Annotated in this window: 78 protein-coding genes and 1 pseudogene (1 of these 79 running past the window's edge); 57 read left to right on the top strand and 22 right to left on the bottom strand. The window is 73.7% G+C overall.

The genetic code is table 11. The features are described 5' to 3' along the window. From tatA to AB0O19_RS06245, 10 genes are all read left to right on the top strand, one after another. Positions 1–231 carry the 3' portion of a Sec-independent protein translocase subunit TatA gene (gene tatA / locus AB0O19_RS06200; protein ID WP_363583888.1) on the top strand. 87 nt of this gene lie to the left of the window's left edge, so only the last 231 of its 318 coding nucleotides appear in the window; the start codon falls outside the window, past its left edge; it ends in the stop codon at positions 229–231. 76 nt (positions 232–307) lie between these two features. After that, positions 308–1,249: a twin-arginine translocase subunit TatC gene (gene tatC, locus AB0O19_RS06205; RefSeq protein WP_363618122.1), complete on the top strand. Its 942-nt coding sequence runs from the start codon at positions 308–310 to the stop codon at positions 1,247–1,249. 163 nt (positions 1,250–1,412) lie between these two features. After that, positions 1,413–2,582: an FAD-dependent oxidoreductase gene (locus tag AB0O19_RS06210; RefSeq protein ID WP_363618124.1), complete on the top strand. Its 1,170-nt coding sequence runs from the start codon at positions 1,413–1,415 to the stop codon at positions 2,580–2,582. 132 nt (positions 2,583–2,714) lie between these two features. After that, entirely contained in the window at positions 2,715–3,029 is a 315-nt protein-coding gene (locus AB0O19_RS06215) for a (2Fe-2S)-binding protein (protein ID WP_363583882.1), read from the top strand. Next, positions 3,010–4,482: an NAD(P)/FAD-dependent oxidoreductase gene (locus AB0O19_RS06220; RefSeq protein WP_363618126.1), complete on the top strand. Its 1,473-nt coding sequence runs from the start codon at positions 3,010–3,012 to the stop codon at positions 4,480–4,482. Before AB0O19_RS06215 ends, AB0O19_RS06220 begins: the two co-directional genes overlap by 20 nt. A gap of 84 nt (positions 4,483–4,566) precedes the next feature. Next, entirely contained in the window at positions 4,567–5,475 is a 909-nt protein-coding gene (locus AB0O19_RS06225; RefSeq protein WP_363583878.1) for a dihydrodipicolinate synthase family protein, read from the top strand. 115 nt (positions 5,476–5,590) lie between these two features. After that, positions 5,591–6,595 (top strand): proline racemase family protein, encoded by a 1,005-nt coding sequence (locus AB0O19_RS06230; protein ID WP_363618128.1) that lies wholly within the window; start codon positions 5,591–5,593, stop codon positions 6,593–6,595. A 75-nt stretch (positions 6,596–6,670) separates the two neighbouring features. After that, a complete protein-coding gene (locus AB0O19_RS06235; protein ID WP_363618488.1) occupies positions 6,671–8,041 on the top strand; it encodes an aldehyde dehydrogenase family protein in 1,371 nt (456 codons plus the stop codon). Continuing rightward, the gene (locus AB0O19_RS06240; protein ID WP_363583874.1) at positions 8,041–9,069 is read left to right on the top strand and encodes a proline racemase family protein; all 1,029 of its coding nucleotides are present in this window, start codon (positions 8,041–8,043) and stop codon (positions 9,067–9,069) included. Before AB0O19_RS06235 ends, AB0O19_RS06240 begins: the two co-directional genes overlap by 1 nt. Before the next feature lie 68 nt (positions 9,070–9,137). After that, a complete protein-coding gene (locus AB0O19_RS06245; RefSeq protein WP_363618130.1) occupies positions 9,138–10,067 on the top strand; it encodes an ornithine cyclodeaminase family protein in 930 nt (309 codons plus the stop codon). 3 nt (positions 10,068–10,070) lie between these two features. On the opposite strand, the gene AB0O19_RS06250 is transcribed toward AB0O19_RS06245, so the two are convergent. Further along, complete coding sequence (locus AB0O19_RS06250; protein WP_363618132.1) at positions 10,071–10,412, bottom strand: hypothetical protein; 342 nt, start codon at positions 10,410–10,412, stop codon at positions 10,071–10,073. A 263-nt stretch (positions 10,413–10,675) separates the two neighbouring features. On the opposite strand from AB0O19_RS06250, the gene AB0O19_RS06255 reads away from it, so the two are divergent. Both AB0O19_RS06255 and AB0O19_RS06260 read left to right on the top strand, forming a co-directional pair. Further along, positions 10,676–11,386: a GntR family transcriptional regulator gene (locus AB0O19_RS06255; protein ID WP_063346897.1), complete on the top strand. Its 711-nt coding sequence runs from the start codon at positions 10,676–10,678 to the stop codon at positions 11,384–11,386. 109 nt (positions 11,387–11,495) lie between these two features. Further along, on the top strand, positions 11,496–12,092 hold the full coding sequence (locus tag AB0O19_RS06260; protein ID WP_363583869.1) for a Uma2 family endonuclease: 597 nt from the start codon (positions 11,496–11,498) through the stop codon (positions 12,090–12,092). A 1-nt stretch (position 12,093) separates the two neighbouring features. On the opposite strand, the gene AB0O19_RS06265 is transcribed toward AB0O19_RS06260, so the two are convergent. Continuing rightward, entirely contained in the window at positions 12,094–12,774 is a 681-nt protein-coding gene (locus AB0O19_RS06265; RefSeq protein WP_363618134.1) for an ABC transporter ATP-binding protein, read from the bottom strand. Then, positions 12,771–13,847 carry an ABC transporter permease gene (locus AB0O19_RS06270; protein WP_363618136.1) on the bottom strand — a complete coding sequence of 359 codons (1,077 nt, stop codon included), beginning with the start codon at positions 13,845–13,847 and terminating at the stop codon, positions 12,771–12,773. Before AB0O19_RS06270 ends, AB0O19_RS06265 begins: the two co-directional genes overlap by 4 nt. 164 nt (positions 13,848–14,011) lie before the next feature. Here AB0O19_RS06270 and AB0O19_RS06275 point away from each other — a divergent pair, with 164 nt between their 5' ends. From AB0O19_RS06275 to AB0O19_RS06285, 3 genes are read left to right on the top strand one after another with little or no spacing between them, the layout of a single operon-like run. Next, positions 14,012–15,211 (top strand): sensor histidine kinase, encoded by a 1,200-nt coding sequence (locus AB0O19_RS06275; protein WP_363618138.1) that lies wholly within the window; start codon positions 14,012–14,014, stop codon positions 15,209–15,211. Between the two features lie 56 nt (positions 15,212–15,267). Next, positions 15,268–15,933, top strand: a complete 666-nt coding sequence (locus tag AB0O19_RS06280; RefSeq protein WP_363618140.1) for a response regulator transcription factor — start codon at positions 15,268–15,270, stop codon at positions 15,931–15,933. 48 nt (positions 15,934–15,981) lie between these two features. After that, positions 15,982–17,007, top strand: coding sequence for a nitronate monooxygenase (locus tag AB0O19_RS06285; RefSeq protein WP_363618142.1), 1,026 nt, complete (start codon positions 15,982–15,984; stop codon positions 17,005–17,007). A gap of 17 nt (positions 17,008–17,024) precedes the next feature. Here the strand turns inward: AB0O19_RS06285 and AB0O19_RS06290 are convergent, their stop codons facing one another. Continuing rightward, complete coding sequence (locus AB0O19_RS06290; RefSeq protein WP_363618144.1) at positions 17,025–18,494, bottom strand: aminopeptidase P family protein; 1,470 nt, start codon at positions 18,492–18,494, stop codon at positions 17,025–17,027. Positions 18,495–18,707: 213 nt separating this feature from the next. Here AB0O19_RS06290 and AB0O19_RS06295 point away from each other — a divergent pair, with 213 nt between their 5' ends. From AB0O19_RS06295 to AB0O19_RS06315, 5 genes are read left to right on the top strand one after another with little or no spacing between them, the layout of a single operon-like run. Then, positions 18,708–20,459: an ABC transporter substrate-binding protein gene (locus tag AB0O19_RS06295; protein WP_363618146.1), complete on the top strand. Its 1,752-nt coding sequence runs from the start codon at positions 18,708–18,710 to the stop codon at positions 20,457–20,459. A 13-nt stretch (positions 20,460–20,472) separates the two neighbouring features. After that, complete coding sequence (locus AB0O19_RS06300) at positions 20,473–21,432, top strand: ABC transporter permease (protein WP_363618148.1); 960 nt, start codon at positions 20,473–20,475, stop codon at positions 21,430–21,432. A 31-nt stretch (positions 21,433–21,463) separates the two neighbouring features. Further along, on the top strand, positions 21,464–22,450 hold the full coding sequence (locus tag AB0O19_RS06305) for an ABC transporter permease (RefSeq protein WP_363618150.1): 987 nt from the start codon (positions 21,464–21,466) through the stop codon (positions 22,448–22,450). Then, the gene (locus tag AB0O19_RS06310; protein WP_363618152.1) at positions 22,450–23,448 is read left to right on the top strand and encodes an ABC transporter ATP-binding protein; all 999 of its coding nucleotides are present in this window, start codon (positions 22,450–22,452) and stop codon (positions 23,446–23,448) included. The genes AB0O19_RS06305 and AB0O19_RS06310 overlap by 1 nt, the downstream gene beginning before the upstream one ends. Continuing rightward, a complete protein-coding gene (locus AB0O19_RS06315) occupies positions 23,445–24,422 on the top strand; it encodes an oligopeptide/dipeptide ABC transporter ATP-binding protein (RefSeq protein ID WP_363618154.1) in 978 nt (325 codons plus the stop codon). Before AB0O19_RS06310 ends, AB0O19_RS06315 begins: the two co-directional genes overlap by 4 nt. Before the next feature lie 215 nt (positions 24,423–24,637). Here the strand turns inward: AB0O19_RS06315 and soxR are convergent, their stop codons facing one another. From soxR to AB0O19_RS06330, 3 genes are all read right to left on the bottom strand, one after another. Beyond that, on the bottom strand, positions 24,638–25,120 hold the full coding sequence (gene soxR / locus AB0O19_RS06320; protein WP_363618157.1) for a redox-sensitive transcriptional activator SoxR: 483 nt from the start codon (positions 25,118–25,120) through the stop codon (positions 24,638–24,640). A gap of 240 nt (positions 25,121–25,360) precedes the next feature. After that, positions 25,361–27,733 (bottom strand): immune inhibitor A domain-containing protein, encoded by a 2,373-nt coding sequence (locus AB0O19_RS06325; RefSeq protein WP_363618159.1) that lies wholly within the window; start codon positions 27,731–27,733, stop codon positions 25,361–25,363. Positions 27,734–27,936: 203 nt separating this feature from the next. Continuing rightward, the gene (locus AB0O19_RS06330) at positions 27,937–30,027 is read right to left on the bottom strand and encodes a prolyl oligopeptidase family serine peptidase (protein ID WP_363618161.1); all 2,091 of its coding nucleotides are present in this window, start codon (positions 30,025–30,027) and stop codon (positions 27,937–27,939) included. 82 nt (positions 30,028–30,109) lie between these two features. Between AB0O19_RS06330 and AB0O19_RS06335 the strand changes: the two genes are divergently transcribed. Further along, the gene (locus tag AB0O19_RS06335; RefSeq protein WP_363618163.1) at positions 30,110–31,282 is read left to right on the top strand and encodes an aminotransferase class V-fold PLP-dependent enzyme; all 1,173 of its coding nucleotides are present in this window, start codon (positions 30,110–30,112) and stop codon (positions 31,280–31,282) included. A gap of 57 nt (positions 31,283–31,339) precedes the next feature. Here the strand turns inward: AB0O19_RS06335 and AB0O19_RS06340 are convergent, their stop codons facing one another. Next, the gene (locus AB0O19_RS06340; protein WP_363618165.1) at positions 31,340–31,732 is read right to left on the bottom strand and encodes a metalloregulator ArsR/SmtB family transcription factor; all 393 of its coding nucleotides are present in this window, start codon (positions 31,730–31,732) and stop codon (positions 31,340–31,342) included. A 29-nt stretch (positions 31,733–31,761) separates the two neighbouring features. Further along, complete coding sequence (locus AB0O19_RS06345; protein ID WP_350877952.1) at positions 31,762–32,136, bottom strand: hypothetical protein; 375 nt, start codon at positions 32,134–32,136, stop codon at positions 31,762–31,764. A 344-nt stretch (positions 32,137–32,480) separates the two neighbouring features. Here AB0O19_RS06345 and AB0O19_RS06350 point away from each other — a divergent pair, with 344 nt between their 5' ends. Then, positions 32,481–35,333 carry a DEAD/DEAH box helicase gene (locus AB0O19_RS06350; protein ID WP_350878048.1) on the top strand — a complete coding sequence of 951 codons (2,853 nt, stop codon included), beginning with the start codon at positions 32,481–32,483 and terminating at the stop codon, positions 35,331–35,333. A 563-nt stretch (positions 35,334–35,896) separates the two neighbouring features. Here the strand turns inward: AB0O19_RS06350 and AB0O19_RS06355 are convergent. The 4 genes from AB0O19_RS06355 to AB0O19_RS06370 all read right to left on the bottom strand — a co-directional run bounded on the left by AB0O19_RS06355 (position 35,897) and on the right by AB0O19_RS06370 (position 39,522). Further along, positions 35,897–36,052 carry a hypothetical protein gene (locus AB0O19_RS06355; RefSeq protein ID WP_363618167.1) on the bottom strand — a complete coding sequence of 52 codons (156 nt, stop codon included), beginning with the start codon at positions 36,050–36,052 and terminating at the stop codon, positions 35,897–35,899. Between the two features lie 567 nt (positions 36,053–36,619). After that, a complete protein-coding gene (locus tag AB0O19_RS06360; RefSeq protein ID WP_363618490.1) occupies positions 36,620–37,522 on the bottom strand; it encodes a 5'-3' exonuclease H3TH domain-containing protein in 903 nt (300 codons plus the stop codon). A 58-nt stretch (positions 37,523–37,580) separates the two neighbouring features. After that, positions 37,581–38,639, bottom strand: a complete 1,059-nt coding sequence (locus AB0O19_RS06365) for a cation diffusion facilitator family transporter (protein ID WP_363618169.1) — start codon at positions 38,637–38,639, stop codon at positions 37,581–37,583. A gap of 154 nt (positions 38,640–38,793) precedes the next feature. Next, positions 38,794–39,522 carry a gamma-glutamyl-gamma-aminobutyrate hydrolase family protein gene (locus tag AB0O19_RS06370; protein ID WP_363618171.1) on the bottom strand — a complete coding sequence of 243 codons (729 nt, stop codon included), beginning with the start codon at positions 39,520–39,522 and terminating at the stop codon, positions 38,794–38,796. A 152-nt stretch (positions 39,523–39,674) separates the two neighbouring features. Here AB0O19_RS06370 and AB0O19_RS06375 point away from each other — a divergent pair, with 152 nt between their 5' ends. The 4 genes from AB0O19_RS06375 (at position 39,675) to AB0O19_RS06390 (ending at position 44,538) form a co-directional block, all read left to right on the top strand. Then, the gene (locus AB0O19_RS06375; protein WP_363618173.1) at positions 39,675–41,060 is read left to right on the top strand and encodes a glutamine synthetase family protein; all 1,386 of its coding nucleotides are present in this window, start codon (positions 39,675–39,677) and stop codon (positions 41,058–41,060) included. Positions 41,061–41,065: 5 nt separating this feature from the next. Continuing rightward, a complete protein-coding gene (locus AB0O19_RS06380) occupies positions 41,066–42,433 on the top strand; it encodes an aldehyde dehydrogenase family protein (RefSeq protein ID WP_363583828.1) in 1,368 nt (455 codons plus the stop codon). A 6-nt stretch (positions 42,434–42,439) separates the two neighbouring features. After that, positions 42,440–43,228, top strand: coding sequence for a 3-oxoacyl-ACP reductase (locus AB0O19_RS06385; protein WP_363583826.1), 789 nt, complete (start codon positions 42,440–42,442; stop codon positions 43,226–43,228). A 128-nt stretch (positions 43,229–43,356) separates the two neighbouring features. Beyond that, entirely contained in the window at positions 43,357–44,538 is a 1,182-nt protein-coding gene (locus AB0O19_RS06390; RefSeq protein ID WP_363618175.1) for a DUF2510 domain-containing protein, read from the top strand. Positions 44,539–44,691: 153 nt separating this feature from the next. Here the strand turns inward: AB0O19_RS06390 and AB0O19_RS06395 are convergent, their stop codons facing one another. Continuing rightward, complete coding sequence (locus AB0O19_RS06395; RefSeq protein ID WP_363618177.1) at positions 44,692–45,615, bottom strand: lytic polysaccharide monooxygenase; 924 nt, start codon at positions 45,613–45,615, stop codon at positions 44,692–44,694. 292 nt (positions 45,616–45,907) lie between these two features. Continuing rightward, complete coding sequence (locus AB0O19_RS06400) at positions 45,908–47,131, bottom strand: alanine racemase (RefSeq protein WP_363618179.1); 1,224 nt, start codon at positions 47,129–47,131, stop codon at positions 45,908–45,910. A gap of 91 nt (positions 47,132–47,222) precedes the next feature. Between AB0O19_RS06400 and AB0O19_RS06405 the strand changes: the two genes are divergently transcribed. Further along, positions 47,223–47,996 (top strand): SseB family protein, encoded by a 774-nt coding sequence (locus AB0O19_RS06405; protein WP_363618181.1) that lies wholly within the window; start codon positions 47,223–47,225, stop codon positions 47,994–47,996. 76 nt (positions 47,997–48,072) lie between these two features. On the opposite strand, the gene AB0O19_RS06410 is transcribed toward AB0O19_RS06405, so the two are convergent. Beyond that, positions 48,073–48,450 (bottom strand): DUF1844 domain-containing protein, encoded by a 378-nt coding sequence (locus tag AB0O19_RS06410; RefSeq protein WP_350877933.1) that lies wholly within the window; start codon positions 48,448–48,450, stop codon positions 48,073–48,075. Positions 48,451–48,932: 482 nt separating this feature from the next. On the opposite strand from AB0O19_RS06410, the gene infC reads away from it, so the two are divergent. The 8 genes from infC (at position 48,933) to AB0O19_RS06450 (ending at position 57,713) form a co-directional block, all read left to right on the top strand. Beyond that, positions 48,933–49,679, top strand: coding sequence for a translation initiation factor IF-3 (gene infC, locus AB0O19_RS06415; RefSeq protein ID WP_363618492.1), 747 nt, complete (start codon positions 48,933–48,935; stop codon positions 49,677–49,679). 141 nt (positions 49,680–49,820) lie between these two features. Beyond that, positions 49,821–50,015, top strand: coding sequence for a 50S ribosomal protein L35 (rpmI, locus tag AB0O19_RS06420; RefSeq protein ID WP_030055648.1), 195 nt, complete (start codon positions 49,821–49,823; stop codon positions 50,013–50,015). Positions 50,016–50,124: 109 nt separating this feature from the next. After that, entirely contained in the window at positions 50,125–50,520 is a 396-nt protein-coding gene (rplT, locus tag AB0O19_RS06425; protein WP_030055649.1) for a 50S ribosomal protein L20, read from the top strand. Between the two features lie 104 nt (positions 50,521–50,624). Continuing rightward, positions 50,625–51,491 (top strand): RNA methyltransferase, encoded by an 867-nt coding sequence (locus tag AB0O19_RS06430; protein ID WP_350877932.1) that lies wholly within the window; start codon positions 50,625–50,627, stop codon positions 51,489–51,491. A gap of 110 nt (positions 51,492–51,601) precedes the next feature. After that, the gene (locus AB0O19_RS06435; protein ID WP_363618183.1) at positions 51,602–52,705 is read left to right on the top strand and encodes an ATP-binding protein; all 1,104 of its coding nucleotides are present in this window, start codon (positions 51,602–51,604) and stop codon (positions 52,703–52,705) included. Between the two features lie 335 nt (positions 52,706–53,040). After that, positions 53,041–54,162 carry a phenylalanine--tRNA ligase subunit alpha gene (pheS, locus tag AB0O19_RS06440; protein ID WP_363372880.1) on the top strand — a complete coding sequence of 374 codons (1,122 nt, stop codon included), beginning with the start codon at positions 53,041–53,043 and terminating at the stop codon, positions 54,160–54,162. Beyond that, a complete protein-coding gene (pheT, locus tag AB0O19_RS06445) occupies positions 54,162–56,663 on the top strand; it encodes a phenylalanine--tRNA ligase subunit beta (protein WP_363583814.1) in 2,502 nt (833 codons plus the stop codon). The genes pheS and pheT overlap by 1 nt, the downstream gene beginning before the upstream one ends. A 207-nt stretch (positions 56,664–56,870) precedes the next feature. Then, positions 56,871–57,713, top strand: a complete 843-nt coding sequence (locus AB0O19_RS06450) for a chitosanase (RefSeq protein ID WP_363583812.1) — start codon at positions 56,871–56,873, stop codon at positions 57,711–57,713. Between the two features lie 69 nt (positions 57,714–57,782). On the opposite strand, the gene AB0O19_RS06455 is transcribed toward AB0O19_RS06450, so the two are convergent. Further along, entirely contained in the window at positions 57,783–58,652 is an 870-nt protein-coding gene (locus tag AB0O19_RS06455; RefSeq protein WP_363583810.1) for a 3-hydroxybutyryl-CoA dehydrogenase, read from the bottom strand. A 283-nt stretch (positions 58,653–58,935) separates the two neighbouring features. On the opposite strand from AB0O19_RS06455, the gene AB0O19_RS06460 reads away from it, so the two are divergent. After that, positions 58,936–59,754 carry an SDR family oxidoreductase gene (locus AB0O19_RS06460; RefSeq protein WP_350877926.1) on the top strand — a complete coding sequence of 273 codons (819 nt, stop codon included), beginning with the start codon at positions 58,936–58,938 and terminating at the stop codon, positions 59,752–59,754. Positions 59,755–59,820: 66 nt separating this feature from the next. Here AB0O19_RS06460 and AB0O19_RS06465 read toward each other — a convergent pair whose 3' ends face one another. Next, positions 59,821–60,780: a polysaccharide deacetylase family protein gene (locus AB0O19_RS06465; protein ID WP_363618184.1), complete on the bottom strand. Its 960-nt coding sequence runs from the start codon at positions 60,778–60,780 to the stop codon at positions 59,821–59,823. A gap of 276 nt (positions 60,781–61,056) precedes the next feature. On the opposite strand from AB0O19_RS06465, the gene AB0O19_RS06470 reads away from it, so the two are divergent. Then, the gene (locus AB0O19_RS06470) at positions 61,057–61,941 is read left to right on the top strand and encodes an SAM-dependent methyltransferase (protein WP_363618186.1); all 885 of its coding nucleotides are present in this window, start codon (positions 61,057–61,059) and stop codon (positions 61,939–61,941) included. A 210-nt stretch (positions 61,942–62,151) separates the two neighbouring features. After that, the gene (locus tag AB0O19_RS06475) at positions 62,152–62,658 is read left to right on the top strand and encodes an FBP domain-containing protein (protein WP_363618188.1); all 507 of its coding nucleotides are present in this window, start codon (positions 62,152–62,154) and stop codon (positions 62,656–62,658) included. Positions 62,659–62,690: 32 nt separating this feature from the next. Here the strand turns inward: AB0O19_RS06475 and AB0O19_RS06480 are convergent, their stop codons facing one another. Next, on the bottom strand, positions 62,691–63,065 hold the full coding sequence (locus AB0O19_RS06480) for a S4 domain-containing protein (RefSeq protein ID WP_363583802.1): 375 nt from the start codon (positions 63,063–63,065) through the stop codon (positions 62,691–62,693). 63 nt (positions 63,066–63,128) lie between these two features. Further along, the gene (locus AB0O19_RS06485) at positions 63,129–63,554 is read right to left on the bottom strand and encodes a VOC family protein (RefSeq protein WP_363618190.1); all 426 of its coding nucleotides are present in this window, start codon (positions 63,552–63,554) and stop codon (positions 63,129–63,131) included. Between the two features lie 82 nt (positions 63,555–63,636). On the opposite strand from AB0O19_RS06485, the gene AB0O19_RS06490 reads away from it, so the two are divergent. The 17 genes from AB0O19_RS06490 to cobA all read left to right on the top strand — a co-directional run bounded on the left by AB0O19_RS06490 (position 63,637) and on the right by cobA (position 85,542). Then, positions 63,637–64,839 (top strand): methyltransferase, encoded by a 1,203-nt coding sequence (locus AB0O19_RS06490; protein WP_363618192.1) that lies wholly within the window; start codon positions 63,637–63,639, stop codon positions 64,837–64,839. Between the two features lie 163 nt (positions 64,840–65,002). Beyond that, positions 65,003–66,031, top strand: a complete 1,029-nt coding sequence (argC, locus tag AB0O19_RS06495; RefSeq protein ID WP_363618194.1) for an N-acetyl-gamma-glutamyl-phosphate reductase — start codon at positions 65,003–65,005, stop codon at positions 66,029–66,031. A 14-nt stretch (positions 66,032–66,045) separates the two neighbouring features. After that, positions 66,046–67,200 carry a bifunctional glutamate N-acetyltransferase/amino-acid acetyltransferase ArgJ gene (gene argJ / locus AB0O19_RS06500; protein WP_363618494.1) on the top strand — a complete coding sequence of 385 codons (1,155 nt, stop codon included), beginning with the start codon at positions 66,046–66,048 and terminating at the stop codon, positions 67,198–67,200. Positions 67,201–67,344: 144 nt separating this feature from the next. Continuing rightward, entirely contained in the window at positions 67,345–68,220 is an 876-nt protein-coding gene (gene argB, locus AB0O19_RS06505; RefSeq protein WP_350878043.1) for an acetylglutamate kinase, read from the top strand. Further along, positions 68,217–69,422 carry an acetylornithine transaminase gene (locus AB0O19_RS06510; protein WP_363618196.1) on the top strand — a complete coding sequence of 402 codons (1,206 nt, stop codon included), beginning with the start codon at positions 68,217–68,219 and terminating at the stop codon, positions 69,420–69,422. The genes argB and AB0O19_RS06510 overlap by 4 nt, the downstream gene beginning before the upstream one ends. A gap of 23 nt (positions 69,423–69,445) precedes the next feature. Then, positions 69,446–69,994, top strand: a complete 549-nt coding sequence (locus AB0O19_RS06515; RefSeq protein WP_063346843.1) for an arginine repressor — start codon at positions 69,446–69,448, stop codon at positions 69,992–69,994. A gap of 181 nt (positions 69,995–70,175) precedes the next feature. Next, positions 70,176–71,369: an argininosuccinate synthase gene (locus AB0O19_RS06520; RefSeq protein WP_363618198.1), complete on the top strand. Its 1,194-nt coding sequence runs from the start codon at positions 70,176–70,178 to the stop codon at positions 71,367–71,369. 43 nt (positions 71,370–71,412) lie between these two features. Beyond that, a complete protein-coding gene (gene argH / locus AB0O19_RS06525; RefSeq protein ID WP_363618200.1) occupies positions 71,413–72,849 on the top strand; it encodes an argininosuccinate lyase in 1,437 nt (478 codons plus the stop codon). Positions 72,850–72,956: 107 nt separating this feature from the next. Next, positions 72,957–73,214: a hypothetical protein gene (locus tag AB0O19_RS06530; protein ID WP_159398377.1), complete on the top strand. Its 258-nt coding sequence runs from the start codon at positions 72,957–72,959 to the stop codon at positions 73,212–73,214. 475 nt (positions 73,215–73,689) lie between these two features. After that, entirely contained in the window at positions 73,690–74,193 is a 504-nt protein-coding gene (locus AB0O19_RS06535) for a GNAT family N-acetyltransferase (protein WP_363618202.1), read from the top strand. Positions 74,194–74,771: 578 nt separating this feature from the next. Further along, complete coding sequence (locus AB0O19_RS06540; RefSeq protein WP_063346838.1) at positions 74,772–75,797, top strand: ATP-binding cassette domain-containing protein; 1,026 nt, start codon at positions 74,772–74,774, stop codon at positions 75,795–75,797. Continuing rightward, positions 75,794–76,531, top strand: a complete 738-nt coding sequence (locus tag AB0O19_RS06545) for a methionine ABC transporter permease (protein WP_363372851.1) — start codon at positions 75,794–75,796, stop codon at positions 76,529–76,531. Before AB0O19_RS06540 ends, AB0O19_RS06545 begins: the two co-directional genes overlap by 4 nt. A gap of 58 nt (positions 76,532–76,589) precedes the next feature. After that, the gene (locus AB0O19_RS06550) at positions 76,590–77,414 is read left to right on the top strand and encodes a MetQ/NlpA family ABC transporter substrate-binding protein (protein WP_363618204.1); all 825 of its coding nucleotides are present in this window, start codon (positions 76,590–76,592) and stop codon (positions 77,412–77,414) included. A 198-nt stretch (positions 77,415–77,612) separates the two neighbouring features. Next, positions 77,613–78,254 carry a GNAT family N-acetyltransferase gene (locus AB0O19_RS06555; RefSeq protein ID WP_363583782.1) on the top strand — a complete coding sequence of 214 codons (642 nt, stop codon included), beginning with the start codon at positions 77,613–77,615 and terminating at the stop codon, positions 78,252–78,254. Between the two features lie 262 nt (positions 78,255–78,516). After that, positions 78,517–79,782 (top strand): precorrin-6y C5,15-methyltransferase (decarboxylating) subunit CbiE, encoded by a 1,266-nt coding sequence (gene cbiE, locus AB0O19_RS06560; RefSeq protein WP_363618206.1) that lies wholly within the window; start codon positions 78,517–78,519, stop codon positions 79,780–79,782. 536 nt (positions 79,783–80,318) lie between these two features. Then, positions 80,319–84,155, top strand: a complete 3,837-nt coding sequence (cobT, locus tag AB0O19_RS06565; RefSeq protein WP_363618208.1) for a nicotinate-nucleotide--dimethylbenzimidazole phosphoribosyltransferase — start codon at positions 80,319–80,321, stop codon at positions 84,153–84,155. Between the two features lie 109 nt (positions 84,156–84,264). After that, on the top strand, positions 84,265–85,542 hold the full coding sequence (gene cobA, locus AB0O19_RS06570; RefSeq protein ID WP_363618210.1) for a uroporphyrinogen-III C-methyltransferase: 1,278 nt from the start codon (positions 84,265–84,267) through the stop codon (positions 85,540–85,542). A gap of 84 nt (positions 85,543–85,626) precedes the next feature. On the opposite strand, the gene AB0O19_RS06575 is transcribed toward cobA, so the two are convergent. After that, complete coding sequence (locus AB0O19_RS06575; RefSeq protein ID WP_363618212.1) at positions 85,627–88,368, bottom strand: SpoIIE family protein phosphatase; 2,742 nt, start codon at positions 88,366–88,368, stop codon at positions 85,627–85,629. Positions 88,369–88,468: 100 nt separating this feature from the next. On the opposite strand from AB0O19_RS06575, the gene AB0O19_RS06580 reads away from it, so the two are divergent. Further along, the gene (locus AB0O19_RS06580) at positions 88,469–89,281 is read left to right on the top strand and encodes an RNA methyltransferase (RefSeq protein ID WP_363618214.1); all 813 of its coding nucleotides are present in this window, start codon (positions 88,469–88,471) and stop codon (positions 89,279–89,281) included. An 807-nt stretch (positions 89,282–90,088) separates the two neighbouring features. Here AB0O19_RS06580 and AB0O19_RS06585 read toward each other — a convergent pair. After that, a pseudogene (locus AB0O19_RS06585) lies at positions 90,089–91,366 on the bottom strand (serine/threonine-protein kinase); the annotation flags it as partial. 408 nt (positions 91,367–91,774) lie between these two features. Between AB0O19_RS06585 and AB0O19_RS06590 the strand changes: the two are divergent. After that, a complete protein-coding gene (locus tag AB0O19_RS06590; protein ID WP_363618216.1) occupies positions 91,775–91,972 on the top strand; it encodes a hypothetical protein in 198 nt (65 codons plus the stop codon). The last annotated feature ends 307 nt before the right edge of the window (positions 91,973–92,279 follow it).

The raw sequence follows: 92,279 nt of genomic DNA on the forward strand, positions 1-92,279 counted from the left end.
TCGCTCGGGCAGTCGATGCGGATCCTGAAGAGCGAGGCCAAGGCCATGCGCTCGGACGGCGCCGAGGAGGACGCCGCCGCGACGCCGCCTCCGGCGCCCCGGGTCGACGGCGGTTCGGCGACGACCGCGGCCAGGACCATCCAGGCCGCTCCGGGCGCCTCGGGCACCGCCCGCCCGGTGGCCGAGCCCGCCGCCGGGCCGTCCGCGGCCGACGGCGACCGCCCGCACTGAGTGCGGCGCACGTGACGAACGCGACCACGGAGGCCCGTCGACCGGCGGGCCTCGACGCACGAGTTGAGGACCGGGGTTGAGCAAGCTCTCCAAGGCGTCGAAGGCGTCCAAGGATCCTGAGGGGCGGATGGCCCTCACCGACCACCTGCGGGAACTGCGCAACCGCGTGGTCAAGTCGGTCCTGGCGATCGTGCTGATCACCATCGTGGCGGCGATCTACCACAGGCAGATCGAGAACTTCCTGCTGGAGCCGCTGCCGCGCTGCACCGTGGAGACTGCCGACCACTTCAAGGGCAAGTGCGCCCAGGTCTCCAACATCGGTCTGACCGCCGGTTTCACCTGGATGCTCAAGGTGTCACTGACGGCCGGTGTGGTCGCGACCGTGCCGGTCTGGCTCTACCAGGTCTGGGCCTTCGTGGCACCCGGTCTGCACCGGCACGAGAAGAAGTACGCCGTCATCTTCATGCTGTGCGGGGCGCCGCTCTTCCTGGCCGGCGTGGGCTGCGCCATCCTGGTGCTGCCGACCACCGTCGACGTGCTGATCTCGTTCACCCCGGACAAGACCACGCCGATCCTGCCGCCCGAGGACTACCTCGACATCGCCACCCGGATGGTGCTGGTCTTCGGCCTGGCCTTCGAGTTCCCGCTGCTGCTGGTGATGATGAACATGGTCGGCATGGTCACCGGCAAGCGGCTGCTCGGCTGGTGGCGCGGCATGGTCATGGGCATCACGGTCTTCGCCGCCTTCGCCACCCCGAGCGCCGATCCGGTGAGCATGCTCACGCTGGCCGCGCCGATCTGGGCGCTGTACTTCCTCGCGGTGGGCATCGCGATCTTCAACGACAGGCGCAAGGAGCGCCGCGACCCCGACGCCGGACTGAGCGACGAGGAGGCCTCGGAGCTGGACCTCTCGGTGCAGCCGGTGGCCGGTACGGAGATGGTCCAGGCCTCGGCCGCGCCGACGGCGGGCGCCCCGGTGCCGGCCGCCCGTCACGAGCAGATCGACGACATCACCTGAGCCGGTAGCGCACCCTGAGGCCCCGGCCCGCCGCCCGACGCGGTGGGCCGGGGCCTTTGCGCTGCTCCGGCCCGGTGAGCCCGGGCTTTTGCGCTGCTCCGGCCTGGTTCGGGATCCGGCGGGTGGTCTTGGCAGGGTGGATGGCATGTGACATATTACTGACGTGCTCAAGACCCAGAGACCTCCCCTGGATGTCGTCGTGGTCGGCGCCGGCGTGGTCGGCGCCGCCTGCGCCTACTACGCGGCCCGCGCCGGGCTCACCGTCGCCGTCGTCGACCGCGGGCCGGTGGCCGGCGGCACCACCGGCGCCGGCGAGGGCAACCTGCTGGTCTCCGACAAGGAGCCCGGGCCCGAACTCGACCTCGCCCTGCTCAGCACCCGGCTCTGGCACGACCTCGCCGAACACCTCGGCGCGGCCGTGGAGTACGAGCCCAAGGGCGGCGTGGTGATCGCCTCCACCCCGGCCGGGCAGGACGCCCTGCGGGCCTTCGCCGTCGGCCAGGCCGCCGCCGGCGTCACCGCCGAGGAGATCCCCGCCGAGCGGCTGCACGAGCTGGAGCCGCACCTCGCCCCCGGCCTCGCCGGCGGCTTCCACTACCCGCAGGACGCCCAGGTCCAGCCCGCCCTCGCCGCCGCCCACCTGCTGCGCGAGGCCCGCCGGATGGGCGCCGAGCTGATCACCGGCGAGACCGTGACCGCCGTGCACCGGGGGCCGGACGGCGCCGTGCGCGGCGTGCGGACCGACCGCCGCCGACTCGACGCCCCCGCCGTCGTCAACGCGACCGGCACCTGGGGCGGCGAACTGGCCGGGCTGGCCGGGGTGCACCTGCCGGTGATGCCCCGCCGCGGCTTCGTCCTGGTCACCGAGCCGCTGCCGCGGATCGTCCGGCACAAGGTCTACGCCGCCGACTACGTCGCCGACGTCGCCAGCGGCTCGGCCGGGCTCCAGACCTCCGCCGTGGTCGAGGGCACCCCCGGTGGGCCGGTGCTGATCGGCGCCAGCCGCGAACGGGTCGGCTTCGACCGCACCCTCTCCCAGGAGGTGCTGCGGCGGCTCGCCGCCCAGGCCGCGGCGCTCTTCCCGGTGCTCGCGGACGTCACCGTGATGCGCACCTACCGGGGCTTCCGTCCGTACCTGCCGGACCACCTGCCCGCCATCGGCGAGGACCCCAGGGCGCCCGGGCTCTACCACGCCTGCGGGCACGAGGGCGCCGGCATCGGGTTGGCTCCGGCGACCGGCCTGCTGATCAGCGAGCAACTGACCGGCAAGCAGCCGGAACTGGACCTCGCGCCGTTCCGCCCGGACCGCTTCCCGTCGGACGCCGGGGCCTGAGCCCGGGCTCCTCGACCACCGCTGTCCGCCTGCCGACCACGCTCGTTCGTCGACCGCCCCCGCCGTGTCGACCGCCCCTGTCGTGTCGACCGCCCTCGTCCGTCGACCAACCCCGGAACGGAGAAGCCGCCGATGCGCCGCACCCCCGCCGACCTGGTCCGGGCCGAACCCGGCCCCGCCCACCACATCGAGTTCGACGGCCGACCCGTCCCGGCCCTGCCCGGACAGTCGATCGCCGCCGCGCTCTGGGCCGACGGCGTGCTCGCCTGGCGCACCACCCGGGTCGGCGGCCGGCCGCGCGGAGTGTTCTGCGGCATCGGCGCCTGCTTCGACTGCCTGGCCACCGTCGACGGCCGCCCCAACCAGCGCACCTGCCTGCTCCCCGCCGAACCCGGCACCACCGTCACCACCCAGGAGGGCCACGGCCGTGCCGACCTCGCCGTCTGACCGGGCCGCCGCCGAAGCGGCCCGACGCCCCGACCTCGCGGTGATCGGTGCCGGCCCGGCCGGGCTCGCGGCCGCCGTGACCGCCGCCGACCTCGGGCTGCGCTGCGTCCTGCTGGACGCCGGTCACAGCACCGGCGGGCAGTACTACCGGCACCCCGCGCCCGGCCTCGGCGCCGCCCGCCCGGACCGGCTCCACCACGGCTGGTCCGTCTACACCGGACTGGCCGACCGGCTCGCCGCGCACGAGCGGGCCGGGCGGGTCCGCTTCCTCGGCGGCCACCAGGTGTGGGCGCTGGAGCGGACCGGCGACGGCTTCGCCGTGCACGTCACGCGCGGCCCGGAGGCCACCGACCGGGCCACCGTCCCGGCCGCGTCCGTGCTGCTCGCCACCGGCGCGTACGAGCGCCAGCTGCCGTTCCCCGGCTGGACCCTGCCCGGGGTGGTCACCGCGGGCGGCGCGCAGGCGATGCTCAAGGCCGGGCTGGTGCTGCCCGGGCGGCGGATCGTGGTGGCCGGCAGCGGGCCGCTGCTGCTCGCGGCGGCGTCCTCGCTGGTCACCGCCGGGGCCGAGGTGCCCGCGGTCGTCGAGGCCACCGACTACCTCGGCTACGCCCGGCGCCCCGGCGCCCTGGCGGCCGTCCCCGCCAAGCTCGTCGAGGGCGCCGGGCACGGGAGCACGCTGCTGCGGCACGGCGTACGGCTGCGCCCGCGCAGCGCCGTCGTCGAGGCGCACGGGACCGAGCGGGTCACCGCCGTCACGGTGGCCCGGCTGGACGCCGACTGGCGGCCGGTGCCCGGCACCGAACGCCGGATCACCTGCGACGCCGTCGCCGTGGGCCACGGGCTGCTGCCGCAGATCGACCTGGCCACCGAACTGGGCGCGGCCACCAGGACCGCCCCGGACGGCGCCGTCGGGCTCCGGGTCGACGCCCGGCTGCGCACCACCGTGCCCGGCCTCTGGTCGGCGGGGGAGACCAACGGCGTCGGCGGCGCGGACCTCGCGATCGTGGAGGGCGAACTGGTCGCGCACGCCGTGGCCGACCGGGCGCCGAAGCCCGTACTGCTGCGCCGCCGGGCCCGGCTGCGGAACTTCGCCGACCTGATGGCCGCGGCCCACCGGCCCGGCCCCGGCTGGACCGGCTGGCTGCGCCCGGACACCGACGTCTGCCGGTGCGAGGAGGTGCCGGTCTCGGCGATCCGGGAGGCCGTGGACGAGCTGGGCGCGGGCGATCCGCGCACCGTCAAGCTGCTCACCCGGGCCGGGATGGGCTGGTGCCAGGGCCGGATGTGCGGTCCGGCCGTGGCCTGCCTGGCCGGCTCGGGTGAGCCGGGGCCGGACCGGCGGCCGCTGGCCTGCCCGGTGCCGCTGTCGCAGCTGGCGGCCGGGCAGTCCGGGTCGTCCGGGCAGTCCGGGTCGTCCGGGTCGTCCGGTGAGGACGCCGATACGGCCTGAGGTCCGTCGAACATGCGGGCCGGGGACTCTTGTCTCCGGCCCATCTCCTCTAATAAAATGTCACACCTCACCAAGGAGCTCACCGTGTCCAACACCCCACACGACACCGCCCGGCCCTGGCGCGGCATCATGGTCGCCACCACGATCCCGCTGCGCCCGGATCTCTCCGTCGACTACGACGCGTACGCCGAGCACGTCCGCTGGCTGATCGAGTCCGGCTGTGACGGCGTCGTCCCCAACGGCTCGCTGGGCGAGTACCAGACGCTCACCGCCGAGGAGCGCGCCCGCGTCGTCGAGGTGGCCGTCGAGGCGGCCGGCGACGGCTCCCGGGTGATGCCCGGCGTGGCCGCCTACGGCAGCGCCGAGTCCCGCCGCTGGGCCGAGCAGGCCGCCGAGGCCGGCGCCGGCTCCGTGCTCCTGCTGCCGCCGAACGCCTTCCGGGCCGACCACGCGTCCGTCCGGGCGCACTACGCCGACGTGGCCAAGGCCGGACTGCCCGTCGTCGCGTACAACAACCCGATCGACACCAAGGTCGACCTCGTCCCCGCGCTGCTCGCCCAACTGCACGGCGAGGGCTCGATCGTCGCGGTCAAGGAGTTCAGCGGCGACGTCCGCCGGGCGTACGAGATCGCCGAACTGGCCCCCGGGCTGGACCTGCTGATCGGCGCCGACGACGTGCTGCTGGAGCTGGCGCTGGCCGGCGCGGTCGGCTGGATCGCCGGCTACCCGAACGCCCTGCCGGAGGCCAGCGTCGCGCTGTACCGGGCCGCCGTGGCGCAGGAGCTGGACACCGCGCTGCCGCTGTACAAGTCGCTGCACTCGCTGCTGCGCTGGGACTCCAAGACCGAGTTCGTCCAGGCCATCAAGCTGTCCATGGACATCGCCGGGCGCGCCGGCGGCCCGGTCCGCCCGCCGCGCCAGCCGCTGACCCCGGACATCGAGGCGGCCGTCCGCGCGGCCACCGAGAAGGCGCTGGCCGAGGGCCTGGCATAACCGGGAGACTTCGTCACCAGGCCGGCTGAGGGGGCAGCCGGCCCGGCCCCACCCACCCGATCCCGCGTACGGTCAGCACCTCCGTACGCCCACTCCGACGGGAGTCGTCAGAGCCATGCGCAGCCGTCACGTGTTCCACGCCGTCGACTCGCACACCGAGGGCATGCCGACCCGGGTCATCACCGGCGGCTTCGGCGTCATTCCCGGTGCCACCATGGCCGAGCGCCGGGTGCACTTCCAGCAGCACCTGGACCACTTCCGCACCCTGCTGATGTACGAGCCGCGCGGCCACGCCGCGATGAGCGGCGCCATCCTCCAGCCGCCGACCCGGCCGGACGCCGACTTCGGCGTGCTCTACATCGAGGTCTCCGGCCTGCTGCCGATGTGCGGGCACGGCACCATCGGCGTCGCCACCGTGCTGGTCGAGACCGGCATGGTTCCGGTGGTCGAGCCGGTCACCACGGTGCGGCTGGACACGCCCGCCGGGCTGGTGATCGCCGAGGTGCGGGTCGAGGACGGCGCCGCCACCGCGGTGACCATCCGCAACGTGCCGTCCTACTCGGCCGCGCTGGACGCCAAGATCGAGGTGCCCGGGTACGGCACGATCGGCTACGACCTGGCGTACGGCGGCAACTTCTACGCGATCCTGCCGCTCGCCGAGTTCGGGCTGCCCTTCGAGCGCGAGCGCAAGCAGGACATCCTGGAGGCCGGACTGGCCCTGATGGCCGCCATCAACGCGAGCCCCGACCGCCCGGTGCACCCGGAGGACCCGTCCATCCACGGCTGCCACCACGTCCAGCTGCTCGCCCCCGGCTCCACCGCCGAGCACTCCCGGCACGCGATGGCCATCCACCCCGGGTGGTTCGACCGATCGCCCTGCGGCACCGGCACCTCGGCCCGGATGGCGCAGCTGCACGCGCGCGGCGAACTGCCGCTGGGGCGCGACTTCCGCAACGACTCCTTCATCGGGACGACCTTCATCGGGCGCCTGGTCGAGGAGACCGAGGTGGCCGGTCTGCCCGCCGTGGTGCCCACCGTCACCGGGCGGGCCTGGGTCACCGGCACGGCCCAGTACTTCCTCGACCCGCGCGACCCGTTCCCGGCCGGGTTCCTGTTGTAGAGCTGTTTGAAAGAGGAGCCGGCCTCTGGGGGAGGGGCCCGCTCCGACGTCCGCTGAACCACCTTCGAAGGGCTGCTGGTCGTGACCATCACCTCGTACAACCCCGCCGACCCCGCGGACCTCGTCGTCGCCGTGGAGGAACCCGGCGCCGAAGCCGTCCGGGCCGCCGTCGCCCGGGCCCGGGCAGTCCAGCCCGGCTGGCTCGCGGCCGGCGCGGGCGCCCGGTCCGCGGCGCTCGGCCGGATCGCCGAAGCGGTCGAGGCACACGCGGACGAGCTGGCCGGGCTGATCGTGCGCGAGGTCGGCAAGCCGCTCGCCGAGGCGCGCGGCGAGGTCGCCCGCACCGCGGCGATCTGGCGCTACTACGCGCAGGCGCCGTTCGCGCCGTCCGGGGCGGTGCACGAGACCGCCGCCGGGCCCGGGCTGCTGCTCACCCGGCGCCGCCCGTACGGCGTCGCCGGGCTGATCGCGCCGTGGAACTTCCCGCTGGCGATCCCCACCTGGAAGGCCGCGCCGGCGCTGGCGGTCGGCAACACCGCGGTGCTCAAGCCGGCGCCCGAGGCGACCGCCTGCGCGCTGCGGCTGGCCGAACTGGCCGCCGGGGCCGGGCTGCCCGAGGACGTGTTCACCGTGCTGCCGGGCGGCGCCGAGGAGGGCGCGGCGCTGGTCGACACGGCCGACGTGGTCTCCTTCACCGGCTCGACCGGCGTCGGCCGGGCCGTGGTGCGGGCCGCCACCGAGCGCGGCGTGCCGGTGCAGGCCGAACTCGGCGGGCTGAACGCCGCGCTGGTGCTGCCGGACGCCGACCTCGCGCAGGCCGCCGCCCACCTCGCCGCCGCCATCGCCGGGTACGCGGGACAGAAGTGCACCGCCACCAGCCGGGTGATCGCGGTCGGCGCCGCGTACGAGCCGCTGCGCGACGCCCTGGTCAAGGCGCTGGAACTGGTCGACGACACGGCCTGCGGGCCGGTCATCAACGCCGCCGCCCGGGACCGGCTGACGGCCGCCGTCGACTCGGCCGTCGCCGCCGGGGCCACCCTGCTCACCGGCGGCCGGGCACCCGAGCGGGACGGCTGGTACCTCGAACCGGCCCTGCTCACCGACGTGCCGGCCGAACACCCGCTGGCCCGCGAGGAGTTCTTCGGCCCGGTCGCGCTGCTGCACGCCGCCGCCGACCTCGACGAGGCGATCGCGCTCGCCAACGACACCCCGCACAGCCTCTCCACCTCGGTGCACACCCGCAGCCTGGACGTGGCGCTCGCCGCCGCCGACCGGCTGGACGCGGGCATGATCCGGGTCAACGCGCCGTCCAGCGGCGTCGACTTCCACCTGCCGTTCGGCGGCGCCAAGGGCGCGAGCCACGGCGAGCGCGAGCAGGGCCAGGCGGCGCTGGACTTCTACACCGTCAGCCGCACCGTCAGCGTCCTGCCGGGCGGTGGCGCGTGATGCCCGTCCGCACCGTCGACTACCACGCGGCCGGCGAGCCGTTCCGGATCGTGCTGGACGGCGTGCCCGCGATCCCCGGCGACAGCGTCGCCGAACGGCGGGCCATCGCCCTCGGCGCCGGCGGCAGCGCGACCGCGCCCCGGCCGAGCGCGCTGGACGACGCCCGGCAGCTGCTCAGCCGCGAACCGCGCGGACACGCCGGGATGTACGGCGGGTTCCTGGTACCGCCGGACGACGACGAGGCGCACTTCGGGGTGCTGTTCTGGCACAAGGACGGCTACTCGACGGCCTGCGGGCACGGCACCATCGCGCTCGGCGCCTGGGCGGTGGACTCCGGGCGGGTCGCGGCCCCCGCCGACGGCGTGGCCCGGGTGCGGATCGACGTGCCGTCCGGCCGGGTCACCGCGCTGGTGCACCGGGCCGGCGGGCGGACCACCGGCGTCACCTTCCGCAACGTGCCCACCCGGGTCGCCGCTCTGAAGTTGCCGCTGGCCACTTCACGGGGCACCGTGGAGGTCGCGGTGGCGCACGCGGGCGCCTGCTACGCCTCGGTGCCGGCGGCCGCCCTCGGCCTCGCGGTCGAGCCCGCGCAGCTGCCCGAACTCACCGCCGCCGGGCGGGAGATCAGGGAGCTGCTGGCCGGCGCGGCGGCGGTGGCGCACCCGAGCGACCCGCTCCTGTCGGGGGTGTACGGGGTCATCCTGTTCGACGAACTCGTCTCGGAGGACGGCGTGTTGAACCAGCGGAACGTCACCGTCTTCGCGGACGGGCAGATCGACCGCTCACCCTGCGGCTCCGGGACCTCCGCCCGGCTCGCCGTCCTCGCCGCCGAGGGCCGGCTCGCGCCGGGGGAGGAACTGCGGCACGAGTCCGTCATCGGGACGGTCTTCACCGGCCGCGTCCTGCCCGGCGGCGACCCGCTGGACGGCGGCGTCGTGACCGAGGTCACCGGCAGCGCGCACCGCACCGGCGAGCACGCGTTCGTCCTGGAACCGGACGACGACCTGGGCGCGGGGTTCCTCCTGTGACCGCTCCCGCGAACCCTCCCGCGAACCCTCCTGTGGACCCTGCTGCGCCGCCTCCTGCGTCGCCTCTTGTGCCGCCCGGTACGGCGGCTGAGCCGCTCCAGTACGCCGTGCCGGGCGTCGGCGGGGTCGGGCCCGGCGAGGCGGTGGCGGCGATCGAGCGGGTGCTGCTCGACGGGTTCGACCCGGAGCCGGCACCGGCCCGCTCGGCCGTCCCCGTCCCGGCCGGCGAACTGCTGATGATGCCGGCCGCCGCCGGCCCGTACGCCGGGGTGAAGATCGCCGGGGTCGCGCCCGCCAACCCGGGGCGGGGACTGCCCCGGATCACCGGCAGCTACCTGCTGCTCGACGGGCCCACCCTGCAGCCGCTCGCCCTGCTCGACGGCGCCGCGCTCACCGCGCTGCGCACACCCGCCGTGACCGCCGTCGCGCTGCGCCGGCTGGCCGCGCCGGACGCCGAGCACCTGGTGCTGTTCGGCTCCGGGCCGCAGGCGTACGGGCACCTGGACGCGCTGCTGGCCGTCCGGTCGCTGACCCGGCTCACCGTGGTGGCGCGGGACGCCGGACGGGCCGGGGCCCTGGCCGCGTACGGGCGGGAGCTCGGGCTGGCGGCCGGGGTCGGCGGGCCGGAGGCGGTCGCCGAAGCGGACGTGGTGGTCTGCTGCACCACCGCGCGCACGCCGCTGTTCGACGGCGCCCTGGTGCCCGCGCACGCCGCCGTCGCGGCCGTCGGCTCGCACGAGCCGGACGCGCGGGAGGTGGACGAGGTGCTGGTCGGGCGGGCCGAACTGTACGTGGAGGCGCGGACGGTGGCGGCCCGCGAGGCCGGCGACCTGATCATGGCGGGCGTGGCCGGCCGGCAGGTGTGGAACCTGGCCGAGCTGGTGCGCGGCGACGCGCTGGTGCCGGCGGGGCGGCCGCGGTTCTTCAAGAGCGTCGGCATGGCGTGGGAGGACCTGGCGGTCGCGGCGGAGGTGTACCGGAGCACCGGGGCGGGCTGACCTTCAGTCCCCGAGGAAGTGGAGCCAGCTGCCCGGGGTGGCGGCGCAGTGGGCGAGCAGGTTGCGCAGGTCGCGGACGGCCGCCCGCTCTTCCTCGGTGGTGCAGCGGGCGAGCAGGACGGTGGCCTCCTCGAAGGCGGCGCCGGCGTCCTGCTCGTTGAACCGGGTGTCGCCGTACGGGTCGATCCGGCCGAGCCGTCCGGGCCGGCGGTCGGCCGGCCCGGCGTGCGCGGCCAGGGCGGCGGCGAGGGCCGGGCCGTGGTCGACCGAGAGGTGCAGCAGGGTCGGGACGGACCGGCCGCCCTTGTTGGGGTGGTCGTCGTACAGGGCGATCTCGATTCCCAAGTCCGTTGCTCCTGGCGGGTGTCGGGGGCTGTGAAGCGGGAGTCGGCCCGGCGGGAAGGGATCCCCTGCCGGGCCGGCTCCGTATGAGCAGGGCGGGCGACAGGTCGTGCGCCGCCGGCCGTTGTCACGGCCGCCGGCCGCTGCCACCATGGGTTTCGGCCGGGGCCTCGGGTGCTGAGGGACCGTTCGAATCGTGGAATGTTGCGCACTCAACGTAACGTGACATTGTACGCTGGTGTTCTGCACCCACCCGGAGGAACACCATGGCCGACCTCAAACCCCGCACCCTGATCTCCGTACAGGAGCGGCTTCGCGACCAGGTCGCCCACGCGCTCCGGGCAGCCCTGATCTCCGGCGAACTGCGCCCCGGCGTCGTCTACTCCGCACCCGCGCTCGCCGCCGACTTCGGCGTCTCCGCCACCCCCGTCCGCGAGGCCATGCTCGACCTCGCCCGCGAAGGCCTCGTCGAGGCCGTCCGCAACAAGGGCTTCCGGGTCACCGAGCTCACCGAGCGTGACCTCGACGACTACACCGAGATCCGCGCCCTGATCGAGGTCCCCACCGTCGGCCGGGTGACGCGCACGGCGACCAAGGAGCAGCTGGAGCGGCTGCGCCCCCAGGCCGAGGAGATCGTCGCGGCCGCGCGCAAGCACGACCTCATCGGGTACCTGGAGGCCGACCGGCAGTTCCACCTGGACCTACTGGGGCTGGCCGGCAACGCCCGGCTGGTCGACGTCGTCAGCGACCTGCGGAAGCGCTCGCGGCTGTACGGCCTCAACCGGCTCGACGAGCGCGGCGAGCTGACCTCCTCGGCGGAGGAGCACCTGGAACTGCTCGACCTCATGCTGGCCGGCGACGCCGAGGCGGCCGAGGCCTGCATGACCCGCCACCTCAGCCACGTCCGCTCGCTGTGGGCGGGGCAGGACGAGGCGGCGGAGGAGGCCCGCCCGGCGCTGAAGCTGCGGGCGCGGTAGGGCTAGCCGGGGCTAAACCGCCCGTTCGGGTGAAGACTGGGGATCGGGCGTCGGAATGCGTTCGCGCCCTACGATGATGTTCTCGACATCGGCAGCCAGGAGGAAATCCATGTCCGCCGCAGCAGTGGAAGAGCCCATCGAGCAGCCGACGCTGCTCGAGGTCGCCGAGCTGATCTCCAACCAGTTCGCCGGGCACCGGGTCGAGATCGTCGGGAGCCAGATCACCGTGACGCCGCCGCCGAATGCTTCGCACGGCAAGTCACTGAGCCGCCTCATGCGTGTGCTGTTCGCCGCCGGCCTCGACGGGGATGAGGTCGACGTCATTCAGGGCGTTGGCATCTGGCTGCCGGACGGGCCGTCGGACTACGCCGTTCCCGACCTGGCGATCGTCGATGCCGACATCGATGACCACTTGATCGAGTACAACTGTTACGACCCGGCGGTCTTCCGGCTCGTGCTGGAGGTCACGTCGTCCAACCTCAGCGACGACCTGAAGCGGAAGCCCTTCGTCTATGCCGCCGCTGGAGTACCCGTCTACGTGATCGTGGACCGGACGAACCAGCGGGTCATGGTGCTCACTGACCCGCAGGACGGCGAGTACCGCGTGCACGCCGTCCACCACCCGGGGCAGTCGTTCACCCTGCCGGAGTCGATCGGGGCGGCGGTGACGCTGTCGGTGGACGACGTGCTGGCGGCGAAGAAGTAGCTCAGGCCGCCGCGGGCACTGTCAGGCGGCCGTCGTGGACTTCGGCGATCTGGTCGACGGCCGTCAGGTGGGTGCGGTCGTGGGTGACCAGGACGGTGGCGGTGGCGCGGCGGTGGGTGAGGTCGGTGATGAGGTCGAGGACGGCGGCGCCGCGCTCGTGGTCGAGGGCGCTGGTGGGTTCGTCGATCAGCAGGACGGTGGGGTCGTTCATCAGCGCGCGGGCGATGTTGACGCGCTGGCGCTGACCGCCGGAGAGCTGGTGCGGGCGGCGGGCGGCCTGGTCCCGCAGGCCGACGGCGGCCAGCAGGTCCAGGGCCCGGGGGAGGGCGGTGCGCGGGGAGCGGCCGTCCAGGTGGGCCATCACCTGGAGCTGTTCGACGGCGGTGAGCGAGGGCAGCAGGTTGGCCTGCTGGAAGACGATGCCGATCCGGGTGCGGCGCAGCGCGGTCAGTTCGGCGCGGCCGAGGCCGGTGGTGTCGGTGCCGTCCAGCACGACCCGGCCGGAGTCCGGGGTGATCAGGGTGGCGGCGACCGCCAGCAGGCTGGACTTGCCGGAGCCGGACGGGCCGACGACGGCCGTGATCGAGCCCTTGGGGACGGTCAGCGACACGTCGTCCAGCGCCGTGAGCCGGCCGTCGCCGTCCGGGTAGGTGAGGGTGATGCGGTCGAGGGTCAGGCTCATCGGGCACTCCCCAGGGCGGTCAGCGGGTCGACGGAGGTGATCCGGCGGATGGACAGGGCGGCGCCGACCGCGCCGAGCGCGATCATGACGGCGGCGGGCAGCAGCAGGGTCGGCGCGTCGAGGACGAAGGGGACGGCGGAGCGGATCAGCGCGCCGGCGCCCAGGGCGAGCGCGGTGCCGACGGCGGTGCCGAGCACCAGCAACAGGACGGCCTGGCCGAGGGCGTCGCGCAGCAGGTAGCGGGTGGAGGCGCCGAGGGCCTTGAGCACCGCGACGTCGCCGCTGCGCTGGATCGTCCAGACGGTGAAGAAGGCGCCGATCACCAGGGCCGAGATGGCGAACAGGAAGCCGCGCATCAGCTGGAGCGAGCCGTTCTCGGAGGTGTAGGAGCCGATCGCGGCGAGGGCGTCGTCGCGGGTGAGGGTCTCGGTGCCGTGACGGGCGTCGGCGCCGTGCAGGTCGGCGCCCTTGGCGGTGGTGAGCGCGATGACGGTCGCGTGGCCGGAGCCGCCGGGGACGGCCTGCTGCCAGTCGGCGAGGCTGGTCCAGATCACCGGAGTGTGGCTGTACGCGGCGTCGCCGTCGACGGCCGCGACCCGGAGGCGGTGGCCGGCCAGGGTGAAGTCGGCGCCGGGGGTGAGGTCGCCCAGGTTCTTGGCGGCGGTCTTCGACAGGACGGCCTGGCCGGGGGCGATCCGGGCGCCCTGCGGGGCCAGCGCGGAGCCGTCCGGGACGCCGAAGGCGGACAGCGCCGTGGTGCGGGTGCCGGCAGCGGCCTTGGTGGTGGTGATGCCCAGCGGCTGGGCGGAGGTGACGCCCGGCTCGGCCGCCCAGGCCTGCCACTGCTCGGGGGTGACCTGGGAGTCGGTGAAGGAGAGCTTCTGCCCGTCGGCGGGCTTGCCGAACACCAGGTGGTCGGCTGGCAGGCCGGTGATCGCGGAGATGTTCTGCCGGCCGAGTCCGGCGGTCAGTCCGGACAGCAGACCGACCAGTACGGTGATCAGCACGATGACGGTCCCCATCAGGGCGAACCGCCCCTTGGCGAACCCCAGATCCCTCCAGGCGACGAACACGGTGGGCCTTCCTGCTGAACGAGTGTTTCCGACGCTTCCACCGTCCCGGAGAAGGGGCCCTGCGGGCATCGCACCGCGGATTGCATCCTCGGCATCAAAGGGCAGAAGCGGAGTTCAACCTTTTGATTGATGCCGGGGCCCGGTTCGGAACCTAGGCTGGACTGATGGCGACCGAACGATCCCGCACCACCCCCGTCGCCCGCGTCCTCCAGGTCTGCCTGCACCTGCTCGTGGCGGGCCTGCTCGCCCTGGCCGTCGCCCGCGCCGCCGTCGGCCGGGACGGCGACCCGGTCTCCGTCGCCGCCGCGGCCACCGCGATGGCCGCCGTGTACGCCGTCGGCCCCCGGCTGGCCGCCGTCCGCCGCTCGCGCCGGGCCGCCGCGCTGTGGCTGGCGCTGCTCGGCGTCACCTGGGTGGGCGTGCTGATCGCCACCCAGGACGGGGTGTGGCTGGCGTTCCCGCTGTACTTCCTGGAACTGCACCTGCTCGGGCGGCGCGGCGGCCTCACCGCCGTCGGGCTGACCGCCGCCACCGCCATCGCCGCCTGGTCCTGGCACCAGCACACCTTCAGCCTGCCCGCCGCGATCGGACCCGCGCTCGGCGCGGCCGTCGCCACCGCCACCGTGCTCGGCTACCAGGCGCTGTACCGGGAGAGCGAGGAGCGCCGCCGGCTGATCGACGAACTCACCGCCGCCCGCGCCGACGCCGCGGCCGCCCACCACACCGCCGGGGTGCTCGCCGAACGCGAGCGCCTCGCCCGGGAGATCCACGACACCCTCGCGCAGAGCCTCAGCTCCATCCAGCTGCTGCTGCGGGCCGCCCAGCGGGCCCTGCCGGAACGCACCGAGGCCGCCTCCGGGTACGTCGAGCAGGCCCGGCAGGCCGCCCAGGACAACCTGGACGAGGCCCGGCGGTTCGTCCGCGCGCTCACCCCGCCCGCGCTCGACGGCGACCCGCTGCCGGTCGCGCTGGAACGGCTGTGCGCCACCACGGCGGCGCACAGCGGCCTGCCGGTGAAACTGCACGTCTCCGGGGACCCGGTACGGCTGCCGGTGCCGCAGGAGGTCGCGCTGCTGCGGATCGCGCAGTCCGCGCTCGGCAACACCGTCCGGCACGCGCACGCCTCGCACGCCGAGGTGACGCTCAGCTACATGGAGGGCGAGGTGGCGCTGGACGTGTTCGACGACGGGGCCGGATTCGACCCGGCGGCGGTCGCCGGGCGCAGCGGAGGGGACGGCGGGTTCGGGCTGCCGTCGATGCGGGCCCGGGCGCGGGCGCTCGGCGGCACCTTCACGGTGGAGTCGGCGCCCGGCGGGGGCACGGCGCTCGCGGTGCAGCTGCCGGTGACGGAGGGCGGGGCGTGAACGGGCGGAGTGACGGAGGGCGGGGCGTGAACGGACGGAGTGACGGAGGTCAGGGCGTGAACGAGCGCAGTGACGGCGGGCGCGGGAGCGGCGCGGTGATCCGGCTGCTGCTGGCGGACGACCACCCGGTGGTGCGGGCCGGGCTGCGGGCCGTCCTGGAGGGCGAGCCGGACTTCACCATCGCCGCCGAGGCCGCGACCGCCGAACGGGCCGTCGAACTGGCCGCGGCGGGCGGGGTCGACGTGGTGCTGATGGACCTCCAGTTCGGGCCAGGCTCGGCCATGAACGGCGCCCAGGCGACCGCCGCGATCACCGCCCGGCCGGGCGCGCCCCGGGTCCTCGTCGTCACCACCTACGAAACCGACGCCGACACCCTGCCCGCGCTGGAGGCCGGCGCCACCGGCTACCTGCTCAAGGACGCCCCGCCGGAGGAACTGGCCCAGGCCGTCCGGGCCGCCGCCGCGGGCCGCTCGGCGCTGGCGCCGAGCGTCGCCGACCGGCTGCTGGAACGGATGCGGACGCCGGCGGCGGCGCTCAGCGCGCGGGAGACCGAGGTGCTGGGGCTGGTCGCGGACGGGCTGACCAACCAGCAGATCAGCCAGCGGCTGCACTTGAGCCAGGCCACGGTGAAGTCCCATCTGGTGCACGTCTACACCAAGTTGGCGGTGGACTCGCGGACGGCGGCGGTCCGGGCGGCGCGCGGGCGGGGACTGATCCGCTGAGCGTAGGGTGGGCCGGGTCCGAACCGTTGCCCGGAGTGGAGGACCCCGATGGCCGTGCGTCTCGATGAACTTTCCGTGCCGGTGATCGGCGCGCCGATGGCGGGCGGGGCATCCACCCCGGAGCTGGTGGCGGCGGTGAACCGGGCCGGCGGGCTGGGGTTCCTCGCCGCCGGGTACCGGAGCGCCGCCGCGATGGCCGAACAGGTCGCGCTGGTCAGGGAGTTGACCGGCGGGCCGTTCGGCGTGAACCTGTTCGTCCCGGCCCCGCCCGGCGATCCGGCGGCCGTCGCCGCCTACCGGGAGCGGCTGCGGCCCGAGGCCGAGCGGTGGGGCGTGGCGCTGCCCGAGGAGATCGGGCCGGACCGGGACGACTGGGAGGCCAAGCTCGCCGTGCTGCTGGCGGACCCGGTCCCGGTGGTCTCGTACACCTTCGGCCTGCCGACGCCGCAGGAGGCGGCGGCGGTCCGCGCGGCCGGGTCGTTCCAGGTCGGCACCGTCACCACGCCCGCGGAGGCGCGGACGGCGGAGGCGGTCGGGATGGACGCGCTGTGCGTGCAGGGCCCGGAGGCCGGTGGGCACCGCGCCACCCACCGGATCGGGGACGAGCCCGGTGACGTCCCGCTGCTGGAGCTGCTGCCCGCCGTCCGGGCGGTGACGGCGCTGCCGCTGATCGCGGCCGGCGGGCTGGGCGACGGCCCGGCGGTGGCGGCGGCGCTGCGGGCCGGGGCGGCGGCGGTGCAGCTGGGGACGGCCCTGCTGCGCGCCGACGAGGCCGGCACCTCGGCCGCGCACCGGGCGGCGCTCACCGAACTCCCGGAGACGGCCGTCACCCGGGCCTTCACCGGCCGCCCGGCCCGCGGTCTGCGCAACGCCTTCATCGACCGCCACGGCCCGTACGCCCCGCCCGCCTACCCCGAGGTGCACCACCTCACCCAGCCGCTGCGCGCCGCCGCGACCCGCCGCGCCGACCTCCAGTCCATGCACCTCTGGGCCGGCACCGCCCACCACCTGGCCCGCACGGGCCCGGCGGCGGACCTGATCGCGGAGCTGTGGGCGGCGGCACGGGCGGTGTGAGCGGCCGCTCCCCGGGCTCAGCCGAGGAGGTCGGCCATCCAGGATTCGATGGCGGGGGCGGTGCGGGGGAGGGCGTGGGACATGAGGTGGGCGCCGTCGGGGGTGATGACGAGGTCGTCCTCGATGCGGATGCCGAGGCCGCGGAGTTCGAGGGGGAGGGTTTCGTCGTCCGGCTGGAGGTAGAGGCCGGGTTCGACGGTGAGGACCATGCCGGCTTCCAGGGTGCCGTCGAGGTAGCGGTCGGCGCGGGCCCTGGCGCAGTCGTGGTAGTCGAGGCCGAGCATGTGGCCGCTGCCGCAGAGGGTGTAGCGGCGGTGGAGGCCGTTGTCCTCGGCGAGGGACTGTTCGGCGGGGATGCGCAGGACGCCCCAGTCGGCGAGGCCTTCGGCGATGACCCGCATGGCGGCGTGGTGGAAGTCGCGGAAGCGGGCGCCGGGGCGCAGCGCGGCGATGCCGGCGCTCTGGGCGGCGAGGACGAGGTCGTAGGCCTGCCGCTGGACGGGGGTGAAGGTGCCGCTGAGCGGGAGGGTGCGGGTGATGTCGGCGGCGTAGAGGGTGTCGGTTTCGACGCCGGCGTCCAGCAGGAGCAGGGAGTTCGGGTCGAGGGCGCCGTCGTTGCGGATCCAGTGCAGGACGCAGGCGTGGGCGCCGGAGGCGGCGATGGTGGTGTAGCTGGTGCCGTTGCCTTCGGCGCGGGCGCGCAGGTCGAAGACGCCCTCGATCCAGCGTTCGCCGCGGGGGTGGCGCAGGGCGGTGGGCAGGGCGCGGACGACGTCCTGGAAGCCGGTGACGGTGTGGTCGACGGCGAGTTGCAGCTGGCCGATCTCCCAGGTGTCCTTGACCAGGCGCAACTCGGCGAGGACGGCGTCGAGTTCGCCGTCCCGCGTGGTGTGGGCGCCGGGGCGTCCGGTGCTCTCGTCGACGAGGGGGTCGGTGCCGGCGAGGACGCGGGTGGGCGGCTGGGGGCCGGCGAGGAGTTTGTCGAGCTCGTCGAGGTGTTCGGTGCGCAGTCCGGTGAGCGCGGCGGCTTCGGCGAGGTCGGGGCGGCGGCCGACCCAGAACTCGCCGTAGCGGCGGTCGCGGTAGAACTCGGTGCCGTTGGCGTGCTGCCGGCCGCGGGGGGAGCGGGGGCGCAGGTACAGGACCGGCTCGTGGCCGTGGGGGCCGGTCGGTTCGAGGACGAGGACGTGGTCGGCCTGGTCCTCGCCGGTGAGGCCGGTGAGCCAGGCGTAGGCGCTGTGCGGGCGGAAGCGGTGGTCGAGGTCGTTGCAGCGGACCTTCAGCCGGCCGGCGGGGACGATCAGCCGCTCGCCGGGGAAGGCGGCGGAGAGGCGGGTGTGGCGGCCGGGGAGGCGGTCGTGGCCGGGGACTCGCCGGTCGGCGGGGAGGGGTGTGGCGGCCCAGCGGGTGCCCATGAAGGCGTCGAGGGCGGGGGAGACGGGGAGGTCGTGGCTCCCGGTGTTGAGGCCGGTCTGTCGGAGGGGCACCGGTGAACTCCTAGATGGGGCGGGGGTGGTGTGGCCCGGACACAGCTCGGTAACGGGGGGCGTCACCTCTTGTGCAGTGCAATTTCACATTACTATGTTACGGGTCACACCGCGGAGCGACCAGACCTCGAAGGTCGCCTCCCGGTCGGGCCCCGGATCACCTCCCGGGGCGGACACGGGCTTCACGGCAGGCCCCCCACAGCGGAGTTGCACATGACCAGGCGCACCCACGCCGCCCTCGCGGCGGCCCTCGCGGCGACCCTCACCCTCGGCCTCGGGGCCTGCAAGAACGACAAGAGCGACAGCGGCGCCGACGCGGCGGCGGGCAGCACCAAGGGTCCGGGGGCGGAGTCCGGTTCGATCGTCGGTGGCACCCCGGTCAAGGGCGGCACCCTCACCGTCCTGTCCAACCAGGACTTCGCCCACCTCGACCCGGCCCGCAACTGGACCATGCCGAACATGGACTTCGGCATCCGGCTGCTCTACCGCACCCTGGTCACCTTCAAGGCCGAGCCGGGCGCCGCCGGCAGCGAGCTCGTCCCCGACCTCGCCACCGACCTCGGCCGCTCCTCCGACGGCGGGAAGACCTGGACCTTCACCCTCAAGGACGGCGTCAAGTACGAGGACGGGACGCCGATCAAGTCCGCCGACGTCAAGTACAACGTCGAGCGCTCCTTCGCCCCGGACCTCACCGGCGGCCCCGACTACGCCCAGCAGTACCTGGCCGGCGGAGAGAACTACAAGGGCCCGCTGAACGGCGAGCACCTGGCCAGCATCGAGACCCCGGACGAGAAGACCGTCGTCTTCCACCTGAAGCGCCCGGTCGCCGAGTTCTCCTCCACCGCGACGCTGCCGACCTTCGCCCCGGTGCCGCAGTCCCAGGACAAGGGCACCCAGTACGACCTGCGCCCGTTCTCCTCCGGCCCGTACAAGATCGAGACCTACGACCGCGGCAAGCAGCTGACGCTGGTCCGCAACACCAACTGGGACCAGTCCACCGACCCCGTCCGCAAGGCCTACCCGGACAAGATCGTCGTCGTCGAGGGGCTCAAGGCCGGTCAGATCGACGACCGGATCATCGCGAGCGAGGGCGAGGACGCCTCCACGATCGAGTGGGCGACGCTGCGCCCGGAGTCGATCTCCAAGGTGCTGCCGAAGCCGGACGTGAAGAGCCGGCTGATCGCCGAGCAGCAGGGCTGCACCGACATGCTCTACCCCAACACCTCCAAGGCACCGTTCGACGACCCCAAGGTGCGCGAGGCCCTGATGTACGCGGTGGACCGGGATGCCCAGGTCACGGCGTTCGGCGGCCCGGCGACGGCCGACGTGGCCACCTCCTACCTGCCGCCCGCGCTGACCGGCGGCACCAAGCAGGACACCCTGAAGATCGCCCCGACCGGCGACCCGGAGAAGGCCAAGCAGCTGCTCAAGGACGCCGGCAAGACCGACCTCAAGGTCTCGCTGACCGTCTCCTCCGGTGACAAGACCCGGGCCGAGGCGCTCCAGCAGTCGCTGGCCAAGGTCGGCATCCAGGTCACCATCACCACCGCCGACCCGTCGGTCTACTACGACACCATCGGCGACACCAAGAACGCGCCCGACCTCGCCATCCTCGGCTGGTGCCCGGACTACCCGTCGGGTGCCACCTTCCTGCCCCAGGTCTTCGACGGCCGCACCATCAAGGAGAAGGGCAACCAGGGCAACGTCGAGCAGTTCCGCGACCAGGCCACCTCGGACCGGATCGACCAGATCAACGCGATGAGCGACGTGGCCGAGGCCGACAAGGCCTGGATGCAGCTCAGCGACGACCTGCTGAAGAAGGCGCCCACCGTGCCGCTGCTCTGGCTGCGCCGCCCGCTGCTGGCCGGCACCAACGTGGCCGGCGCCTTCGGCCACCCGGTCTGGACCGGCCAGTGGGACTTCGCCACCATCGGCCTCAAGGACCCCTCGAAGAGCAAGGGCTGAGGGGCCGTCCACGATGAGCACACGCACTGAGCCCGCCGCCGCGCCGGTCGCGGCGGCGGGCCCCGCGAAGGCCGCCGGCCGCGGGCCGTGGCGGCTGGTCTGGGACCAGCTGTGGGCCAGGGGCTCGGCTCGCTTCGGCCTGGTCACGGTCGCCCTCCTGGTCCTGCTGACCGCCCTGGCCGGACCGCTGAGCACGCTCGGCGGCTGGACCCCCGACGAGTTCGACAAACGCGCGATCGACCCCTATCTCGGCGGCCTGCCGATCGGCGACTTCGGCGGGATCGGCACCCGGCACTGGCTGGGCGTCGAACCCGCGACCGGGCGCGACCTGTTCGCCCGGGTCCTGCACGGCGGCCAGACCTCGCTGCTGATCGCGTTCACCGCCACCGTGCTGGTCGTGGTCGCCGGCACCCTGACCGGCATCGCCGCCGGCTACTTCGGCGGCCGCACCGACGCCGTGCTCTCCCGGCTGATGGACCTCACCATGTCCTTCCCGTCCCTGATCTTCATGATCTCGATGATGTCGGTGGCCAAGGACGTCAACCGGATCCTGCTGATGACCCTGGTGATCGGCCTGTTCGGCTGGCCCGGCATCGCCCGCGTGGTCCGCGGCCAGACCCTCTCGCTCAAGCACCGCGAGTACGTCGACGCGGCCAAGGTCGGCGGCGCCCGCTCCTGGCGGATCCTCACCCGGGAGATCCTGCCGAACGTCTCCGGTCCGATCATCGCCTACACCACGCTGCTCGTCCCCGGCATGATCGCCACCGAGGCCGCGCTCAGCTACCTCGGCGTGGGCGTGCGCCCGCCGACCCCGTCCTGGGGCCAGATGATCGCCGAGAGCATCGTCCACTACGAGACCGACCCGACGTACTTCCTGATCCCGACGGTCTTCCTGTTCCTCGCCGTGCTCGCCTTCACCCTGCTCGGCGACGCGCTGCGCGACATCCTCGACCCCCGGGGAGGCCGGTCGTGACCCTCTCCCCCGACCCCCGAGGAGGCCGGCCGTGATCCTCTACCTCGGACGCCGACTGCTCGCCGCGGCCGGCATCCTGCTGGCCGTCTGCGCGATCACCTTCACCATCTTCTACCTGCTGCCCTCCGACCCGGCGGTGGCCGCCTGCGGCAAGACCTGCAGCCCCGAACGGGTCGCCGAGGTCAAGACGGCGATGGGCCTGGACAAGCCGGTCTGGGAGCAGTTCGTCACCTACCTCACCGGCATCGTCGCCGGGCGCGACTACGGCAGCGGCGCCAGCGCCACCCACTGCGGCTTCCCCTGCCTCGGCTACTCCTACGAGTACTCGCTGCCGGTCTGGGACCTGCTCACCGACCGCCTGCCGGTCTCCGTCTCGCTCGCCATCGGCGCGGCCGTGCTCTGGCTGGTCCTCGGCCTGGGCGCCGGCGTCACCTCGGCGCTGCGCAAGGGCGGGCTCACCGACCGGACGCTGATGGTGGCGTCGGTCGGCGCCGCGTCGCTGCCGGTCTACTTCACCTCGATCATGCTGATCTGGGGCGTCGTCCGGACGGCCGGCCTGCTGCCGTACCCGGCGTACCACGCGTTCACCGACGATCCGGTCGCCTGGGCCTCCAACCTGCTGCTGCCGTGGATCGCCCTGGCCCTGCTGTACGCGGCCATGTACGCCCGGCAGAGCCGCAACTCGATGATCGAGGCGATGGCCGAGCCGTACATCCGCACCGCCCGGGCCAAGGGCCTGCCGCCCGGCACCGTCGCCGTCAAGCACGGGCTGCGCTCCGGGATGACGCCGATCCTCACCATCTTCGGCATGGACCTCGGCGGCCTGCTGGCCGGCGCCGTCATCACCGAGTCCATCTTCGGCCTGCCCGGCGTCGGGCGGCTGTTCTACGACGCGCTGGTCCGCTCCGACCAGCCCGTCATCCTCGGCGTCACCCTGCTCGCGGCGTCCTTCATCGTCGCCGCGAACCTGCTGGTCGACCTGCTCTACGCGTACGTCGACCCGAGAGTGAGGTACTGATGACTCTGTTGGAGGTCGACGACCTCAGGGTCTCCTTCGACACGTCCCGGGGCGTCGTCCGGGCGGTGGACGGCATCTCCTTCGCCGTCGAGGCCGGGCGGACCCTCGGCCTGGTCGGCGAGTCCGGCAGCGGCAAGTCCGTCACCTCGCTCGCCGTCATGGGCCTGCACCGCGGCGCCGCCGTCACCGGCTCGATCCGGCTCGACGGGATGGAGCTCAACGGGCTCGGTGAGCGGGAGCTGGGCACCGTCCGGGGCCGCCGGATCGCGATGATCTTCCAGGACCCGCTGTCCAGCCTGCACCCCTTCTACACCGTCGGCGAGCAGATCGCCGAGCACTACCGGGTGCACTTCAAGGCCAACCGCAGGGCGGGCCGCGCGCGGGCGGTCGAGATGCTGGCCGAGGTCGGCATCCCGGAGCCGGCCCGGCGGGTCGACGAGTACCCGCACCAGTTCTCCGGCGGCATGCGCCAGCGCGTCATGATCGCCATGGCCCTCGCCTGCGAGCCCGAACTGCTGATCGCCGACGAGCCCACCACGGCCCTCGACGTCACCGTCCAGGCGCAGATCCTCGACCTGATCGCCCGCATCCAGCAGGAGCGAGGCCTCGGCGTCGTCATGATCACCCACGACCTCGGCGTGGTCGCCCGGGTCGCCCACGAGGTGCTGGTCATGTACGGCGGCCGGGCCGCCGAACAGGCCTCGGTGGACCGGCTGTTCGCCACCCCCGGGCACCCGTACACCCGCGGCCTGCTGGACTCGCTGCCGCGCCTGGACGACACCGACGACGCCCCGCTGCGGGCCATCCCCGGCAGCCCTCCGTCGCTGATCGCCCCCGCCCCCGGCTGCTCCTTCGCCCCGCGCTGCGCCCGCACCGACGCCGCCACCGCCGAGGAACACGCCCGCTGCCTGGCCGAACGCCCAGAGCTCGGCCCGCTCGCCCCCGGCCACCAGGCCGCCTGCCACCTGCCGCTGGTGCCGGAAGGAGTCCGGCCATGACCGAAACCCTGCTGTCCGTACGGGACCTGGTGAAGACCTTCCCCGGTCGACGAAGCCGCACCGGCCGCCCCGGCGCCCCGGTCCGCGCCGTCGACGGCGTCAGCTTCGACGTCGGCAAGGGCGAGACGCTCGGCCTGGTCGGCGAGTCCGGCTGCGGCAAGTCCACCACCGGGCGGATGATCGTCCGCCTGCTCGACCCGACCTCGGGCACCGTCACCTTCGACGGCACCGAGATCGGCGGGCTCTCCCAGGCCCGGCTGCGACCGCACCGGCGGCACCTGCAGATGGTCTTCCAGGACCCGTACTCCTCGCTCAACCCCCGGCAGACGGTGGCCCGGATCATCTCCGAGCCGCTGCTGCTCCAGGGGGCGGGCGCGGCCGACGCGCGCCGGCGGGCGGGCGAGCTGATGGAACTGGTCGGGCTGATCCCCGAGCAGATCGACCGCTACCCGCACGAGTTCTCCGGCGGCCAGGCGCAGCGCATCGGCATCGCCCGCTCGCTCGCCACCTCGCCGAAGCTGGTCATCGCCGACGAGCCGGTCTCCGCGCTCGACGTCTCCATCCAGGCCCAGGTGGTCAACCTGATGGAGCGGCTCCAGCAGGAGCTCGGCCTGGCGTACGTGTTCATCGCGCACGACCTCTCGGTGGTCAAGCGGGTCTGCGACCGGGTGGCGGTGATGTACCTCGGGCGGATCGTCGAGATCGGTGACAAGGCCGAGGTGTACGGCAGCCCGGCGCACCCGTACACCAGGGCGCTGCTGTCCGCCGTCCCGCTGCCCGACCCGGCGGCGGAGCGCGCGCGGGAGCGGATCGTGCTGCTCGGCGACCCGCCGAGCCCGGCGAACCCGCCGTCCGGCTGCACCTTCCACCCGCGCTGCCCCAAGGCGCAGGAGATCTGCCGCACGGAACGCCCGCTGCTGCAGATCGCCGGGGCGGGTAGCCGGCAGGCGGCCTGCCACTTCCCGGAGGCCTGATTCCCGGAGGTCTGAGTCCGGGCACACAGAGCCGCCGTACCGCCCAGTTGCCCCCACGCCGGGCGGTACGGCACCCAACGGGCGAGGGACGCGATCCCTCGCCGCAGACGCCCGGTCGGGCGCGGCGGGGAACCTCACGAGGGCCGCGTCCGACCGGGTTCCACCGTTTTCACGGTCCGGTTCATGGTCCGGCCGTTCTCATGGTCCGGCCTTTCTCACGCTCCGGACGGCCCGCTGGCCTCGCCCGCCGTGCCCGGCAGCAGCCGGCGCGGGCCGGGCCCCTCGGCGGCCAGTTCGTCCCCGGGGTTGAGCACCCGGCAGCGGCGCAGCGACACGCAGCCGCAGCCGATGCAGCCGGTCAGCTCCTCCTCCAGCCGCTCCAACTCGGCCCGCCGGGAGCGCAGTTGTTCGGCCCAGCGCCGCGAGATGCGGTCCCAGTCGTGCTTGCCCGGCATCCGGTCCTCGGGGAGCCCGGTGAACACCTCGGCCACCTCGGAGAGCGGGATGCCGAGCCGTTTGGCGACCAGGATGAGCGAGATCCGGCGCAGCACGTGCCGCCGGTAGCGGCGCTGGTTGCCCGGCGACCGCTCGGAGGAGATCAGCCCCTGGTCCTCGTAGAAGCGCACCGCCGAGGTGGCGATCCCGGCCCGCCGGGCCACCTCGCCGACGCTCAGCAGGTCGACCGGTGCGGTGTCCATGCCTGCTCCTCGACTCCTTGACTTCAAGTCCTGTTGAAGATCTAGCGTACCGGACGTGGTCGGATCGTTCGCTGCGCAGAGCATTACTGCCGTTGCCGAGCAGGACAGTTGTCCCCTGGAGTCGGCGCCGAACGGCCCCGCCCGAGGCCGGCGTGAACCGTTCGCCGGGCGCGGTGAGACCCACGAGCCGGCCCCGGGTCCCTTTTCGTCGGGGGGACCCGGGGCCTTCGCTGTGGGTTCCTACGAGGCCGGGCCGACCCGGACGGTGGTGATCCGCCCGCCCTGGGACTCCCGGACGACCTCGATCCTGGTGTTGGTGTCCGGGACCTTCACCGCGAGCTGCGGGAGGGCCGGGTCGGTGTACGTGCCGGTGTGGTCGTTGAAGACCGGGACGGCCGGCTCGGACGGGATCCGCACCGCGACGCCGCCCTTGTGCAGGGTGAACGCCGTGGTCGGCCTGAGCGAGAACGGCGCGTCGTAGGTCTGCGCCCGCCCGTTGACCAGGGTGCCGTCGGCGAAGCGGACCGCCGCCGGGTGGGCGTCGATCGGCAGGATCAGCCCGCCGCCGGGGTGGTCCTTGGTGTTGTTGTCGCCGTACGCGGTGTCCCACAGCCAGAGCAGGACGCCCTCCTGGTACGGGTAGGTGTCGACGACGTCGGCCTTGCCCGCGACGCCGGTGTACCCGAAGTTGTACGGGCCGGTCTTCAGGAACGCGCCGTAGCCGGTGTAGCGGCGGTTCTCGGCGAGGTAGGCGCGCGGGTGCTGCTTGACGGCGGTGCGGCCGGTGATGACGGTGAAGCCGGTGGCGGTCCAGCCGTTGGCGCCGTTCTCGGCGCCGTCGGCGAAGAGCTCGGTGCCGCCGGCGGTGATCCTCACGGCGTCGACGAGCACGCCCCGGCCGTGGGTGTTGCCGTCCGAGGTGGCGTGGAAACGCAGCCGGACCTGCTGGCCGAGATAGCCGTCCAGCGGGAGGTGCAGCTTCCGGTAGGTGCCCGAACTGCCGCTGAGCCCGGGGGTGTTGGCGTTGGTGTTGCCGATCGGTGCGCCGTCGACGGTGCCGCCCAGGGCCGTCCAGTGCTTGCCCTGGTCGGTGGAGGCCTCGACGGTGAGGAAGTCGTAGTCCTGCTCGGTGTCGTACCAGGCGGCGGCGTCCAGGGCGGCCGGGCCGGTGGCGGTGCGCAGGTCGACGTCCCGGCTGAGCGAGTTGTCGAGGTTGTCGCCGGTGTCGCTCCACCACTGCCTGGCGCCCTCGTACGGGTCGGCGAGGTCGGTGCTGGTGGTGCTGTCCGGCAGGTGGACGAGCAGCGCCTGGGCCTGGTCGGTGTTGTAGCCGCTCACCCCGAGGGCGTGGCTGGACCGGGTGGCGGCCTGCGCCTCGTCGTAGTCGAGCCAGCCGAACTGGAGCTTGCTCCAGGCGTCGAGGTCGCCGGGGTAGCCGCCGGTGGTGTTCGGCCCCTTGCCGAGGTAGGAGCCGGAGGACATCAGCGACCAGAAGTTGACGCTGTTGTCGCCGCCGTTGGTGCTGTACAGGTCGGGCAGGCCGAGGTTGTGGCCGTACTCGTGGGCGAACAGGCCGACGCCGCTGTTCTCGCCGGCCTGGACGTAGTCGTAGACGTAGAGGCCGGTGTCGCCGACCGGCGCGCCGCCGATCTTGTTGCCCTCCGGGCCGGTCCGGCCGGTCGCGTCGGGGAAGGTCCAACTGCGGTGCGCCCACAGCGCGTCGGCCCCCTGGGCGCCGCCGCCCCAGGTCTCGTCGACGCCGGCGTGCACCACGATGACGTTGTCGAGGTAGCCGTCGGGCTGGTTGAACTCGCCGGTCTTGGTGTGGTCGTAGCGGTCGTAGACGTCGTACTGGGCGAGCTGCGCCTTGATGTCGGCCACGCTGCGGCCCTTGGCGATCTCGCCGTCGTACCAGGCCTTGACGGCGTCCCGGATGAACTCTTGCCCCTGTGTCCAGGCGCCGGAGCCCTGCGGGCCCTTGTTGCTGCCGTAGCGGGCCTCGTTGTACGGGACGGTGACCCAGTCGCTGACGGTGCCCTGGACGTCGTAGCGGCCGGAGGACTGGGTGCGGTAGTAGTTGCGCATGGACACGGCGCCGGGCGTGTCGTCGAAGAACATCTTCTGGTAGTAGCCGCGGTCGAAGTCCGGCTCCCACAGCGTGTGGTTGTCGCCCTTGCCCGGCTTGGGGATCTGGTCGTGGCGCGGGCCGGGGGTGCCGCCGTAGCGGGGCTGGCCGTTGTACTGGGTGGTGTTGTCGACCTCGTCGCCGAACTGGGCGAGGATCACGAAGACCTTGTCGGTGCGCTGGTGCGCCAGTTGGACGTAGTCGTTGCCGACCTTCACCTTGGCGGGGGCCCGCTTGCCGGCGGTCTTGGCGACGGTGCCCTGGTTGAGCTGCTCCAGGGCCTTGGTGCGGAGCGCCTGCCGCTCGCGCTCCTGGGGGGCGAGCGGCGCGGGCGGGGCTTCGGCGCCCTGCTCCGCCGGGGCGGCGGCGATCGTGGCGGGGGCGGTCGCGGCGGTGAGGGGAGCGGCCTGGGCGGGGGTGCCCAGCAGGGTGGCGGCTATCGCGCTCGTGGTGAGCGCGGCCGCGAGTGCGGCGGACAGTCTGCGCAACTGACCGGTCCTTTCCGGGGGATGAGGGTCCCGGGCTTCCGGGCGGTCCGGGCTTCCGGGCGCCCCGGGTGGTCCGGGTGGGAGTAATCGTTCGGTGAAGCGCAGGTAATATTTCACATGTCACGGGTCACGTGGAAGAGGTAAGGGCAAGGCGAAGGGCGCCGCACCACCGGTGCGACGCCCCTGTCCGTGAATCCGGAGGCTCAGCCCAAGGACGCCCGCAGGAAGGCGAGTTCGGCCTGGGTGACCTGCTCGTTCACTCCACCCGGGGTCATGTGGGTGACGCCCGGCAGCGGCAGCACGCTGTGCGGGCGGCCGGCCTTGGTGAGCGCCTCGGAGAGCAGCAGGGTGTGCGAGGGGTGGACGTTGTCGTCGGCCAGCCCGTGGATCAGCAGCAGCGGCCGGGTCAGCCCGGGCGCGTCGGTGACCAGGCAGTCGTCGGCGTAGCCCTCCGGGTTGTCCTGCGGCAGCGCGAGGTAGCGCTCGGTGTACGCGGTGTCGTAGTGCCGGAAGTCGGTGGGCGGGGCGCCCGCGCAGGCGGCGTGGAAGACGTCCGGGCGGCGCAGCACGGCGAGCGCCGCGAAGTACCCGCCGTACGACCAGCCGCGCACGCCGACCCGGCCGAGGTCGAGGTCGGGGTGCTGCCCGGCGAGTGCCCGCAGGGCGTTCACCTGGTCGTCCAGCGCCACCTGGGAGAAGCGGCGGAAGATCGCCCGGGTGAACTCCGGCGAGACGAACGGGGTGCCGCGGTTGTCGGTGGTGACGACGGCGAAACCCTGGTCGGCCCACCACTGGCGGAGCTGCCAGCGGCGCGGCTCGGCCGCCACGGCCTGGAAGCCGGGCCCGCCGTAGACGTCCAGCAGCACCGGCAGCAGGCGGCCGGGGACGTGGTCGCGCGGGTACACCACGGCGGTGGGCAGGCCGAGTTCGGTGACCCGGGCGAGCCGTGGCCGCACCCGGTAGGGCAGGGTGGCGCTCAGGTCGGTGAGCGGCAGCGCGGGGCCGTCGGGCGAGGCGTCGAGCGAGCCGTCGCGCAGCAGCCGGCGCCGGATGCCGTCGGCGTCGGCGGTGGTGAGCAGCAGGGTGCGGCCGGCGGCGAGTGCGGAGTGCACGCCGGGGCCGGTGGTGACGGGTTCGGGTGCACCGCCGTCCGGGTCGACCAGGTGGACGTACTGGTCGGCCGGGTCGCCCTGGCCGGTCTCGCAGAGCAGCCGGCCGTCCAGGTGCCCGACCACCCGGCGGATCTGGAGCCCGGTGGTGTCCAGCGGCTTGCCGTCCAGGGCGAGGCCGCGGGCCTGCGGGGTGTCGTGGGCGGTGAGCAGTCGGCCGTCGGTCAGCCGGGCGGGGGTGCCGGGCAGGTCGTCGACCCAGAACTCGTCGGTGGTGCGGGAGAGTTCGCGGGTCTCGCCGGTGGCCGGGTCGGCGGTCAGCAGCAGGACGTGCTGCTGGAGCCGGTCGGCGACGGTGAGCAGCAGCTCCTGGTCGGAGGCCCAGGTGGCGGCGCAGAGGTAGGGGAACGCGGCGGCGTCCCAGCGGAGCCGTACCCGGCTGCGGTCGAGGCCGAGCACCCAGAGCTGGACGTCCGCGTTGGGGCCGCCGGCCTGCGGGTAGGCGAAGTCCTCGGCGGGCTCGCCGGGGTGGGCGGGGTCGGCGAAGTAGCGCCGGGGGAGGGCGGATTCGTCCACCCGGGCGGCCAGCAGCGCGCCGCCGTCGGGGCGCCACCAGTGGCCGCGGGAGCGGCCGAGCTCCTCGGCGGCGGCGAACTCGGCGACGCCCCAGCGGGCGCCGTCGGCGGGGGAGAGCGGTTCGAGGTCGGGGGTGACGTACAGGGCGTCGTCGGCGACGTAGGCGACGCGTTCGCCGGCGGCGTCCGGCCGGGGGTCGAACGCGGGCCCGGCAACGGGCAGTTCGGTGCCGGTGGCGGTGGCGGTGTCGATCCGGAACAGCCGGCCGTCGAGGACGAGGACGGCGGTCGCGAGGTCGGCGGTGGCCGCGTACGTGCCGATGCCGGCGGCGACCAGGCGGGTGCGTTCGCGCAGCCGTCGTTCGACGGCGGGCAGGTCGTCGCGGCGGCCGGCGCGCCCGGGGGCGAGGACGGCCGGGTCGGCCATGAGTCGTTCCTCGCCGGTGGCGGTGTCGAGCAGGTGCAGGCGGTCGACCGGATCCTCGGAACCGGTCGAGCGGAGCAGCAGCAGCCGGGTACCGTCCTCGGCGAGGGTGAACGCGCGCGGCGCACCGAAGGTGAACCGGCCGGTGCGGGCGCTGAGCGACAGGAAGGGGTCGGTGATGGTCACGGCCCGATCGTCGTCTCGGGACACGCCACCCGACCAGTACCCTGTCATGTGAAATGTCACACATCACAATGCGGAGGATGCCGTGATCGAGGACCTGTGGACCGCCGAACCCCCGGCCCCGCTGCCCGCGGCCGACGGGCTGTTCGGCGTCTCACCGGACGCGGCGCACCTGAACCACGGTTCGTTCGGCGCGGTGCCCGTCCCCGTGCAGCGGGCGCAGCAGCGGCTGCGCGCCGAACACGAGCTGGACCCGGACGGCTTCTTCGCCGACCTGCCGGTCCGGGTCGGCGCGGCGCGGACCAGGATCGCCGCAGACCTGGCCGTCGACCCGGGCCGGCTCGCCCTGGTCTCCAACGTCACCGAGGCGGTCGCGATAGCCCTGGACACCATCCCGTTCGCGCCCGGCGACCGGATCCTGGTCACCGACCACGGCTACGGGGTGGTCACCCGGGCCGCCGCCCGCCGGGCCGCCGAGACCGGCGCCGAGGTGGTCGAGGTCGAACTGCCGCTGGACACCCCCGACGAGCAGGCCGTCCGGGAGGCGGTGCTCGCCGCCGTCGACGAGCGCGTCACCGTCGCGGTGCTGGACCAGATCACCTCGCCCACCGCCCGCCTGATCGCCGGAGCGGGCCTGCTCGCCGACCTGCGCGAGCGCGGCGTGACCACCGTCGTGGACGGCGCCCACGCCCCCGGCATGCTGCCCGCCCCGGTCGACCCGAACGCCGACTTCTGGTTCGGCAACCTGCACAAGTGGGCCTTCGCCCCGCGCGGCACCGGCGTGTTCGCCGTCCGCCCGGAGTGGGTGGACCGGGTGCGCCCGCTCACCTTCTCCTGGGAGCACGACCGGGGCTTCCCGTGGAACGTCGAGTGGCGCGGCACCTGCGACTACACGGGCTGGCTGGCCGCCCCGGCCGGGTTCGAGCTGCTGCGCGAGCTCGGCCCCGAGGCGGTGGCCGCGCACAACGCCGCGCTCGCCGGGTACGGCCAGCGGGTGCTCGCCGAGCGGGCCGGCCTGTCCCCGCTGCCCGCGACGCCCGGGGTCTCGATGCGCTCCGTCCGGCTGCCGGCCGGGTGCGTCGAGGCGGAGCAGGACGTGAGACCGCTGCGGGACGAGGTGTGGCAGCGGCTCGGCACCCGGATCGCGATCCGCCCGTGGGCCGGCGGCGGGGTGCTGCGGGTCAGCGCGCAGCTGTACAACCGGCCGCGGGAGTACGAGCGGCTGGCGGACGGGCTGGCCGACCTGCTGAAGGGCTGACCGGCTCGCGGGGGCCGGCCTGCGCGCGCGGCTGGTCCGGCCCCGGTCCGCACACGGCTACTCCGGGCCGGCCCGCTCGGAGCTGCCTCGGTCGGGGCCGGCCCGCTCGGAGCCGGCCCGGTCGGAGCTGGCCCGCAGCTCGGCGAGCAGCAGGTTCTGGTCGGCGAGCAGCCCGGTGAGGATCCGCCGGGCCGCTCGCAGCAGGTCGGCGACATCGCCGCCGGCCAGCGCGTACACCACCGTGCTGCCCTCCCGGGTGGCGGTGACGATGCCGGACCGGCGCAGCACCGCGAGCTGCTGGGAGAGGCTGGAGGGTTCGACCTCCAGCTCGGCGAGCAGCCCGCGGACGGGAGTCGGTCCGGCCTGGAGCAGTTCCAGCACCCGGATCCGGACGGGATGGCCGAGCATCCGGAAGAACTCGGCCTTGGCCTGGTAGAGCGCTACCGCCACGAGTCCCCCCTTCCCTGGTGTCGGTCCGCTCAGATCTCCAGCGAGAGTTCGATCCGCTTGAGCTGGTGGCGGGCCATCGCGAGGTTGGAGCGGCCGCGGTTGAGCGCCAGGAAGAGGAAGAGGCCGCGTCCGGTGGGCGTGGTGATCGGTCGGACCATGTGGTACTGGTTGGTGAGGCTGATCAGGATGTCCTCGATCTCGTTGTCGTGCAGGTTGAGCATCTCCATCGCCCGCATCTTGGCGCGGACCACGTCGGTGTTCCCGGCGGCGGCGACGTTGAGGTCCAGTTCGCCGCCGTCGCCGAGGCTGCCGAGCGCCATGCCGCTGCCGTAGTCGACCAGGGCGACGCCGATCGCGCCGTCGATCCCCATGGCCTCTTTGAGGGACGTCTCCAGGTTCGCCATCGTCGGTGTCCTCCCGTGAGTTGGTGGCGGTCGCTCCGCCGTGGCAACGACGGTAGGGAGGCCGGCGGCGGTCCACCGGGGATGACCGGAGACGTCCGAAGCTGGTCGGACTCCGATCACTTGAAGATGTTTGCAACTATGGATGTGAGAGGGAAGCGATCCCGGAATGATCCCGCGGCCGATCCCGCCGTGCGGAAGCCCTGTGGAAGCCGCACGGAAGCCGCGGGGAAAGCCGTACGGAAGCCGCACGGAAAGTCGCACGGAAAAACGGTGCTATCGATGTCAGTGCCGCCGGGTAACCTCTCGCTGAGATGCGAGATCACACCAACCACACCCGGACGGCGATGAACACCCCTGAGCCCCAGCCCCACGACGACCAGGAGCTCAGCCCCGCCGAGGCGTACGCGGCCAGCCGCCGCCGGGCCAAGGAACAGGCGACCGCGCTCCACGGCTTCCAGCAGCTGTACGACTTCCCGCTGGACGACTTCCAACTGGAGGCCTGCGAGGCGCTGGAGGCCGGCTCGGGTGTCCTGGTCGCCGCGCCCACCGGCTCGGGCAAGACCATCGTCGGCGAGTTCGCCGTGCACCTGGCCCTCCTGGGCGGCCGCAAGTGCTTCTACACCACGCCCATCAAGGCGCTGTCCAACCAGAAGTACGGCGACCTGGTCAAGCGCTACGGCGCCGCCAAGGTCGGCCTGCTCACCGGCGACAACACCGTCAACGGCGACGCCCCCGTGGTGGTCATGACCACCGAGGTGCTGCGCAACATGCTCTACGCGGGCTCCAGCACCCTCGACGGCCTCGGCTACGTCGTCATGGACGAGGTGCACTACCTCGCCGACCGCTTCCGCGGCGCCGTCTGGGAGGAGGTCATCATCCACCTCCCCGAGTCGGTCACCCTCGTCTCGCTCTCCGCGACCGTCTCCAACGCCGAGGAGTTCGGCGACTGGCTGGACACCGTGCGCGGCGGCACCCGGGTGATCGTCTCCGAGACCAGGCCCGTGCCGCTGTGGCAGCACGTGATGGCCGGCAACCGGATGTACGACCTGTTCGCCAACCCCGACCGGGACGGCCGCCCCAAGGACGGCCCGCGCAACCCCGGCAAGGCCGTCAACCCCGAGCTGGTCCGGCTCGCCCGCTCCGAGCTGGACCGCAACCCGCGCGACCGGTTCGGCCGCGGCCGGGGCCGCAGCATGCCCAACGGGCGCCCCGGCCGGGTCTGGACGCCGGGCCGGGTGGACGTCATCGACCGGCTCGACGCCGAGGGGCTGCTGCCCGCGATCACCTTCATCTTCAGCCGGGCCGGCTGCGAGGCCGCCGTCCAGCAGTGCCTCAGCTCCGGCCTGCGGCTCAACAAGGACGCCGACCGCGCCCTCGTCCGGGCCTTCGTCGAGGAGCGCTGCGCCGACATCCCCGACGAGGACCTGCACGTCCTCGGCTACTTCGAGTGGCTGGACGGGCTGGAGCGCGGCATCGCCGCCCACCACGCCGGGATGCTGCCGCGGTTCAAGGAGGTGGTCGAGGAGCTGTTCGTGAAGGGCCTGGTCAAGGCCGTCTTCGCGACCGAGACCCTCGCGCTCGGCATCAACATGCCCGCCCGCTCGGTGGTCATGGAGAAGCTGGTCAAGTGGAACGGCGAGACCCACGCCGACATCACCCCCGGCGAGTACACCCAGCTCACCGGCCGGGCCGGGCGCCGAGGCATCGACGTCGAGGGCCACGCCGTGGTGCTCTGGCAGCGCGGCCTCGACCCGGAGGCGCTGGCCGGCCTGGCCGGCACCCGCACCTACCCGCTCAAGTCCTCGTTCCGGCCGTCCTACAACATGGCCGTCAACCTGGTCTCCCAGTTCGGCCGGCACCGCTCGCGCGAACTGCTGGAAACCTCCTTCGCCCAGTTCCAGGCCGACCGTTCGGTGGTCGGCATCGCCCGCCAGGTCCAGCGCAACGAGGAGGGGCTGGAGGGCTACCGCGAGTCGATGACCTGCCACCTCGGCGACTTCGACGCGTACATGGACCTGCGTCGCCGGCTCAAGGACCGGGAGAACGAACTCGCCCGCGAGGGCAGCAGCCAGCGCCGCGCGGCCGCCGTCGAGTCGATCGAGCACCTCAAGCCGGGCGACGTCATCCACGTCCCCACCGGCAAGTTCGCCGGCCTCGCCCTCGTCCTCGACCCGGGCCTGCCGCCGGTCAGCCGCAACGGCCGGGTCGGCCGCCACCCCGACTTCCAGGACGGGCCCCGCCCGGTGGTGCTCACCGCCGAGCGGCAGGTCAAGCGGCTCGCCATGATCGACTTCCCGTACCCGGTCGCCGCCGTCGAGCGGGTGCGCATCCCCAAGTCCTTCAACCCGCGCAGCCCGCAGTCCCGCCGGGACCTCGCCTCCGCGCTGCGCACCAAGGCCGGCCACCTCGAACCCGAGCGGTTCCGCCGGGGCCGCGCGGCCGCCGCCGACGACCAGGAGATCACCCGGCTGCGCACCGAACTGCGCCAGCACCCCTGCCACGGCTGCGACGAGCGCGAGGACCACGCCCGCTGGGCCGAGCGCTACCACCGCCTGCACCGCGACACCGAGGTACTGGAACGCCGGATGCGCTCCCGCACCCACACCATCGCCCGCACCTTCGACCGGGTCTGCGGGCTGCTCACCGACCTCGGCTACCTCAGCGGCGACACCGTCACCGACGACGGCAAGCGCCTCGGCCGGCTCTACGGCGAACTCGACCTGCTCGCCTCCGAGTGCATCCGCGAAGGCGTCTGGAGCGGCCTGGACGCCGCCGAACTCGCCGCCTGCGCCTCGGCGTTGGTCTACGAGGCGCGCCAGTCCGACGACGCCACCGCCCCCCGGGTGCCGGAGGGCGCGGCCAAGGAGGCGCTCGGCCAGATGGTCCGGATCTGGGGCCACCTGGACGCCCTGGAGGAGCAGCACCGGATCAACACCGCCGAGGGCGTCGGCCAGCGCGAGCCCGACCTCGGCTTCGCCTGGGCCGCCCACCGCTGGGCCCTCGGCCACAGCCTGGACCAGGTGCTGCGCGACGCCGACATGCCGGCCGGCGACTTCGTCCGCTGGACCAAGCAACTGATCGACGTCCTCGGCCAGATCCAGGACGCGGCCGGCGAGGACGCCGAACTGCGCCGGACGGCCCGCAAGGCCGTCGACGGCCTGCGCCGCGGCATCATCGCCTACTCCTCGGTGGGCTGACCGCCGAACGCCAGGGGCCCGCACGTTCGGGGTGAACGTGCGGGCCCCTGGCGTGCCCGGCGGCTTCCGTCCCCCACCCCCGTGCGGCTTTGGCTTCGCCTCGCCGCTGGGGCTTCCTGCGCAGAGGAAATGCCTCTGCCCCCGCCGATGACAGGGGCAGAGGCATTCTGATGACAGAAGCGAGATTCCAAGCCGGTGCCGCTTCGGCGGGGCCGAAGCGGCACCGGAATTGTGAGCGGTTGCACGGGAAGTCGATCAGGTCGACTTCCCGTGGAGAAGAGGCAGCCGAAACGAGCGAGGCGACGCCGATGGTCAGGGTGTGGGAGGCGCCGGGGCGAAGTAGTCGCGGAGCATCTCCGTGGTCCATGCGGGTTGGCGCACTTCTCCGCGCGCGCCGAACTCCTCGAACCAGGGCTTCACTTCGATGACCGGCGTGCCCGAAGGAGTGCGGCGTTCGCCTCCGCGGCGCGCCCCGCAGCGGCGAGAGCGCGTGCGTGGACGACGCCGAGCAGAGACCGTTCGCGAGGGCTGGCGAGCCGGAATCGGTCGCCGACCATCGATGCCTAGGCGACCCTGACAGCATGGTGCGGCTTCCGGAGGTCGACCGCCTGGTGGGCCATGGCGCGCAGGACGTGGCCGGCCATCGCGGGGTCGTCAGCCTCGGCCGCCAGCTTCACGGCGACGGTGTAGTAGTGCTGGGGGATGTTCCCGGAGGGCATGACGCCTTGGCGGACCCACTGAGTGACGGATGCCCGGCTCGGTCGTGCCGGATCGTTGTGACTGGCCGCAACGGCGCACAAGGCCCGGGCGAGGGCTTCGTTCGGTCGGCCTGTTTCCCGGATGAGCCGGCCCAGCCGCGGCCATCGCGCACCTCTCACTCAACGAGCATGCCTACTCGGAGAGTTGCGCGATGGCTCCCTTATGGCCAGGGGTTACACCAAGATCCCTGCTACACCACTCGTCGGGACGCCATCCGTCAACCACTGCGGCCTCGTGATCATCACTCAACTCCCCTGCCGATCGAAGCCATCGGCAGGACGTTAAGCGGTCGAGATTCGCCGGCGGGATCGTGATTCTCGTATGTTCCGGCTCTGGCGGCTGGGGTTCGTGGGAATTCTCGGGCAGAACCGAGTGCCCTGCGGCACCGCGTGATGATGCGGTGGGCGTCAGGCCTCCTCCTGCGGAAGGTCCAGGCGTTCGGCGTCGGCCCGCCAGAGGTACCGGGTGTCCTCGCCGACGGCGTTGTTTCGCCTGGGGCGGCGGAAAGAGGCCCCTCTGCCGGGGGCTCAGCGGGCGGAGAGGGACTCCAGGAGGCGGTCGAGGGAACTGCCGAGGCCCCAGCGGGTGGAGAGCTCCTCCAGGGTCATCGGGTCGAGCGGTTCGTGGGGGAGGGCCGGGTCGAAGGCGGGGAGCGGGGCGTCGAGGGCGACCCGGACGACGGTCGGGGCGACGTCGAGGTAGGGGGCGCCTTCGACGAGGTTGCGGCGGCGGGCCGGGGTGAGCTTGGAGGAGAGGTCGAGGGCGGCGGCGCGGATGGTGGTGAGGTCGCCGTACTCGTTGATGAGCTGGGCGGCGGTCTTCTCGCCGATGCCCTTGACCCCGGGCAGGCCGTCGCTCGGGTCCCCGCGCAGGGCGGCCATGTCGGCGTACTGGGCGCCGCGCACGCCGTACTTCTCCAGGAGCAGCGCGTCGTCGGTGACCTGGAGGTTGCCCATGCCCTTGACCGGGTAGAGCACGGTGATCCCGCGGGCGTCGTCGACCAGTTGGAACAGGTCGCGGTCGCCGGTGACGATCTGCACCGGGCCCTTGGCGCGGGCGGTCAGGGTTCCGATGACGTCGTCGGCCTCGTAGCCGGGGGAGCCGACCCGGGCGATGCCGAGCGCGTCCAGCACCTGTTCGATCACCGGGACCTGCGGGGCGAGCGTGTCCGGCACCTCCTCCTCGCCGTCCTCGGCGGCCTCGGCGACGCGGTGGGTCTTGTACGAGGGGAGGAGGTCCACCCGCCACTGCGGGCGCCAGTCGGCGTCCATGCAGGCGACGAGCTGGTCGGGGTGGTGGTCGTGGACCAGCCGGGCGATGAAGTCCAGCAGGCCGCGGACGGCGTTGACCGGTTCGCCCTGCGGGGAGCGCAGGGTGTCCGGCACGCCGTAGTAGGCCCGGAAGTACAGGCTGGCGGAGTCGAGGAGCATCAGTCGCGGTGCGGTCACGTGTCAGATCATGCCGCACCGCGACGACAGGAGGGCGGCTTCAGTGTTCGTGCGGGCCGGCGCGGTGGACCGGGCCGTGCGCGTCGGCGCAGTGTTCGGCGGGCTGCTCGCCCGGGGCGGCGATCTGGAGCAGGGCGCCGGCCGCGTCCTCGCCGACGTGGTCGACCTGGAGCGTGCTGTGGGTGATGCCGTACTCGTCGGCCAGTCCGCGCTGGAGCTCGCGCCGGACGGCGTGGCAGTCGCCGCCGGGGGTGACCAGGATGTGCGCGGACAGGGCCGGCTGGTTGGAGGTGATCTCCCAGATGTGCAGGTCGTGGATCTCCTCGACCAGCGGCTGGGCGACCATCCGGTCGGCCACCGCGTCCGGGTCGATGCCGGCCGGGGCGGCCTCCAGGAAGATCCGCCCGGAGTCGCGGACCAGGCCGATGCCGGCCTTGAGCATCAGCGCGACCACGATCAGCGAGGCGATCGCGTCGGCCCGGACGAAGCCGGTGGTCAGCATGACGGCGCCGGCGACGGCGGTGGCGATGAACGCGTACAGGTCGGTGAGCACGTGCTGGAAGGCGCCCTCGACGTTCAGCGAGCTGCGGTTGGCCTTCGACATGCACCAGGCGGCGGCCAGGTTGACCACGATCCCGATCAGCGCGGTGACCAGCACCAGCGAGCCGGCGACCTCCGGCGGCTCGAACAGCCGGGTGACGGCCTCGTAGCCCAGCCAGGCGGACAGCACCAGCAGGGTGACGCCGTTGGCCTGGGCGGACAGGATCTCGGCGCGCTTGAGGCCGTACGTGTAGCCGCCGCGGGCCGGGCGGGCGGCGAGGCGCATCGCGACCAGCGCGAGGACGATCGAGGCGGCGTCGGTGAGCATGTGCGCCGCGTCGGAGATCAGGGCCAGGGACTTCGCGGCGAAGCCGACCACGACCTCGCCGGCCATGAAGACGACGATGAGCGTGAGGGCGCCGAGCAGCCAGCGGCGGTCGGCGTCGGCGGCGACACCGTGCGAGTGGCCGCCGTGTCCGCCGTGCCGGTGTCCGCCGTGGTCGTGCGCGTGCTTGTGGTCATGCGCATGATCAGTGTGGGAATGCTCGTGCCCGGCCATCGAAGTCCTCTCTGGACGCACGGGTGGGGAGGGGAGGGGCGCGATCGCCCTGCACCCGAAGTGAACCGCAGAACGGACAAAGATCCAAAGGCTGTACTGGTGACCGTTGTCGTTGCCGTTGAGCGGTCGTTCCGAGGGGGCGGGCGCGCCTCGGCTACCCGATCAGCGCGGTGTCCAACTGCGCCGCGGTGGCCGCCCGCACCAGGGCCCGCATCACCCGCAGGTCGTCCCCCTGTTCCGGGTGCCACTGCACGCCCAGGGTGAAGCCCGGGCCCTCGACCGCCTCGACCGTCCCGTCCGGCGCGTGGGCCGAGACCCGCAGGCCCGCCCCGACCCGGTCGACGGCCTGGTGGTGGAAGGTCGGCACCTCCACCTCGCTCTCCGGCAGCAGCCCGCCGAGCAGCGTCCCCGGCACCGGCCGCACCAGGTGCGTTCCGTAGCCGCCGTCCGCGCCGCCGTGGACGTCCACCGGCACGACGTCCGGCAGGTGCTGGACGAGGGTCCCGCCGCAGACGACGTTGAGCACCTGCATGCCCCGGCAGATCCCCAGCAGCGGCATCCCGGCCGCCAGGGCCGCCCGCAGCAGGGCCGACTCCCACCGGTCCCGTTCGGGGGAGTCGACCTCGGTGCGGGGGTGGGCGGGCTGGCCGTAGTAGGCGGGGTCGATGTCGGGCCCGCCCGCGATGACGAGGGCGTCGAGCCGGGCGAGCACCTCGGGTGCGCGGTCGGGGGAGTCGGGCGGGAGCAGCACCGCGATCCCGCCGGACTCCTGGACGTACGCGGTGTACCGCTCGGGCACCAGGGCCACCCGGCGGCCCTGCCAGTTGCTCCAACTCGCGTCGACCAGGTAGGTGCTGACGCCGATGAAAGGCCTGCGATCCATGGCGGGCATTCTCCACCCGCACCGCCTGATCCCCCGTCAACCACGCATGTCGGCGCGCCACACCTGCCCGCCCTCTTCCGCGCCGTCCGCCGCAGGCCGTACGGTTCGCTGTGACCGCTTGAACTCGAAGAGTGATCGTGGAGGGTTCCGTCATGCCCGAGAACGCCGCCGCGGGCGTGCCGCCCCGGGCGCCGCTGACCCTGGACGAACTGCGCATGCTGGTGGACACCGGCGAGGTCCACACCGTGGCGCTGGCGTTCACGGACATGCAGGGGCGCTTGCAGGGCAAGCGCTTCGCCGCCCGCTTCTTCCTGGACGAGGTGGTCGAGCACGGCGCCGAGGCCTGCGACTACCTGCTCGCCGTGGACGTCGACCTGAACACCGTCGACGGCTACGCCTTCTCCTCCTGGGCCACCGGCTACGGCGACTTCGCGATGCGCCCCGACCTCGGCACCCTGCGGCTGACCCCCTGGCAGCCGGGCACCGCGCAGGTGACCGCGGACCTGGCCCGGCACGGCGGCCACCCGGTGGACGCGGCCCCCCGCCAGCTGCTGCGCCACCAGATCGCGCGCCTGGCGGAGTACGGGCTGGCCGCCGACATCGGGACCGAGCTGGAGTTCCTGGTGTTCCGGGACACCTACGAGCAGGCCTGGCTGGGCGGTTACCGCGGCCTGACGCCGGCGAACCTGTACAACGTGGACTACTCGATGCTGGGCACCGCCCGGGTCGAGCCGCTGCTGTCCCGGATCCGCAACGAGATGGCGGGCGCCGGGCTGGTGGTGGAGTCGGCCAAGGGCGAGTGCAACCTCGGCCAGCACGAGATCGCCTTCCGCTACGCGGACGCGCTGACCACCTGCGACCAGCACAGCGTCTACAAGACGGGCGCGAAGGAGATCGCCGCGCAGCAGGGGTGCGCGCTGACCTTCATGGCCAAGTACAACGAGCGCGAGGGCAACAGCTGCCACATCCACCTGTCGCTGCGCGACGCGGTGGGCGCGCCGGCCTTCGCCGACCGGGACGGCCGGATGACCGACACCATGCGGCACTTCCTGGCCGGCCAGCTGACGGCGCTGCGCGAGTTCAGCCTGCTGTACGCGCCGAACATCAACTCCTACAAGCGCTACCGCCAGGGCTCGTTCGCCCCGACGGCGGTGGCCTGGGGCCGGGACAACCGGACCTGCGCCTACCGGGTGGTCGGCCACGGCCCGGGCCTGCGGATGGAGAACCGGGTGCCGGGCGGGGACGTCAACCCGTACCTGGCGGTGGCCGGGATGATCGCGGCCGGCCTGCACGGGCTGCAGCGGAAGCTGGAGCTGCCGGCGCCGTGCCTGGGCAACGCCTACGCCGTCGAGGAGTACGCCCGGGTGCCCGGTTCGCTGCGCGAGGCCGCGGAGTTGTGGGCCGACAGCGAGCTGGCCCGGGTGGCCTTCGGCGACGACGTGGTCGAGCACTACCTGAACATGGCCCGGGTGGAGCAGTGCGCCTTCGACGGCACCGTCACCGACTGGGAGCGCTACCGATCCTTCGAACGGATGTGAGGCCGATGACCGACCCCACCGTCAGCACCGTCCGCAATCCCGCCACCGGAGAGGTGCTCGCCACCGTCCCGGACACCACCGCGGGGCAGGTGGACGCGGCGGTCCAGCGCGCGTCGAAGGCCCAGCCGGCCTGGGCGGCGCTGGCACCGGGCGAACGGGCCCGGCTGCTGCGCCGGTTCGCCGACCAGGTCGAGGTGCACGTGCCGGAACTGGCCGCACTGGAGGTGCGCGAGGCCGGCCACACCGTGGGCAACGCCCGCTGGGAGGCCGGCAACGTCCGGGACCTGCTGGAGTACGCGGCCGGGGGAGTGGAACGCCTGACCGGCCGCCAGATCCCGGTGGCCGGCGGCCTGGACGTGACCTTCCACGAGCCGGTCGGCGTGGTCGGGGTGATCGCGCCGTGGAACTTCCCGATGCCGATCGCCGCCTGGGGCTTCGCGCCCGCCCTGGCGGCGGGCAACGCCGTCCTGCTCAAGCCCGCCGAGGCGACCCCGCTCACCGCACTGCGGCTGGCCGAACTCGCCCTGGCGGCAGGGCTGCCGGAGGGCCTGTTCCAGGTGCTGCCGGGCCCGGGCGGGACGACCGGCCGGGCCCTGGTGGACCACCCGGCGGTCCGCAAGATCGTCTTCACCGGCTCGACCGTGGTCGGCAAGGAGGTGGCCGCCCGCTGCGCGGCCCGGGCCAAGCGGGTCACCCTGGAGCTGGGCGGCAAGAGCCCCAGCATCGTCTTCGCCGACGCCGACCTGGCCCGCGCCGCGGACCCGATGTCCTTCGCCGACAACAGCGGCCAGGACTGCTGCGCGCGCAGCCGGATCCTGGTCCAGCGGGAGGCGTACGACGACTTCCTGGCGCTGCTGCTGCCCGCCGTCGAGGCGCTGCGCACCGGCGACCCGGCGGACCCGGAGACCCGGCTGGGCCCGCTGATCTCGGCCGCCCAGGTGCGCCGGGTCGCCTCCTACGTCACCCCGGACCTGCCGGTGCTGGCCCGCGGCGCGGTGCCGGACGGGCCCGGCTACTGGTACCCGCCGACGGTGATCGCGCCGACCGACCCGGAGGTGCCGGCGGTCACCGAGGAGATCTTCGGCCCGGTCGCCGCCGTGCTGCCGTTCACCGACGAGGCGGACGCGCTGCGGCTGGCCAACGCCACCCGCTACGGCCTGTCCGGCTCGATCTGGACCAGGGACCTCGGCCGGGCGCTGCGGCTGGCCCGCGGCGTCGCGGCGGGCAACCTGTCGGTCAACTCGCACTCCTCGGTGCGGTACTGGACGCCGTTCGGCGGTTACGGCGAGTCCGGGGTCGGCCGGGAGCTGGGGCCGGACGCGCTGCGCCACTTCACCGAGACCAAGAACGTCTTCATCCACAGCGAGGAGTAGCAGCCGATGACGGAGAACGACGCACCGGTGTGCCGCCGCCTGGTCGGCCGCACCGCCGTGATCACCGGCGCCGGCAGCGGGATCGGCCTGGCGGCGGCCCGCCGGCTCGCCTCGGAGGGCGCGAAGGTGGTCTGCGCGGACGTGGACGAGCAGTCCGGGCGGGCGGCCGCGAAGGAGGTCGGCGGCCTGTTCGTGCACACCGACGTCACCGACCCGTACATGGTCGAGGCGCTGTTCGACGAGGCGTACGAGACGTACGGGAGCGTGGACGTCGCGTTCAACAACGCGGGCATCTCGCCGCCGGAGGACGACTCGATCCTGACCACCGGCCTGGACGCCTGGCGCAAGGTCCAGGAGGTCAACCTGACCTCGGTGTTCCTGTGCTGCAAGGCCGCGCTGCCGTACATGCGGCGGCACGGGCGGGGCTCGATCATCAACACGGCCAGCTTCGTGGCCCGGATGGGCGCGGCCACCTCGCAGATCTCGTACACCGCCTCCAAGGGCGGGGTGCTGGCGATGTCCCGGGAACTGGGCGTGCAGTTCGCCCGGGAGGGGATCCGGGTGAACGCGCTGTCACCGGGGCCGGTGGACACCCCGCTGCTGCGGGAGCTGTTCGCCACGGACCCGGAGCGGGCGGCCCGCCGGCTGGTGCACATCCCGTTGGGCCGGTTCGCCCGGGCCGAGGAGATCGCCGCCGCGGTGGCCTTCCTGGCGAGCGACGACTCGTCCTTCATCACGGCGAGCGAGTTCCTGGTGGACGGCGGCATCTCGGGCGCCTACGTGACCCCGCTGTAGCCCCGGGCGGGCGCGACAGTCCTGAGCGTGCCCGACGTGCCCCTTCTCACCGTAATCTCATCGAAAACCACCGGAATTCGAGGTCGCGCTGATTTCGCGTTTATCCGCGTGCCTTTAGATTCTCTGTTGTGAGCGAGCAGATTCCCGCCGGGTGGTACCCGGACCCGAAGGACACCGGCGGCGACCCGAGGCCGCAGCGCTGGTGGGACGGCAGGGGTTGGACGGCCAGCACCCGGCCCGCACCCTCGGACGCCCCGGAGCCGGTGCCCCCGGCGGCCGGGGCTCCGGGGCCGGGGTCGGCCGACGAGCCCACGGTGCTGCAGGGCGAGGTGCTGGACAGCGGGCCGACCGTCCGCTACCCGGAGCCGCCGCCCTTCGGCACCGCCTACGGCTCCGAGGCACCGCCGCCGCGCAAGCCCCGGCGCCGGCCGTCCCCGATGGTGATCGCCGCCACCGTCGCGGCGCTGCTCGGCCTGGGCACCGGCTCCGGGATCACCTACCTGGCGATGGACGGCCACAGCGACAACCGCCCGCAGCGCAGTGCCCGGCAGGCCGTGCCGAACGGCGAGAACGGCCCCTGGAACGGCTTCCCGGGCCTCGGCGGCAACGGGAACGGCGGGAACGGCAACGGCAACAACGGGAACGGCAACGGCAACAACGGCAACAACGGCGGCAGCGGCGACGGCAGCAACGGGACCGGTGGCAACGGCGGGCCCGGCGGGAACGGGAACGGCGGCAGCGGCAAGACCAGGCCCGGCGGCGGGAACGCGATCGACCTGGTGAACGGGCTCACCCTGCCCGTCCCCTCCGGCTGGCAGGGCGGCTACACCAGCGACGGCTACGCCGCGCTCACGGTCGGCGCCTACACCTGCCCGGACGGCAGCGAATCGTGCACCCTCGGCGGGGTGACCACCGGCCGGATCGGCGGCGGCGGCACCGACGCCCAGGCCGCCGCCAAGGCCGACATCGAGAAGGCGGCCAAGGACTCGTACGGCGCCATCACCGGGCACCAGGAGCTGAAGTCCGAGGCGGTCAAGGTCAACGGCCAGGACGGCTACCTGGTCCGCTGGAAGGTCGACGCTCCCAAGGGCAACAACGGCTACGTGCAGACGGTGGTCTTCCCGTCCACCGACGGCAAGACGCTGGTCTCCGTGCACTTCGGCTTCGACATCGCCGACAAGGCGCCGGACCTCGGCCTGATGGACACCATCGTCAACGGCATCGCCGACTTCAAGGGCAAGCTGCCGTCCATCCCGGGCGGCGGGCTTCCCGGCGGCGCCACCGGTGGCACCGGCGGCACCAGCACCTGAGCGGCACCAGCACCTGGGCCACCCGCTCCTCACGCGGCGGCGGCCCACCCGGAGAGCACTCTCCGGGTGGGCCGCCGCCGTTCGTACCGGACGGGGTGGAGCCGCGGAACCGGGCCGGACGGGGGTTTGGCCGCCCCGGCCCCGCGTCCGGCGTCAGGAGTCGCGTCGAACAGCCTCGATGCGACGGCGCCGGAGCACCATGCCGGCCCAGCCGACGCTGATCGCGGCGGCGCCGGCCAGCAGCAGCGGGCCGGTGGCCGACGTGCCGACGGCCGCGGTGGCGGTCGGGATCACGGCGCCGGCCGGGGAGTTGGGGTCGCCGCCGTGGCCGTGGTGGGCGACCGTGGACTTGGGCGCGTCGGCCGCGATCTGCGCGTCGCTGGGCGCGGCCGGGGCCTGCGCGGCGAGCGCCGGAACCGCCGGGGCACCGGCCGCGGTGGCCGCGCCGAAGTCGACGTCGGAGCAGCTGTAGAACGCCTCCGGGCTGTCGCTGCGCTGCCAGACCGTGTACAGCAGCTGGCGGCCGGTGCGCTGCGGCAGGGTGCCGGCGTAGGTGTAGAAGCCGTTGGTGGCGGTGCGGTCGACCTGCACCTGGGCGACCGGCGTCGGGTCGAGGTCCGACCACTTCAGCGGCTTGGTGGCGTCGTAGCCCGGCTTGGTGATGTAGACGGTCTGGGTGCCCACGTGCGGCGCGGTGGTGCGGAACTGGAAGGTGAAGGCGCCCGCCTTGACCGCGGTGGCCGGCCAGTCGGTGCGCGGCCAGTCCAGGGCCTGGTACTTGTCGCGGTTGGCCGAGCAGAGCTTGCCGTCCGGGATCAGCGCCTGGTGGTTGCCGGCCGCGTTGGCGATGTTCACCTCGTTCCAGTCGTACAGCGGCTGGGTGCCGCTCGCGGCGACGAGGTCCTTGCAGACCTGGGACACCGGGTGCTCGGGGCCCTCGGCGTAGCAGGCGGCGACCCGGCTGACCGGGTTGGTCATGGTGCCGTGGGCGCTGGCGGTGCCTGCGGTGGAAACGGCCACCGCGAGGGCCGCGGCGCCGACCGCGCCGACGGACAGGGCACTTCGCTTGATGGACATGGGGTGGGGACTCCTTGACCGTCGTTCCGGGCGGGTGTGGGGGGAGCGGACACGCCTGCCCGTTCGGGGGCCGCCGGCCCGGACCGCGGACCCCTGGCCAGAGCGTATGATTGGTCTGGACCAGCTGGCAATAGTCGCGCGTGCCACGCTTTCTGACGGACTGTAGGCCCCCGAACAGGGCAAAGGCCCGACGGAGCGGCCGGGTTAGGCGTTCCATCGGGCCCGCTTAAGGCTCCGGAAAGGTCGTCGGACGGCCGTTCGGACGGTCAGGCCGCCGCCGGCCGCCGACCGGTCACAGGAACGCCTTCCCCTCGCCCCGGTACGTCGGGACGGTCCGGACGATCCGATCGCCCTCGATCAGGTGCAGTTCGGCGAAGCGCTCGCACAGTTCGCCCGCCTTGGCGTGCCGGAACCAGACCCGGTCGCCGATCAGCAGGTCGTCCGCGGCCGCGCCGAGCAGCGGGGTCTGCACCTCCCCGGCGCCCTCCATCGGGTCGTAGCGCAGCCCCTGCGGCAGGTACGGCACCGGCGAGCGGTCCGGGCCGGCCGCGCCGGAGGCGGGGTAGCCGCCGCCGAGCACCGTCACCACGCCGACGCCGGGGCGGCGCACCACCGGCTGGCCGAACAGCGCGGCCGGACGGCCGTGGAACGAGCGGTAGTTGTCGAACAGCCGGGGCAGGTAGAGCCCGGAGCCGGCCGCGACCTCGGTGACCGCGCGCTCGGCCACGGTGGACTCCACGCTGCCGGTGCCGCCGCCGTTGACGAACTCCAGCTCGGCCACCCGCCGCAGCCGCCGGACCGCGGCCGCCCGCCGCTCGGCCAGTTCGGTCCTGGCCCTGGCCTGCATCAGCCGGATCAGCTGCGAGCGCAGCGGCCGGCCGGGCACCTGGTCGCCCACCCCGGCGACGTGCCCCTCGTAGGCCATCAGGCCGACCACCCGGAAGCCCCGGCGGTGCTGGACGAGTTCGGCGAAGGCGCCGAGGTCCTCGGGGGTGCGCAGCGGGGAGCGCCGGGCGCCCACCCGGACCCGCCCGCCGAGCAGGTGCAGCGCGGTGTCCAGCTCCAGGCAGACCCGCACCTCGGCGTCGCCGCCGCGGGCCTTGTCGATCAGGTCCAGCTGGGCGGGGTCGTCGAGGACGACGGTGACCTCGCGGGCGAGCGCCGGATCGGCGGTCAGCTCGGTGTACCCGGCCCGGTCGGCGGAGGGGTAGGCGAGCAGGACGTCGCGCACGCCGGTGCGGGCCAGCCAGAGCGACTCGTCGAGGGTGTAGCTCATCACCCCGGCGAAGCCGTCCACGGCCAGCGCGCGTTCCAGCAGCGCCCGGCAGCGCACCGACTTGCTGGCCACCCGGATCGGCTTGCCGGCGGCCCGGCGCACCAGGTCGGCGGCGTTGGCGTCGAAGGCGGCGAGGTCGACGACGGCCACCGGACCGTCCAGGTGCGCGGTGGCCCGGTCGTACCGGAGGCGGTCGGAGACCGGAGCGGGAGCGGTCGCGGGTGCGTCGAGGATCACCATGGGCGCAGGGTGCCACACCGCACTACCGGTGGGTAGGCCCCGCGTGCGGGGAAATGGGGCGGCTCGCGCGCGGTGGCATAGGGTCGGGCGGGTGGACCGCAAAGACTTCTCCAACCCGGCGTTCGTCGGCAAGGGCATCCCGAACCCCGGCTTCTCCGACGACGACGGCACCGCAGACCCGGCGCTCGCCGAGGCCCTCGCCCGCTGGTCGCAGGACCGCGCGGCCGAGCCGGAGGTGCTGGCGGCGCTGGCCCCCACCCGGCTGATGGTCCCGATCGTCGCGATCCTCGGCGAGGTCGAGGTGGACGAGCACGGGCATAAGCACGAGAAGACCAGCGACATGGCCGTCCCGGTGCTGGAGGCCCCGGACGGGCGCCGCGCGCTGCCGGCCTTCACCTCGCTCGACTCGCTCGCCCGTTGGCGTGCCGACGCCCGCCCGGCGCCGACGGCGGCCCCGCAGGCCGCGATGGTGGCCTTCTCCGAGCGCGCCGACACCCTGCTGGTCGACCCGGCCGGGCCGGTGCCCTTCCAGCTGAGCGGCGCCCGGCTGCGGGCGCTCGCGGAGAACCGCCCGTTCCTGCCGCCGGTCCGGGACCCGGAGGTGCGCGAGGCGGTCCGCGGGCTGCTGGCGGCCGAGCCGCAGGTGCTCACCGGGCTGCTGGCGGCCTCGGAGGGCTCGGACGGGGTGCTCGCGGTGGTGTTCGACCCGGCGCTGGACCAGGACGGGCTGCAGGCTGCCGTGCAGCGGGTCGGGCGGGCGGTGGCCGCAGACCCGGTGCTGCGGGTGCGGCTGGACCGGGGGCTGGACCTCGCGGTGCTGCCGGCGAGCGCGGAGCTGCCGGGGGAACCGCTCTACAGGCGGTAGGGAGCGGTGGGGAGCCGTAGGAAGTGCGTCGGGGGCGGTGCGTCGCGTGACGCACCGCCCCCGGGTCGCGTCCGGGTCAGGAGTAGACCGGCCCGGTGAACTTCTCGCCCGGGCCCGTGCCCGGCGCGTCCGGGACGATGGAGGCCTCGCGGAAGGCCAGCTGCAGCGAGCGCAGGCCGTCCCGCAGGGGCGCCGCGTGGAAGTTGCTGATCTCCGGGGCGCCGGCGGTGACCAGTCCGGCCAGCGCGGTGATCAGCTTGCGGGCCTCGTCGAGGTCCTTGTCCTTGTCCCCGCCCTCGGCCAGGCCGCACTTGACCGCGGCGGCGCTCATCAGGTGCACCGCGACGGTGGTGATCACCTCGACGGCCGGGACCTCGGCGATGTCCCGGGTGAGGTCGTCGAAGCCGATCGCGTCGTCGTCCGCGCCGGGGGTCTTGGTGGGCTCGCTGCTCAAGGGGGGCTCGTTCCGTCGTGCCGGTGTCCGTACCCCTGGAGCGTACAAGGGCCCTTCCGGAGGCGGACAAAGGTGGTGAGGTGGGGCGGAATAGCGTTCGACTCCGCAGCGCTGTATGCTTCGAGACTGACCGGCCGGGATCCCGTATGGGCACCTGGCCAGCAAGAGGAGGCTCCACCCAGGAGGCCCGAGAGGGCAACCGCGAAAGTCTCCCACCTGGTCGACCTCAGGGTCGACGGGTCCCGGTCCGCGACGGGCGCCACGGCGCCGAGTCGCAGCAGCGCTCCTCACCAGGGTGTTGCCCCCGGATTGTGTGGAGCCCCGCTTGTACCGAGCGGGGCTTTTTTCGTGTCGCGGTGCACACGGTGCCGAACAGGTGCCGGGCAGCGCAGCACGAATGAAGCCCCGCCCAGTGGTCGAGTCCACTACGTGCGTCCGCCGTCCGACGGCCGCATCGCAGAAGGTGCAACCGAGGAGGCCCCATCAGCACCGAGCCCCGCATCAACGACCGGATTCGCGTCCCGGAGGTGCGACTCGTCGGTCCCAGCGGCGAGCAGGTCGGCATCGTGCCGCTTGCCAAGGCGCTGGAGCTCGCGCAGGAGTACGACCTCGACCTGGTCGAGGTCGCGGCGACCGCCCGGCCGCCGGTGTGCAAGCTCATGGACTACGGCAAGTTCAAGTACGAGTCGGCCATGAAGGCCCGTGAGGCGCGCAAGAACCAGGCGCACACGGTCATCAAGGAGATGAAGCTCCGGCCGAAGATCGACCCGCACGACTATGACACCAAGAAGGGTCACGTCGTCCGGTTCCTCAAGCAGGGCGACAAGGTCAAGATCACGATCATGTTCCGTGGTCGTGAGCAGTCCCGCCCCGAGCTGGGCTTCCGCCTGCTGCAGCGGCTCGCCGACGACGTCCAGGACCTGGGCTTCATCGAGTCGTCGCCGAAGCAGGACGGCCGAAACATGATCATGGTTCTTGGCCCGCACAAGAAGAAGACCGAGGCGATGGCCGAGGCCCGCGCCCTCGCCGACGCCCGCAAGGCCGAGCGTCAGGGCCGTACCCCCGGCTCCGACGCCGCCGCGGACGACGACCTGGTGGACGACGACCTGCTGGTCGACGACGAGGTCGCCGACGATGAGGCGACCGAGGCACAGGACGCCCCGGCCGAGGCACCGGCCGTCGAGGCCGACGCTCCGGTCGAGCAGCCGGCCGCCTCCCAGGGCGCCTGAGCCTTCACCGGCCAGGGCGGCCCGGGAGACCGGCCCCAAGGTGACGGGGCGCCCCGCCCGGTCACACAGATCCATCCAGTTCACGCCCGCGTGGCGCAGGCCGCGCGGGCGCGGACGGGACCGACGAGGAGATACGGCGAAATGCCGAAGCAGAAGACGCACAGTGGCGCCAGCAAGCGCTTCAAGATCAGTGGCTCTGGCAAGGTGCTCCGCGAGCGCGCCGGCCGCCGCCACCTCCTGGAGCACAAGCCCTCGACGCTGACCCGCAAGCTGGCCGGGACCGTCGAGCTGGCCCCCGCTGACGCCAAGAAGATCAAGAAGCTTCTCGGCAAGTGATCGCCCTCCCGCCCGGTGCGAGCCGTGAGCGGGTCAGCTGATCCTTCCCGACCCATTCGAATGACGGACCACGTGAAGTAGTCCGTGGTCCAACCCAAGGAGTAATCAAGTGGCACGCGTCAAGCGGGCAGTCAACGCCCACAAGAAGCGCCGGGTCATCCTGGAGCGCGCCAGCGGCTACCGTGGCCAGCGCTCGCGCCTGTACCGCAAGGCCAAGGAGCAGGTCACCCACTCGCTGGTCTACAACTTCAACGACCGCAAGAAGCGCAAGGGCGACTTCCGTCAGCTGTGGATCCAGCGCATCAACGCTGCGGCCCGTGCCAACGGCATCACCTACAACCGCTTCGTGCAGGGCCTGAAGGCCGCCAGCGTCGAGATCGACCGCAAGATGCTGGCCGACCTGGCCGTCAACGACCCGGGCGCGTTCGCGTCGCTGGTCGAGGTCGCCCAGAAGGCGCTGCCGGCCGACGTGAACGCCCCCAAGGCTGCCGCCGACGCCGCCTGATCTTCCGAGATCAGTCGAGCTCCGACCGGACCCGCAGGCTCCCTGCGGGTCCGGTTCTGCGTTTCCCCGGATCTTCAGCGCCGCCCGCCACAGAGAACGAGACCATGCCGAGCACCGACACCCCCCTGCTCACCTCCCTGCGCTCGCCGCGCGTCGTCGCCGCCCGCCGGCTCGCCAAGCGGAACCAGCGCACCAAGGAGCGCCGCTTCCTGGTCGAGGGCCCGCAGGCCGTCCGGGAGGCCGTTGCCTTCGGCCAGCTGCCGGGCTCGGCCGAGCACGCCGTGGTCGAGGTGTACGTGACCCCGGAGGCCGCCGAGCGGCACGCCGCCATCGTCGAGGCGACGCTGGCCGAGGGGCTGCCGGTGCTGACCGCCACCGACGAGGTGATCGCCGACATCTGCGACACGGTGACCCCGCAGGGCATCGTGGCGCTCTGCCGCTTCATCGACACCCCGTTCGCCGAGGTGCTCAAGGCTCGCCCCAAGCTCGTCGCGGTCCTCGCCCACGTCCGCGACCCCGGCAACGCCGGCACCGTGCTGCGCACCGCCGACGCGGCCGGCGCGGACGCCGTGGTGCTCACCGACGCCTCGGTGGACCTGTACAACCCGAAGGCCGTCCGGGCCTCCGTCGGCAGCCTGTTCCACCTGCCGGTGGCGGTCGGCGTACCGGTCGAGGAGGCCGTCGCGCAGCTGCGCGCGGCCGGGGTCCGGGTGCTCGCCGCGGACGGCGCGGGGGAGCGCGACCTGGACCAGGAGCTCGACGAGGGCACCCTGGGCGCGCCCGGCGCGTGGGTGTTCGGCAACGAGGCCTGGGGGCTTCCGGAGGAGACCCGCGCGCTGGCGGACGAGGTCGTGCGCGTCCCGATCCACGGGCACGCCGAGAGCCTCAACCTGGCCACCGCCGCGGCCGTCTGCCTGTACGCCTCGGCCCGGGCGCAGCGCTCGCCCGGCGGCTGCCGCTCGAACGCCTGACCCGCACGCTCCCGGCGCCACCGGCCGAGGGCCTACTACAGGGGGCTGCGAGGCGCTAGGGTCTGCCTCTGTGGGGGGAACGGCACGGTGGGTAATCGGGGAGGACACCCATGGTCGGCAGCGGGCCAGAGCTCGACCCGGACGACCTACCGGACGGCCTGGTGGTCGCCGATGCGCTGGGCCGGGTGGTCTGCTTCAACCGGGCCGCGGCCCGGCTCACCGGCCTGCCCCCGGAGGCCGCGCTCGGCAGCGGGCTGGAGGACGTCCTCCCGCTGGAGGACCTGGACGGCCGCCGCTGGTGGCAGCTGACCGACCCGTACGGCGGCCTGGCCACCCGCACCGGCCAGCCGGAGCGCAACCTGCTGCTGCCCGGCGGCCGCGAGGTGCTGGTCTCCGCCCGGTACGTCCGGGACGTGCCGCTGGGGCCGCCGCAGCGGGTGGTGATCGCGCTGCGCGGCACCGAGGCCCGGCGCCGCACCGAGCGCAGCCACGCCGAGCTGATCGCCACCGTCGCCCACGAGCTGCGCTCGCCGCTCACCAGCGTCAAGGGCTTCACGGCGACGCTGCTGGCCAAGTGGGAGCGCTTCACCGACGGGCAGAAGCGGCTGATGCTGGAGACGGTGGACGCCGACGCCGACCGGGTCACCCGGCTGATCGCCGAACTGCTGGACATCTCCCGGATCGACGCCGGCCGGCTGGAACTGCGCAAGCAGGTGGTCGACCTGGCCGCCGCGGTGCGCCGGCACGTCGAGCGCAAGGTCGCCACCGGCATCCCCGAGGAGCGCTTCGACGTCCGGATCAGCGAGCCGCTGACCGTCCTGTGGGCCGACCCGGACAAGGTCGACCAGGTGCTGGCCAACCTGCTGGAAAACGCGGTGCGCCACGGCGAGGGAACTGTCACGATCGAGGTGGCACCGGCCAAGGAGGTCGTCGAGGCGCCCCTCTGGGAGCGCTCGGGCACCCCTCCCCGCATCGTGGAAGGAACCGCGGTCACCGTGAGCGACGAAGGAAGCGGCATCCCCGAGGAGTCGATGCCGCGCGTCTTCACCCGCTTCTGGCGCGGTTCCAAGCGCGGCGGCACCGGCCTGGGCCTGTACATCGTCAAGGGCATCGTGGAGGCCCACGGCGGCTCGATCCGGGTCGACCGGGCGCCCTGCGGCGGCGCCCGGTTCCGATTTATCCTGCCCGCCAGCGTTCCGGACTTCATGCTCTGAAGGAGCATGAACGACAAGCAGAGCATGCTCTGAAGGAGCATGAACGACAAGCAGAGCATGCTCTGAAGGAGCATGACGACGAGCGGGGCATGCTCTGAAGGAGCATGAACGCATGCTCCGCGGTCCCGCTGGACGGGCTTCCAGGCAGCCGCGCTACGCGCTGCGACTACACTCGACCTTTGGCGTTGTGGGACGCCCTGTGCGGCTGAGCCGCGGACACCCCTCTTCCCCGTCGTACGGAGAACGGCTGCCCGTGCCCCGGCCACGCCGGGCGTACCGCAGGGGAGAGCCACCCTTACCTGAGCACGGACGAGCAGGAGCACGGGAAGATAGAGATGTCGGCACCCAACAAGTCGTACGACCCGGTCGAGGTCGAGGCCCTCAAGCCCGAGGTGGTGGAGCAGGCGCGGGACGAGGCCGTCGCCGCCTTCGCCGCCGCCAGCACGCTCGACGAGCTGAAGGAGGCCAAGGTCGCCCACACCGGCGACCGTTCCGCGCTCTCCCTCGCCAACCGCGAGATCGGCGCCCTGCCCCCGCACGCCAAGGCCGCCGCCGGCAAGCTGATCGGCCAGGCCCGCGGCGCCGTCAACAAGGCCCTCGCCAAGCGGCAGGCCGAGCTGGAGGCGGAGCGCGACGCCCGCGTGCTGGTCGAGGAGGCGGTGGACGTCACGCTGCCGTACGACCGTGCCCCGCGCGGCGCCCGGCACCCGCTGACCACCCTGGCCGAGCGCATCGAGGACACCTTCGTCGCGATGGGCTACCAGGTCGCCGAGGGCCCCGAGGCCGAGGCCGAGTGGCTGAACTTCGACGCCCTCAACCTGGGCCCGGACCACCCGGCCCGCTCGATGCAGGACACCTTCTTCGTACAGGCCCCGGACGGCTCCGCCGACTCCGGCGTGGTGATGCGCACCCAGACCTCCCCGGTCCAGGCCCGCACCCTGCTCGACCGCGAGCCCCCGGTCTACGTGGTCTGCCCCGGCCGCGTCTACCGCACCGACGAGCTGGACGCCACGCACACCCCGGTGTTCCGCCAGGTCGAGGGCCTCGCGGTGGACGAGGGCATCACCTTCGCCGACCTCAAGGGCACCATCGAGGTGCTGGTCGAGAAGCTGATCGGCGGCGGCCTGGAGCTGCGCTGGCGCCCCTCGTACTTCCCGTTCACCGAGCCGAGCGCCGAGATCGACCTGCAGTGCTTCGTGTGCCGCGGCGAGAGCGTCGGCAACCCGGACCGCCCCTGCCGGACCTGCTCCTCCGAGGGCTGGATCGAGCTCGGCGGCTGCGGCGTGGTCAACCCGCGCGTGCTGGTCGCCTGCGGCGTCGACCCCAACCGCTACAGCGGGTTCGCCTTCGGCCTGGGCCTGGAGCGGATCCTGATGAATCGTCACAACGTCGCCGACATGCGCGACATGGTCGAGGGTGACGTGCGCTTCACCCTCCCGTTCGGGATGGAGATCTGATGCGCGTCCCGCTTTCCTGGCTGCGTGAGTACGTCGACCTGCCGGCCGGCGAGACCGGCCGTGACGTGGCGGAGCGCCTGGTCCGGGCCGGCCTGGAGGTCGAGACCGTCGAGCAGCTCGGCGGCGACCTCAAGGGCCCGCTGGTCGTCGGCGAGGTGCTCTCCATCGAGCAGCTGACCGGCTTCAAGAAGCCGATCCGGCACTGCCTCGTCAACGTCGGCGACGCCAACGGCACCGGCGAGCCGCAGGAGATCGTCTGCGGCGCCACCAACTTCGCCGTCGGCGACAAGGTCGTCGTGGTGCTCCCGGGCGCCGTGCTGCCCGGCCCCTTCCCGATCGCGGCCCGCCAGACCTACGGCCGCACCTCGGCCGGCATGATCTGCTCGGCCCGCGAGCTCGGCATGGGCGACGACCACGACGGCATCATCGTGCTCCCGCCGGAGTTCGAGCCCGGCACCGACGCGATCGAGCTGCTCCAGCTGGTCGACGAGGTGCTGGACATCGCCGTCACCCCGGACCGCGGCTACTGCCTGTCGCTGCGCGGCGTCGCCCGCGAGGCCGCCGCCGCGTACGGGCTGCCGCTGGCCGACCCGGCGCTGCTCGACGTGCCGCCGGCCAACTCCTTCGGCTACCTGGTCAAGGTCAACGACCCGGCCGGGTGCGACCGTTTCGTGGCCCGCACGGTCGTCGGCATCGACCCGACCGCCAAGTCCCCGATCTGGCTGCAGCGCCGCCTCCAGAAGGCCGGCATCCGCCCGATCTCGCTGACCGTCGACATCACCAACTACGTGATGCTGGAGGTCGGCCAGCCGCTGCACGCCTACGACAAGCAGCGCGTGAGCGGCCCGATCACGGTCCGCCGGGCGGAGCAGGGCGAGAGCCTCACCACCCTCGACGGCGTGCAGCGCAAGCTCTCCGCCGAGGACCTGCTGATCTGCGACAACAGCGGCCCGATCGGCCTGGCCGGCGTCATGGGCGGTGCCTCCACCGAGATCCTCGACCCGGCCGCCGGCCCGGGCACCACCGAGGTGATCATCGAGGCGGCGCACTTCGAGCCGGTCGCCGTCGCCCGCGCCGCCAAGCGGCACAAGCTGCCCTCCGAGGCGTCCAAGCGCTTCGAGCGCGGCGTCGACCCGGAGGCCGCCCGCGCCGCCGCCCAGCGCGCCGTCGACCTGCTGGTCCTGATCGCCGGCGGCACCGCCGAGGCCGGGGTCACCGACATCGCCGCCCCGCACCCGGTGCGCACCATCACCATCTCCGCCGACCTGCCCGACCGGGTCGCCGGCACCGCGTACGGCCGCGAGACCGTGACCCGGCGCCTGCAGGAGATCGGCTGCTCGGTCGCCGGCGCCGACGTCCTGGAGGTCACCCCGCCGACCTGGCGCCCCGACCTCACCGACCCGTACGACCTCGCGGAGGAGGTCATCCGGCTGGAGGGCTACGACAACGTCCCCGCCCGGATGCCCAACGTGCCCCCGGGCAAGGGCCTGACCGAGGCCCAGCGCGTCCACCGCCGGATCGGCGTCGCGCTGGCCGGGGCCGGTTACGTCGAGGTCAACAACTACCCGTTCCTCGGCGAGAGCGCCTTCGAGGCGCTCGGCCTGGAGCCGGACGACCGGCGCCGGCGCACCGTCAAGCTGGTCAACCCGCTCAACGACGAGGAGCCGGCGCTGCGCACCACGCTGCTGCCGGGCCTGCTCGGCTCGCTGCGCCGCAACGTCGGCCGCGGCAACACCGACCTGGCGATCTACGAGACCGGCACCGTCTTCCTGCCCAAGGACGAGCTGTCCGTGGCCCCGCGTCCGGCCGTCGACCGCCGGCCCAGCGCCGAGGAGCTGGCCGCGCTGGACGCCGCGCTGCCGGACCAGCCGCGCCGGGTCGCCGTCGCCCTCGCGGGTGAGCGGCTGCCGTCCGGCTGGTGGGGCCAGGGCGCCGTGGCGTCCTGGGCGGACGCCGTCGAGGCGGCCCGTACGGTGGCCCGCGCGGCCGGCGTCGAGCTGACCGTCCGGCAGGGGCAGCGGGCGCCGTGGCACCCGGGCCGCTGCGCCGAGCTGGTCGTCACCGGCACCGACCGGGTGGTCGGCCACGCCGGTGAGCTGCACCCGCGCGTCGTCAAGGCGCTCGGCCTGCCGGCCCGCACCAGCGCGATGGAGATCGACGTCGACCTGCTCACCGCGGACGGCGCCGAGAAGGTCAACGGCCCTGCGGTCTCCGGCTTCCCGGTGGCCACCCAGGACGTCGCGCTGATCGTCGACGCCGCCGTTCCGGCCGCCGACGTGGAGGCCGCGCTGCGCTCCGGCGCGGGCGAACTGCTGGAGGCCATCCGGCTGTTCGACGTCTTCACCGGCGAGCAGGTCGGCGAGGGCCGCAAGTCGCTGGCGTACGCGCTGCGCTTCCGCGCCGCGGACCGCACGCTGACCGCCGACGAGGCGACCGCCGCCCGCGAGGCGGCCGTCGCCGAGGCCGTCGCCCGCACCGGCGCGGTGCTGCGCGGCGCCTGATCCCGTCAGGCCCCAGGGCCCCGTCCGGACCTCGGTCCGGACGGGGCCCTTCGCGTTGCCCGGGGCCCGCCCCCTGGGCCTGTGGTCTGACCTGCGTCTTTGAAGAGCCTTGAAGAGACTTTGTCAAAACCCTTGCGGGGACAGGGAAGGAGGGCCTTAATTCTCGTTAGGAAAGTTTCCTAACCCCCCGAGGAAACGGAGCATCGTATGCGTCCCCAGCACCACCATGCCCTCCGCATCGCCCTCGCCGCCGCCCTGGTGGCCGCCCCCCTCACGGTCGCGGCCGCCGGCGCCGCCACCGCCGCGCCGCCGTCCGCGACGTCCGTCCAGCTCAAGGGAGTCGGGCTGGACGACCCGCACAAGAAGGACATCGCGATGCAGCTGGTGTCCAGCGCGGAGAACTCCTCGCTGGACTGGAAGGCCCAGTACAAGTACATCGAGGACATCGGCGACGGGCGCGGCTACACCGGCGGCATCATCGGCTTCTGCTCCGGCACCGGCGACATGCTGGACCTCGTCCAGCACTACACCGACCTCAAGCCGGGCAACGTCCTCGCCAAGTACCTGCCGGCCCTGAAGAAGGTCAACGGCAGCGCCTCGCACGCCGGCCTCGGCACCCCCTTCGTCAACGACTGGGCCGCCGCCGCCAAGGACACGGTCTTCCAGCAGGCCCAGAACGACGAGCGCGACCGGGTGTACTTCAACCCCGCCGTCAACCAGGCCAAGTCCGACGGCCTGCGCGCGCTCGGCCAGTTCGCCTACTACGACGCCATCGTCATGCACGGCCCCGGCAACAGCTCGGACAGCTTCGGCGGCATCCGCGCCGCCGCCCTGAAGAAGGCCAAGACCCCCGCCCAGGGTGGCGACGAGGCCACCTACCTCAAGGCCTTCCTGGACGCCCGCAAGGTGGTCATGAAGAAGGAGCAGGCCCACTCCGACACCAGCCGGGTCGACACCGAGCAGTCGGTCTTCCTCAACGCGAAGAACTTCGACCTCAACCCGCCGCTCAAGTGGAAGGTCTACGGCGACAGTTACGCCATCAACAGCTGACGGAACGCCAAGCGGGGCCCGGGAGCGGCACATCGCTCCCGGGCCCCGCCGCCGTCCACCGGCCGGTGCTCAGGCGCTCGCGGTGTAGTCGTAGAAGCCGCGGCCGGACTTGCGGCCCAGCAGGCCCGCGTCGACCATCCGGGAGAGCAGCGGGGGAGCCGCGTACAGCGGCTCCTTGTACTCGTCGTACATCGACTCGGCGATCGAGACGATGGTGTCCAGGCCGATCAGGTCGCACAGCCGCAGCGGGCCCATCGGGTGGGCGCAGCCGGCCTCCATGCCCTTGTCGATGTCGGAGGCGGTGGCCACACCCGACTCGAACATCCGCACCGCGGACAGCAGGTAGGGCACCAGCAGCGCGTTGACCACGAAGCCGGCCCGGTCGCGGGCGCGGATCGGCTCCTTGCCGAGCTCCTGGGAGGCGAAGGCCTCGACCCGCTCCGTGGTCACCGCCGAGGTGGTCAGCGTCGGGATGACCTCGACCAGCTTCTGCACCGGCGCCGGGTTGAAGAAGTGCAGGCCGATCACCTGCTCGGGGCGGGAGGTGGCGGCGGCCAGCTTCACGATCGGGATCGACGAGGTGTTGGAGGCGAGGATCGCGTCCCGGCGCTCGACCACCTGGTCCAGGGTCTGGAAGATCTTGACCTTGATGTCCTCGCGCTCGGCGACCGCCTCGACCACCAGGTCGCGGTCGGCGAAGTCGGACAGGTCCACGGTGAAGGTCAGCCGGGCCAGCGCCTCGTCCCGCAGCTCCGGGCTCAGCTTGCCGCGCTTGACCGCCGTGTCCAGGGAGTTGGTCAGCCGGGTGCGGCCGAACTCCAGCGCCTCGCCGCTGGCCTCCGCCACCAGGACGTCCAGCCCGGCCCGGGCGAAGACCTCCGCGATGCCCGACCCCATCAGGCCGCAGCCGATCACTCCGACGCGCGCGATGTCACTCACTCAGTTGCCCTTCGGTGGTGCTGGGGATCGCCCAGCGAACTGGTGGCCCAGCGAGCTGCTGGTCAACGGGCCGGTGTGCCGGAATGGGTGCACCGGTCACCGTCCCGACGACGTTACTACTCCGTACCGGCCAGTAGGTCACCCCCTCCCCGGCCGGGTGCCAGTGCGAGACGTCGTCCGAACGGGTGAGGCCGGGCCCGCCGCCCGTGCGCCCGGGGCCACCCCCGCCCGGCGGCCGGAAGAATGCCGCAGACGGGGGCCGGGGACGGGAAGGGAGCACACGGTGCCGACGGGATCGCTCGCAGGACAGGTCGGCCTGATCACCGGCGCGGGCCGGGGAATCGGCCGGGAGATCGCCATCGGCCTGGCCGCCGAGGGCATGGCCGTCGGCCTGGTCGGCCGCACCCACGGGACGCTGACCGACACCCTCAAGGAGTGCGCCCGGCACGGCTCCCGCGGCGTCGCCGTCACCGCCGACGTCACCCGTGCCGGCGCCGTCCGCGAGGCCGTCCGGGTCGTCGAACGCGACCTCGGCCCGATCGACCTGCTGATCAACAACGCCGGCCTGGTCGACCGCGCGGAGGTGCCGCTCTGGGAGACCGACGCGAACCAGTGGTGGCAGGTGATCGAGACCAACCTGCGCGGCCCCTACAACCTGCTGCGCTGCGTCCTGCCCGGCATGGTGTCCCGGGAGCGCGGCCGGGTGGTCAACCTCAACTCCGGCTTCGCCCTGCGCCCGGACGGCGACTACACCGCGTACGCCACCTCCAAGGGGGCGCTGCTCCAGCTCTCCGACAACATGGCGGACTCGCTGGCCCGCCACGGCATCGTCATCCTCGACATCAGCCCCGGCGCGGTCGAAACCGACATGACCGCCGCGATGCCGATGTTCAAGGACACGACGACCTGGGGCTCCATCCCGTACATGGTCGCGGTCACCGTGGACGCCGCCCGGGGCCGCTTCGACGGCCTGCACGGCCGGTTCATCCACGCCGGGCGGGACGACCTGGAGGAGCTGGTCAACCGGGCCGCGGAGATCCGCGCGGCGGACGCCCGGACGCTGCGGATGCGCCCGTACAAGGCGGACGACCCGATGGGCTGAACGGGCCCCCGGCCGGCGTGCCCCCTCGGCCGGCGTGCCCGTCGGACGGCCTGCCGCGAAGAGCGGTCAGACGCACAGCTGACTGGCGGTCACCGGCTTCAGGCCCGCCTTGGCGAGACCGTCCAGGATGCCCGGCAGCGCGTCCACCGTGCACTGGTGGCCCATGTGCAGGGCGACCACCGAACCGCCGCGCACCGACTTCAGCACCCGGCGCTGCAACTCGGCGGCCGACGGGTCGTTGTAGTCGCGCGGGTCGACGTCGAAGGACAGCACGTGCTCGTAGCCGACCGCCTTCGCCTGCTCGCGCACCGTCCGGGTGGCGTACTGCGCGGCGGACGGGCGGAACCAGCGGCCGATCGAGCCGGTGAGCCGCTGCAGCCGTTCGGCGCACTGGGCGATCTCGTCGTGCACCTGGGCGGCCGTCATCGTCGAGAGGTCGAGGTGGTTCTGGGTGTGGTTGCCCAGTTCGTGGCCGGCGTCCAGGATCCGGCGGGCCATCTGCGGCTGCTGGTCGAGCCAGCTGCCGACCGCCATCACGGTCAGCTTGATGCCGCGCTGCTCGGCGGCCTCCAGCAGCGCGGTGGCCTGCTTCGGATCGCCGCTGCCGTGGCAGGTCAGCGCCACGAACTTGCTGGTGCGCGGCCCGTTCACCACCTCGACCGGGGTGCCGGCGGCGAGCGGCGGCAGCACCGGCGGCGTCGGAGGCGTCGGCGGGGGCGTCGGCGGCGTCGCGGCCCCGGCGGCCGGCTCCGCGCCGGTGGCCGGGTCGGTACCGGCGGTCGGGTCGGCCCCGATGGGCTGCGGCTCCGGCGGGGCGGACGGCACGGGGGAGGCCGGGCCCTCGCCGCCGTTCCAGGCCGGGTCGGTGGTGTGCTGCGGGTCGAGGGTGCCCGGGTGTACGGCGAGCACCCCGGCGTCGGCCCGGCGCGGGGTGCCGGAGGCACACGCGCTGAGGAACCCGCTGGCGGCGGTCAGGGCGGCCAGCTGGACGGCGGTGCGCAGTACGGTGCGGCGGTCGGCAGTCATCGGCAGTCAGCATAGAGACGGTGGCCACCCACGGCGATCCGAGGAGCGTCCCGGTACCGCCATTGACGTGCACACACACCACCGTCCGGGCGTTGCGTAAACCTGAACTGCCGGTGTTTCACCGGCGTGTCGTCGGATACGATCACGGCGCACCGCACGCCACGGGAGGGTGGCCGGGCCGGACGCGGGGTCACCCCCGTGGTACCGGGCGGCCCCGCCGGCCGCCGAGGCGGTGCCATGTCCGGCAGTGAGCACGGCAGAGGGGGGCGGAACAGGATGCACGAGGACAGCGCGGCCGTCGGCGAGGCCACCGGCACCGACTGGGACTGGGCCAGAACGGACGACTGGCAGCCGCCGAGCGAGCTCGACACCGGCGTCCCGCACACCGCCCGGATGTACGACTACTACCTGGGCGGCAAGGACAACTTCGAGGCCGACCGCAAGGCCGCCCAGGCCGCCATAGCGGCCTACCCCGCGCTGCCGCTGCTGGCCCGCACCAACCGGCAGTTCCTCGGCGACGCGGTGGAGTTCGCCGCCGGCCGGGGCATCCGCCAGTTCGTCGACATCGGCACCGGCATCCCGGCCGTCGGCTCCACCAGCGAGGTCGCCCAGCGGGTCGCCCCGGACGCCCGGGTGGTGTACGTCGACAACGACCCGATCGTCGCCACCCACGCCCGCGCCCTGCTGGCCGGCCACCCCGCCGGACACACCTCGGTCATCGAGGCCGACCTGCGCGAGCCGGCCACCATCCTCGGCCACCCGGGCCTGCTCGCCGCCGTCGACCTGTCCCGGCCGGTCGCGCTGATGCTCGTCGCCGTGCTGCACTTCATCCGCGACGAGGACGGCGCCCAGCAGATCGTCCGCACCCTGCGCGACGCGCTCGCCCCCGGCAGCGCGCTGATCCTCTCCCACGGCAGCCCCGACTTCGCCTCCCGGGAGAGCGCCGCCGAAGGCACCCGCATCTACCGCAGCGCCAGCGCCCCCCTGGTGCTGCGCCCGCGCGCCGGCGTCGAACCCTTCTTCGGCGACTTCGAGTTCGCCGGCCCCGGCCTGGTCCAACTCCCGCTCTGGCGCCCCACCCCCGGCCACGTCCCCACCACCGAACTCCCCGAAGGCTGGCAGGACGTCTCCGCCTACGCGGGCGTCGCGTTCAAGCGGTAGCCCCGGATCGCGAGGCGGTCCGGCCCCGGCGCCTCCCTCCTGCGCCGGGACCGGCCTCGCACACCACGAACACTAGGCTCGGCCACTGACATCCCGTCACTCGCTCCGGTGCGCACCCTGGCGGGCGACGGACCGTCAGCGGCCCGCTCCGGTACGCACCGGGAGAAATTGGCACGACAGCGCGGGCGGGCCGGTGCTAGCTTCCGCGGCATGGAACCCCTGAGCGAGAACGAGATCCGCGCGTCCTTCGTCAACTGCTCCAAGGGCGAGGCCCGTCGGCTCAACCTCCCTCGGGGCCTGGCGGAACTGCCCTGGGAGAACCTGGACTTCCTCGGCTGGCGGGACCAGGGCGCGCCCGACCGGGCCTACCTGGTGGCCTCGTACGGCGGCGAGCCGGTCGGCGTGACGCTGCGGGTGCCGACGGTCCGCCGCAGCCTCACCAAGACCAACGTCTGCTCGCTGTGCATCACCGCGCACGCGGGCTCCGGCGTCGCGCTGCTCGCGGCCCGCCGGGCCGGGGCGGCCGGGCGGGAGGGCAACACCGTCGGCACGTACATCTGCGCCGACCTCGCCTGCTCGCTGTACGTGCGCGGGCTGAAGAAGTCCGCCCTGGTGACCAGGCCCGACGAGTCGCTGCCGCTGGAGCGGCAGATCGACCGGACGGTGGGGAACCTGGAGGCCTTCCTCGCCAAGGTGCTCGCCGACACCGCGCACTGAGCGGGACGCGCGGACACCGCGTGCCGGCGGGGTCAGTGCCCGCGCAGCTGGTCGAGGTCGCGCCGCTCCCGCTTGGTCGGGCGCCCGGCGCCCCGGTCCCGCTCGCCGGCCGTCGCGACGAGTTCGCGCGGCGGCCGCGGCGGGCTGTTGTCGACCAGGCAGTCCGCCGCCACCGTCGCGCCGACCCGCTTGCGGATGAGCTTCTGCACCACGACGACCCGCTCGTAGCCCTCCTCGCGGACCCGCACCTCGTCCCCGGGGCGCAGTGCCTGGGCCGGCTTGACCCGTTCGCCGTTCACCCGCACGTGCCCGGCCCGGCAGGCGGCGGCCGCCAGCGCCCGCGTCTTGGTGAGCCGGACCGACCAGATCCAGCTGTCCACCCGCACGCTTCCCTCGTGTTCAGCCATCCCTGGAGCCTACCCAAGCCGCCCGAACCGGCCCGAGCCCGGAACCCGAGCCGGCGGCGCCCGCTACGCCGCCTCCGGCACCATCCGGGCCGCCTGCGGGGCCTCCTGGACCGCCCAGCCGTTGCCGTCCGGGTCGTTGAAGAACACGAAGGAGTTCCAGGCCTCGCCGTGCCCGTCCACCCGGCTGCCCGCCTCGAAGTGCTGGACCGGGCTGACCTCGACGCCCCGGGCCGCGAGTTCGGCGTGCGCCTTGTCGATGTCCGGTACGACCAACTGCAGTCCCTTCACGGATCCGGGCGGCGCCCCGATGACCCCGGTGCCCACCACGATGGAGCACGTGGAGCCCGGGGGAGTCAGCTGGACGACCCGGACCCCGTCGCGCAACCGGGTGTCGTGGTCGACCGTGAAGCCGACCAGCTCCTCGTAGAACAGCTTCGCGCGGTCCACGTCCGACACCGGGACCACCACGACTTCGAGCTTCCAGTCCATCGCCCTCACCCCTCTCGGCCGGGCTCTTCCAGTATCCGTCGAAACGGTTCCCCGTCGGGCCGTCGGATAGCCTGAGAACACGATGAATCCCGAGATCACGCCCGCCGCGGCGACCCAGTTCAGTACGCCGTGGGGCGCCTTCGACCTCACCCGCTTCCCGGAGGACCCGCGTGAGCGGCTGCGGGCCTGGGACGCGGCCGACGAGTACCTGCTGCGCCACCTCGCGGGCGAGGCGGACAGCGCCGCCGGCACCGCGACCGACCTGGCCGGCCGCCGGATCGTCGTCCTGGGCGACCGCTGGGGCGCGTTGACCACCGCGCTGGCCGCCCACGAGCCGGTGCAGATCGTCGACTCCCACCTCGGCCGGCAGGCCACCCTGGCCAACCTGGCGCGGGCCGGCGCCACCGTCGACCCGGCCCGGCTGCTGACCACCCGGGACGCCCCGCCGGAGCGGATCGACGTCCTGCTGGTGCGCGTCCCCAAGAGCCTGGCCCTGCTGGAGGACCAGCTGCACCGGCTGGCCCCCGCCGTCCACCCGGGCACGGTGGTGGTCGGCGCCGGCATGGTCGCCGAGATCCACACCTCCACGCTCCAGCTCTTCGAGCGGATCCTCGGCCCGACCCGCACCTCGCTCGCCGCCCGCAAGGCCCGGCTGGTCTTCTGCACCCCGGATCCGGCGCTGGACCCCGGCCCCAGCCCGTGGCCGCACCGCTACGCGCTGCCGCCGGACGTCGGGGCGGTCTCCGGGCGCACGGTGGTCAACCACGCCGGCACGTTCTGCGCCGAGCGCCTCGACATCGGCACCCGCTTCTTCCTCGGCCACCTGCCGACCCCGGCGCCCGGGGCCCGGGTGGTCGACCTGGGCTGCGGCAACGGCGTGGTCGGCACGGCCGCCGCGCTGGCCGGGCCGGGTGCGGAGCTGGTGTTCGTCGACGAGTCCCATCAGGCGGTGGCCTCGGCGGAGGAGACCTTCCGCGCCAATCTGGGCCCGGACGCCCGGGCGGAGTTCCTGACCGCCGACGCGCTGGCGCCGGAGGTGGCGCCCCCGGGCTCGGTGGACCTCGTCCTGAACAATCCGCCGTTCCACTCGCACCAGGCCACCACGGACGCCACCGCCTGGCGGATGTTCACCGGTTCCCGGCGGGCGCTGCGCCCGGGCGGGGAGCTGTGGGTGGTCGGCAACCGCCATCTCGGCTACCACGTCAAGCTGCGGCGTCTCTTCGGGAACTGCCAGCTGGTGGCGGGCAACCCCAAGTTCGTGGTGCTGCGCGCGGTCAAGCGGTAGTCCGGCGTCGGCTCGGTCGGTGGCTGTTCGGCCCGCGGGCCGGTGGCGGCCCGGCCGGGTGGACGCAGGGCGGTTTTCGGGCGTTCTGCGGGGTCCTGACCGCAGCTTCTTGCATGGATGTTCCGTGCTGCGTATATTCATGCCACAACAAAGGAGGAACGCCATGGCATTGCGAGTCGCCGTCGCCGGCGCGAGCGGATACGCGGGCGGCGAGGTGCTGCGTCTGCTGCTCGGCCACCCGGAGGTGGAGATCGGGGCGCTGACCGGCGGCTCGAACGCGGGCACCCGGCTGGGCGCGCTCCAGCCGCACCTGATCCCGCTCGCCGACCGCGTCCTCGAACCCACCACCCCCGAGGTGCTGGCCGGCCATGACGTGGTCTTCCTGGCGCTGCCGCACGGCCAGTCCGCCACCGTCGCCGAGGCGCTCGGCGACGACGTCCTGGTGGTCGACTGCGGCGCCGACTTCCGGCTCCGCGCCGCCACCGACTGGGAGCAGTTCTACGGCTCCGCGCACGCCGGCACCTGGCCCTACGGCCTGCCCGAACTCCCCGGCCACCGGGCCGCGTTGAAGAGCAGCAACCGGATCGCCGTGCCCGGCTGCTACCCGACGGCCGTGTCCCTGGCGCTGTTCCCGGCGTACGCGGCCGGACTCGCCGAGCCGGAGGCCGTCGTGGTCGCCGCCTCCGGCACCTCCGGTGCGGGCAAGGCCGCCAAGACCCACCTGCTGGGCAGCGAGGTCATGGGCAACGTCAGCCCGTACGGCGTCGGCGGCGTGCACCGGCACACCCCGGAGATGGTGCAGAACCTCACCCCGGTCGCGGGCGAGCCCGTCACCGTCTCCTTCACGCCGACCCTCGTCCCGATGCCGCGCGGCATCCTCGCCACCTGCTCCGCCAAGGCGCGGCCCGGCGTGACCGCCGAGAGCCTGCGCGCCGCCTACGCCGGGGCGTTCGCGGACGAGCCGTTCGTCCACCTGCTGCCCGAGGGGCAGTGGCCGCAGACCAGCAGCGTCTACGGCGCCAACACCGCCCTCGTCCAGGTCGCGCTGGACGCCACCGCCGGGCGGATCATCGCGATCAGCGCGATCGACAACCTCGTGAAGGGCACCGCGGGCGGCGCGGTGCAGAGCATGAACATCGCCCTGGGCCTGCCCGAGGAGCTGGGCCTTCCCTTGAACGGAGTCGCACCGTGAGCAACAGTACGAACGTGGGCGTGACGGCCGCCAAGGGCTTCCGGGCCGCCGGCGTGACCGCCGGCATCAAGGCCTCCGGCACCCCCGACCTCGCCCTGGTGGTCAACGACGGCCCCGCGCTCGCCGCCGCCGGCGTCTTCACCGCCAACCGCGTCAAGGCCGCGCCGGTCGTCTGGTCCGAGCAGGTCCTCAAGGGCGGCCAGGTGTCCGCCGTGGTCCTCAACTCCGGCGGTGCCAACGCCTGCACCGGCCCGCTCGGCTTCCAGGACACCCACGCCACCGCGGAGAAGGTCGCCGAGGAGCTGGAGCTCAACGCCGGCGAGGTCGCCGTCGCCTCCACCGGCCTGATCGGCGAGCGCCTCCCGATGGACGTCCTGCTGCCCGGCGTCGCGCTGGCCGCCCGGGAGCTGAGCGCGACCGGCGGCGAGGCCGCCGCGATCGCCATCAAGACCACCGACACCGTGCACAAGACCGCCCAGGTCACCAGCCCGGCGGGCTGGACGGTCGGCGGCATGGCCAAGGGCGCGGGCATGCTCGCCCCGAGCCTGGCCACCATGCTGGTCGTGATCACCACCGACGCCGACCTGGACGCCGCCGCCCTGGACACCGCGCTGCGCGGCGCCACCCGCACCACCTTCGACCGGATCGACTCCGACGGCTGCATGTCCACCAACGACACCGTGCTGCTGCTGGCCTCGGCCGCCTCCGGCGTCGTCCCGGACGAGGCCGAGTTCGCCGAGGCGGTCCGCACCGTCAGCGCCGAGCTGGCCCGCCGGCTGATCGCCGACGCCGAGGGCGCCAGCAAGGACATCCGGATCGACGTCACCGGCGCCGCCACCGAGCAGGAGGCCGTCGACGTCGCCCGGACGATCAGCCGCAACAACCTGCTCAAGTGCGCCATCCACGGCGAGGACCCCAACTGGGGCCGGGTGCTGGCCGCGATCGGCACCACCGACGCCACCTTCGACCCGGACCGGCTGGACGTGGCCATCAACGGCGTCTGGGTCTGCAAGGACGGCAGCGTCGGCGAGGACCGCACCCTGGTGGACATGGCCGGCCGCGAGGTCGTCATCACCGCGAACCTCAACGCCGGTACGGAGAGCGCCTCGTTGTGGACCAACGACCTCACCGCCGACTACGTCCACGAGAACAGCGCCTACTCGACCTGATGCCCGACAGGTGACGCGCGCCACCCGATGCGCGCCACCTGATCCGCGACACCCGATGCGCGACACCCGTTCGGACGAGGGACACCCGTGAAGATCGCACCCAAGGGCGAACAGGCCCGCAACAACACCGCGTTGCCCAAGGCGATGACGCTGATCGAGGCGCTGCCGTGGCTGGAGCGCTTCCACGGCAAGACCGTCGTGATCAAGTTCGGCGGCAACGCCATGGTGGACGAGAGCCTCAAGTCGGCCTTCGCCCAGGACGTCGTCTTCCTCCGCTACGCCGGCCTGCACCCCGTCGTGGTGCACGGCGGCGGCCCGCAGATCAGCGCCCAGCTGGACCGCCTCGGCCTGGAGTCCAGCTTCACCAACGGCCTGCGGGTCACCACCCCCGAGACCATGGACGTGGTCCGGATGGTGCTGGCCGGCCAGGTGCAGCGCGAACTCGTCGGCCTGCTCAACGAGCACGGCCCGTTCGCGGTCGGCATGACCGGCGAGGACGCGCACACCATGACGGCGGTCAAGCGGTACGCGGTGGTGGACGGCGAGCAGGTCGATATCGGCCTGGTCGGCGACATCGTCAACATCGAGGCCGGCGCGGTGAAGGCGCTGATCGCCGACGGCCGGATCCCGGTCATCTCCTCGATCGCGCGCGGCGCCGACGGCCACGTCTACAACATCAACGCCGACACCGCCGCGGCCGCCCTCGCGGTCTCGCTGGGCGCCGAGATGCTGGTGGTCCTGACCGACGTCGAGGGCCTCTACGCGGACTGGCCGAACTCCGACGACGTGATCAGCCAACTCGCCGCGAGCGAGCTGGAGGAGCTGCTGCCGAGCCTGGCCAGCGGCATGCTCCCCAAGATGGAGGGCTGCCTGCGCGCCGTCCGCTCCGGGGTGGGCACCGCCCGCGTCCTGGACGGCCGGGTGCAGCACAGCCTGCTGCTGGAGATCTTCACCGACGAGGGCATCGGCACGATGGTCGTGCCGGACGACGAACAGACCGTGACCGGGGGACTGGCATGACCGCGAACGAGCAACTGACCGGCCGGTGGCAGCACACCTTCACCGACAACTACGGCACCCCGCGGATCGCGCTGGTGCGCGGTGCGGGCGCCAAGCTCTGGGACGCCGACGGCAAGGAGTACACCGACCTGCTCGGCGGCATCGCCGTCAACGCGCTCGGCACCGCCCACCCGGCGGTCGTCGAGGCGGTCAGCCGGCAGATCGCCACCCTGGGCCACGTCTCCAACCTCTTCATGGCCGAGCCGACCATCGCCCTCGCCGAGCGGCTGCTGCGGCTGGACGGCCGGGAGGGCGGCCGGGTGTTCTTCTGCAACTCCGGCGCCGAGGCCAACGAGGCCGCGTTCAAGATCAGCCGCCGGACCGGCCGCACCCACCTGGTCGCCCTCCAGGGCGCCTTCCACGGCCGGACGATGGGCGCCCTCGCGCTCACCGGCCAGCCGGCCAAGCAGGAGCCGTTCCGCCCGCTGCCCGGCGACGTCACGCACGTCCCGTTCGGCGACGTCGAGGCGCTGCGCGCGGCCGTCACCACCGAGACCGCGGCGGTCTTCCTGGAACCGATCCAGGGCGAGAACGGCGCCATCCCGCTGCCCGAGGGCTACCTGAGGGCGGCCCGCGAGATCACCCGGGCCACGGGCACCCTGCTGGTCCTGGACGAGATCCAGACCGGCGTCGGCCGCACCGGGTACTGGTACGCCCACCAGGCCGTCGAGGGCGTCGAGCCGGACGTCGTCACCCTCGCCAAGGCGCTCGGCGGCGGGCTGCCGATGGGCGCGGTGCTGGCCTTCGGCGAGGCCGCCGAACTGCTCACCCCGGGCCAGCACGGCACCACCTTCGGCGGCAACCCGGTGGCCGCGGCGGCCGGGCTCGCGGTGCTGGACACCATCGAGTCCGAGGGCCTGTTGGAGCACGTCCGCAAGCTGGGCGAGCGGCTGCGCCAGGGCGTCGAGGCGATCGGCGACCCGCTGGTCTCGCACGTGCGCGGCGCCGGACTGCTGCTCGGCATCGTGCTCACCGAGCCGGTGTCGGCACGGGTGCAGGCCGCCGCGCAGGAGGCGGGCTTCCTGGTCAACGCGGCCGTCCCGGACGCCGTCCGGCTGGCCCCGCCGCTGGTACTGACCGAGCAGGAGGCGGACGCCTTCCTCGCCGCTCTGCCGGGCGTCCTGCGGGCGGTGCGCGAGAGCGCCCCGGCCGATGCGAGCTGACCGTTGTCCGGGAGAATAACCACATGACCGTTTCCCACTCCGGCCCGTCCGCCGCAGGCCCGTCGCCGCAGGTGCCGCAGACCCGCACCGCGCGGCACCGGCGGATCGTGGACCTGCTCACCCGCCAGCCCGTGCGCTCGCAGAGCCAGCTCGCCAAGCTGCTCGCCGACGACGGACTCGTGGTCACCCAGGCGACGCTCTCCCGGGACCTGGACGAGCTGGGCGCGGTCAAGATCCGCAACCGGGACGGCGCGCTGATCTACGCCGTCCCGGCGGAGGGCGGCGACCGCACGCCGCGCGCGCCGATGGGGGAGTCGGCCAGCGAGGGCCGGATGGCCCGGCTGGCCGGCGAGCTGATGGTCTCCGCGACGGCCTCCGGCAACCTGGTGGTGCTGCGCACCCCTCCGGGGGCCGCGCAGTTCCTCGCCTCGGCGATCGACCAGGCGGAGGTGTTCGAGATCATCGGCACCATCGCCGGCGACGACACCGTCCTGCTGATCAGCCGGGACCCGGCGGGCGGCCAGGCGCTCGCCGACCACCTCATGCAACTCGCCCAGGCGAAGGCCCAGTAGCGCGCGACGACGCGGGACCCCGAGGCGCCACGACGCGCCACGACGCGCCACGACACGAAACCCCGACCGGTGGAGACTTCCCCGGCCGGGGTTTTGTGTTTCATACGGACTGGTGCATACTTATGCCTGTCGCCGTAAACCTGTACGGAAACCCTGTACGTAGAGCTGTAAGGAGAAAGCCGTGGCCGAGCGCGTCGTACTCGCCTACTCGGGCGGACTGGACACCTCCGTCTGCATCGGCTGGATCGCCGAGGAGACGGGCGCCGAGGTCATCGCCGTCGCCGTCGACGTCGGCCAGGGCGGCGAGGACCTGGAGGCGATCCGCCAGCGCGCGCTGGACTGCGGCGCCGTCGAGGCCGAGGTCGCGGACGCCCGCGACGAGTTCGCCGACGAGTACTGCCTCCCGGCGATCAAGGCCAACGCGCTCTACCAGGGCCAGTACCCGCTGGTCTCCGCGCTGTCCCGGCCGGTCATCGTCAAGCACCTGGCCGCCGCAGCCCGCAAGCACGGCGCCACCACCGTCGCGCACGGCTGCACCGGCAAGGGCAACGACCAGGTCCGGTTCGAGGTCGGCATCAACTCCCTGGCCCCCGGCCTGAAGTGCATCGCCCCGGTGCGCGACTACGCGATGACCCGGGACAAGGCGATCGCCTTCGCCGAGGCCAAGGGCCTGCCGATCGCCACCACCAAGAAGTCCCCGTACTCGATCGACCAGAACGTCTTCGGCCGGGCCGTCGAGACCGGCTTCCTGGAGGACATCTGGAACGCCCCGATCGAGGACGTCTACGACTACACCCAGGACCCGGCCGCCCCGCGCGAGGCCGACGAGGTGGTCATCACCTTCGACGCCGGCGTCCCGGTGGCCGTCGACGGCCGCAAGGTCACCGTCCTCCAGGCCATCGAGGAGCTCAACAAGCGGGCCGGCGCCCAGGGCGTCGGCCGGCTGGACATGGTCGAGGACCGGCTGGTCGGCATCAAGTCCCGGGAGATCTACGAGGCCCCCGGCGCGATCGCCCTGATCACCGCGCACCAGGCCCTGGAGAACGTCACCGTCGAGCGCGAACTCGCCCGCTACAAGCGGCAGGTGGAGCAGCGCTGGGCCGAACTCGTCTACGACGGCCTCTGGTTCTCCCCGCTCAAGCGCGCGCTGGACGGCTTCGTGAACGAGGCCAACCAGCACGTCTCCGGCGAGATCCGGATGGTCCTGCACGGCGGCCGGGCCGTGGTCAACGGCCGTAGGTCCGACCAGTCGCTGTACGACTTCAACCTCGCCACCTACGACACCGGCGACACCTTCGACCAGTCGATGTCCAAGGGCTTCATCGAGATCTTCGGGATGTCCTCGAAGCTCGCCGCCAGCCGCGACCTCGCCTGATCCCCTCCCGTCCCCACCCCCTTCCCCGTCAGGAGCCCACGCGATGTCCGCCGACCAGCACGCAGACCAGACCGCCGACGTCCGCCTCTGGGGCGCGCGCTTCGCCGACGGCCCGTCCGAGGCGCTGGCCAGGCTCTCCGCCTCGGTCCACTTCGACTGGCGCCTCGCGCCGTACGACATCGCCGGCTCCAAGGCCCACGCCCGGGTCCTGCACAAGGCCGGCCTGCTCTCCGACGACGAGCTCGCCGCGATGCTGGCCGGCCTCGACCAGCTGCTCGCCGACGTCCAGGCGGGCACCTTCACCGGGACCGTCGCCGACGAGGACGTGCACACCGCCCTGGAGCGCGGCCTGCTGGAGCGCCTCGGCGCCGACCTCGGCGGGAAGCTGCGGGCCGGGCGCTCGCGCAACGACCAGATCGCCACCCTGTTCCGGATGTACCTGCGGGACCACGCCAGGACCATCGGCGCCCTGGTGCTCGACCTCCAGCACGCCCTGGTCGGCCTCGCCGAGGCGCACCCGGACACCGCGATGCCGGGCCGCACCCACCTCCAGCACGCCCAACCCGTCCTCTTCGCCCACCACGTCCTCGCGCACGTGCAGGCCCTCGGCCGGGACGCCGAGCGGCTGCGCCAGTGGGACGCCCGCACCGCCGTCTCCCCGTACGGCTCCGGGGCGCTGGCCGGCTCCTCGCTCGGCCTCGACCCGCAGGCCGTCGCCGCCGACCTCGGCTTCGAGGGCGGCTCGGTCGGCAACTCCATCGACGGCACGGCCTCGCGCGACTTCGTCGCCGAGTTCGCGTTCGTGACCGCGATGATCGGCATCAACCTCTCCCGGATCGCGGAGGAGGTGATCATCTGGAACACCAAGGAGTTCGGCTTCATCACGCTGCACGACGCCTTCTCCACCGGTTCCTCGATCATGCCGCAGAAGAAGAACCCGGACATCGCCGAGCTCGCCCGGGGCAAGTCCGGCCGGCTGATCGGCAACCTGACCGGCCTGCTGGCCACCCTCAAGGCCCTGCCGCTCGCCTACAACCGGGACCTCCAGGAGGACAAGGAGCCGGTGTTCGACTCCTGCGACACGCTGGAGGTGCTGCTGCCCGCGTTCACCGGGATGATGGCCACCCTCACCGTGCACCGGGAGCGGCTGGAGGAGCTGGCCCCGGCCGGCTTCTCGCTCGCTACCGACATCGCCGAGTGGCTGGTCAAGCAGGGCGTGCCGTTCCGGGTCGCGCACGAGGTGGCCGGCGCCTGCGTCAAGGTCTGCGAGGCCGAGGGCATCGAGCTGTCCGACCTGACGGACGAGCAGTTCGCGGCGATCTCGGTGCACCTGACGCCCGAGGTGCGGTCGGTGCTCAGCGTGCACGGCGCCATCGCCTCCCGCAACGGGCGCGGCGGCACCGCGCCGTCGGCGGTGGCGGTCCAGCTCGCCGAGGTGAAGGCGGACCTGGCGCGGCAGCAGGAGTGGATCCAGGGCTGACCACCGGTCTGCGGGGGAGGGGCGTGACGGTCCGACCGTCGCGCCCCTCCGGCGTCCGCACCCCCGGTCGGGCGTAACCCGGCCCGCCTCGGCCCGTCATGCACGGTGTGTGCACAACCCTTCCGCCCGTCCCCTCCGCCGAGGACGTCTTCCTCGCCGAACGCCGCCGCCGCGTGGTCCGCGAGACCGTGGCCGGCCTGCCGGGCCGCTGCCCCGAGCTGGTCGCCGCCCTCGCCGAGGATCCGCCGCCGACCTACCGGGAGCTCTCCGAACGCCTCGGCATGCCGCGCGGCTCGATCGGGCCCACCCGCTCCCGCTGCCTCGCCTGCCTGCGGATCCTCCTCCACGCCGAGCGGTACCCGTGAGGGGTACCCGCGAGCGGCCGGTGACGCTCCGCACGCAGATCACCCCGGAGGCGGCTCCGCCCGAGTGACGTTCCGCCCGCCCGGCCGCTGCCGTCGGCCGCCGCCCCCCGCGTGACCCTCGCCACGTCGAGCCGTCGCCGCCCCCGGCCACGCCCCGCGCGCGGCGCCCGCCACCGGCCCCACCGCCCGCCCCGCCACCGCGTGACCCTCGCCACGTCGAACGCCCCGAAGGTTGAGAGCAGCTGACACACGGGTAGAGCGCTGGCGAACGTAGCTCTTGACGGTGCCGCGATCACTCGGATACTGAGCGTGAGCGCGTCGCCGTCGACCCGGTCACTTCCGGGCCGCGCGGCTGGTACGTTCGTGCGCCACCCCCGGTCAGGGCAGATCCCCGGCCGGGACATCTCCGGCAGGGCATCCGGTGCGTCACCCTCACGTTTGCGCGCCGGGCACGACGATGGGGAGGCCCCAGCACATGGGCATGAGCGTGATCATCTCGGCGGCGGACGCCGAGGACGCGGAGCAGATCCTCAAGCTCCAGTACCTCGGCTACCAGCCCGAGGCGGAGCTGTACGGCGACTGGGCGATCGAGCCCCTGACGCAGAGCCTGGAGAGCCTGCGCGCCGAACTGTCCGGGCAGTACGTCCTGGTCGCCCGGTTGGGCGACGAGGTGGTCGGCACCATCCGAGGTCACGTCGACGCCGAGGGCGTCGGCCGGATAGGGCGCCTGGTCGTCCACCCGAGGATGCAGCGGCACGGCCTGGGCGGCCGGCTGCTGGACGCGCTGGAGCGCCGCCTCGCCGAGGACGGCCGTCCGGTGACCTCCTACCGCCTGTTCACCGGCCACCGCAGCCTCGGCAACCTGCGGCTGTACACCCGCCTGGGCTACCGGCAGTCCGCGGTCGAGCAGGTCACCGACCGGCTCAGCCTGGTACACCTGGAGAAGCCCGTCGTGGTGTCGCTCGCCGCGACCGCCTGAGCCCTCCGCCCGTTCCGGCCCGCACGGCGCCGCCACCATCCGGACACTCCGGTGGCGGCGCCGAGCTACATCGTCGCTGGTGGCGGCGTCGGGTGTCCGCATTGCGGACATCACATCCAAGTAATTGGGTCCAAATCGACCCATCTGATTTACTGGCTCACATGACTGCGACGACGAAATGGACCCCCACCGGCACCCTGCCGGCAGGTGAGCGCGCCATGTGCCGTCGAATGTGTCACCGCTGAGGGCCACCGCCCCCGGCACCCGGTTGAGGGTGCCCCCACCTCGCGCCCCGAAGCGAGACCCGGCGTCGTTCCCGTCCGTGCGAGCCCGCCCAGCCTGCCACACCCCTTCTCCCGCCTGCCCGCCCATGGGCGGGTGGTCGTCCACGACGACTCGTGCCCGTGACTCGTGCCCGATGACTCGTAAGGGCCACGCCGTCGCGCGGCCCGGCCGCTCAGCGGCCACGATCAAGAGGTGGCAGGTCCGGATCCCCCTGGCGAAGCGCCGTGCACGTCGCCGACCGCACCCCGGTCGGGCGGCCGCCCGCCGCCCGCCCCCGACCCACGGAAGCAGCTGTGATCACCACCACGGACCTCACGAAGGTCTACCGCTCCCGAGGCCGCGAGGTGAGCGCCCTCGCCGGCGTCGACCTGCACGTCCGCCCTGGCGAGGTCTACGGAGTCGTCGGTACCAGCGGCGCCGGCAAGTCCACGCTCATCCGCTGCGTGAACATGCTGGAGCGTCCGACCTCCGGCACCGTCACGGTGGACGGGGTCGAGCTGACCGCTCTGTCCGGCGGCGAGAACCGGGCCGGCCGGGAGCTGCGGGAGGCGCGGCGCCGGATCGGCATGGTCTTCCAGCACTTCAACCTGCTCTCCTCGCGGACCGTCCAGCAGAACGTCGAGCTCCCGCTGGAGATCATCGGGCTGGACCGCACCCAGCGCCGCCGCAAGGCCGCCGAACTGCTCGACCTGGTCGGCCTCGGTGACAAGGCCCGCAGCTACCCCAACCAGCTCTCCGGCGGCCAGAAGCAGCGCGTCGGCATCGCCCGGGCCCTGGCCGGCGACCCCAAGGTGCTGCTCTCCGACGAGGCCACCTCGGCGCTCGACCCGGAGACCACCCGTTCGATCCTCAAGCTGCTGCGCGACCTCAACCAGCAGCTCGGCCTCACCGTCCTGCTGATCACCCACGAGATGGACGTCATCAAGTCCGTCTGCGACTCCGCGGCCCTGATGCGCGGCGGCCGGGTGGTCGAGTCCGGCAGGCTGACCGACCTGCTGGCCGAGCCCGGCTCCGAGCTGGCCCGCGAGCTGTTCCCGCTCAGCGAGTTCGGCACCGGCCACCCCGGCTCGACCGTGCTGGAGATCACCTTCCAGGGCGACTCCTCGGCCCAGCCCTTCGTCTCCCAGCTGGCCCGCACCTACCAGATCGACATCAACATCCTCGGCGCCGCGGTGGAGACCATCGCCGGCCGGATGGTCGGCCGGATGCGGGTCGAGCTCTCCGGCGGCCACCAGGACAACGTGGTGCCGATCGGCTACCTGCGCGAGCAGGGCCTACAGGTGGACGTACTGGGCGCGGCGGACGGAGCGGTGGCATGACCTGGGACCAGATGTGGGCCCTGATGGGGCCCGCCACGCAGGAGACCTTCCAGATGGTCGGCGTCTCCACGGCCGTCACCGTGCTGCTCGGCCTGCCGCTGGGCATCCTGCTGGTGCTGACCGACAAGGGCGGGCTGCTGGCCAACCGGGCCGTCAACAAGTCGATCGCCTTCGTGGTGAACATCGCCCGCTCGGTGCCGTTCATCATCCTGATGATCGCGCTGATCTCCTTCACCCGCTGGCTGGTCGGCACCTCCATCGGCTGGCAGGCGGCGACCGTGCCGCTGACCATCGGCGCCATCCCGTTCTTCGCCCGCCTGGTCGAGACCTCCGTCCGCGAGGTCGACCGCGGCCTGGTCGAGGCCGTCCAGGCGATGGGCGGCAGCACCTGGACGATCGTCCGCAAGACGCTGCTCCCGGAGGCGCTGCCCGGCATCGCCGCCTCGGTGACCACCACGATCATCACGCTGATCAGCTACTCCGCGATGGCCGGCACGGTCGGCGGCGGCGGCCTCGGCACGCTCGCCGTCAACTACGGCTACCAGCGCTTCGAGACGGCCTTCATGTGGGTCATCGTGGCCGAGCTGGTGATCCTCGTCACCGCCGTCCAGCTGATCGGCGACTTCGCCGTCCGGCGCCTCGCCAACCGCGGCGGCACCGGCGGCCGGACCCGCCTGCTGGGTCGCACCCCGGCCGGGCCGGCCGCCCCCGACGAGGACCTCGTCGCCCCCTAGACCTCCCGGGTCCGACACCGGACCACGGCTCCCCGTATCACGCAGAAAGGCACTTTTCGTGCGCAACGCCCTGAAGTTCACCAGCATCCTCGCCACCGCCGGCATCGCCCTCTCGCTGGCCGCGTGCGGCAGCTCCGGGTCCTCCTCCTCGGACCCGAACGCGCCGCTCAAGGTCATCGCCAGCCCCACCCCGCACGGGCAGATCCTCAAGTTCGTCAAGGACAACCTCGCGGCCAAGGCGGGCCTCAAGCTCGACATCAAGGAGGTCACCGACTACGTGACCCCCAACACGGCGGTGCAGGACGGTTCGGCCGACGCCAACTACTTCCAGCACGTCCCGTACCTGGAGGACTTCAACAAGAAGCACGGCACCGACATCGTCTCGGTCGAGCCCGTGCACCTGGAGCCGCTCGGCGTCTACTCCAAGAAGGTCAAGTCGATCGCCGACCTGCCGGACGGCGCCACCGTCGGCCTGCCCAACGACGCCACCAACGAGGGCCGCGCGCTCAAGCTGCTCGCCGACAACAAGCTCATCACGCTGAAGGACGGCGTCACCACCGCCGCCACCCCGGCCGACGTGACGGGCAACCCGAAGAACCTCAAGTGGAAGGAGCTGGAGGCCGCCCAGCTGCCCCGCTCCATCGCCGACCTCGACGCCGGCGTCATCAACGGCAACTACGCGCTCGACTCCGGCCTGAAGCCCGCCACCGACGCGCTGGTGCTGGAGAAGGCCGAGGGCAACCCGTACGCCAACATCCTCGCCGTGAAGAAGGGCAAGGAGAACGACCCGCGCGTGAAGAAGCTGGCCGAGCTGCTGCACTCCGACGAGGTCAAGAAGTACATCGACGACACCTTCCAGGGCTCGGTCATCCCGGCCTTCTGAGCCGCGGTCCGATCCACGCCCTGACCCCGACCGGGCCCCCGCCGCACCTCGGCGGGGGCCCGGTCGGGCAGGATGCACCCGGGGCGCCCTGGTCGGCGGCGTTCTGACGTACCGTCGTGCGGGCGGCGCACCGCGTGACACCCGGGGCACGGCGGGGGCGTACGGTGTTGTGTTCACGACCCGGCGAGGAGAGACGGCATGGCAGCGAGCTTCCCCGAGACCGCCATCAGCACCGAACGGCTTCTGCTGCGGCCCCTTGCGGAGGACGACGCGCCCGGCCTGGCCACGATGATGGCGGACGAACTCGTCCTGGCCTGGACCGATCTGCCGCACCCCTTCACCGAGGCGTACGCGACCGAACTCGCCCGCACCCTCGCCCCCGCCCACCGGGCCGCCGGCCGCGGCATCGTCTTCGCCGTCACCGAGCACCTCACCCAGCGCCTGGTCGGCCTGGTCGAACTGCGCAACACCGACTGGCGCCTGCGCAGCACCGAGATCTCCTACGTCACCGCCTCCTGGGCCCGCGGCGAGGGCTACGCGCCCGAGGCCGTCCTCGGCGTCAGCCAGTGGCTGTTCGAGGACCGCGACTTCCTGCGCCTGGAGCTGCGCACCGCCGCCGGGAACACCGCCGCCCAGCAGGTCGCCCAGAAGATCGGCGGCATCAGCGAGGGCGTGCTGCGCAGCGCCTGGATAGTCCGGGGTGAGTCCAGTGAGGCCGTCGTGGAGAGCCGCAGCGACCTCATCCTGTGGAGCCTGCTCCCGGAGGACCTGGACGCGCCCGAGCCCGAGCCGCAGCGGACCGGCTGGCACGGCGACCACCGCTACGTGCTGCGCGACTGAGCCGCCCCGCTCGCGCGTGCCGCGCGTGCCGCGCGTGCCGCCTGAGCTGCCTGAGCCGTTCGTGCCGCTGATCCGCCACCGGCTCGTCACGGACATGTGTACGAGATGTCGGCGCCGAGGGGATCACACCCGGTAGCCTCTGCTCCGGCGCCGCACACCGGCGCGGTTTGTCGGCGCACCGAGTCGCACACCGGGTGACACCACAGGGACACCCCGGGTCGCAGGCCGGTCCGCGCACCGAGTCGAGGGAGAACGGCCGCAGATGGCTGACCGGATCACGGTCATCGGGTGGGACGGCACGCCGCTGACCGAGGCCGCCGGCGCGGCCCTCGCCGCAGCGACCCTGGTGGCCGGCGCCCCCTACCAACTGAACGCCCTCCCGGTGCCGGACGCCGCCGAGCGGATCACCCTCGGCAACGTCCGGCAGGCCGCCCGGCGGATCGCCGAGCACCGCGGCGCCGCCGTCGTGGTCGCCGAGGGCGACCCGGGCTTCTTCGGCGTCGTGCGCGCGCTGCGCCGCCCCGAGTACGGCCTCGAACTGGAGGTCCTGCCCGCGGTCTCCTCGGTCGCCGCCGCTTTCGCCCGGGCCGGCATGCCCTGGGAGGACGCCCAGGTGGTCAGCGCCCACGGCGGACGGCTGCGCCGCGCGGCCAACATCTGCCGGGCCCACCCCAAGGTCGCGGTGCTGACCGCGCCCGGCGCCGGTCCGAGCGAACTGGCCCTCATGCTGCGCGGGGTGCACCGGACCTTCGTGGTCTGCGAGGCCCTCGGCACCCCGGACGAGGACGTCACCGTCCTCACCTCCGACCGGATCGCCGACCACGTGTGGCGCGACCCCAACGTGGTGCTGGTGATCGGCGGCCACGGCGGTCCCCAGGCCGGCGGGGTCGACACGGCGGCCGGCTGGCTGGCCGGGCGCCCGGTCGGCTTCCCCGGCGCGGACCGCGGCTGGGCGCTCCCCGGTGACGCCTACGCGGGCGCCGGGCGCGCGGGGGACGAGCCCGGCGCATCGGAGGTACTCCCCGCGCACGTGCGCGCCCTGGTGCTGGCCCGTCTGGGTGCTCGTCCGGGGGACCTGGTCTGGTCGGTCGGTGCGGGCAGCGGCGCCCTCGCGGTGGAGGCGGCCCGCTTCGGCGCCGCCGTGGTCGCGGTCGAGGCGTCCCGCTCGGCCTGCGCCCGGCTGGCGGTGAACGCGCGCCGGTACGGCGTCGAGGTGGAGACCGTGCACGGGCAGGGCCCCGAGGTGCTGGGCGGCCTGCCCGAGCCGGACGTGGCGGTGGTGGAGTCCGTCGGCCTCGACGTGGTGCGCGCGGTGCTGGCCCGCCGTCCGGAGCGGTTCGTCGCGGTGCCCCGGACCCTCGCCGAGGGGGAGCAGATCCACCGGGCGATCGCCGAGGCCGGCTACCGGGCGGACGGTGCGCTGCTGCAGTCCACTCCGCTGTCGGTCGCCGGTGGCGCCGGTGGCGGGCTGGCTCTGGGGGCGGGCGGTACCGGCGTGCTGCTGCTCTGGGGTGAGCAGATCGCGTGAAGGACTGGGGTGCGTCCTGTGGATTCGGTCCGATCCGCCGGGCGCGTTCCGCTCCCGCGCTGTGCTGCTGAGGGGTCGTGGTGGGGCCGGGCGGTGATCCAGGTCGCATCCGGACACCGATTCGAGAGGTGACCGTGCTGGGCCGGTAGTGTGGCGTCCTGGGAGGCTGCGGCGGTCGGCGACCCACCCGATTCAGTCGGTTTGTCGCCTTTTTGACGTGGTGCAACCCGGTTTTGCTCGGAGTGTGGGCAATTCGACGGGCCGCGTGCCGGACCTGGAGAATGCCGTAGGGTCCGGTGCGGTCGTGCCGGTTGCTCCGGGTTGTCGTTGTTTCAGATGGTGCGCCGCCCGGTGTGGGCGGCGCGCAGGCCGGGGTGCCGCAGTGCGCCGGAAGGACTTGGGCCGCAGCGCCTCGGCGCGGCGGCCGCGTGTGGTTGAGGGACGGGCCGGTGCAGGCCCGGCCCGTGCGGATGGGCGCTGCGGTCGGTGATCGTGTCGCCAAGGGCGCGGCAGCGGCCTGGAAGGAGCGTTTGACAATGACCGATGGCGGCCACGTCCCGGGCGAGGGAATGCCGGAGCACCTGAACGCCGGGCCGGACCAGCTCGGCGGACCGGAGGGCGTCGCGGGCGTTGCACCCCTGCAGGGCGTCGCGACGGACGGCGGCATGATCCCGAACCCGACGGCGCCGGGCCACGGCCTGGCCGGTGGTGCGGTGCCCCACGGCGCGGGAGTCATCCCGCCGCAGGGCCAGCCGCTCGGCGCGTCCGGCTTCGCCGTACCGGCCCCCGGCCTGTCGGCTCCCGGTGCACCGGCTCCCGGCGCGCCCGGTGAGGGCTGGGGCGTCGACCCGGGCGCCCCGCGTCCGGCCTTCCACTTCCTCGACCAGGACGACGAGGACGACGTCCTGCTGATGCCCGGTCCGCAGGGCTCCTGGGGCGAGCCGCTGGCGCCCCTCCCGACCGAGCAGACGCCGCTCGCCCCGCAGCAGGACGGCACGCCGGTCGAGCCTTCGTGGCCGCCGCTGGAGCCGCCGGTGCTCGGCGCCGAGCAGGCGCAGCAGGCGTTCCACGCCGCCCCGGCGCACCCGCAGGCCACGGAGGCGATGACGGCTTCTCAGCCGCCGCGCCGCCCGCTGCACGCCGGTCCGCCGATCCCGGACCCGTCGCTGATGACCGGCCAGGTCCCGGTGCGCTCGCTCGCCGACCGCGGCCCGTCGCAGGGCGGCACTCCCGCGCACGGCATCCCGGTGGTCGGCCGGCCGCCGATGGCCGAGGCCGTCGCCCCGGCGCCGGCCGCCGCGCCGCAGGCCGTTCCGGCAGCGCCCGCGCCCTCGGCGGCGCCGGCGGTTCCCGTGACGGAGGCCCAGGAGTTCCAGCAGGTGCCGCTGGCCTCGCACCCGGTCGAGGCCCAGCTGGCCGTCGAGACGGTCGGGGCGATCGAGGTGATCGAGGTCGTCGAGCTGCCGGAGGCCGTCGTCGCCGAGGCCGCGGCGGACGCGGCGCAGGCCGCCGTGGCCGAGCCGGTCCCGGCGGAGTCCGGCACGCCGGCCGTCGACCCGGTCGGCACGCCGGTCGCCGGGGCCGTGGTGACGGCGCCCGCCGAGGCACCGGTCGAGGCCGCTGCTGAGGCGCCGGTCGAGCCCGTCGCCGAGGTTGCCGTCGAGGCCGCCGCGCAGGCCGCGCCCGCGGAACAGACCGAGGCCCCCGCCCCGGCCGGCCCGCCGCGGCGCATCTCCGCGTTCCTCGCCGCCCCCACCCCGCACGGTCTGCCTCCGGTCGCGGCGGCCGCGCAGGCCCCGGTGGCCGAGGAGGCCGCCCCGCAGCAGCCCGCTCCCATAGCGGCCGAGGAGCCGGCCCAGGCCGCCCCGCCCGTCGAGGCCGTGGTCGCGGTCGCGGTCGAGACCGGTGAGCCCGCCGAGGCCGTGGCGCCCGCGCCGGAGGCGGTCGTCGAGCCCGTCGTCGAAACGGTCGTCGAGGCGGTCGCCGAGACCGCCGCCGGCACGGGCGAGATGCCCTCCGGACAGGCCGTCGTCGAGCCCGTCGAGGCTGCCGCCGAGGTCGCTGCCGAGCCCGTTGTCGAGCCCACCGAGGAGGCCGCGCCGGTCGTGGACCAGGCCGTCGAGGCCCCGGTCGAGCCCGTCGTCGAGCCTGAGACCGAGGCCGCCGCAGCGGAGACCGTGCCGCAGCAGGTCGCGGACGCCACCCCGGTCACCGAGGCTGCCGAGCCCGTTGCCGCACCCGCCGAGCCGGTCGCCGAGACCGCCGCCGAGCCGGTCGCAGAAGCTGCCCCGGCCACCCCGGAGGACCAGGCTCAGCCCGTCACCGAGCCGGCCGTAGAGTCCGCCGAGCAGGCTCCCGCCGCCGAGTCGGCCGCCGTCGAGCCCGTGGCTGCCGAGGCCGTCGCCGAGGAGGCCGCCGCACCGGAGGCCCCTGCCGACCAGGCCGCTGACGCGTCCGTGGCAGCCGAGGCCCCCGCCGCCGAGCAGCAGCCGGCCGAGCAGGCCGCCGAGCCTCAGCCGGAGGCATCGACGGAGGCGCCGACGGAGGACCTGGCGGAGCAGCCCGCCGAGGAAGCGCAGGCCGAGGAGCCGCAGGCCGAAGAGCCGGCCGAGCCCCGAGGCCCGGCCGCGCCCGGCTTCGACCAGGCCGAACGCGAGGCCGTCCACCAGGTGATCCGCGAGCGCCGCGACATCCGCAACGGCTTCCGCCCGGACCCGATCCCGCACGAGGTGCTGATCCGCGTCCTGGAGGCCGCCCACACCGCCCCCAGCGTCGGCTACTCCCAGCCCTGGGACTTCGTGGTGATCCGCTCGGCCAAGACCCGCCGGCGGATGCACGCCCTGGCCGAGCGCCAGCGCGAGGTGTACGCGGACTCGCTGCCCAAGGGCCGGGCCAAGCAGTTCAAGGAAATCAAGACCGAGGCCATCCTCGAAACGCCGGTCAACATCGTGGTGACCGCCGACCGCACCCGTGGCGGCCGGCACACGCTGGGCCGCCACACCCAGCCCCAGATGGCCCCGTACTCGGCCGCCCTGGCGGTCGAGAACCTCTGGCTGGCCGCCCGCGCCGAGGGCCTGGGCGTCGGCTGGGTGAGCTTCTTCGACGACGAGGAGCTGGTTCGCGAGCTCGGCCTGCCCGAGCACCTGGAGGTCGTCGCCTACCTGTGCGTCGGCTTCGTCGACTCCTTCCCGGACGAGCCCGAGCTGGAGCAGCAGGGCTGGGCCAAGAAGCGCCCGCTGTCCTGGGTGGTCCACGAGGAGCAGTACGGCAACCGCGCGCTGCCCGGCGAGGAGCCGCAGAGCCTGCTCGCCGAGACCCTGCGCGGCATCCGCCCGCTGGACGCCAAGGCGCTCGGCGAGGCCTGGGACCGGCAGAAGCGGATGACGAAGCCGGCCGGCTCGCTCGGCATGCTGGAGATCATCTCCGCCCAGTTGTGCGGCCTGTCCCGCAAGTGCCCGCCGCCGATCCCGGAGCCCGCCTGCGTGGCGATCTTCGCGGGTGACCACGGCGTGCACGCGCAGGGCGTCAGCCCGTGGCCGCAGGAGGTGACCGCCCAGATGGTCGGCAACTTCCTGGCCGGGGGAGCGGTGATCAACTCCTTCGCCAAGCAGATCGGCACCGAGGTCTGCGTGGTCGACGTCGGCGTCGCCGCCGAACTGCCGGAGGCCATCCAGCAGGGCCGCACCACCGGCCTGCTGCCGCGCAAGGTCAAGCCCGGCACCGCCGACATGACCCAGGGTCCGGCGATGACCCGCGAGGAGGCCCTCAAGGCCATCGAGGTCGGCATCGAGACCGCCCGCGACCTCGTCGCGGCCGGCAACAAGGCACTGGTCACCGGCGACATGGGGATCGCCAACACCACCGCCTCGGCCGCCCTGATCTCGGTGTTCACCGGCCTCGACCCGGCCGAGGTCACCGGCCGCGGCACCGGCATCGACGACGAGACGCACGCCCGCAAGATCGAGGTCATCCGGGCCGCGCTGGCCCTGCACCGGCCCGACCCGGCCGACCCGATCGGCGTCCTCGCCGCCGTCGGCGGCCTGGAGCACGCGGCCCTGGCCGGCTTCCTGCTGGGCGCGGCCTCGTTGCGCACCCCGGTGGTCCTGGACGGCGTCATCGCGGGTTCGGCCGCGCTGGCGGCCAAGGCGATCGCCCCCGAGGTGCTGGCGGCCTGCATCGCCGGCCACCGCTCCGCCGAGCCCGGCCACCAGGCCGCGCTGGCGAAGCTGGGCCTGCGTCCGCTGATCGACCTGGACCTGCGGCTCGGCGAGGGCACCGGTGCCCTGCTGGCCCTGCCGCTGGTGCAGAGCGCGGCCCGGGCGATGCACGATGTAGCCACCTTCGACTCCGCCGGGGTCACCGAGAAGGGCTGACGTTCTCCGTCACCACTCCGCGGACCGGCCCGAGGGCGCGCCGGTCCGCGGAGCGGCGTCACGCCGCACCTGCACCCCGGACCCTCACCCCCGATCAGGAGCACCGCCGATGACCGCGCCCACCCCGCACCCCAGCACCGAAGGCCGTACCCCGTACCCGGTCGGCCTGCTGCTCGCAGGCCGTCGCGTGGTCGTGGTCGGCGGCGGCCAGGTCGCGCAGCGCCGGCTCCCCGCGCTGATCGCCACCGGTGCGGAGCTGCACCTGATATCGCCGGCCACCACCCCGGCCGTGCAGGCGATGGCCGACGCGGGCGAGCTCACCTGGCACGCCCGCCCCTACCGGGACGGCGACCTGGCCGGCGCCTGGTACGCCCTGGTCGCCACCGACGACCCGGCGGTCAACGGTGCCGTCAGCGCCGAGGCCGAGCGCGAGCGGGTGTTCTGCGCCCGCAGCGACGACGCCTCCGCCGCCACCGCCTGGACCCCGGCCAGCGGCCGCGACGCGGGTGCCACCGTCGCGGTCCTCACCGGTGACCCGCGCCACTCCGCCGCTCTGCGCGACGCCATCGTGGACGGCCTGCGGGACGGCTCGCTGGCCGTCCGCCAGTTCCGCGCGCACGGCGTCGGCGGCGCCTCGGGGCAGCCGGGCCGGGGGAGCGTCGCCCTGGTCGGCGGCGGCCCGGGCGACCCGGACCTGATCACCGTGCGCGGCCGCCGCCTGCTGGCCGACGCCGACGTGGTGGTCGCCGACCGTCTCGCCCCGCGCGAGCTGCTCGCCGAACTGCCCGAGCACGTCGAGGTGATCGACGCGTCCAAGATCCCCTACGGCCGGTTCATGGCCCAGGAGGCGATCAACCGGACGCTGATCGAGCACGCCAAGGCCGGCAAGTTCGTGGTCCGGCTCAAGGGCGGCGACCCGTACGTCTTCGGGCGCGGCGGCGAGGAGCTGCTCGCCTGCGCCGAGGCCGGACTGCCGGTCACCGTCGTCCCGGGCATCTCCAGCTCGATCAGCGTCCCGGCGGCGGTCGGCGTCCCGGTCACCCACCGGGGCATGACGCACGAGTTCACCGTGATCTCCGGTCACGTCGGCCCGGACGACGAGCGCTCGCTCACCAACTGGGAGGCCGCCGCGAAGATGCGCGGCACCCTGGTGCTGCTGATGGCCGTGGACAAGATCGGCGCGATCGCCGCGAAGCTCGTCGAGCACGGCCGCCCGGGCGACACCCCGGTCGCGATCGTCCAGGAGGGCACCACCGCCGCCCAGCGCCGGGTGGACGCCACCCTGGCCACCGTCGCCGCGACCGTCGAGGCCGAGCGGATCAAGCCGCCGGCCGTGATCGTGGTCGGCGACGTCGTCAACGTCCTGGCGGCCGCCTTCCCGCGCTGAGCGCCCGGAGTGGGAAGTCGGGCCCGTCGACTTCCCACTCCGATTCCCATCCGACTTCCCCCGTCGGCCGGCCGCTCCGGGCGGCTACTCCAGCGGCTGCTCCGTCCAGATCACCTTCCCCGTCGCCGTGTAGCGCGTCCCCCAGCGGTCCGCGAACTGCGCGACCAGGAACAGCCCGCGCCCGCCCTCGTCGGTGGTCGCCGCGTACCGCAGGTGCGGCGAGGTGCTGCTGCCGTCCGACACCTCGCAGATCAGCGCCCGGTCCCGCAGCAGCCGCACCCGGATCGGCCCGGTGCCGTAACGGATGGCGTTGGTCACCAGCTCGCTCAGGATCAGCTCGGTGACGAACGCCGCCTCGTCCAGCCCCCAGGCCGCCAGCCGCTCCGCCACCTCGGCCCGGACGGCGCCCACCGCCGCCGGTTCGGGCGGCACCTCCCACTCCGCGACCTGGTCCGGCGCCAGCACCCTGGTCCGCGCCACCAGTAGCGCGATGTCGTCCAGCGGACGCTCCGGCAGCATCGCCCCGAGCACGTCCGCACAGGTCTGCTCCGGCGTGCGCGGCGGCCCGGTCAGTGCGGCCCGCAGCAGTTCCAGCCCCTCACCGATGTCGCGCTCGCGGTCCTCCACCAGCCCGTCGGTGTACAGCACCAGACGGCTGCCCTCCGCGAGGTCCAGCTCGACGTTCTCGAACGGCAGCACCGCCAGCCCCAGCGGCGGCCCGGTCGCCAGCTCCGGGAACACCACCCGCCCGTCCGGGCCCACCACGGCGGGCGGCGGATGCCCGGCGCTGGCCAGCGTGCACCGCCGTGCCACCGGGTCGTAGATCGCGTACAAGCAGGTCGCCCCGGTCAGGGCCGCGCTCTCGCCGCTCCCGGCCTCGTCCTGGTCGATCCGGTTCACCAGGTCGTCCAGGTGCCCCAGCAGCTCGTCCGGCGGCAGGTCCAGCGTCGAGAAGTTGTGGATCGCCGTCCGCAGCCGGCCCATCGTCGCCGCCGCGTGCAGGCCGTGCCCCACCACGTCCCCGACGACCAGGGCCACCCGCGCGCCCGGCAGCGGGATCACGTCGAACCAGTCGCCGCCCACCCCGGCCTGGGCCGGCAGGTAGCGGTGCGCGACGTCCAGCGCGCTCTGCGGCGGCAGGTTGCGCGGCAGCAGGCTGTGCTGGAGCGTCACCGCCATCGCGTGCTCCCGGGTGTAGCGGCGCGCGTTGTCGATGCACACCGCCGCGTGCGCCACCAGTTCCTCGGCCAGCGTCAGGTCGTCCGCCTCGAACGGCTCCGAGCGGTCCGCCCGCCAGAACCGGGCCACTCCCAGCAGCACCCCGCGCGCCCGCAGCGGCACCCGCACCATCGAGTGCACCCCGTACGCCAGCACCCGGGCCGACCGCTCCGGATCCTGCTCCCGCCACCCCGGGGCCTGGGCCAGCCGGGGCTCCAGCCCCGACTCCCCGCTGTGCAGCGCCCCGGCCAGCGGGGTGGCCGGCACCACGTCCAGCACCGTGTCCACCGGGTAGAACGGAGCGTCGTCCCGGATCCCGGCGAGCGCCACGCGGCGCATCCGCCCCAGCGAGGTGCCCGGCGGCGGCTCCTCGCCCGTCAGCACCTGGTCCGCCAGGTCCACCGTGACGAAGTCCGCGAACCGGGGCACCGCGACCTGCGCCAGCTCCTCCGCCGTCCGCGTCACGTCCAGCGAGCTGCCCACCGTCACCCCTGCGTCGTACAGCAGCCGCAGCCGCCGCTGCGCGCCCTCGGCCCGGCCGGACAGCGCCAGCAGTTCGGTGGAGTCACGCAGCGTGGCGACGCAGCCCGGCGGGCCGCCCACCTGGTCGGTCAGCCGGACGTTCACCGCCAGCAGCCGTTCCCCGGCCAGCACCACCTCGTCGGTCACCGGAGTGTTGGCGGTCAGCAGTTCCTCGGGCGCGGGCTCCAGGCCCAGCTCGGTCACCGGCCGGCCCTCGGCGTCCGGCGGCAGGTCCAGCAGCCGCCGCGCCTCGTCGTTGCAGAGCAGCAGCCGGCCGTCCGCGCCGACGATCATGACGCCCTCGCGCACGGCGTGCAGCACGGCCGCGTGGTGCTCGTACATCCGGGTCATCTCGGCCGGGCCCAGCCCGTGGGTCTGGCGCCGCAGCCGCCGGCTGATCAGCGCCGTGCCGAGGGTGGCCAGCCCGACCGCGCCCGCGGCGGCGCCCAGCACCACCGGCAGCTGCCGCTCGCTCGCGCTGCTGACGCTCCGCACCGTGACGCCCGCCGAGACCAGCCCGGCCACCGAGCCGTCCGGCGCGTACACCGGGACCACCGCCTGGACCAGTGGGCCGAGCGAGTCGGTGACGCGCTCGGTCACCACCTGCCCGTGCACCGCGGGCAGGTAGGTGCCGACGAACTTCTGGCCGATCAGGGCCGGGTCGGGGTGGGTGTAGCGGATGCCGTCGTCGCTCAGCACGACGATGAAGCCGACGCCCGACGACATCCGCGCCGCCTCCGCCTTGGGCTGCAGGACCGCGGACGGGTCGGGGGAGCGCAGCGCGTCGACGATGCCCGGCGAGTTGGCGAAGGTCTGCGCGACCGCCACCGACCGGTTGCGGGCCTCGTGGTCGGCGTCGGTGCGCGACTGCACCACCAGCGCCACCGCGGCCGCCGCCACCAGCAGCAGGACGACGAGGACCTGCAGCGCGAACACCTGCCCGGCCACCGACCGGTTTCGCACGGGCCACGGCCGCTTGGCGCGTGGCAGCTGTAGCCGACCGTTTGGGCGCCCACCGGAGGAGCCGGCGGAACCAGTAGCACCAGAGGCCGACGGAGCCCAGGATCGGCCCGGAAAACGGGCCATACGGCCATGTTTGCACCATGGCTGGCACAGGGCCAAGGCCAGCCCGCCCTGCGGCTTGGGCCGTTTGGCCTTCCCCGCCCCGCCTTGGCAAGATCGCAGGGTGTCCGAACCCAGCGCCATCACCGACCCCGCCGACCCCCGCCTCGGCGACTACACCGGCCTCACCGACGTCGAACTGCGCCGCCGGCGCGAACCCGCCGAAGGCCTGTTCATCGCCGAGGGGGAGAAGGTCATCCGCCGCGCCCTCGCCGCCGGCTACCGGATGCGGTCGATGCTGCTGACCTCCAAGTGGCTGGAGGTGATGGCCGACGTCATCGCCGAGGCGGACGCCCCCGTCCACGTCGTCGAGCCGGGGCTCGCCGAAGCCGTCACCGGCTACCACGTCCACCGCGGCGCGCTCGCCTCGATGGAACGCAAGCCGCTGCCGCAGGCCGTGGACCTGCTCGCCGGGGCCCGCCGGGTCGCCGTCCTGGAAGGCCTGGTCGACCACACCAACCTCGGCGCGATCTTCCGCAGCGCCGCGGCCCTCGGCATGGACGCCGTCCTGCTCTCGCCCGACTGCGCGGACCCGCTCTACCGGCGCGCCGTGAAGGTCTCCATGGGCGCCGTCTTCGCGGTGCCCTACGCCCGGCTCGACCCCTGGCCGGCCGCCCTGGAGACCGTCCGCACCGCCGGATTCACCCTCCTGGCCCTCACCCCCGCCGACGCCGCCGTCGACCTCGCCGGCCTCGCCCCGCACCGCCTCCCCAAGGCGGCCCTCATGCTCGGGGCCGAAGGCGACGGCCTCACCGGCCCCGCCCTCGCCGCCGCCGACCACGCCGTCCGCATCCCGATGGCCCACAGCATCGACTCCCTCAACGTCGGCGCCGCCGCCGCCGTCTCCTTCTACGCCGTCACCGCCCCCACCGCCTGACGGGGACGTCGGCCCGCCCGACCTCCCCTCTCGCGCCGGAGGAGCCCACCCGCCCCCGCCTCCCCGGGGGCGGGAGCCCTCATCACACAGGAAGCGGGAAGCGGGAAGCCGGCCTGGCCGACTTCCCGCGTCGCGGCCTTCCCGCGCTCAGCCCGCCGCGGCGGTGGGCGGAGCCGGAGCGGCGGCCGGGGGCTGGGTGGCGGGGCCGGAGGCGCCGGGCCAGGACTCGTCCAGGGTGCCGTCGGCACGGACGGTGTAGCGGGTCGAGGTGGTCGCGCCGGTCGCGGCGACCCGCTCCTCGCGGACGACCGTCCCGCCGTCGAGCCGCCAGGTGGCCGTCGCCTGCGGGTCGGCCGCCGAGGTGCGGGAGGTGGCGGCGACCGGGGTGTCCCCGGTGAAGGAGAAGAGCTGGACGAGGTCGACCGGCACCGAGCCCTCGGCCCGCCGCAGGACGACGACCGCTGCCGGGGCGCCCTTGTACCGGGCGGGCAGCACGGAGCTGAGCACGACCTGCGGGCCGGCCCCGACCGACCGGCCGTCCCGGAGCGCGATGCCGGGCCCGCCGGCCCCGTCGGGGTAGCTGCGGTTGGGCCAGTCCACCACCGGCCCCGGTCCGTACGGGGGCGCCAACGGGCTGTCGCCCGCGCCGCCGTGTGCGGCCGCAGCCGCGGCGGACGGGGTGGCCGGAGGCTGGGCGGCGGGGGGCTGGGCCGCGGCGGCCCCGTCCGCCGAGGTCCCCGTCACGGCCTGCGCGCCGCCCGCGGCGGGCGCACTGGCGGTGTACCCGCCGGAGGGCCGCAGGCCCTGCTTGCTGCGGTTCTCGCACCCCTGGGCGGCCGCGATGGCCAGCGCGACGCCGAGCGTCACGGTGACGAAGACCACGAGCCGCTGCCGCAGCAGCCGCTGCCGCGCGTTGCCGGGCCGCCCGCCGGGGGCGGGGGTGTGCTGGCGGTCCCGGGGGTGCCCGCGGTCGCGGGTGCCGGGCCGGCCGGGGGGCGGGGTGTGCGGTCGCTCCCGCAGTGGGCGGGTCACCGGTGTGGCCTCGGGCCGGGGGAGCGGGGCGGTGGCCGCCTGCGAGCGCCGGGCCGCGGCCGCCGCGGCGGCCCGGGACCGGGCCGGGGCGGCGGGTTCGGGGGAGCGTCCGGGCGCGGGCACACCGTGCCGGGCGCCGTCGGGGGCGGGCTGGGCCGCCGGGCCCGCCGGGGCGGGTGCCGCCGCCCGCCCGTGGCCGGGCCGCGCGGCCCGGGTGGCGGTTCCGGCTGCCGCCCCGCGCGCCGCGAGTTCGCTGAGGCGCTCGTGCAGCGCGGCCGCGCCGGGCCGTTCGGCGGGTTCCTTGGCGAGACAGGCGCGGATGAGCGGTGCCAGCGGCGTGGGTACGGCGGACAGGTCGGGTTCCTCGTGGACGACCCGGTAGAGCATGACTTCGGAGGACGCCCCGGATCCGAACGGGGTGTCACCGGTGAGCGCGTAGGCGAGGGTGGCCCCGAACGCGAACACGTCGGTGGCTGGGGTGACGGCGGCGCCGCGGACCTGTTCGGGTGCGAGGAAGCCGGGGGAGCCGACGGCGGTGCCGACGTGGGTGAGGGTGCTGGCGCCGCGCGACCAGGCGATGCCGAAGTCGATGATGCGCGGGCCCCGCGGCGAGAGCAGGATGTTGGAGGGCTTGAGGTCGCGGTGGACGACCCCGGCCTCGTGCACCTTGACCAGCCCGTCGGCGAGTGCGGCGCCGATCCGGGCGGCCTCGGGCCAGCTCAGCGGCCCTTCGTCGCCGACCTGCTTGTAGAGGGAGGGCCCGGGCACGTACGCGGTGGCGAGCCAGGGGCGGTCGGCCTCGATGTCGGAGCCGACGACGCGGGCGGTGCAGCCGCCCCGGATGCGGGAGGCGGCGGCGATCTCGCGGGCGAAGCGGGTGCGGAACTCCTGGTCCTCGGCGAGTTCGGCGCGGATCAGCTTGAGGGCGACGCGCTGTCCGCGGCGGTCGGAGCCGAGGTAGACCACGCCCATGCCGCCGGCGCCCAGTCGCCGGTGCAGGCGGTACGGCCCGACGATGCGGGGGTCCTCACGCCTCAGCCGCATCATCGCCATGTTTCGTTCCCCGTCAGCCTGTGGGTGAGGCCCCGTCGGTTGGGGCATCGTCAGTTCCTGTCTGGCACAGCTTACGGACTGCCCCCTGCGGTGTGCTGATACGCAACACCTCAAGCAGCCGTGTGATTGTCGGATCGTGCGCTGACCCGCAGGTCATAGGGGTGCCGAAGCGTTTCTCGGGGTTGCCCCTCAGGGTTCCCCCGGGGGTGCGGCCGAGGCTCCCTCCCCCTGCGGTAGTACGCCTGAAGTCTGAGCGTCATCCTCCGGGATGCCCGAGGAACAGTACGACGGCATGACGCCCGGACGGCCCCCTGAGCAATAGCGTTGTGTTCAGCGGTGGACGGGGAGCTCGTCCCCCGAGGTAAGCCGTTCACCGCGCCAACTCGACCGGACCACAGGAGTAAGGGCATGGCACCGCAGCTCACGGGAGACCCCCGCCGTCGGTCGGCCGTCGTCCAGTCCCGGTCGGCCGAGCAGCCCACCAGGCACCCGGCCGTGGCGCTGGCCATAGCCCTGCCGTGCGCGGTGCTGCTGGTGCTGCTCTTCGGCGGTTGGGATCAGATGGCGAACCAGGCCCAGGCCGTCGCCGATCTGATCGGCCGCTGAGATCACGCCGGCCCCGACGGGGTCGGCCACAGAACGGGCACTGATCCCCTGGGGACGGGGAGCAGTGCCGCCGGGGAGGCCGCGCGGCCGCGATGACACGCGGACGGGCGTGAGTGGCGCGCAGAGCGCCCCGGCAGGCGGAGACGCCGCGTACGGACGTCGGTGAGGGCGACCGTACGCGGCTCTTCTCTTTTCCCGCAGCCGTCTTTCCCGCGGCCGTCGTCCGTCCCGAAGCCGTCGTCAACGCCAAACGGCCGGGGCCGCGATCCTGGCGGATCGCGGCCCCGGCCGTTACTGTGCGCGATAC

It is taken from the genome of Kitasatospora sp. NPDC091276 (genome assembly GCF_040684355.1).
GTDB lineage: Bacteria > Actinomycetota > Actinomycetes > Streptomycetales > Streptomycetaceae > Kitasatospora.

Excerpts from the sequence above, each read along its gene's own strand:
- AB0O19_RS06215 (WP_363583882.1), top strand. The coding sequence starts at position 2,715 with ATGCGCCGCACCCCCGCCGACCTGGTCCGGGCCGAACCCGGCCCCGCC.
- AB0O19_RS06230 (WP_363618128.1), top strand. The coding sequence starts at position 5,591 with ATGCGCAGCCGTCACGTGTTCCACGCCGTCGACTCGCACACCGAGGGC.
- AB0O19_RS06240 (WP_363583874.1), top strand. The coding sequence starts at position 8,041 with ATGCCCGTCCGCACCGTCGACTACCACGCGGCCGGCGAGCCGTTCCGG.
- AB0O19_RS06255 (WP_063346897.1), top strand. The coding sequence starts at position 10,676 with ATGGCCGACCTCAAACCCCGCACCCTGATCTCCGTACAGGAGCGGCTT.
- AB0O19_RS06260 (WP_363583869.1), top strand. The coding sequence starts at position 11,496 with ATGTCCGCCGCAGCAGTGGAAGAGCCCATCGAGCAGCCGACGCTGCTC.
- AB0O19_RS06265 (WP_363618134.1), bottom strand. The coding sequence starts at position 12,774 with ATGAGCCTGACCCTCGACCGCATCACCCTCACCTACCCGGACGGCGAC.
- AB0O19_RS06275 (WP_363618138.1), top strand. The coding sequence starts at position 14,012 with ATGGCGACCGAACGATCCCGCACCACCCCCGTCGCCCGCGTCCTCCAG.
- AB0O19_RS06285 (WP_363618142.1), top strand. The coding sequence starts at position 15,982 with ATGGCCGTGCGTCTCGATGAACTTTCCGTGCCGGTGATCGGCGCGCCG.
- AB0O19_RS06295 (WP_363618146.1), top strand. The coding sequence starts at position 18,708 with ATGACCAGGCGCACCCACGCCGCCCTCGCGGCGGCCCTCGCGGCGACC.
- AB0O19_RS06300 (WP_363618148.1), top strand. The coding sequence starts at position 20,473 with ATGAGCACACGCACTGAGCCCGCCGCCGCGCCGGTCGCGGCGGCGGGC.
- AB0O19_RS06310 (WP_363618152.1), top strand. The coding sequence starts at position 22,450 with ATGACTCTGTTGGAGGTCGACGACCTCAGGGTCTCCTTCGACACGTCC.
- AB0O19_RS06315 (WP_363618154.1), top strand. The coding sequence starts at position 23,445 with ATGACCGAAACCCTGCTGTCCGTACGGGACCTGGTGAAGACCTTCCCC.
- soxR (WP_363618157.1), bottom strand. The coding sequence starts at position 25,120 with ATGGACACCGCACCGGTCGACCTGCTGAGCGTCGGCGAGGTGGCCCGG.
- AB0O19_RS06345 (WP_350877952.1), bottom strand. The coding sequence starts at position 32,136 with ATGGCGAACCTGGAGACGTCCCTCAAAGAGGCCATGGGGATCGACGGC.
- AB0O19_RS06350 (WP_350878048.1), top strand. The coding sequence starts at position 32,481 with ATGAACACCCCTGAGCCCCAGCCCCACGACGACCAGGAGCTCAGCCCC.
- AB0O19_RS06355 (WP_363618167.1), bottom strand. The coding sequence starts at position 36,052 with ATGCCCTCCGGGAACATCCCCCAGCACTACTACACCGTCGCCGTGAAG.
- AB0O19_RS06360 (WP_363618490.1), bottom strand. The coding sequence starts at position 37,522 with ATGCTCCTCGACTCCGCCAGCCTGTACTTCCGGGCCTACTACGGCGTG.
- AB0O19_RS06365 (WP_363618169.1), bottom strand. The coding sequence starts at position 38,639 with ATGGCCGGGCACGAGCATTCCCACACTGATCATGCGCATGACCACAAG.
- AB0O19_RS06370 (WP_363618171.1), bottom strand. The coding sequence starts at position 39,522 with ATGGATCGCAGGCCTTTCATCGGCGTCAGCACCTACCTGGTCGACGCG.
- AB0O19_RS06375 (WP_363618173.1), top strand. The coding sequence starts at position 39,675 with ATGCCCGAGAACGCCGCCGCGGGCGTGCCGCCCCGGGCGCCGCTGACC.
- AB0O19_RS06380 (WP_363583828.1), top strand. The coding sequence starts at position 41,066 with ATGACCGACCCCACCGTCAGCACCGTCCGCAATCCCGCCACCGGAGAG.
- AB0O19_RS06385 (WP_363583826.1), top strand. The coding sequence starts at position 42,440 with ATGACGGAGAACGACGCACCGGTGTGCCGCCGCCTGGTCGGCCGCACC.
- AB0O19_RS06395 (WP_363618177.1), bottom strand. The coding sequence starts at position 45,615 with ATGTCCATCAAGCGAAGTGCCCTGTCCGTCGGCGCGGTCGGCGCCGCG.
- AB0O19_RS06400 (WP_363618179.1), bottom strand. The coding sequence starts at position 47,131 with ATGGTGATCCTCGACGCACCCGCGACCGCTCCCGCTCCGGTCTCCGAC.
- rpmI (WP_030055648.1), top strand. The coding sequence starts at position 49,821 with ATGCCGAAGCAGAAGACGCACAGTGGCGCCAGCAAGCGCTTCAAGATC.
- AB0O19_RS06430 (WP_350877932.1), top strand. The coding sequence starts at position 50,625 with ATGCCGAGCACCGACACCCCCCTGCTCACCTCCCTGCGCTCGCCGCGC.
- AB0O19_RS06435 (WP_363618183.1), top strand. The coding sequence starts at position 51,602 with ATGGTCGGCAGCGGGCCAGAGCTCGACCCGGACGACCTACCGGACGGC.
- pheS (WP_363372880.1), top strand. The coding sequence starts at position 53,041 with ATGTCGGCACCCAACAAGTCGTACGACCCGGTCGAGGTCGAGGCCCTC.
- pheT (WP_363583814.1), top strand. The coding sequence starts at position 54,162 with ATGCGCGTCCCGCTTTCCTGGCTGCGTGAGTACGTCGACCTGCCGGCC.
- AB0O19_RS06450 (WP_363583812.1), top strand. The coding sequence starts at position 56,871 with ATGCGTCCCCAGCACCACCATGCCCTCCGCATCGCCCTCGCCGCCGCC.
- AB0O19_RS06465 (WP_363618184.1), bottom strand. The coding sequence starts at position 60,780 with ATGACTGCCGACCGCCGCACCGTACTGCGCACCGCCGTCCAGCTGGCC.
- AB0O19_RS06470 (WP_363618186.1), top strand. The coding sequence starts at position 61,057 with ATGCACGAGGACAGCGCGGCCGTCGGCGAGGCCACCGGCACCGACTGG.
- AB0O19_RS06475 (WP_363618188.1), top strand. The coding sequence starts at position 62,152 with ATGGAACCCCTGAGCGAGAACGAGATCCGCGCGTCCTTCGTCAACTGC.
- AB0O19_RS06480 (WP_363583802.1), bottom strand. The coding sequence starts at position 63,065 with ATGGCTGAACACGAGGGAAGCGTGCGGGTGGACAGCTGGATCTGGTCG.
- AB0O19_RS06485 (WP_363618190.1), bottom strand. The coding sequence starts at position 63,554 with ATGGACTGGAAGCTCGAAGTCGTGGTGGTCCCGGTGTCGGACGTGGAC.
- AB0O19_RS06490 (WP_363618192.1), top strand. The coding sequence starts at position 63,637 with ATGAATCCCGAGATCACGCCCGCCGCGGCGACCCAGTTCAGTACGCCG.
- argC (WP_363618194.1), top strand. The coding sequence starts at position 65,003 with ATGGCATTGCGAGTCGCCGTCGCCGGCGCGAGCGGATACGCGGGCGGC.
- argB (WP_350878043.1), top strand. The coding sequence starts at position 67,345 with ATGACGCTGATCGAGGCGCTGCCGTGGCTGGAGCGCTTCCACGGCAAG.
- AB0O19_RS06510 (WP_363618196.1), top strand. The coding sequence starts at position 68,217 with ATGACCGCGAACGAGCAACTGACCGGCCGGTGGCAGCACACCTTCACC.
- AB0O19_RS06515 (WP_063346843.1), top strand. The coding sequence starts at position 69,446 with ATGACCGTTTCCCACTCCGGCCCGTCCGCCGCAGGCCCGTCGCCGCAG.
- argH (WP_363618200.1), top strand. The coding sequence starts at position 71,413 with ATGTCCGCCGACCAGCACGCAGACCAGACCGCCGACGTCCGCCTCTGG.
- AB0O19_RS06535 (WP_363618202.1), top strand. The coding sequence starts at position 73,690 with ATGGGCATGAGCGTGATCATCTCGGCGGCGGACGCCGAGGACGCGGAG.
- AB0O19_RS06545 (WP_363372851.1), top strand. The coding sequence starts at position 75,794 with ATGACCTGGGACCAGATGTGGGCCCTGATGGGGCCCGCCACGCAGGAG.
- AB0O19_RS06555 (WP_363583782.1), top strand. The coding sequence starts at position 77,613 with ATGGCAGCGAGCTTCCCCGAGACCGCCATCAGCACCGAACGGCTTCTG.
- cbiE (WP_363618206.1), top strand. The coding sequence starts at position 78,517 with ATGGCTGACCGGATCACGGTCATCGGGTGGGACGGCACGCCGCTGACC.
- cobT (WP_363618208.1), top strand. The coding sequence starts at position 80,319 with ATGACCGATGGCGGCCACGTCCCGGGCGAGGGAATGCCGGAGCACCTG.
- cobA (WP_363618210.1), top strand. The coding sequence starts at position 84,265 with ATGACCGCGCCCACCCCGCACCCCAGCACCGAAGGCCGTACCCCGTAC.
- AB0O19_RS06575 (WP_363618212.1), bottom strand. The coding sequence starts at position 88,368 with ATGGCCCGTTTTCCGGGCCGATCCTGGGCTCCGTCGGCCTCTGGTGCT.
- AB0O19_RS06590 (WP_363618216.1), top strand. The coding sequence starts at position 91,775 with ATGGCACCGCAGCTCACGGGAGACCCCCGCCGTCGGTCGGCCGTCGTC.